The following is a 115,343-nucleotide window of genomic DNA, read 5'->3' on the forward strand; positions in this document are numbered from 1 at the left end:
CGGATACCTCCCTCAGGCGGAAACCGCACCTGAGCCTGGACGACCAAGCGATGAGAAGAAACTGGTGGTGGAGGGTGGTCAACATTCATCCGTCGCCCAGTGGTCCACTTTCGGGCGACGTTGACACTCGGGGATGTGAGTGTCTTCTTGGAGTTGCTGGGTTTTGGAGCTGCCACCCACTGAGGCTGCCGAGATCGCGAAGCGATCGAGTGCACGAGCGGCGAAAGAGCCGCCGCGCCACCGCTGCTCCATGCCTTGAGCGGGCGGTACCGCCCTTGACGTTGGCCCGCTACAGTCCCCGAGCGGGGTGGCGCCGCCCTTGACGTTGGCCCGCTACCGTCCCCAGCACCACTTGGCGAAAGCGGAGAGAACACAGGCGGCGTCCCCGGCGTTCGCGGTAGTGCCCGTCGGCGAACGCCTACCTCTCGGCGGACGCCTGCCCGCCGGCCGGGCGTGACGTGGCGGTTCGCGCGTCACCCCGTTCCGCTGCGGCGCGCGTCGAGCGTGGAGTGGAGTTGGTAGCGGTCGGCGCGGTAGGTGGAGATCGCCAGTTCCACACAGGTGCCGTTGGCGTAGCTGCGCCGTTGTAGCAGCAGCACGGCGCTTCCGGCGGTCAGGCCGAGGTGTTTGGCGTCGGTGGCGTCGCACAGGCCGGCCTCGATGGTCTGTTCTCCGGAGTCGAGGAGCAGGTTGTACTCCTGTTCCAGTAGCCGGTAGAGCGAGCGCCCGGCCAGCGAGTGGCGGTCCAGTTCGGGGGCGAGGGCGAGGGGGATATTGGAGCGCTCGACCGCCATCGGCTCGCCGTCTGCGGTGCGTAGCCGTTCGAGGTGGTGGATCGGGTCGCCGGGGGCGACGCCGAGGACGCGGGCCAGGTGTCCGCTGGCCGGGGCGACGCGCCGCGCCAGGTCTTGGGAGCCTGGCTCGAAGCCGCGTGCCCGCATGTCCTCGGTGAACGAGGCCAGCCGCAGCGACATCTCGATTTTGGGGCGTGCGACGAAGGTGCCCTTTCCCGGGACCCGGTAGAGCTTTCCCTCGTCGACGAGCTGGTCAAGGGTTTGTCGCACGGTCATGCGCGATAGCCCGTAGGTGAGCCCGAGTTCCCGCTCGGAGGGTACGGCATCGTCGACCCCGAGCCGTGACTCCTCGATCCAGTCCAACAGGATCTCCCGGAGTTGGGCGTATTTCGGGACGGGGCTGCGGGGGTCGATCTCCATGAGGGGTGCCTGTTCGGTCGTGATGCGGTCAGATATGGTGCGTACTGGTATAGGCCGGACTAGACCATAGTAGTTCACGAGGTGTCAATCCGTGGCGTGCTCACCGCAGTCACCCCCGGTCAGGACACCTACGAGCGGCCGTGTGGATACCTTCTGCGGGTCCGCGTGCGTGACCCTGGCGGGCTCGGCACGGCCACGAGATAGGGCAGCGGGAGATAGAGAGCAGATGATGACGACCACGAGCACCATGCGATCGGAGATCGCCGAGCAGCCCACCGCGCTCCGCCGAACCCTGGACAGCCTCCTGCCTCGGGCGGGCGAGATCGCCGACCTCGCGCGGGGAACCAGCCAGGTGCTTTTCATCGCACGGGGCTCCTCTGACAACGCCGCCGTCTACGGCAGCTACCTGCTCCAGGCTCACGCCGGTCGGCTGGCCACGCTCGCCTCCCCTTCCATCGCCACCACCTATGGCGCCAAAGTCGACCTCAACGGTGTGCTCGCGGTCGCCATCTCCCAGTCGGGCCGCACTGAGGAGATCGTCGACACCCTGCGATGGGCCGCCGACTGTGGCGCTCGCACGGTCGGCGTCACTAACGGTGCCGGTTCCGCGCTAACCGAGATCGCCGACCTTTCCTTGGTCACTGAGGCGGGCAGCGAGTTCGCCGTTCCCGCCACCAAGACCTACACCACCCAACTGGCCGCGCTGGCGGTGCTCGCCCTCGGGCTGGGAGCCGATCTCGACGCCGGTGAGCTGCGCGGCGTTCCCGCGGCCATCGACGACGTGCTCGCGATGCCCGAAGATGGGGTCGACGCGATTGTGGAACGTCTGGTGGGCTGCCATGGCGCGGTCGTCTCCGGGCGCGGCATGGCCTTCTCCACGGCCTTGGAGGCGGCGTTGAAGCTTAAGGAGGCGTGCTACCTGCACGCTATGGGGCTGTCGTACGCTGACCTGCTGCACGGTCCCATCGCCGTCGTCGACGCCGAGACCCCGGCGATCCTGGTTGCTGCGAACTCCGGGCCGACCTTGGAGGGAACGGTGCGCCTGGCCGAGCGTGTCACTTCGGTGGGCACACCCGCTTATGCCATCGGCGGCGGTTCGGCGCTGGCCGGTGCCTGTGACCTGGCGGTGGCAACCCCCGACCTTCCCGAATGGCTGGCACCGTTCAGCTTGATCGTTCCAGCCCAGCTCATCACCGAAAAGCTTGCCCGGCGGCTGGGGTATGATCCCGACGCGCCCCGCGGCTTGGGCAAGGTCACCCAGACCGCGTGAGCCCCACCCACGCGCTGCTGTCCCGCCTCGGCGCGGAACGGCACGCGCCGCGGCAACCGGTGACGGAGAACTGTCCCGCTGTGACCGTGTAGCGATCCACGAAAACGGGCACAGTTGTCAATCCGGTTTGTTCTCCAGTGCAAGGAGCCATCTCATGGACCGGCCATGGGACGTGAACCCTTCGGCGCGATTCAAACGGCGGTTGGGTAAGACCGCCGCCGAGCTGGGCGATAGCCGTGTCGGCAAAGACTGCCCGGAGTTTTGGGAACTCGACGACGGCGATGTGGCGATCATCGGGCGCGACGCCACCGCACTACTGGCCGATCGGCTGCCGGTCGAGGTCAGCATGGCGGCCGATGAACGCATTGTGGTCGTTCCGGGAAACCAGTTTCGGTCCACTCTTCCGGATGTTGTCGATGAGTGAGCACATTTTCGATCGGGTTCGCCAAGCCCCGGGGGTGGTGCTCGATCGGCCCACCTACCACGCCGACAGCGACCGCGAGCAGGACAAGCTCGACGGCGGGGTGATCTGGAAGCTCGAACGCTCCCAGGTGTTCAACGAGGTCGGCGACGCCGCGTGGGACGCCTTCGTGGCCGGTGACTGGCCTCGTGTCATGGAGATTTTCGAGAGCGAGCGTGAGGCCATCGGCGAGGAGATCCGCGCCAACACCGAACAGGGGCTGGAGTTTCGGCGGTTGCGGGTCGTCGAGCATCCGCCGACGCCCTACCTACAGTGGGAGTCGCACAGCCACCGGATCTTCGTCGAGTGCGGCCACCAGATCCGGGCCCTCGACGCGGCAACGGTGGCCCCTCTCGAAACGAGGGCTGTGCTGCCCGAGCTGATGGTCTACGGTGACCGCGCCCTCTACCAGGTCCGCTACGACGGCGCGTGGACCCCCGTCGGCGCCAAGCGCGTCGACGACCCCGAACTCGTCTCCCAGACTGCCGAGGCCATCGCTGGCCTGTGGCAGGAAAGCGAACCGTTCCTGGACTATTTCCACCGCGAGATCGCCGAACGTCCGATTCCTAAGATCACGTAGCGGATGTGAGAAGTTAGGAAATGTGCGGACACGAAACGAGCGAGCGGCGGCCAGCACCCGGTATGTGATTGTCGTCCTGCTCATCGTGGTGGTGAGTGTGGTGCTGGTGGCCGCCTCACCGCTGGCGGTGGGGCTGCTTGGCGGCGCCCGTGACGAGTGGGAACGGTTGAGCTTCATCGGCCAGACCTACGGTGCGGTCTCAGCGCTCATAGCGATGTTCGCGCTCGTCGGGATCGTCCTCACTCTGATCTACCAGGCCAGGGAGACCAGGAGGGGGATCGAGGAAGCTCGGCGTCAGGCCATGAGTGAGCTGCTGCGCATGGCCATGGACGATCCCGATTTGGACGCTTGCTGGGGTCCCGTGCCCGAGCCGGACGACCCGAAGAGTCGAAAACAGCAGCTCTACACCAACATGATCGTTTCGCAGTGGGCCAGCGCGTTCGAGACCGGCGCGTTGCCGGAGGAACGGCTGCGCGCCGTGGCCGGGGAGATGTTCGAGGGCGAGATCGGTTACGCCTACTGGACCCAGGCCCGCGAGATGCGCTCCATGACCGAGGGAAGTAGGCGGGAGCGCCGGTTCGTCGCGATCCTCGACGAGGTGTATCGGAACACCCCGCCGCCACAGCCGCAGCGTGCCGCCGTTCCCCAGCACTCCAGGCCGCGCAGCCGAAGGACGTGGCGTTCCGCGCTGCTCGCGGGAGGCGGGATGGCCGCCGGCGCACTGGCCGCGGGAGCCGCCGTGTGGTGGAAACGCCGTAGCGGCCACCGGGCGCTGTTTTTCGGGAGGGGCGGCGCGAGCGGGCGAGCGCGTCCGCTGTCGCCACGCAGGCTGCCGAGATCGCGAAGCGATCGAGGCACGAGCGAACGACGAACACTCCCACGACCCTGCATCCCCAGCCGTTCGAAAAACAGAACCTAAGAGGTCGCGCGGATAGGTGGTGTGGGACCCTGGCGACAAGGCGGGCACAGATATTGGTGATCACGAAGTCGCGACGCTTTGTGATCACTGGGGGGACCTGTGTCCATGCTTCCATCATGGCTGACTGACCCGCTCTGGGATCAACTCGCGGCGTTCTTAAGCACCGGAGCGATTGCGTTCGACGACGCGCGGGCGGTTGGGCGTGCTGCTGGCGGAGTTGCGCGCCCAGCGTTCCTCCGGCCCGCGGGTAGCGAAACTGGCCGAGCGGGTCAGCACGCTGGATTGACCGCCAGGCGCGCGGAAGGCCCAACGCCCGTGGGGAATGCTCACCTACCGGCACTCTCCTCGAACCGCTTGGGACAACCCTTCACTGCCGAGGAGGTCAATCGGTTGGAAGCTCATGGTGAAAAGTCCGGGTCACCGGGGGCGGTGAGCCGTGGCGATGAGGGTGCCCAACAGGTCTGGTTGGGGAGCGGGTTCAACACGGGCCTCGATACCGGTGTAGCCGTGTTTTCGTAGGAGAGCGGCCCACCCTTCGGGCTCGTAGGCCCAGCGGTACACCCACACCTGCCGGCCGCGGAACCCGTCGGCGTACATGCCCTGCACTCCGTAGGCGCCGGGTACGGGCGGGGCGTGGGAGAACACCAGCCGCCCTCCTGGTATCAGCCGCTCGTGCACCAACGGCAACAGCACGTCGGGGTCGGTGAACCACAGTGCTCCCCAGATGGAGTAGATGGCGTCCCACTGCCGGGTGGCGTCGTTGAGGTAGGCCGTCGCCTCGGCTTGGACGAAGTGGGCGCCGGTCAGGTGGCCCCAGCGCGCGATGGCGTGCTCACACTGGAGCGGGGAGACGTCGATACCGGTGGCCTCGATTCCTTTGGTGGCCAGGGCGGCTACGGCGTTGCCACGCCCGAAGCCCAGTTCGAGGGTGGTGAGCGGGTCGCCGAGGAGTTCGTTGCCGGGCCCGTGGCCGGCGTACTGGCACCAGCCGAAGGCGTCCTTCAGCGCCTCTTCCCGGGTTTCCTCGGCGATGCCGGCGGCGTAGCGGTCCCAGTAGCCGGCGATGCCGGAGGTGTCGGTGGGCTCACTCATGCGCGTGGGGTCCTTGGGATGAGGGGACAGGACCCTGCTCACGCTAGGTGTTTCCTCCTGCGATTACCGGGAGTACACGAAGAGAAGGGCCACTTCTGTCAGGGGTGCCCGCGCGCCCGACAACCGCGTCTCCGACCGTGTCATGCGTAACGCCGGGATGGTGGAGGAGGGTCGCATCAGGCGCCACCTGTGGGTTGATGGTGGCTGGCGCGACTCCGTCGTCCATTCCGTCCTTGACGACGAATGGCGGGAGGTCCGCGCGTCGCGTTCCTGAGCGGTGTGCCCGTCCGCGTCGCCATGGGGACGCGGACGGGCCGGCGCTCCTTTTCAGGTGGTGGGCCAGGCGCTGTGTTCGAGGTCGTAGGCGAGGTAGAACCACACGTGGCGGTGGTTGGACCAGCCGTTGTCGCCCCAGGCGGTGGAGAGGGCGTCGACGAGGAGCAGCCCGCGCCCGGACTCGGACTGGGGGTCGTAGCCGGCCGGGTCGGGGGAGAGGTGGCGCCGTTCGGCGGTGACCCGGAAACGGTCCGTGCCGAGGTCGCCGTCGTCGCGGCAGGTGAGGCGCAACCCGGTGGGGAAACGCTCCGCGAGCAGGGTGTAGACACCGTCGGGTGTGCCGGAACGGGTGTGCCGCAGGGCGTTGGTGGCGAGTTCGCTGCCCAGGAGGGTGAACAGGTAGCGGTACTCGCGGCCTTGGTCGGCTGCGCAGGTGTCCAGGAAGGCCCGTACCAGCGGCATCATGGCGGCCTCGCCGCAGAAGTCGAAACGGCGCCGCTTGTAGTTGGGGCACTCGGGCCGACCGCTGAAGTAGTGCCGGTACGGCGGCGGCACGAACCGGCTGAGCGGAACGGTTACTTCGGGCAACGGTGCGACTGTGGACAGTGATGGCATGAGAGCGCTCCTTACCGCAGAACAGAACGGACAAAAGGGGGTACCGCGCCCGCTGATCGGTCCGTTCGTCGGACATGGCGGCAAGGGCGCAGTAGCGTACAGGTCGATGACCAAGCGTGGTCATCTCGCTACTTCTATAGTATTCTCAGATTCCCAGTTGACAAGAGGAAAACTCAGATTCCCATTAGCTCGTCAGGGTGGTCATATGGAGAGCCAGAGCCCCAACATCCGACGTCGCCGTCTTGGACGGGTCCTCCGTGGGCTGCGCGAGGACGCCGGGATGACGCTGGAGGACGCGGCCAAGGCCGCCAAGGTTCCCCGCGCCACCCTTGGGCGTATCGAGACCGCCGACGCCCGGCGCCTCCGCCGCAGCGACCTCGACTCGCTCGCCGACCTCTACAAGGTGGACAGCCAGACCCGAGAGGCGATGCACCAGCTCGCCCAGCAGTCCAAGGAGCGCGGCTGGTGGTCCAACTACCGGGATGTCTTCGGCGGGCAGGCGCTCCCGGACTGGGAGGCTGAAGCGTCCATGATCCGCACCTTTGAAGGGCTGACCGTCCCAGGGCTGTTCCAGACTCCCGAATACGCCGCTGCCGTGTTCCGGGCTGGACGCGCTGTCGAAGAGGAAGGGGTGCAGCGTCAGGTTGAGGCCCGTATGCGGCGCCGTGAGATCTTCAACCGGATCAAGCCGCCGCACATGACAGCGGTCATCGACGAGGGAGCGCTGCGTCGCCTTATCGGGGGAGCCGAGGTGATGCGCGAACAACTCGCGCATCTGATGAATCTGGCGCTGCGCCATCACATCGATATCCAGGTGCTTCCCTACGCCGCCGGGGCTCATCTCGCCCTGGCGGGACCGTTCAGAATTCTCGACTTCCCCGATCCCAAGGATCAGCCGATCGTTCATGTCGAGACTGCCGCGGATAGCTTGTTCCTGGAGCGGCCGGAGGAAATCGACCGCTATAGCGTGGCATTCGGCAATGTCCAGAGTGTGGCGTTGTCCACCGCGCTGTCCGCTGAGTTCATCGAGAACATCGAGCGATCCCTAGGAAGTACGGAATGAGCATTCACCTGGAGTTTCACAAGAGCAGTTACAGCGCTCAGGGCCAAGCCTGCGTCGAAGTGGCCCATGTCCCCGCTGGCTTCCGCACGAGCAGCCACAGCGCCCAAAACCAGAACTGCGTCGAGGTCGCCGATCTCCCCTGCGGCGCGGCCGTGCGGGACTCCAAGCGTCCCGATGCCGGGCACCTCGCCTTCGCCTGGGCCGAGTGGAGTGCTTTCATCGCTAATGTCCGAAATGGGGAGTTGTGACCATTTTTTCGGTCTGACGAATAAAAGACTTTCACCGTCCGGCTTCTTGCCTTTCCGTTAGGATCGCCGCAGATCCCGAGATTTCGGCTCCCCCGGCCGATAAAGCACGACAGGCAAACGGAGCGGGCGCATGCTCGAAGGTCGGTGGACGACCGTCACCGAATCCGAGTTCGACCACGAGCGCCGGGGCCTGGAGGCCATTCGCACGAAACTGCCGAACAACGGCGTGTGGCGGGCGTGGTCGAACTTCACCTTCACCGCCAACACCGGCCACGTGCGCGAGGTCGACCTGCTGGTGATCTCTCCCGGCGGCGTCCACATGATCGAGCTGAAGGACTGGCACGGCAGCGTCACCTCCGACAACGGCACGTGGGTGCAGACCACCCCGCCCGGTCACCGCATCCCCTACAACAACCCCCTGCACCTGGTCACCAAGAAGTCGCGGGAACTGGCCGGCCTGCTCAAGCAGAACGGCGCGAACCCGTGGGTCTCGGCGTCGGTGTGCTTCACCGACTCCGCGTTGAAGGTGAGCCTGCCGCCCAACGACCAGAACGGTGTCTACACGGTCGCCGAACTCGTGGAGATGCTGAAGCGGCCCCCGCGCGACGAGCGGCGCCGCATCGACGGTCCCTACGGCAACAAGATCGCCTCGGCGCTGAAGCGGGTCGGCATCCGCCGCAGCGACGCCGAGTACAAGGTCGGCCCGTACCTGCTGGAACGCACCGCTCTGGACACCGGCCCAACCTGGGCCGACTACCGCGCCCGGCACACCGAACTGGCCGAGACGGTGCGCGTCCGGGTCTACCTGCGCGAGCGCGGTGCGGACAGCACGCTGCGCGCCTCGGTGGACAGCGCCGCCCGGCGCGAGGCCGACGTCCTGCGCCGCTTCCCCCACCCCGGTGTGGTCCAGCTCAAGCAGTACCACCCCTCTGGCCACAAGGTCGGCCCGACGCTGATCTTCGACTACCATCCGCACGCGCTGCGCCTGGACCACTACCTCGCCCAGTACGGCGACAAGCTCGACATCCTCGGCCGCGTGGCGCTGGTGCGCCAGCTCGCCGAGACGGTGCGTTCGGCCCATTCCAGCCGTATCCACCACCGTGCGCTGGCGGCCCGCTCGATTCACGTGTTCCCCCGGCACCGCGACCGCGAGGGCCGCACCGTCGGCGAGGAGGCGGCCTGGCTCGCGCCGCATCTACAGATCTCCGATTGGCAGATCGCCATGCGCCGCGCCGACGCCCCCCAGACCTCCGGCGCGCAGCGCTACGCCCCCACGGCCCTGTCGGTGACCCACATCGCCGACGACGCCGACGCCTACATGGCCCCCGAGTTGACCGCGAAACACCCCGACCCGGTCGCTCTCGACGTGTACGGGCTGGGCGTGCTCACCTACCTGCTGGTGACCGGCACGGCCCCGGCCACCAGTCAGGCCGAGCTGATGTCCATCCTGAAGTCGGAGGAGAACGGGCTGCGCCCCAGCGCGCTGGTGGACGGCCTCTCGGAGGACATCGACGATCTGGTGCGGGCCGCCACCGCCCACGAGCCGCAGCGGCGCCTGGCCACGGTCGACGAGTTCTTGGAGATGCTGGAGCTCGCCGAGGACACGCTCACCGCCCCCGCCGAGCCTGCACCGCAGCGGGAGGAGGAGAGCGAGAAGGACCCGCTGGAGGCGGTCGCGGGCGACGTGCTGGCCGGACGCTGGGAGGTGCGGCGCCGGCTGGGCACCGGCTCGACCAGCCGCGCCTTCCTCGTGCGCGACCTGCACGCCGACCTGAAGACGCGCGGCGCCCGCGCCTTCGCCGTGCTCAAGGTGGCCCTGTCGGACAGCCGCGCCGAGCTGCTGACCCGCGAGGCCGAGGTCATGAACGGGCTGCGTCCCGACTCGCGCATCATCCAACTGGTCGAACCGGAGCCGCTGTCCATCGGCGGGCGCACCGTGCTGGCCCTGGAGTACGTGGGCGACGAGCGCGACGCGGCGCAGCAGGCCGATCCCGCCGCCGGCTCCTCGCGCCACCGTCAGGAGACCGTGGCCCGCCAGGTGCGCGAGAACGGCCGCCTCCAGGTGGACCAACTGGAAGCCTACGGTGACTACCTGTTCGGCGCGGTCGACTTCCTGGAGGGCGAGGGAACGTGGCACCGCGACCTCAAGCCCGACAACATCGCTATCCGGGTGCGCCCCAACCGCACCCGCGAACTGGTGTTGATCGACTTCTCCCTGGCCGGCTATCCGGCGCAGGACATCACCGTCGGTACAGAGGGGTACCTTGACCCGTTCCTGGGCCACGTGACGGGCCGGGTCTACGACGCCCACGCCGAGCGCTACGCTCTCGCCGTCTCGCTGCACGAAATGGCGGCAGGTGAATTGCCGGTTTGGTCTGACGGCAAGGTGGCCCCGCAGCAGACCGACCCCGAGCAGTGGCCCTACCCCACGATCGCCGCCGACGCCTTCGACCCCGCCATCCGAGACGGGCTCGTCGCCTTCTTCCGCAAGGCGCTGCACCGCGACACCACCCAGCGCTTCGGCGACCTCAAGCCGATGCGCGACGCCTGGCGCCGGATCTTCCTGGACGCGGAACGGACCGTGCCCTCCGGGGGACGCATCACCCGCCACCCCGCCCCCGCCGCCGAGCAGGGCGAGACCGGCGGCGAAAGCGCCGAGGCCGCCCCGGCGATCGCCGAGGCCGAACCGCTCTCCGCCGAGCAGGAGCGCGAGCGGCTCGCCGCCTGCGCCGACCGCGACACCCACCTCTCCGCGGCGGGACTCACCCCGGCCGCCGAATCGTTCCTGTACGGGCTGGGCATCACCACCGTCGGCGAGCTACTCGACTACAGCCAGCGCAACCTGGTCAACGCCCCCGGGCTGGGCGCCAAAACCCGCAGCGAGATCCAGCGCCGCCAACGCGAGTGGGGCGAGCGGCTGCGCGAGGCGCCCGTCTCCCCACTCACCCCCACGGGACGCCGCGACGCCAAAGTGGAACTGGCGGAGCACAGCAAAGTCGAGTCCGCCCTCGCCGACAGTGTCGCCACTGGCGACAGCGCCGACACTCTCCCCGGCAGCGCCCTACGTGCAGTCAGCCTCGACGCGCTGGCCACGGTCCTCGTGCCCGAGCTGAAACGCAACGGCGACAACCGCAGCGAGGTCGAGATGGTGCGGCTACTGCTGCGCCTGCCCGACGAGCGCGGCGAGCTGCCCGACATCGGCGTGTGGCCCAAGCAGAAGGACGTGGCCGCCGCCTTGGGGCTCAGCGTCGGCCGCATCCCGCACCTGCTCAAGAAGCAGCGGACCCGGTGGCGCAAGCACCCCGCCATGCGGGAGCTGCGCGAGGAGATCCTGGAACTGCTCGCGGAGTTCGGCCGGGTCGCCTCCGCCGCCGAGATCGCCGACGCGCTCGTCGTGCGACGCGGTACCCGGCTTCCCGAGCGGCCCCAGCGCCGGGCGCTCGCCCTGGCCGCCGTCCGCGCGGTGGTGGAGATCGAGCAGCTTGACCCCGAGAAAAGCGAGTTCCGCCACGCACCCAACCGCGAGGCCACCGACGAGGCCACGGGCGCCGGGCTGCTGGCGCTGGAGGTCGGCGACGACGACGCCCCCGACACCCCCTCCGCGCCCGGCCTGCTCGACTACGCCCAGCGGCTGGGCCGCGTGGCCGACAGGCTCGCCAAGCTCGACACCCTGCCCACCGCGACCACCGTCCTCGGGGAGCTGGGCGCGCTCACCCCACCGGCCGGGGCCGTCGAGTGGGACGAGCGCCGCATGGTGAAGCTGGCAGCCGCCGCGTCCCGCAACGCCGCCGCCACCCCGCGCCTGGAGATCTACCCCCGTGACCTGCCGCTGGTGCGGGCGCTGCGGCTCACCCAGGCGGGCCTGGTGCGGCTCATCCCCGACGTCGCCCACGAACGCCAGCCCGGCCTCACCCCCGCCGAGATCCACGAGCGGGTGCTCGCCCGCTTCCCGGCGCTGGCCGACAGCGAGGGCGGGCAGGGGCTGCCCACGGGCGGGCCGCTCACCACGGCGCTGCGCCAGGCCGGGTTCGACCTCACGCTGGCCACCCGCGAAGACACGGGGACGCTGCGCTACCTGCCCGCACGCGAGGAGACCGCCTCCAGCTACCTCTCGGTGAGCACCCGGCGGCGCAGCACCAGCCGCGGCGTGTTCACCCGCTACGCCGACGATCCGCAGATCGCGGGCGCGGTGCGAGCCGAAGAGCGGTTGACCGCCTCGGCCCGGCGCGATGGCTTCCGGGTGCTGACCGTGCGCACCGGCGCCAGCGCGCGGGCCGCCGCCGAACTGAGCGACCCCGGTGGCAGGTTCGCCGCCGAGCGGGTCTCGGTCACCGAACTGTTCCTGGAAGCCATGCACGGGCTGGTGCAACCGGGCCAGAAACCGACCTGGGAGACCATCCTGCGCGCCGACGCCGCCGAGCCCGGCACGAAGGCGGCGCTGCGGCTGGCCGAGTACACGCGCACGGCCTGGGGGCAGGTCGAGCCGCGGCTGCGGTCCCTGCTGGCCCGCGACGCCGGAGCAGGGCCGGTGCTGCTGAGCGACGCCGGAGTGTTCGCCCGCTACGACGCCATGACGACGTTGGGCCGGCTCGCCGACCAGGCCCGCCACGGCGGGCGCGGCCTGTGGCTGCTGTGCCCGCAGAGCGACCCCGCCCGCGAGCCGCGACTGGGCCACGTCGCCGTGCCCTACCAGGCCGGGTTGGGCGAATGGGTCGAGCTGCCGGAGGCGTGGGTGACCAACACCCACCGCTCCGGCGTGTAGCGGCGGCCGGCGCCGAGGGCACACGCCCCCGGGCACTCCCCGGACACATCGCGGACATATCGCGTGAAGGCCAGAGCGGCCACGCGGAGATCAGAGGACAACGTAACGAGGGAGGGCCGCATGATCGACCGCGCGGCACTGTTGGCGGATCTCAAACCCCAGGTCAAGCGAGTGGAGACCGATCTGGCCGCGCAGGTGCGCAAGCTGTCCGAGGTCGGCACCCGGCTGCGCGGGGAGTACGACCGGGCTTACAAGCTGGGCCGCACCGCCGCCACGTGGAACAGTTGGCTCGACGAGCGGGTCACCCAGGCCGCGGCGGCGTGGGTGCTGGGCACCGTGTTCGTCCGCTTCTCCGAGGACAACCACCTCATCCCCGAGCCCTATCTCACCGGCCCCACGGCCGAGCGCCGCGACCTGGCCCAAGCCCGGTATGAGGCGTACGTGGACCGCGACCCCGACCCCACCTACCGCGGCTGGCTGGAACACGCCTTCGCCGACCTGGGAGCGGGACAGGTGAACAAGCTGCTGTTCCACCCCGACCACAACCCGCTGTTCCAGATCCCGCTGAGCCATGACGGCGCCCGCGAACTCGTCGAGTTCTGGCGCGAACGCGACGAGGACGGGGAACTCGTCCATGACTTCACCGACCCGCTGCGGGAAGGCGGGACGGAAGGGTGGGACACCCGGTTTTTGGGCGACCTTTACCAGGATCTCTCTGAGGACGCGCAGAAGACCTATGCGCTGTTGCAGACTCCGGAGTTCGTCGAGGAGTTCATCCTCGACCGGACCATGGACCCGGCGGTGCGCGAGTTCGGCTACGAAGAGCTGCGCATGATCGACCCCACCTGCGGCTCGGGACACTTCGTGCTGGGTGCCTTCCGGCGGCTGGTGAAGCTGTGGGGAGAGCGTCAGCCGGGACGGGAGCTGCACGAACGGGTACGGGGGGCGCTGAACTCGGTCCACGGGGTGGACGTCAACCCCTTCGCCGTGGAGATCGCCCGCTTCCGCCTCCTGGTCGCGGCCATGGCGGCGGCCAACATCCACACCCTGGCCGAGGCGGGAAAGTACGAATGGCCCATCCATCTGGCAGTGGGCGACTCGCTGATCAAAGCCCGGCAGCTCGAACTCCCCATGGAAGGCGAGGAGTCCGGCGACGAACTGGCCGAATTCTCCTACGCCACGGAGGACGTACACGAGTATCCAGGCATTCTTGAGCCGAGAAGCTACCACGTGGTGGTGGGAAACCCGCCCTACATCACGGTGAAGGACAGGAAGCTCAACAAGCTGTACCGGGAGCTGTACAGCGCCTGCTCGGGCACGTATGCGCTTTCGGTGCCCTTCGCGCAACGGTTCTTCGAGCTGGCCACACGCGGTGACGATGACGGGAACGGATACGGCCGGGTCGGCCAGATCACCGCGAACTCCTTCATGAAACGCGAGTTCGGCGCGAAGCTGATCGAGGAGTACTTCGCCCACCACGTGGAACTCACCGAGGTCATTGACACCTCGGGAGCCTACATCCCCGGGCACGGGACGCCGACGGTCATCCTCGTCGGCATACCGCGAGATGGAAAGAAGCGCTCGGCCACCATCCGCACCGTACGTAGCGTCCAAGGAGAACCCGCCGCACCGGAGAACCCCGAAGAGGGGTTGGTGTGGTCGGCTATTCTGAAACAAGTCGACCAGCCTAGTTCACTAAGTAAATGGGTCTCAGTAGGCGACCTGGAGCGTGAGCGCTACTTTGGCAGGCAGCCATGGATTCTTGTTGATGGTGGCTTGGAGATAGTTGAGGAAATCAATTTCTTGGTTGATTCTCGACTGGGGGAGATAAGTAGTTCAATTGGGCGCTACGCACACACTGGCGCGGATTCTGTTTATTTATCTTCGGTGGGAGGGTGGAATAGGTATGGCGTAGAAAGTTCGCATGTAGTTTCTTTGGTGGAGGGTGACGTTGTTCGTGACTGGGTTATAGCTGCCACTGCTGAATCTATTTTTCCTTATGCAGATGATCTGAAGGCTGAACTTGCGCCAGATCTGGAGCCCTTGTTGTGGTGCTATCGCTCTTTGCTGCGAGAGCGACGCGAACCTGGAGGTAAGCATGAAGAAATCGGATTGACATGGTATGAGTGGAGTCGCTGGCATCCTGAGCGATTTTCTGTTCCCTTTGGGGTTTCGCTGGCTGAGGTGGCTACACATAATCATTTTGTGTTAGATCGAGGGGGTAAGGTTTTTAAGCAAACTGCTCCCGTGATTAAACTAAAAGAGGAGTCAAATAAAGAGAATTATTTACGACTTCTTGGGGTTCTCAATAGCTCCACGGCCTGCTTCTGGCTCAAAATGAACTGTCACAATAAAGGTGGAAGTGGATTGGGGAGAGGCTTTCAAGACGAACAGTGGGAGAACCGCTATCAATTCAATGGTGCTAACGTCGAACGTTACCCTCTCCCCGCCTCCTATCCCACCTCCCTCGCCACTGAGCTTGATTCCCTTGCGCAGGAACTCTCCGCTACAACCCCCTCTGCCATCGCACAGTCCACCACCCCCACCGCCGCTGCCCTCCGCGACGCCAAGGAGAAATGGGAATCCACCCGTGCGCGGATGATCGCGCTGCAAGAAGAGTTGGACTGGCAGGTCTACGGCATCTACAACCTGCTTCCTGAGGGTTGGTCCTCCGAGGATCTGCTCCTCCCGGACTCGGTGGAGGTGCCGGAACTCGCGCTTGGCGAGCGTGCGTTCGAGATCGTGTTGGCTCGCCAGGTCGCCGAGGGGGAGGCTTCGGGGGAGTGGTTCACGCGGCACGGCTCCACCCCGATCACGGAGTTCCCGTCCCACTGGCCGGAGTCCTACCGGGAGCTCGTGCGAAAGCGGATCGAGGTCATCGAGTCGTCCCGCGCCATCGGCATGGTGGAGCGGCCCGAGTACAAGCGCCGCTGGGCCACCGAGGGCTGGGAGGCGATGCGGCAGAAGGCGCTGCGTTCCTGGCTGCTGGACCGGATGGAAGCCCGTGAGCACTGGTACGACGAGAACGGGATGCCCGGCCTGGTGTCGCTGGCGCGGCTCACCGACATGCTCTCCCGCGACGAGGACTTCGTCTCCGTCGCCGGGATCTACGCCCCCCGCACCGACCTGAGCGCCGTGGTCGCCGAGCTGATCACCGAGGAGCACGTCCCCTTCCTGTCCGCGCTGCGCTACAAGCCCTCCGGGTTGAAGAAGCGCGCCGACTGGGAGGAGGTCTGGTACCTCCAGCGCAAGGAGGACGCCGCCCCCGACGAGCCCGCCAAGCGCAAGATCCGCGACTCCATCCCGGTTCCCCCCAAGTACACGTCGGCTGACTTCCTGCGCTCCTCCTACTGGCGGGCGCGCGGGAAGCTGGACGTGCCCAAGGAACGGTTCATCTCCTACGGCTCGGTCAACACCGCCACCCCCGACCTGTACGGCTGGGCGGGCTGGGACCACCGGGAGCAGGCGCAGGCGCTGGCCACCTACTTCACCAACCAGCCCCTCTCAACCGAGGAGATCACCCCGTTCCTGGCCGGGCTGCTGGAGCTCCAGCCGTGGCTGGAGCAGTGGCACGGCGAGTTCGACATGAACTACAGCGGCTCCCCGGCCGCCTTCTTCGCCGGCTACCGCCAGCAGATGCAGGGCGAGCACGGCCTGACCGACGACGACTTGCGGGCCTGGCGCCCGGCCGCCGCCGGCCGCGGGCGCCGCCCCACGAAGAAGTAGTCCTAGGTTCTGTTTTTTGCAAAGGGCAGCCAGGGCCGACAGTGGGCGCACGCGGGCGAGTGTGTCCGTGCCGCCCACACGGGCGAGCGCGCCCACCGTCGCCCACGCGGGCGAGTGTGTCCGTGCCGCCCACGCGGGCGAGTGTGTTCGTGCCGCCCACCCGGGCTGCCGAGATCGCGAAGCGATCGAGGCACGAGCGGACGACGAACACCCCCATAGCCCCGTACCCCAACCGTTCGAAAAACAGAACCTAACCCCGAAGCGAAAACCCACCATCAGGAGCAGCGGAACAGAAGGAGAGCGAGACACCCCCCATGGCACAGCAGCCCCTGCTCCGGGACCTCATCGACATCAAAGAGTCCATCTCCACCTCCGACTTCGTGCTCAGCCTGACCGAGGCGGTCACCCCCGAGGGCGCCGAGCACGCGCTGCGGGACTACGTGGTCACCGAGCGGCTGCGGGAGAACTTCGACGAGGCGCTCGGCCTGATCAAGTCCGCCGTGGACGGCCACACCTCGAAGGCGGCCTACCTGCACGGCTCGTTCGGTTCCGGTAAGTCGCACTTCATGGCGGTGCTGCACGCGCTGCTGTCCGGCGCTCCGGCCGCGCGCTCCCGCGCCGACTTCGACCCCGTGCTCGCCAAGCACGAGTGGCTGGCCACCGACGGCCGCAGGTTCCTGCTGGTGCCCTACCACATGCTCGGCGCCAAGTCGCTGGAGCAGCGGGTGCTGGGCGGCTACGTCGACTACGTGAGCAGGCTGCACCCGCAGGCGCCGCCGCCCTCGCGGGTGTACCGCAGCGACGCGCTGTTCGCCGACCTGGGCGCCATGCGCGAGCGGATGGGCGACGACGCGGTCATCGCCGGTCTGCGCTCCGACGGCGAGGCCGAGGAGGACGAGTGGGGCGACGCGTTCGCCTGGACCTCCGCACTGCTCGACACGGCGATGGGCGCGCCCGAGGCCCACGAGGACGGGCAGCCGAACCTGGTGAACCCCTCCACCCCCACCGAGCTGCGCGCCAAGCTGGTGCAAGACGCCAGCACCAACCTGTTCCCCGGCTTCGCCCGCGGCGCCGCCGAGGACGAGCACGGGTTCATCTCGCTGGACGCCGGGCTGTCGGTGATCGCCGAGCACGCCGAGTCGCTGGGCTACGACGGGCTGATCCTGTTCCTGGACGAGCTGATCCTGTGGCTGGCCTCGCTCATCCACGACCAGAAGCTCGTCTCCCGCGAAGCCGGCAAGATCACCAACTTCGTGGAAGGCGGCGACGCCCGCCGCGCCATCCCCGTCGTCTCCTTCATCGCCCGCCAGCGCGATCTGCGCGAACTCGTCGGCGATGAGGTCTCCGGCGCGGCGGAGGTCTCCATCCAGGACACGCTCAACCTGGCCTCGGGCCGGTTCGACAAGATCACCCTGGAGGACCGCAACCTCCCCCAGATCGCCCACGCCCGGCTACTGCAACCCAAGAGCGAGGAGGCCGCCGCCCGGATCGACGCGGCCTTCGAGCAGACCAAGAAAGTCGGCCCGCAGGTGTGGGACACCCTGCTGGGCTCGGACCAGGGCACCACCGGCGCCGACGAAGAGTCGTTCAGGCTGACCTACCCTTTCTCGCCGGCCTTCATGGACACCCTGGTGCACATCTCCTCGGCGTTGCAGCGCTCCCGCACCGGGCTGAAACTCATGGGCCAGCTCCTCGCCCAGCGCCGCGACGACCTGCGGTTGGGCCAGTTGGTGCCGGTGGGCGACCTGTACCCGCTGATCGCCGACGGCGGCGACAAACCCTTCACCGACCAGTTGAAGGTCGTCTTCGACGCCGCCGACAAGCTGTACCGCAACAAGCTGCGGCCCTACCTGCTGGAGAGCTACAACCTCACCGAGGACGAGGTCGAGCAGTACCAGCGTCGCCCCGACAGCGTCACCGACCCCCAGCTCGCCCAGCGCTGCCAGGGCTTCCTCGGCGACCACCGCCTGGTGTGCACGCTGCTGCTGTCGGCGCTGGCGCCCAGCGTGCCCGCGCTGCACGACCTGACGATCCGCCGGCTCGGCGCGCTCAACCACGGCTCGGTGACCGCGCCCATCCCCGGCTCCGAGGTCGGCATCATCAAAAGCAAGGTCGCCGAGTGGGCCTCCCGCTTCCCCGAGATCAAAGAGACCGGCACCGAGGCCAACCCCGGGGTGCGGCTGGAGCTGTCCGGCGTCGACGTCGACTCGGTCGTGCAGAACGCGGCGGTCAACAACAACGCCGGCAACCGGATGGCGCTGGTCAAACGCCTGCTCGCCGAGGAGTTGGACGTGCAGCGCGCCGACGGGCGGCTGGGCGCCGACGAGCTGCACTTCGTGTGGCGCGGCTCCACCCGCACCGCCGAGGTGATCTTCGGCAACATCGCCGACGACGGGGAGCTGCCCGACCACGATCTCCAGCCCCAACTGGACAGCCGGTGGCGCATCGTCGTCGACCTGCCCTACGACGAGGGCGAGTTCCGCCCCGTTGACGACGTCAACCGGCTACAGCAGTTACGGGAGCGCCAAGGCGAGCACCCCCGCACCCTCGCCTGGGTGCCCACCCACCTCTCCGCCCAGCGGCTGGCCGACTTCCACCGGCTCGTCATCATCGACAAGGCACTCGCCGACGACAACCGCTTCGCCACCCAGTACGCCGCCCACCTCAACGCCGACAGCCGCGAGCGCGCCAAGGGGCTGCTGCAAACCCAGCGCGACTCGCTAACCAAACAGGTCAAGAACGCCTTCAAGCAGGCGTACGGGCTGGCGGACAAAAAGCCCACCGACGTCCAACTCGACTTCGACGAGCACGTCGTGCCGCTGCCCGACATGGACCGTCCCAAGCTCTCCTTCGGCCAGTCCATGCGCGGCGCCGTCCGCCACCTGGCGGGCACGCTGCTGGCCCACCAGTTCCCCGACCACCCCGACCTCGACCCCGACGGCACCGGCGCGGCGGTGCGCCAAGCCGAGGCCCGCACCGTCTTCACCCACGTGCAGGCCGCCGCCGAGGCGCGCGACCGGCGCGTCGAGGTCCCCGCCAAGGACCGCGCCCTCATGCGGCGCATCGCCGGGCCGCTCGGGCTGGGCCAGCAGAAGGAAGCCTACTTCGAGCTGTCCGACCGTTGGGCAGACCACTTCCGCACCCAGGCCCGCGGTGAAGGCGTCACCGGCGATCTGAGCTTGACCCGACTGACCGACTGGACCGACCTGCCTCGGCCGCGCGGGCTGGAGCCGTTCCTGGCCACTCTGGTCGTGGCCTCCTTCGCCGAGATGGACGACCGGGTGTGGGTGCGCGGCGGGGTGGTGCTGGACCCGCCGCCCGAGCTGGCCCGGATCAAACCCGGCGACGCGCTGCGCAGCCAGCCCCTGCCCGCCGACGACGACTGGGAGCAGGCCCGGCAGCGGTTCGCGGCGATCTTCGGCCAGACCGCGCCCACGCTGCGGCGCGGCCGGATGGTAACCCACGTCGCCGGCCAGATCGTCGAGGCCGCCCGCCACTACACCGAACCGGCCGCCGAACTGGTGCGCCAACTGGAGGCCCACGCCGACTTCCTCGGCCTGGACGAGACCGACGAGTCCGGGCGGCTGGCGCTGGCCCGGCGTTCGCGGGAGTTGCTCGCCGCGCTGACCGACGGCGGCCACGGCGCGGCCGGCAGCGGCGCGGCGAAGAGAACCATCGAGACTCTGGCCCGCTTCGACCTCGGCCCGGCCAGCGCCGAACGCCACGGCGCCTCCGTCAAGCAGGCCCAGCGGGTCGCCCACGCGCTGGCCACCGCCTCCTGGGACACATTGGAGCTGGCCCAGGGGCAGGGCGCTGAGGGGCAGGCGTTGTTGGAGTCGCTGCGCGGCAGCGCGCGCGCCGACCAGATCACCGCCGACCTCGCCGCGGCGCTGGACGACACCCGCACCCAGGTGACCGCGCTCATCAAGCGCAACCAGGCCGCCGCTGTCGCGCCCCCCACCCCCTCGCCCGGTCCGGGAGCCGACAAGGTCGACCTGACCACGCCGTCGAGCACGCCGAACGTGTCCGACACGGTCGCCGACCCGCCGGCCGCCGGAACCGGCGCCGCCACCGGCCAGCCACGTCGTGCCGGCCGGGCGACGACCACGGCCAAGAACGCCGCCGAGCAGCTCCGCAGCGAGCTGGAGGCGCTGGCGGCCAGCACCCCTGAGGCCACCATCGAAATCACTTGGCAGGTTGTGGACTCATGAGCACAGCTACCTCCGCCGCCACCGGGGCGATGCGGCTGACCGCCGCCACCCTCACCCAATACCTGTCCACCCAGTCGTCGCTACGCGAGGCCCTGGCCGGTGACGGCCCCCGCGCCGTGGTGCTGCTGCGCGCCGCCCCCCAGTGGGACGGCCCGGCCGAGACGACCGCGGGCGAGGGGCGGCGCGCCCGCGTCGCCGCCGCCCCCTCAGCGCTGGCCGTGCACGAACTGGTGCTGGACCACCTGGCCCACACCGGTCGCCCCCGGCTGCTGGTCGTGCTCACCGACCGCGAGGAGACCGAACTCGACCCGGCCATCCTCGCCCGCGTGCACAAGCAGCGCATCGACACCGTCGACAACTGGAACCTCGTGCGGGAAGCCTTCAGCGCCGAACTCGTCGACCCGCGGCTCAAAGCCGACAACTGGGCCGCCGAAGCCCTGCTGGAGGCCACCCCACCCGGCGGCTGGCCCCGCCTGCCCGGCGGGCCGCTGTCGCGCCCGGCCGCACTGTCGGCGCTGGCGCTGCGCCGGCTGGGCCTGGGCCGCTACGCCGACCCCGAGCACACCGCCGACTACCCTGACGGCCGCGACGGCGCCGACCGCCTCGACCCGCCCACTCTGCTGCGATGGTCGCTCACCCCGGGCGGCCCGCAGCGGCTGCTGGCCCTGCGCGAGGTGGAGCGCCGCGGTCTGGCCGCCTTCCTCAGCGAAACCGAGCAGGCCGGCGCCGCCGGCGAGATCCTGCTCGCGCTCGTGGCCGCCGGCCACGGCGCCGAGGCGGTGCCCTTCGGGCTGGTGTGCGCCGCCCTGTGGGGACAGCTCGCCCCCGACGCCGCGACCTACCAGGCGCGCGGACGCGCCGAACAGTGGCTCGGCGACCCCCCGCCCGCCGCCGGCGAGGCGCTGGACGAGCGGCTGGCCGCCTTCGGGCGGGCCTGCGCCGACCATGTCGGCACACTGTTGGCGGCCGGGCGCGACACCAGCGACGGCGAGGCCGGCGACGCCGCCGAGACGGCCCGGCAAGCGCGCCGGATCACCGACCCGGTGTTGGACACCGCCGGCCAGTTGGTGCGCCAGTTCGGCGCCGAAAACGCCGCCGCTGCCAGCCCGATCCTGCGCGAAGGGCTCGACGCGCGCTTCACCGCCGCCGGCCAGGCGCTATCTGGCGGCGACCCCAAGACGAGCGCGCGGGCCGTGGCCGAGTTGGGCACGCACCTGCTGGCCGAGGAGCCCGACACCCGCGTGCGCGTCGAACGCGCCCGCATGGGCCAGCGCCTCGCCCAATGGTTGGCCACCGACCCCGCCACCGAGGCCGAGACGGTGGCCGCCGCCGTGCAGCGCCACATCGGCGACACCGGGTGGGTCGACCGCGCCCTGGACCACATCGAGGCCGGCGGCGACCCCAACCCCCAGCTCAAGGCCGCCTATGATGCGCTGGGCGAGCGGGTGCGCGAACAGCGCCGCGCCATCGACCGCTCCTTCGCCGACCGGCTCGCCGTATGGACCACGGCCGGCACCGAGCCCGGCTCCATGCTGACCGTGGAGTCCTTCCTGCCGCGGGTGGTCAAACCCGCGCTAGCCTCCGGCCGCCGCATCCTGTTGCTGCTGTTGGACGGGATGAGCGCGCCCATCGCCGCCGAGCTGGGCGAGGAGCTACGCCGACGCTGGGCCGAATACGACCCGCTGCCCGAAGGCACCGCCGCCCCGCCGCGGCGGCGCGGCATGGCCGCCGCCCTGCCCACCCTGACCGCGGTCTCGCGCACCTCGCTGTTCGCGGCGACACTGACACGCGGCACTCAGGCCGACGAGAAGCGGCTGTTTCCCAACCACCGGTTCTGGCGCAAGCCAGGCTCCGCCGCAGTGTTCCACAAGGACGACCTGCGCGGCGACACTCCCGGCGACACCTTCGGCGAGGAGCTGACCCACGCCCTCACCGAGGGAGACGGTCACGTCGCCGTGGTGCTCAACACCATCGACGACCGGCTCGGCAAAGAGCACAAACTCGGCGACGGCGCGTGGCGCGTCGACGAAATCGGCCACCTGCGCGAACTGCTGCGCACGGCCGCCACCGAGGGCATGGCCGTGATCCTCACCAGCGACCACGGCCACATCGTCGACCGCCACGGCGCCAAGGTCGACGGGCACGACGTCGCCTCCGCGCGGCACCGCGCCCCCGGCGGGCCCACCACCGGCCCCGAGGTCGCCCTCTCCGGTCCGCGCGTGGTCGCCCCCGAGCCCGGCGGTGCCATCGTCGCCCTGTGGGACGCCGACTCCCGCTACACCTCCCAGCAGGCCGGCTACCACGGCGGCGCCTCGCTCGCCGAGTTCGCCATCCCCGTGCTCGCGCTGCTGCCCTTCGGCGCCACCCCGCCCAAAGGGTGGCGCGAACTGGGCGACCAGCGCCCCGCCTGGTGGCACCTGGAGACACGCCAAGACAGGCCCGCCCCGGCATCCGCGCAGCAGCCACCCCAGCCCCAGCCCGAGCCCAACCGGCCGGCTCGCCAAACCCAAGACGCCAAACGGCGCGCCGAGATCGAGCAGACCCACGACGCGCTCTTCGACGTGCCCGCCCAGCCGCCGGCCGAAGCGGTCGAGGCCGCAGACGCCCAGCAGGCCGACGCGCCCGAGGGCGGGCTCGTCGAGCACCTCCTCGCCACCGAAACCTTCCAGGGCCAGGTGGGGCTGCTGGCCCGCAAACCCCCCATGGACAAGGTCGAAAACGCGATCCGGGTGCTGCTGGAGACCGGCACCATCCCCGCCACAGCTTTGGCCCAGCGCGTCGGCCACCCGACCAGCCGCGCCGACGGGTTCGCCGCCGTGCTGCGCCAACTACTCAACTACGACGGCGTCCAAGTCCTGGAGACGCTGCCCGATGGGCGCACCCTGCGGCTGAACACTGCGCTGCTGCGGGACCAGTTCGAGCTGGGGATAGGAGACTGACGGCCGTGTCCACCGCCGGAACCAACCGCCCCACCCAGGTCAGCGCCGCGCGTCGGCGCGGCGTGCTCGACGCGCTACGCCGCGGCGCCGTCCCCGAGAACGGCCTCGACCTGCTCGCCACCGGCCTGGAGCGCTTCGAGCCCGCCCTCGACACCGACCTGGACACCGTCGCCGCCGGCGGGTCGGTGTTCAAAGCGGTGCGCGGCGAATACGGCTCCGGCAAAACGTTCTTCACCCGGTGGCTGGCCGAACGCGCCAAACGGCGCAACATCGCCACCTGCGAAGTGCAGATCTCCGAGACCGAGACCCCGCTGCACAAGCTGGAGACCGTCTACCGCCGCCTCACCGAACGCCTAGCCACCGCCAGCTTCCCGCCCAGCGCGCTGCGGCCGGTAGTCGACGCCTGGTTCTACGCCCTGGAAGAGGACGCCCTCGCCGACGGGGCGAGCGAGGAGGAGCTGCCCACCGCCGTGGAGAAACTGCTCACGGCCCGGCTCGCCGAAGTGTCGCGGCACGCGCCCTCGTTCGCCACCGCCCTGCGCGGCTACCGCTCCGCGCTGGCCGCCGGGGACGAAGCCACCGCCGCCGCGGTGCTGGCCTGGCTCGGCGGCCAGCCCCACATCGCCGCCGCGCGCCGCGCCGCCGGCGTGCGCGGCGACCTCGACCACTTCGGCGCGCTCGGGTTCCTGCAAGGGCTGCTGACCGTGCTGCGCGACAGCGGCCACCCCGGCCTGCTCGTCGTGCTCGACGAGGTCGAAACCCTCCAGCGGATGCGCTCCGACGCCCGCGACAAAGCCCTCAACGCGCTGCGCCAACTCATCGACGAAGTCCACTCGGGCCGCTTCCCCGGCCTGTTCCTAGCGATCACCGGCACGCCGGCCTTCTACGACGGCCAGCAAGGCATCCAACGCCTCCCGCCGCTGGCCCAACGGCTGGCCACCGACTTCACCACCGACCCGCGCTTCGACAACCCGTGCGCCGTGCAACTGCGGCTGCCCGGCTTCACCCAGGAGTCACTGGTGGAGCTGGGAAGGACCATCCGCGACCTCTACGCCCGCAGCGCCGAGGCGCCCGACCGGGTCACGGGCCTGGCCGACGACGCCTACGTCGCCGACCTGGCGCACGCCGTCGGCGGGGCGCTGGGCGGAAAGGTCGGAGTGGCGCCCCGGCTGTTTTTGAAAAAACTCATCGGCGACGTCCTCGACCGCATCGACCAGTTCCCCGACTTCGACCCGCGGCAGCACTACACGCTCACCACCGCCGAGGGCGAGCTCACCGACGTCGAGCGCAACGCGGCCGTCTCGGCCGACGACGTCGAATTGGAACTGTGATGGCCGACCCCGCCGAGCCCCACGACGGCGCCGCCCCGAGCCACAAAGCAGAGGACACAGCCGCCGCCGGGGGCGCCGACCCCGGCGGCGCCGGTTTCCCCGCCGTCGACGTGGTCGACCGGCTCGATCCCGTCATAGCCCACCACATCGTCAACACCCTCCACTGGAACGACCTGCGCCCGTTGCAGCGCGCGGCCATCCCACCGCTGCTGGACGGCGACGACGCCGTACTGCTGGCCCCCACCGCCGGCGGCAAGACCGAGGCCGCCTGCTTCCCGCTGCTGTCGGCCATGGCCCAGCAGGGCGGGAACGGCGCCGCCGTGCTCTACCTGTGCCCCCTCAAGGCGCTACTCAACAACCTGCTCCCCCGCATCGACACCTACACCCGCTGGATCGGACGCCGAGCCGACATCTGGCACGGCGACACCGGCCAGGCACGACGCCGACGCATCCGCACCGACCCGCCCGACATTCTCCTCACCACCCCTGAATCACTCGAAGCGATCCTGATCAGCGCCAAAACCGACCACGCCCACCTGCTAGGGCAGGTCCGCGCCGTCGTCGTCGACGAAATCCACGCCTTCGCCGGCGACGACCGCGGATGGCACCTGCTGGCCGTTTTAGAACGGCTGGAACGCCTCACCGGGCGCCGCCTCCAACGCATCGGCCTGTCGGCGACCGTAGGCAACCCCCACGACCTGCTCACGTGGCTGCAAGGAGCCGGCGCCGCGCAGCGCAGCGGCCACGTGGTGGCCCCCGAGCCCGCCCCCGCCGTGCCCGGCGGCTCCCGCCCAGCCGGCGAGGTGGAACTCGACTACGTCGGCTCGGTCGACAACGCCGCGAAACTCATCGCGACCCTGCACCGCGGCGAGAAACGACTCGTGTTCTGCGACTCCCGCCGGCAGGTGGAGGAGCTGGGCGCGGCCCTGCGCGCCCGCCAGGTCAACGCGTTCCTCTCCCACGCCTCCCTGTCCGCCGAGGAGCGCGCCCGCTCCGAACAGGCCTTCGCCGACGCCCGCGACTGCGTCATCGTCGCCACCTCCACCCTCGAACTCGGCATCGACGTCGGCGACCTCGACCGGGTGATCCAGCTCGACGCCCCCCGCACCGTCGCGTCGTTCCTCCAGCGCATCGGCCGCACCGGGCGGCGCTCGGGAAGCGTGCGCAACTGCCTGTTCCTCGCCACGCAGCGCGACACCCTGCTCCAGGCCGCCGGCCTGCTCCTGCTGTGGGGCCGCGGCTGGGTCGAGCCGGTGACCCCGCCGCCCGAGCCGCGCCACCTCGTCGCCCAACAACTGCTCGCCCTCACCCTCCAACAGCACCGCATCGGCGACCAGCTATGGCCCCACGAGTGGAACGGGCTCGCGCCCTTCGACCGCTCAGCCGCCCCCATCGTGGACCACATGGTCGAGCAAGGCTTCCTCGACCGCGACGGCGGGACACTGTTCGTCGGCCCCGAGGCCGAACAGCGCTTCGGCCACCGCCACTTCAGCGGACTCACCGCCTCCTTCACCGCGCCGCCGCAGTTCACCGTGCTGGCCGGGCGCCAAGAGATCGGCAGAACCGACCCCTCGGTGCTCACCGAAGAACGCCCCGGCCCGCGGCTACTCCTTCTCGGCGGACGCAGTTGGCGGGTGACCGGCATCGACTGGAACCGACGCCGGGCCTTCGTCGAACCCGCGGCCGGCGGCGGCGTGGCCAAGTGGAACGCCGGCAGCATCGCCGGACTCTCCCACCCCCTCACCCGCGCCATGCGCGAGGTGCTGCTCGGCGCCGACCCACCGGTTGCGCTCACCCGCCGCGCCCGCAGCGCGCTGACCGAGTGGCGCCGCGACGAGGCCCCCGGCCTGGTGCACCCCGGCGGGACACTGGTGAGCCGCACCGGCGGGGAGGTGCGGTGGTGGACCTGGGCCGGCTACCGCGCCAACGCAACCCTCATCGCCACCCTGCCCTCGGTCGCCGACCCGGTGCAGCGGCCCACCGACCTCTCGCTGCGGCTACGCGAAGACCTGACCCCAGCCGCCTGGCGTGAGGCCCGCGCCGGCACCGACAACGGCGAGGTCCTGGTGCTGCCGGAGGTGGACCACCGGGCCGTGCACGGGCTGAAGTTCGCCGCCGTCCTGCCGGAAAGACTGGCGGAGGCCACGCTCGCCGCCCGCCTCGCCGACCTCGACGGCGCGCGCGCCGCCCTCACCGAACCGGTGCGCCTCCAGCTCACCGAGACCCCGGACACACCCGGATGACCAGGGGCCGTTTAGCTGCCCGGTCAAGCTCACCGTGGCCCGATCACCTGGCCAGGAGGGGAGATTTCCCCGCTGGCCTCCTCCAGCGCCGGCATGGGGCGCACGCGGTTACGCCGAGCGTTTCGTCACCACGCCGGTTCGCGCCGGCGTGAAATCCACGGGGTCGCCGCGCTGTTGCAGTGAGCGTGAACGAGAATGTATCTGTGCCTGAGACGGATTTTGCCTTAGCTGCTCTGTTCGACCTCGATGGCACGCTGGTCAACAGCGAGCCGCGTAGCCTGGCCACCTGGTCCCGGCTGCTCGACGCCCACGGCGTCGCCTACGACGACGAACTGTTGCGCCGCTTCATGGGGCGCCGAGGACTCGACGTCCTCAACGAGCACCCCCACCTGTTGCCCGGCCTGACCCTCGACGACCTGGTCGCCCAGTTGCGCGAGATCGCTGCCTCCCCGGAACTTCCCCCCGTCCAGTACCTTCCGGAGTCGGTGGCTTTCCTCCATCAGTTGCACGCCCACGGCTCCCCCTTCGCCCTAGTGACCTCCGCCGGCCCCGACTGGGCTAAGAAAGCCCTGACCGACCTGGGGGTGCGCGAGCTGTTCAAAGGACTGGTCACCGCCGCCGACGTCACCGAAGGCAAACCAGCGCCGCACGGCTATCTGCAAGGAGCCGACATCCTGGGCCACGCGCCCGAGCACATCGTGGTCTTCGAGGACACCCCGGCGGGAGTGGCGGCCGGAAAGAACGCGGGGATGCGTGTCGTGGGCGTGACAACCACCCACCCACCGGACGCCCTGGCCGACGCCGACCTCATCGTCGACCACCTGACCGAGGTCAACTGGCCCCGGATCGCACCCGCAACGACCCCGACGACCTGAACGGCCGTTCAGCGGCGCAGCCCCGGCTCCAGAAGCGGGAAAGGAAAGCGGCGAAAAGCCGCCGCCCCACGGACCCAGCATCGCGGTGGAGTTGCGGTGGAGTTGCTATGGGTTCGTTAGCTGTGTGTGGTGGGAGGGTGGCGGCGTTCGCTCGTGCTTCGATCGCTTCGCGATCTCGGCAGCCTGAGGGGGCGTGGTGGTTGGAGGTGGTCTCGGCGAGCTGAGGGGTGGTGGCTGCGGCGTCGTGAAACGAGGCAGGCGGGATCTCTTGGGGCGTGGTGGCCGGTTGGTGTGACTGCCCAAGGGCGTGGTCGTGCTGCGGTGTGTGGGGGCTTCAGGAGCCGGTGGAGTGTGGCGCTTGCCGTGGCTACAAGCCCCTTGGGGTGGGTGTTTGCCTTGGGTACAGCTCACTGTGCATGGGTTGCGAACCCTTTAGGGGTGATGGGGTGGGTCGTTGTAGTTGACCGGGCTGATGGCGCGTGCGGCGTTGCGAATCCTTTAGGGGTGATGGGGTGGGGCACTCGCCCTGGGGACAGTCCGCCCCTGGCTGCCGAGATCGCGGAGCGATCGAGGCACGAGCGACGGGAAACACCACGTGGCCCCTTAGCCCACTCCCACACCGCGTGGCAGGCCCCGCGGAGTGGGGCAGCCGCTTGGCCGAACGTCCTCGTTTTTCGGCTCACAGCCCCCCGCGCGCGTGGTGGAGGTGAAGTCGAGACACGGTGGCGAGTAGTCGACCTACAGCTCCCGCGCGCGTGGTGTGGAGGTCAAGAAGCTCGTCGTGCGGGACGGGCGTATCACCCACAGCCCCGCGCGCTTGGTGGATGTTGGAGACCGTCCCACACCGGCTTAACCATCGCCCCCGTGCATCGCAGCCCCCACCCCCGCACGCGGGGGATCGCGCGGCACCAGGGGTCTCACCGGAGACCGGCTCAGTGCAGGCCCGCGTGCGGGGGGCGCGGGCTACCTACCTGGGGATTCAGGTCGAGTGGCGGGTGCTCTCCGCATGGAGGCTGCTACGGGTTCGTCAAGCCGGGTGCGGGGACCGCGGTCCCGCTCCGCGTCCCGTCCCCGCCGCGGTGCGGGACGCCACGCGCCGATCGGGCAGGAGCGCACCGCCGTATATGGTCGGTACGGATTTCCACCCAGACACTGCGGAGTACACAGACTCATACGGACACTGTCCGACACGGTCGCGCATGTGGCCGCACACGACCGAACAGGGGAGACGATGCCCGAGATCCTGGCCGGTATCGGCGTTAGCTCAGGGGTGGGCCACGGGCCCGCCCTGCGCCTGACGCGGGCCGTTCCCGAGCCGTCCGAGAGCGAGCGCCACGACGGCGACGCCGAAGCCCACCGCCTCCAAGCCGTCACGGCCCTGGAGGAGACCGCCCGCGAACTCGCCGAGCTCGCCGAACGCAGCGATGGTGAGGCGCAAGAGGTGCTCAACGCCCAAGCGCTCATGGCACGCGATCCCGCTTTGGCCGACGACGTCAAGCAGCGCATCGGTACAGGCACGACCGCTGCCCGGGCCGTGTTCGAGGCGTTCACCCGCTACCGCGACCTGCCCACCGTCGCCGATGGCTACCTCGCTGGACGCGGCGCCGACGTCGACGACGTGCGCGAACGGGTCGTGGCCCGGCTGCTCGGCGTGGCCGTTCCCGGCATCCCCGAATCCGCCAGCCGGTTCGTTCTCGTCGCCCACGACCTCACCCCCGCCGACACCGCCCTCCTCACCCCCAACCAGGTCCTGGCCTTCGTCATCGCCGGCGGTGAACCCACCGGCCACGCCGCGATCCTGGCGCGCTCCCTGGGCCTGCCCGCCGTCGTGGCCTGCGAGGGCTGCGAGGAGATCCCGGAGGGAACCGACCTGCTCGTCGACGGCGCCACCGGCGAGGTCGTGCTCGAACCCACAGCCGAGACGGTGGAGGCCAACAGCAGCCCCACCTCCGCCCGCCCCGCTGTCATGGACGAGAGCACCGGCCCGGGACGCACCGCCGACGGCCACCCCGTCCCCCTCATGGCCAATATCAGCAACCCGACGGACCTGCCTGCCGCGTTAGAGAACGGCGCGGAGGGTATCGGGCTCTACCGCACCGAGTCGCTGTTTTTGGACCGCATCAGCCCGCCCGACCACGACGAGCAGGTAGCGGCCTACCGGGTGGTGATGGAGGCGTTTCCCACCTCCCAAATCGTGGTCCGCCCGCTGGACCTCGGCGCGGACAACGCCCCCGACTACCTCCAGGCCGCCGTCGAACCCAACCCTGCCCTGGGCGAGCGCGGCCTGCGCATGATGCGTCGAGTCCCCAACCTCCTGGCGGGGCAGCTCGCCGCGTTGGCGGAGGCCGACCGCTCCAGTGAGGCCGAGCTCAGCATCGTGGGCCCCATGGTCACCGACGTCGACGACGCCGCCTGGTTTGCCGCCGCCACCGCCGAGGCGGGTATCCAACGCACCGGCGCACTGATCGAGGTTCCGGCCGCCGCGCTGCGCGCGCACCGCATCGCCGAGAGCGTCGGGTTCTTCAGTATCGGCACCAACGACCTCACCCAGTACGTCTGCGCCGCCGACCGCAACATCGCCGGCCTGAGCCGGTTCCAAGACCCCTGGCAGCCGGCCGTGATCGACCTGGTGGCCGTGACGACCCAGGCCGCCCGCGAGACGCAGCTCCCGTGCGGGGTCTGTGGCACGGCCGTGGCCGACCCTCTCATGGCCTGCGTCCTGGTCGGTCTTGGGGCCACCAGTCTGTCCATGGACGCTTCGGCGCTGCCGCTGGTGCGCACCGCCCTGTCCCGCGCCACACTGGAGCACTGCCGCGCCGCGGCCCGCGCCGCGCGGGCAGCCCCCCACGCGGCCGAGGCCAAGCGGGCAGCGCGCGAAGCGCTGCCGGGGGTGGCCGAGTTGGGGCTGTGACACCTGCCTCCCCAGGTATCGGGCAGCCCCGCGCCGCACTGCGGTGGCGCTGCGGGGCTTACCCGCGTGTGGGGGTGTTCCCACGCCGTCTCCAGGAGCCCCGGCCCCGAGGTGCTGCCGGAGACGGCGCCTCGGGGCCGGGTCGTGCGGCGAGATCGTCACGAGTGTTGCCGCGTGGTGGTATCGGGCCGCCAGGGGCGCCGAGCGGCAACACTCGTGACGATCATGGTGGTCCCAGTCCCTGGTTCTGTTTTTTGAACGGCTGGGGGTGCGGGGGCTGTGGGGGTGTTTTTCGTTCGCTCGTGCATCGATCGCTTCGCGATCTCGGCAGCCCGCGGGGCGCTCACCCGCGTGCGCCCACCGCCCGCTCTCGCCGCTCTTTTGAGAAAACAACAATCTAAGCCTCATCCCGCGAGGGCTACCGGCGCCCGGCGCGGGTGCGCCGACACCCATCCGGTGCCAGCCCCATCCACGGCCCGTCTCGCTGCCTTCGTCACCGGCTCCACCTCCAGGCCGCAGCATCGACGTCTGGGGGTTTCCTGCTGCTGTTCTTGTTGTTTTCGTCGCTGAGAGGGCCCCTAACGAGCGGTACTGAACCGGTGCTCACCTTGCTCGCCGTCCGGCAAGCTGCCGAGATCGCGTAGCGATCGAGGTACAAGCAAACGATGAACCCCTCGCCCAAGGCCCCGCACTCTGCCCGTTCACAACAGCACGCAGGCGAGTCTTGCGGCCGATCGTGTGTTCGGATATCGCCATAGGGCGTCCCTGGGCGTGGGAACCGGCCGCGGGGCCTCCGGGGCGCAGTCCCGAGAGCGGGGTTGCACGACGTCGATATCGTGAAGCGGTCACGCGGCATTTTTCCTGATATCGCGTGATGTCCCACTCCAGACCGTCGATGAGATCCTGTGAAGGTGCGCCGTAGATGTTCCCTCGAGGGCTGTTCGCCGTGATCGCGGCCGGGACGCTGCTGTCCTCGGCCGCGTGCAGCTCGGGGGAGGGGACACCGCCCAACCCTTCCCCGACCACCTCCCCCTCCTCCGACTCCTCCTCGGCCGCGCAGGCCGCCGCCGAGCTGCTGGCCGAGATGAGCCGGGCCGAGAAGATCGGCCAACTGTTCGTGCCCATGGCCCAAGGCACCACGGCCGAGGCCAACGCCGACCTCATCGCCGACTACCACCCCGGCGGGCTCATCTACTTCCCTGACAGCCTCGTCGACACGGCCCAGATCGCCGACATGTCCAACGGGCTGCAAGAGCTAGCCGCTGCCGGCGGCGCCGGCGTTCCGCTCCTGCTCGGTATCGACCAGGAGCAGGGGATGGTGGCGCGGCTGCCGGTCGGCGCCCACTTCCCCGACGCCATGGCCGTCGGCGCCACCCGCGACCCTGACGCCGCGGCGAGCCTGGCCGCCACCACGGCCCAAGAACTCTCGGCGCTGGGCATCACCCTCGACTACGCGCCCGTGGCAGATGTCAACGTCGACCCGGCCAACCCCGTCATCGGCATCCGCTCCTTCGGCGCCGAGCCGGAGCTGGTCGCCGACATGGTCACCGCCGAAACCGAGGCGTTCGCCGAGAACGGCGTGGCATCGGCGGTCAAGCACTTCCCCGGACACGGGGACACCAGCGTCGACAGCCACACCGGTCTGCCCGAGGTCGACGTCTCCCGCCAGGAGTGGGAGGAGGTGCACCTGCCGCCGTTTCGCCGGGCGGTCGACGCCGGCGCCGACATGATCATGACGGCCCACGTGGTCGTGCCCGCTCTCGACGACTCCGGCGAACCGGCCACGCTCTCGCCCGAGATCCTCGACGGTGTGCTCCGCGACGAACTCGGCTACGACGGCGTGGTGACCACCGACGCGCTCAACATGGCCGGAGTGCGCCAGCGCTACGACGACGGCGAGATCGCCGTGCGCGCCGTGCTCGCCGGGGCCGACCAGTTGTTGATGCCGCCCGACCTGCCGGCCGCCCACGCGGCGGTCACGACCGCGGTCGAAGAGGGGCGGATCAGCCTGGAACGCTTGGACGCCTCGGTGCGGCGTATCCTCGAACTCAAGCTCCGGCACGGCCTCGACGACGCCGAACCCGCCGACCCGGATCGGGCCGCGCAGACCGTGGGCGGGGCCGAGCACCGGGCCGCCGCCCGCGAGGTGGCCGAAGCGTCGGTCACGCTACTGCGCAACAGCGAGGAGGCGTTGCCGCTGGAGCCGGGCGCCGCGGTCTCAGTGCAAGGTTCGGGCAAGGCCGCGATCGGCGGCGAGCTGGCGAAGCTGGGGATGGAGGTCGTCGCCGCCCCCGCCCAAGCCGACGTGGCGGTGGTCGGCACCAGCAACGCCCGCGGCGACGCCGAGCAGCGGGCGCTGGTGCGGAACGCCGGCCGGGAGGGCGTGCCGGTGGTCGTGGTGGCCCAGGGAACCCCCTACGACATCACTGACTTGCCCGACATCGACGCCTATGTGGCGACCTACTCCGCCGTGGAGGTGTCCCGCCGCGCCGCGGCGCGCGTGCTGGCCGGCGAGGTGTCGCCCACCGGCCGCCTCCCGGTGAGCATCCCCGGCACCGACCTGGAATTCGGCGACGGGCAGGGCTATCCCGGCTAGGTTCTGTTTTTTGAACGGCTGGGGGTGCGGGGGCTGTGGGGGTGTTTTTCGTTCGCTCGTGCCTCGATCGCTTCGCGATCTCGGCAGCTTGCGGGGCGGTGGCGGGTGTGTTCACCCGCGCTTGTGTCTCGGTCGTTTCGCGGTCTCGGTAGCTTGTGGGGCGGTAGCGGACGCGCTCACCCACTCCGCGCACCCGTCCACGAGCTCGTAGCGGCGCCCGTCGTTGGGGACGTCCAGCCGTTCCAGGTCGGCGACGGTCAGGGGCCGTTGCTGCTCCAGTTCGTCCAGCTCCTCCAGCCTCAGCAACTCCCCCTCGGGAGGCTCCTCGCGATACCGCCTGTCGTCCGACTCCCTCGCTGGCGCCCGGGCCTCGTCCTGGCGCAGTTCCATAACACTCATGATGTCTCCTTGCGTGCATGAGAGTCAGTATGCAACTTCGATGGGTAGTCGGATGAGTTCTTTCGGTAATCTGTGGAAAACTCGGTCGGCGCTGGGCTGGAACGGACAATCGGCAGTGCCGGGCGCGCGACGGTGGGGCACGCCGCGGGGGCTCCAGTAGGGGTGGGGCGAGGCCGATCCTTCGTCGAGAGCTGGAAACCCTCGCCCGGAGAACGACTGGCCCCGCCCCACCGAACGGTGAGGTACGGGGAGAGCCTCAGTCCTGCTGGTGGCTCTTGAGTTCGGTGCGGGCCAGCGAGCGCAGGTGCACCTCGTCGGGGCCGTCGAACAGGCGCATAGCGCGGGTGTGGGCATACATTTCCGCCAGCGGGAAGTCGTCGCTCACGCCTCCGCCGCCGTGCACCTGGATCGCCCGGTCCAGCGTCTCCAGCGCGGCCCGAGGTGCTGCCACCTTGATCGCGGCGATCTCGGTCTGGGCCGCCTTGACGCCCTGGGTGTCGATGAGCCACGCCGTCTTCAGCACCAGCAGGCGGGCCTGCTCGATCGCCAGGCGCGACTCCGCGATCTGCTCGCGCACCACGCCCTGATCGGCCAGGGGCCTGCCGAAGGCGACCCGACCCAGCGCGCGCCGCGACATCAGCTCCAGGGCGCGCTCGGCCACGCCCAGGGCGCGCATGCAGTGGTGCACCCGGCCGGGACCCAGCCGCGCCTGGGCGATCCGGAAGCCGTCGCCCTCGTTGCCGATGAGGTTGGCCGCCGGCACCCGCACGTCGGTGAAGCGGATCTCGGAGTGGCCCTCCCGGTCCTGGTAGCCAAACACCGGCAGGTGGCGCACGATCTCCACGCCGGGGGTGTCGCGGGGCACGAGGATCATCGACTGCTGGCGGTGCGTCGGCCCGTCGGGGTCGGTCTTGCCCATGACGATGAAGATTTCGCAGCGGGGGTCGGCTGCGCCGCTGATCCACCACTTGCGCCCGTTGATGACGTAGTCGTCGCCGTCGCGGGCGATGGAGGTGGCGATGTTGGTGGCGTCGGAGGAGGCCACGTCGGGCTCGGTCATCGCGAACGCCGAGCGGATGGCGCCGTCCAGCAGTGGTTCCAGCCACTGTTTGCGCTGGTCCTCGGTGCCGAACATGTGCAGCACCTCCATGTTGCCGGTGTCGGGCGCCGAGCAGTTCATGGCCTGCGGGGCCAGCACCGACCGCCCGCTGAGTTCGGCCAGCGGCGCGTAGTCGAGGACGCTCAGGCCGCCCACCTCGGGCAGGAAGAGGTTCCACAGGCCGCGCTTGCGCGCCTCGGCCTTGAGTTCTTCCACGACAGGTGGCAGTGAGTGGTCATCGGGGCCGGCCTCGGCTCGCCACTGGTGGTACACGGGCTCGGCGGGGTAGACGTGGTCGTCCATGAACTCTTGCATGTTGGCCAGGTAGTCCCGGGCCTTGGGGCTGAGCGCGAAATCCATATCACAGAGTATGCCTCAGACCGACTAGTCGGTACTGGAGGGGTATGATTCCGTCTCGGCGTGTCCTCGCGGCGAAGTCAGGTGATTCATCCGAGCGGCCCCAGGGAACAATGTCTGCCCCACGATGGCGCGACGTCCAGCCCGCGGTCCGGGCCCGTCGCAACCCGAACAGGACGGAGGCGATGGAATGTCCACGACGTGCCGCGGCATCATCACCGACTGGGGCGGGGTGCTGACCTCTCCGCTGTCCCAGACGATCGAGGCATGGCTGGTGGCCGACGGGATCGACACCGAACACTACCGCAGCGTGATGCGCTCCTGGCTCAAGGCTCCCCACGGCGGTGTGGCCGGCTCGGCCAGCCCGGTCCACGAACTCGAACGCGGTGAGGTTCACCCGAGCGAGTTCGAGCGCATGCTCGCGGCCGAACTGCGGCTCGTCGACGGCGGAGCCGTGCCCGCCGAGGGCCTGTTGCAGCGGATGTTCTCCGGTTTCCACCCGGTGGAGGAGATGTACGCTTTCCTGCGGCAGGCCCGCGGACAGGGCGTGCGCACCTGTCTGCTCTCCAACTCCTGGGGCAACGGCTACCCGCGCGAGCGCTTCGGCGAGACCTTCGACGCCGTCGTCATCTCCGGCGAGGTGGGTATGCGCAAGCCCGAGCACCAGATCTTCGGCCACGCCCTCGACATGGTCGACCTGCCTCCCAGCGAGTGCGTCTTCATCGACGACATCGAGCACAATGTGCACGCCGCCGTCGAGTTGGGCATGACCGGCATCCTGCACACCGACCCGGAGGAGACCCGCGCCCGGTTGGCGGAGGTCTGCGGCGTCGAAATCGCTACGCACTCCTGACCGGCCACGGTGAGCGGCGCGGCATGGCCGCGCGGGCGCGTCCGGATTTTGCGACACTCGGAAAGACGCTAACCCGATGTCGAGCACCGGACTGACGAGCCACTCATGCACATCTACCTGCCCAGCACACTGCCGGCCCTGGCCACCCTGCTCAAGGAGGGCAGAGTCGAGGGGGCGCCGCTCACCGCCTACGCCGCCACCGCGGCCCTGCGCCAGGCCCACGGCGACGATGAGGAGGAAGTGGAGTACGCCGCGATGATGGCGGCGGCCGACGCCTCCCTGGAGTTGCTGGCCGCCGACCCCGCCGCGCCGCGCCGCCGCGTGGTGATCGCTGCCAGGCTGGGAGAAGGCGCCGTGCGCGAGCCCGAGGAGCCCGGTGCGCAGCCCGCCCGCGTCGTGCTCGCAGGGCCGGTACCGCTCAAGCGCGTCGTCTCGGCCCACGTCGACGACCCGGCCGCCGCCGACGACGTCGCCGCCGCCCTCACCGAGCCCGACGCCGGCCACACCGAGGACCACGAGCTCATGTGGTACGCCACCCAGGAGTTGCCCTACCTAGTGGAATGACCAAGGTAGAGATAAGGATCTTCTGGAAGAAGGCGCGTTGAAAGATTAGGACAGGTACGACAAGGGTGAGGAACCGCCAAAGCCGCGTCAGGGGTTGGAAGAACTCATCCACTACTACGACTACTACGACACGCATGACGTGCCAGCGGAGATGACAAAGCACGGCTGTTGGGTCGATCCACGTCCCGTGGCCACCACCTCCTTGTGACTGCCCGTTGACCTTGTGGACCGACCCAAGGACGCGACATCCGGGGAAGCGCTCCGTCACGCTGCGCTGATCCGGCGGCTGTTGGAGCCCCACGTCCGTGGGGCTTGGCCGCCCAAGAAAACACCGACCACATCCGAAAACGGATCATCCCCACGTGCGTGGGGCTTGGGACTCACCCAGCCCACACCCGCCAGCTAGCCCCGGATCATCCCCACGTGCTTGGGGCTTGGGGAGGCAGGCTTCCGCTGACGAGCACTACCCCCGGATCATCCCCACGTGCGTGGGGCTTGGCGATCCGGCAGCTCACCTGCTCGCTGCGTGCTCGGATCATCCCCACGTGCGTGGGGCTTGGCCCGACTACCTACGCAAACGGCTCGCCGCACGCGGATCATCCCCACGTGCGTGGGGCTTGGAGGAAGAAGCCCCCACCGGCATCCGGTGGGGGCGGATCATCCCCACGTGCGTGGGGCTTGGGACGAGCAGGGTCGCGTGATCGGCGCACGTGCCGGATCATCCCCACGTGCGTGGGGCTTGGTTCGGGCAGGCCGGCGAGAAGGCCGGCCGCAAAGGATCATCCCCACGTGCGTGGGGCTTGGTCTATCCATCGACAAGAAGCTGATTTTCGAGTCGGATCATCCCCACGTGCGTGGGGCTTGGGGCGACGACTTCACTGGCATTCCCTACGGCGTCGGATCATCCCCACGTGCGTGGGGCTTGGGCCGTGGCAGTCGCCGCATTCGGTGGTGGCGCCGGATCATCCCCACGTGCGTGGGGCTTGGCCAGTGATTCGTCCCGATGATCACGAAAAGCCCGGATCATCCCCACGTGCGTGGGGCTTGGACAAAGGAATTACGACTCCCGGCGGCGCCTTTCGGATCATCCCCACGTGCGTGGGGCTTGGTCGCCGAGGTCGGCTGGCGGGTAGAGGCGGATCGGATCATCCCCACGTGCGTGGGGCTTGGCGCTCGCGTATGTCGGTGGCCCACGCGATCTGCGGATCATCCCCACGTGCGTGGGGCTTGGCCCGGCGTCATGCACCGGGCCGCTCCGGGCCGCGGATCATCCCCACGTGCGTGGGGCTTGGCTGCCGAAGCGCTGGAAACGTCGCGCGGCAAGCGGATCATCCCCACGTGCGTGGGGCTTGGGGTGATGCAGTCGGGGTCGAACTCGTCGAACCCGGATCATCCCCACGTGCGTGGGGCTTGGGGTTTGTTTCAGGCCACTCGGGTCCTGTCCCGCGGATCATCCCCACGTGCGTGGGGCTTGGCGATTCAGGGATGTTGGTGGACTCTGTGTGAGCGGATCATCCCCACGTGCGTGGGGCTTGGGAATCCGTTCTCCGCACTCGGGTTCGTCTGGGCGGATCATCCCCACGTGCGTGGGGCTTGGCCCGGACCGCCTGCGCATCCTGGCGGTGACGTCGGATCATCCCCACGTGCGTGGGGCTTGGTTGCCGAACGTCATCAAGGAGTACTCGGCGAACGGATCATCCCCACGTGCGTGGGGCTTGGAACTCGCGGGAGCCGAGGATCCGGGGATGGAACGGATCATCCCCACGTGCGTGGGGCTTGGGTCGATGGCGTCGACGTCGGGCGTCCCGACGACGGATCATCCCCACGTGCGTGGGGCTTGGCTGAGATCGACGCAGAGCGTCCACGAGCCTCGCGGATCATCCCCACGTGCGTGGGGCTTGGGACTTCGCCTCGCTCTCGCTGAACGTGTAGCGCGGATCATCCCCACGTGCGTGGGGCTTGGTACGTCGGCAAGCGGGACGCTCACTAGTGCCACGGATCATCCCCACGTGCGTGGGGCTTGGTGCGGTTGCTACACGCATAGCTAGGGGCCGGGCGGATCATCCCCACGTGCGTGGGGCTTGGCGCAAAGAGGACGCTCTCCCGGGATTCTGCATCGGATCATCCCCACGTGCGTGGGGCTTGGGCGAACACGACGCGCGAAATGCGCAACGCCACAGGATCATCCCCACGTGCGTGGGGCTTGGAAGGAGGAACGCAAGAAGGCGAAAGCGGTGAACGGATCATCCCCACGTGCGTGGGGCTTGGACTTGTCGACCTGGGAAAATGTGTGCTGTTATTGATTCTTTATCGAAAGTCGTCTGCCCGCCGGGGTAAGAGTAGCAATTCAAACACTCCCGGTGTTCCTCACCTTGCTCATCATCCCTCGGGTATAGGCCATGCGATCGGGGTCGCAAGCTGGGGCGCGGGGGCGGGGAGTGGCCCTGCCCGCTGTATCCGCCCCTGCCCCCGTCTCCGGGGAGGGGCGCCCGTTGGGGGCTCGACCTATCGCAGCGTTCCTTCACCCAGGGGCCACCGGCATCGTTTCACACCCCTCAACCCCCGCGCCCCCTCGGGCTGCTGAGATCGCGGAGCGATCGAGGCACGAGCGAACGACGCACTCTCCCACCCCCGCCAGCCACAGACCCCGCGCGGGAAGCACGTCGCCTTGAACAGCTCCATGGCCTGGTCCACGGGACCATTCCCACATAAGCGGGGATGAGCGTGCTTCGCTTCGTTGTGTACACAAATACGCTTGTGTACACTCAAGCTATGGAGCAGACGGAGCAGACACTGAGTACCAGAGAGTTTCGTGAGCACTTGGCAGATGCTATTGACCGCGCGAAACTCGGCGAGGCCACTGTGGTAACCCGTAACGGCAAGGCCGTTGGCGCGTTCGTTCCCATGGAGGTGTTGGAAGAGGCTCGCAGGCGCGATGAGGAGGAGATCGAGCGGCTGATCGAGGAGCGGCGCGACTCTCCTACAGTTCCGCTTGCCGAGGTGATGGCGGAGACGCTCGAACGCCGTGACTGAATACTCAACTGTTTTCAAGGTCGAAGCTCGTGCGGAGTTGCGAAAGGTTCCCAGGGCACAGGCCATGGCGATTCTGCGCAAGCTTGCCGAGCTGGAACTCGATCCCTATGCGTTCGGTACCACGGTGTTGGTAGGCAGCTCTGACTACCGGAGGCTGCGCATTGGTGACTATCGAGTGATCTATACCGTTGATCGAGGCTGGCTCGTTATCGTCGTGGTGCAGGTGGGGCGTCGCTCGACAAGCTACGGGTAAGTTCTCTAAAGCGGCTTGTCAGGGGAGAGAAGGCCAGCCAACGTCAGGATTTAGGCCAGGCACGCGAGCGCGCGGCTTTCGTGGAGGTGCCATCCGTTTCAGTCCTTCCTGTCGCCTGACTTGATGGCACCGTCGTTTTCCCGGCCGTGTCCTGCGCATGCCAGGCATACCGGGCTCGCCTGCGGGTATGGCTGATCGCGACCGGGGTCGCCGGTAGTCGCGGGGAGTGGCCTCTCTCGTGGCTTTCCGGGGGCTTTCGACCCGCTGTGATCCAGTCGGGAGGCTTGTCATGGACGCCGTGACCAACGTGCCCGTTCCCGTCAACGAGCCCAACCTCAGCTATGCCTCCACCACCTCGGAGCGCGTCGAGCTTGAGGAGCAGATCCGGTGCCTCAGCGCCACCGAGCACCAGCTCAGCCAGACGATCGGTGGCCAGTCCACGATGGGCCAGGGCGAGCTGATCGACGCCGTACAGCCGCACAACCACGCCCACGTGCTGGGGCGCATGCCCAACGCCACCGCCGCCGACGTGCACGTGGCGATCGACGCGGCCCGCGCCGCCGCTCCCGCGTGGCGGGCGATGTCCTTCGACGACCGCGCCGCCGTCTTCCTGCGCGCCGCCGACCTGCTCGCCGGGCCGTGGCGGGCGCGGATCAACGCCGCCACCATGCTCGGCCAGTCCAAGTCGGTCCAGCAGGCCGAGATCGACGCCGCCTGTGAGCTGATCGACTTCTGGCGTTTCAATGTCGCCTATGCGCGCCGGCTCCACGCCGAGCAGCCCATCTCCACGCGCGGGGTGTGGAACCGGGCCGAGTACCGCCCGCTGGAGGGCTTCGTTCTGGCCATCACGCCGTTCAACTTCACCGCCATCGCCGGCAACCTGCCCAGCGCGCCCGCTCTGATGGGCAATGTCGTCGTGTGGAAGCCCGCGCCCACCCAGACGTTCTCCGCCTACTGGCTGATGCGGCTGTTGGAGGAGGCGGGCCTGCCGCCCGGCGTCATCAACATGGTCACTGGCGACGGCTCGGCGGTCTCCGAGGTCGCCCTGGCCCAGCCCGACCTGGCCGGGGTGCACTTCACCGGCTCCACGCGCACGTTCCAGCGGCTGTGGCGCGGGGTTGGCGAGAACATCGCGGGCTACCGTTCCTACCCGCGTGTGGTCGGCGAGACCGGCGGTAAGGACTTCGTCGTCGCCCACTCCTCGGCCGACCCGGCGGTGCTGAGCACGGCGCTGGTGCGCGGGGCGTTCGAGTACCAGGGCCAGAAGTGCTCGGCCGCCTCTCGAGCTTACGTGCCGCGTAGCCTGTGGGCCGACATGCGCGACGACTTCCTCGGCCACGTCGAGGCGTTGACGATGGGGGACGTGACCGCTGACGTGTCGACGTTCATGGGAGCGGTCATCGACGACCGCGCCTTCGCCAAGAACGTCGCCGCCCTCAAGCGGGCCAAGGCTACCGACTCCATCACCATCCTCACTGGAGGCACGGCCGACGACTCGCAGGGCTATTTTGTCCAGCCCACGGTCATGGAGTGCGACGACCCCGAGGACGAGGTTTTCACCACCGAGTACTTCGGCCCGATCCTGGCGGTGCACGTCTACGACGACGCCGACTACGACCGGGTGCTCGCCCAAGCGGCCGACGTCGCCCCCTACGCGCTCACCGGGGCGGTCATCGCCCGCGACCGTTCGGCCGTCGCCCGCGCCACCGAGGCGCTGCGTTTCTCGGCGGGCAACTTCTACATCAACGACAAGCCCACCGGTTCGATTGTCGGCCAGCAGCCTTTCGGCGGCGCCCGTGCTTCGGGCACCAACGACAAGGCCGGGTCGATCTTCAACCTGATGCGGTGGGCGAGCCCGCGGGCGATCAAGGAGACGTTCGTGCCGCCCACGGACTGGCGCTATCCGCACATGAGTTGAGCCGATGGGGGCTCCGTGGCGGTGGGCGGGCCGGATCTGGGGCAAGATAGACCCGCGACAGACGGCCCTCTCTCCCAAGGAGCCCCCCCATGAGCCGGCTCGTATTGTGGAACATCGACCTGACGCTCATCGACGTGGCCCGGGTGACTCGCGCCGCCTATGCCGAGGCATTCGAGAAGGTCACGGGCCAACCGCTGGTCTACCTCGCCGCCATCGACGGGTTGACCGACTCCCAGGTCTTCTTCGAGTTCCTGGCACGCAACGACGTCGATGTCGACCCCGACGACAACCCGCTGCCCGACTTTTTCGCGGCGCTGGGTGAGGCGTTCGCCCGCCACCGTGCCGAGCTTCCCGCCAAGGGGCGGCTCATGGCCGGTGCCCATGAGGCGTTGACCGCGGTGGAGGGCATGGCCGACACGGTGCAGACTGTCGTCACGGGTTCGATCAAGCCCAACGCGGTCGCCAAGCTCTCGGCGTTCGGTCTCGACCGCTATCTGGACATGAGCGTCGGCGGGTTCGGTGCCGAGCACTACCCCAAGGCCAGCTTGCTCCAGTTCACCCGCATGCGGGCCGAAGAGGCGCATCAGCGCCAGTTTCCCGAGGCTACGACCGTCTACGTTACTGCCTCGGTGCGTGACGTCGAGGCCGCCCGTATCGCCCGGGTGCAGCCGGTGGGCGTCGTCAGTGGCTCGGCCACTGCGGCGCAGTTGCACGCCGCCGGCGCCGAGCAGGTCCTTGACGACCTCTCCGAGACCGCGGCCGTGCTGGCCGCTCTCGAAGCGGCCACGCAGCAGCGCAGCGAGTCCGCCTGAGTCGCGCCGGCGGCCGCCCGGTCCGGCTCGGCGGGCCGACGGTGTGGCCACCGGCGCGGCGCCGGTGGCCCGAGGTGGCCAGGTGCGCCCCGCTGTGCAGGGAGAATGCGGCTATTCCGCGCTATAGGTCAATGCCGCATTGTCGTAACTCTTCGCTAACTGTTGAAACTTATTGTTAATCGCGTTGTTCAACAGCCCCTTGCGTCGAACCCAGTAGCCTAGGGCACGGCCATGGGCGCACAATGACGTGTGTCCCAAATACGCCCTCACCTGTGTGCACAGGTCCACAACCGAAAGTCACACCTACTGTGAATCTTCGGTTGTTGCGCGAATAATTTCACGAATTGTCATAGTTCAGATCGGCCAGGGGCTGGGCAGTGGCTCTAACACGGCCAACCCCGACGGCTCACAAGGGAGTGAGGTCGCACATGTCCGGGCAGTCAGACGCCGTCAAAGACCAGATGCTGCGTGACTGTGTCACCCAATGGCCCGAGCTCGCGGGCCGATCTCCCGACGAGATAACCCAGGTCGAGCGGTTTCTCCGGCTGTACTACCGGCACGTCGCACCGGAGGAGCTCAAGGAGCGCTCTGTCGCTGAGATCTGTGGCCCGCCCATGAGCCACCGGCAGGTCGGGCGACACCGCACCCCCGGCCGCGCCAATGTGCAGGTCTACACGCCTGAGCATTCCGATACGGGCTGGGAGACGGGCAACTCCGTCGTCCAGATCGTCACCGACGACGCCCCGTTTCTGGTCACCTCCATCAGCATGGAGTTGAGCCGCCACGGCATCGGTATCCAGCTTCTCGTCCACCCCCAACTGCGGGTCGAGCGCGACGTCGGGGGGCAGCTCTGCGGCGTCGAGCCCGAAGAGCCCACCCTGCCCGCTCTCGCCGAGTCCTGGATTCACATCGAGATCGACCGGCAGGCCGACCCGGCCGTCCTTAAACAGCTCCAGGACGACCTGGAGCGCATCCTCGTCGACGTCCGCCACGTCAACGAGGATCAGGCCAAGATGCGTCGTCGCGCTCTCCTGCTGGCCGACGAGCTCTCGACCACCGCCGACACGCTGGCCGCCGGCGGCGTCGCCGAGTCCGAAATCCGGGAGAGCACGGAGTTCCTGCGGTGGCTCGCCGACCGCAACTTCACCTTCATGGGCTACCGCGAGTACACCCTGACCCGTGACGAGCAGGAGTACGACGCGCTGCGCCCCCAGGTCGGCAGCGGCTTGGGCCTGCTGCGGATGGACGCCGACATGGCCCGGGAGACTGGGGGGCTCGTCACTTTGCCCCCCGAAGCGTGCGCCAAAGCCCGCGAGCCCCACGTCCTCGTCCTCACCAAGGCCAACTCCCGCGCCACGGTCTACCGCCCCAGCTACCTTGACTACATCGGCGTCAAGCGCTTCGACGAGCACGGCAACGTGGTAGGGGAGCGCCGCTTCCTCGGCCTGTTCACTCACGAAGCCACCACGACCAGCATCTCCTACATCCCGATCCTCAACCGCAAGCTCACCGACTTGCTGGAGCTGGCCGGCTTCGACGCCGACAGCTACGACGGCAGGGACCTCATTGAGATTCTGGAGGGTTTCCCCCGCGAGGAGCTGTTCCAGACCAGCGTCCGCGAGCTCCACGACGTTGTCACCAGTGTGCTGCGGCTGCGAGAACGGCGCGGCACCAAGCTCTTCCTGCGCCGTGACGCCTACGGGCGCTACATGTCGTGCCTGGTCTACATGCCGCGCGACCGCTACAACACCCAGGTTCGCCTCGCCATCTCCGACGTTTTGTCCAAGGCGTTCAACGGCGCCACCATGGACCACAGCGTCATGATCGGCGCGGCCCCGTTCGCGCGGTTACACCTGGTGGTGCGCGCCCAAGGGGGCGGCGCCCTGCCCGACGTCGACCACGGTGCCCTTGAGGCCGAGGTCGCCAAGGCGACACGCTCCTGGGACGACGACCTCTTCGCCGAGTTGGCCAACCGTTACGGTGCCGACCGCGCCGCCGAGGTCCTGCGGGCCTACGCCAGCGCCCTGCCCGAGGGCTACAAGGTCGACACCGACGCCGCCACCGCCGTCGACGACCTCTCCCGCCTCAGCGCCCTCAACGAAGACGAGATCACGGTCAACCTCTACCGCGCCGCCCACGGGGAGTGGCGCTTCAAGCTCTACCGCACCGGCGCCCCCATCTCGCTGTCGCGGGTACTGCCGCTGCTGGAGCATATGGGCGTGGAGGTCGTCGACGAGCGCCCCTACGGCGTCACCCCCTCTTCGACCGCCTCGCAGCGGGTACGGCGCGCCTGGATCTACGACTTCGGGCTGGCGCCCCTCGACTCCGCCGAGCTGGCGCCCAACCGGCTGAAGTTCCTCTTCGAGGACGCCTTCACCGCCCTATGGCGCGAGTACGGCGAATCCGACCGCTTCAACGCCCTGGTGGTGCGCGCCGGCCTGACCTGGCGCCAGCTCACCATCCTGCGCGCCTACGCCAAGTACCTGCGCCAGACCGGCAGCACGTTCAGCCCGGACTACATCGCCGACATGCTCGTCGCGCACGCCCACATCGCCAACCTGCTGGTCCGGCTGTTCGAGTCGCGCTTCGACCCCCGCCACGACATTGGCCGCGAGGAGCGCTCACAGGCCATCTCAGAGGAGATCCGCGGCGAACTCGACAGCGTGGCCAGCCTGGACACCGACCGCATCCTCCGCGCCTTCCTCGCCGCGATCGAGGCGACACTGCGCACGAACTACTTCCAGCCCGACCAGGCCGCTGCCGCCGCCGACGGCGGCAAGCCCTACCTCGTCCTCAAGCTCGACCCGCGCAGCATCCCCGACCTGCCCGCGCCGCGACCGCGTTTCGAGATCTACGTCTACTCGCCGCGCATGGAGGGGGTGCACCTGCGGTTCGGTCTCGTCGCCCGCGGTGGGCTGCGCTGGTCGGACCGGCCCGAGGATTTCCGCACCGAAGTCTTGGGGCTGGTCAAGGCCCAGATGGTCAAAAACGCGCTCATCGTCCCCAACGGGGCCAAGGGCGGCTTCGTGTGCAAGCGGCTGCCGGCCTCCGGTGACCGCGAGGCCGTCCACGCCGAGGTGGTGGAGTGCTACCGGCAGTTCGTCAGCGGCCTGCTTGACGTCACCGACAACCGGGTCGACGGTGCCGTGGAGCGTCCCGACAATGTCGTGCGCTACGACGGCGACGACTCCTACCTTGTGGTCGCCGCGGACAAGGGCACCGCGACCTTCTCCGACATCGCCAACGACATCGCCGCACGCCGCGACTTCTGGCTGGGCGACGCTTTCGCCTCCGGCGGGTCGGTGGGCTACGACCACAAGGCCATGGGCATCACCGCTCGCGGGGCGTGGGAGTCGGTGCGCTACCACTTCCGCGAGATGGGTGTCGACGTCCAGCGCCAGGATTTCACCGTGGTCGGCGTCGGTGACATGTCCGGCGACGTGTTCGGCAACGGCATGCTGCTGTCGCCCCACATCCGCCTGGTGGCCGCCTTCGACCACCGCCATATCTTCCTCGACCCCGCCCCCGATCCGGCCGCGAGCTTCGCTGAACGCCGCCGGTTGTTCGAGGCGGGGCGGGTCACCTGGGCCGACTACGACGCCTCGGTGCTCTCCGCGGGCGGGGGCGTGCACCCGCGCACCGCGAAGTCGATCCCGATCACCCCGCAGGTGCGCGAGGCGCTGGACATCGCCGTGGACGTCACCTCGCTCCCGCCGTTCGAGCTCATCCGGTGCATCCTGCGGGCACCGGTGGACCTGCTCTGGAACGGCGGTATCGGCACCTACGTCAAGGCCACCACCGAGTCCCACGCCGATGTGGGCGACAAGGCCAACGACGGCGTCCGCGTCGACGCCACCGACCTGCGCTGCTCGGTGATCGGTGAGGGCGGCAACCTTGGGCTGACCCAGCGCGCGCGTATCGAGTTCGCCCTGCGCGGGGGGCGCGTCAACACCGACTTCATCGACAACTCCGGTGGGGTCGACACCTCCGACCACGAGGTCAATATCAAGATCCTGCTCGACCGCGAGGTCCATGCCGGCCGGTTGTCCAAGGCCCAGCGCGACGAACTGTTCATGGGCATGACCGACGAGGTGGCCGAGCTGGTACTGGGCGACAACTACCACCAGAACGTCGTCTTGGCCGCCGCGCGCAAGCAAGCCACGAGCATGCTCCACGTGCACCGGCGCTATCTGCGGGTGCTGGAGCGCTCCGGGCACCTCAAGCGCGAGCTGGAGTGCCTGCCCGACGAGAAGGCCATCGCCGCCCGCCGCTCCAGCGGCCAGGGGCTCACCGGCCCCGAGTTCGCCACGCTGATCGCCTACACCAAGATCACCTTGGGGGAGGAGATCCTGGCCTCGGAGCTGCCCGACGATCCCTACCTCAACGACACGCTCATCGGCTACTTCCCCACGGCGCTACGCGAGCGCTTCGCCGGCGCTATGGCTCACCACCCCCTCGCCCGCGAGATCGTGGCCAACGAGGTCGTCAACGACCTGGTGAACCGCTCGGGGACGACCCTGGCGTTTCGGGTCAACGAGGAGACCGGCGCCTCGGCCGCCGACATCGCGCGGGCCTACCTGGTGGTCAAGGACGTGTTCGACCTTCCCGACCTGTGGCGCGAGATCGAAGAGCTCGACCACCGCGTCGACCTCGACACCCAGTTGCTGATGCTGTTGGAGAGCCGCAAACTCACCGAGCGCTCCACTCGGTGGCTGCTGCGCAACAACCGGTTCCCCTTCGACCTCAGCGAGAAGATCGCCTTCTTCAAAAAGGGCGTGTCGGAGATCGTGCCGCAGTTGCCCGAACTGTTGGGCGGGCGCGACAGCATCGCGTTCACCGAGCGCCGCGAACAGTTCGTCGCGCGCGGTGCTTCCCCGGAGCTGGCCCAGCGTATCGCCAGCATGGTCCCGGCCTACTCCACCTTCGACCTGGTCGAGGTCTCCCACGAGGTCGACCGGCCGCTACGCGAGGTTGCCGAAGTCTACTTCGACCTCGCAGAAGAACTCCAGATCAGCCGACTGCGCGAACGCATCATCGCGCTGCCCCGCGAGGACCGGTGGAGCACCATGGCGCGCTCGGCGATCCGCGACGACCTCTACGCCGCCCACGCCGGGTTGACCCGCGATGTGCTGCTGTCGGGCGCGGCGGGCGAGAGCCCCGACGTGTTGCGCGCGCAGTGGACCGAACAGAACGAGGACGCGGTGCGCCGCGCAGGGCAGACCCTCTCCGAGATCTGGGAGAGTGAGCGTTTCGATCTCGCGACTCTCTCGGTCGCGCTGCGCTCGATCCGCTCCCTGGTAGCCCATGGGAGCCGCGGTAGCGGTTGAGGGGCTCCGGCGTTATCGGGAAGCGGTGTCGCCGTCGCACGCCGCTTCCCGCACGCAACCCCCTAGACTTGGCTGCGTGGCAGACCAAGATCCAACAGAGCAGATCAAGGAACTCTCGTCGACGTTGGCGAGCGTGGAGTCCGTCATGGATCTCGGCGCCAAGCGAACCGAGATTGAGCAGTTGCGCGAGCAGTCTGCCGACCCAGAGCTGTGGAACGATCAGGATAACGCTCAGCGGGTGACGCGCCGGCTGTCCTACCTGGAAACAGAGGTCGCGCGAGTCGAGGCCATCCGGGAACGTATCGACGACCTTCCCATCCTCTTCGAGCTCGCTGAGACCGAGAGCGACCCCGAGGCCAAATCCGAAGCACAGGCGGAGTTGGCACAGCTCCGTAAGGATATCGGCGACCTCGAAGTGCGCACACTGCTGTCAGGGCCCTACGACCAGCGCGAAGCGCTCGTCACCATCAACTCCCAGGCTGGGGGGATCGATGCCGCCGACTGGGCGCAGATGCTACAGCGCATGTACCTGCGCTGGGCCGAACGCAGGGGACACCCCACCGAGATCTACGACACCTCCTATGCCGAGGAAGCCGGGATCAAGTCCACGACCTTCGCGGTCAAGGCGCCGTTCGCCTACGGCACGCTGCGCGGCGAGCACGGTACCCACCGGTTGGTGCGCATCTCCCCGTTTGACAACCAGAACCGTCGGCAGACCTCCTTCGCCGGTGTCGACGTCGTGCCCGTCGTCGAGCACAGCGACCACATCGACATCGAGGAGAGCGACCTGCGCATCGATGTCTACCGCGCCAGCGGTCCCGGCGGGCAGGGCGTCAACACCACCGACTCGGCGGTGCGCATCACCCACGTCCCCACCGGGATCGTGGTCTCCTGCCAAAATGAGCGCTCCCAGTTGCAAAACCGGGCTACCGCCATGTCGGTGCTCCAGGCCAAACTGCTTGAGCGCAAGCGTCAGGAGGAGCAGGCCGCCATCGACGAGCTGCGCGGGGACGGTTCCAATAGTTGGGGCACACAGATCCGCAACTATGTGCTGCACCCCTACCAAAACGTCAAGGACGTGCGCACCAACATCGAGACGGGCAACACCTCGGCCGTTCTCGACGGCGAGATCGACAACTTCATCGACGCCGAGATCCGGTGGCTGCGCAGCCAGGAGGACACTGGCGGGTAGCCTCCGGCCCCCGACACTGCGACACCTTGGCGACGCGGATGCGTGAACGTTACCACTGCTTGATGTTTCCGCTATCCTCTACCAAGTTGTTTCGTGTATAGCTGATGCTGTCCGGCAGTGGTGAAGCGAAACGGCCGTGGCGATTCAGTGACCGCGGTCGGCGCCGCGCCGAGTTGGCCCCCGGCTCGATCGGTCGGCGCCGTTCGGTGGCGCCACCCACGTCGATCTAGGTCGATTTGGGACATTCCAGGTCGCTTTCGCCTCTACACTGTCGATTGGCCCGGCAGAGGCCTGCACCGCCCTACACGGATACGCCGTCCGCGTGGGCGCTCCCAACCTCCGAGACCCTTGTGATGCAACTTGATCCACTTCGATAACGTCACCAAGGCCTACACAACCCAGAAACGCCCGGCTCTCGACAACGTTTCCATCGACGTCGACAAGGGCGAGTTCGTCTTCCTCGTCGGGCCTTCGGGCTCGGGTAAGTCGACGTTCCTGCGGCTGGTCCTCAAAGAGGAGAAGCCCAACAAGGGCAGGGTGCACGTCGCGGGCAAGGATCTCGCGCGCCTGTCCAACTGGAAGGTGCCCCACCTTCGGCGCCGTATCGGCTGCGTGTTCCAGGACTTTCGGCTGTTGCCCAACAAGAACGTCTTCGAGAACGTAGCCTTCGCGCTGGAGGTCATCGGTAAGCCGCGCCGGTTCATCCGCAAGGTCGTTCCCGAGGTTGTGGAGCTGGTCGGCTTGGAGGGCAAGTCCACCCGCATGCCCGACGAGCTTTCCGGTGGTGAACAGCAGCGTGTCGCCATTGCGCGCGCGTTCGTCAACCGCCCCCAGATCCTGCTCGCCGACGAGCCCACGGGAAACATCGACCCTGCCACTTCGATCGGCATCATGAAGGTGCTCGACCGAATCAACCGGACCGGAACCACCGTTGTCATGGCCACCCACGATGCCGCGATCGTCGACTCGATGCGCAAGCGCGTCATCGAGCTTGAAGAAGGCGAGGTCGTGCGCGACCAGACCCGTGGTGTCTACGGTCAGGCATACTGACGCGACTGTGGCAGGCTACGCGCCACACCCAGCGCCCAGTGGCGCGGTAGAGCCCCCACAAGGATGGACCCTTAACTCTCATGCGCGCACAGTTCGTACTTTCTGAGATCTGGATCGGCCTGCGCCGAAACCTCACGATGACCATCGCGGTGATCACCACGGTGGCCATCTCTCTCGCTCTGTTTGGCGGTGGCCTGCTGATCAACCAGCAGGTCACCGAGATGCGCGGCTTTTGGGATCAACGGATCTCACTCACGATCTACCTGTGCACCGAAGAGTCGGTGACTACGGTGTGCCAGGAGAACGGGCCGGCCACCGAGGACGAGCGCCAGCAGATCCAGTCGGACTTGGAGGCCATGTCCGAGGTGGCCAGCGTCGAGTACGTCACCGCGGAGGAAGCGTGGGAGGATTTCCAGGACCGCTTCTCCAACAACGAGGCCCTCGTCGAAGCCACCCAGAAGGGCGACCTGCCCGACAACTTCCGGGTGCAACTGGAGAATCCGGAGGAGTACGACACGGTCCAGAGCGCGGTCGAAGGCCGCCCCGGCGTCGACTCCGTCTCCAACGACCAGGATGTCCTCGACCAGTTCTTCGGGCTGCTCGACGGCTTGAAGTGGGCGGCGCTGACGGTGGCGCTCATCCAGCTCGCCGCTGCCTCCCTGCTCATCGGCAACACCATCCGCCTGTCGGCCTACAGCCGGCGTCGGGAGACCGGCATCATGCGGCTGGTGGGGGCCTCCAACTTCTACATCCAGCTCCCGTTCCTGCTGGAAGGGGCGATCTCCGGGCTCATCGGCGGTATCTTTGCCTCAGGCTTTATTGTGGCGACAAAGTACTTCCTGCTCGATAGGGTCCAGCAGTGGTTCCAGTTCGACGCGACACTGAGCCTCGGTTCGGTCTTCTCCGTCATCGGCGTGTCGATCATCCTGGGTGTGCTGCTGTGTACGGTGGCTTCCTTCCTGACACTGCGGCGCTACCTGCGGGTATAAGGCCCACGCGAGGCTGTTAGAAGGGAAGTGTCCCCAGTGCCACGGGAGAAAGGGAAAGGGCGCGACGTCATCGCCCAGAACCGGCGAGCTCGGCACGATTACCACATCGACGACACCTACGAGGCGGGGCTGGCCCTCACCGGAACCGAGGTCAAGTCGCTGCGGGCCGGGCGCGCTTCCCTCATCGACGGCTATGCGCTGGTCAAAGACGGTGAGGTCTGGCTCCAAAACGTGCACATCCCGCTGTACACAAAGGGCACCTGGACCAACCACGAGCCCCGCCGGCCCCGTAAGTTGCTACTGCACCGTGAGGAGATCGCCAAGCTCATCGGCAAGACCCAAGAGCAGGGGCGCACCCTGGTCCCCCTGTCGCTGTATTTCCGCGACGGTAAGGCCAAGGTGGAGATCGCTCTGGCCCGCGGTAAACGCACCTACGACAAACGCCGAGACATCGCGGCGCGCGAGGCCCAGCGTGACATGGAGCGCGCCCTTCGCCGTCGGCGCTGAGGCCCCGGAAAGGAACTCGAAGGGTGACCCCCCCTCCCCTCCGTCGGTTCACCGCCTGCCTCGCGGGCATCGCCACGGCCGCCGCCGTCACCGGCTGCGTGGCTGAGCCCAGTCCCGAAGTGGCGGTGCGCACGTTCCTGCTGGATTGGCAGGCCGGTGACTATCGCAGCGCGGCCCGCCAGACCACGGGCGAGCTCGACGCCGTCGCCGCCGCGCTCGAACAGGCCCACGACCAGCTCGACCTCGCGGCACTGCGGTTGGGGCTGGGGCCGATCACCGTCGACGGTGCGACCGACACCGCTACGGCCTCGTTCGATGTCGAAGCCGACCTAGGGATCGGAGATCCGGTGTGGGAGTACACCGGGACCATCCCGTTGGTCCGCAGCGAGGCCGGTTGGGCGATCGAGTGGGCGCCCAGCGTCATCCACCCTGAGCTCGACCCTGGCGAGCGGCTGGCCGTCACCTACAGCGTGCCCCCTCGCGGCCAGATCTACGACCGCAACGAGCAGCCGCTTGTCGGTGAAACCGATGTCGTGGCCTTCGGGGTTCGCCCCGCCGACATGAGTGACACGGAGGGGGGCATAGCGGAGCTGGCCGAGCTGCTCGACGAGGACCCCGATCCCCTCCTCAACCGGGTCCGTTCCGCGCCGCCGGAGAAGTTCCAGCCGTTGGTGCTGATGCGGCGCAACGACGTCTCGCAGTCGGTGGTCGACACCGCGACCGCGATCGCGGGCGTAGAAACCGCCGACATGAGGATGCCGCTCAGCCCCAAGGTGGCCTCGGCTGTTGTCGGCACCGTCGCGGGCACGGCCGAGCACAAGGTCTCCTCCCGGGTCTCCGGGCCCTACCAGGCCGGCGACACCGTCGGCCTCGGCGGGCTGCAAAGCGTCTACCAACAGCGCCTTGCCGGTACCGCCACCACCAGCATCGTGACGCTCGACGAGTCCGGCGAGCAGAACCAGACCCTCTACGCCTGGAACGGTGAGAAGAGCGGCTCGCTGCGCACCTCCCTGGACATCGTCGCCCAGGAGGCCGCCGCCGGCGCGCTCGACACGGTGCCCACCCGCTCCTACCTGGTGGCTGTCGACGCCCCTACCGGTGAGATTCTCGCAGCCGCCAGCCAGGGCACCAACGCTGACGACGATGGCGCTTTCACCCGGGAGTACCGTCCAGGGGAAGCCTTCACCATTGTTTCGACTGCTGCGATGCTGGCCGCCGGCACGGTCACTCCGCAGCAAGAGGTCCCGTGCCCGCAGAAGAAGACTGTCGGCGGGCGCACCTTCACCAACCCCGGCGGGGGCCAACTGTTCGGCGACACCGACCTCGACCGTAACTTCGCCTACGCCTGCACCACGGCCTTCGCCACGATGGCGGAGTCAGCCGAGGCCACGAACCTTTCCGCCGCGGCCGGCAACTTCGGCATCGGCGGCGACTGGCAGTTGCCGGTGCCCGCCTACACCGGCGAGTTCACGGCCCCCGCCGACGTTGCGCAAACCGCTGCCGCCGTGACCGGCGAGGACCAGGTCCGGGTTAGCCCGTTGTCGATGGCGCTCGTGGCCGGAGCCGTCGCCGACGGTTCCTGGCACGCCCCGAAGCTGGTGCTCAGCAGCGACGCCAACAACCCCGCCACCGAGCCGAGCCAGCCACTCAACCCCGACAATGCCAAGACGCTGCGCGGGCTGATGCGCTCTGCCACGGTCGAGGGCGCCGCGACGATGGCCAACGTCGGCGCGGTCCCGGTCCACGGGCAGACCGGCACCGCCGGCCAGCAGATCGACGGCCAGCAGCGGACCCTGCAATGGTTCGCGGGATACCAGGGGCGGGTGGCCTTCGCCTGCGTCGTCGAGATCGACCCGGCCGCCCAGCAGGACTACCAGTGGGCGGTTGGGGCCGTCTCGGACTTTTTGCAACGCCTACCCGCGGGCTACGCCGAAGGCACCCATGAGCAGGGCGAGGGGACCGCGCCACCCGAGGGCGGTGCCGCGCCGGGCGCCGCGCCGGGCGCCGCTCCAGGGGACGCCCCGGCCGACAACGGTGCCGCCGCCGGCGCCTAGGTTGTTGTTTTCGTAAGGGCAGGAAGGGGCCGGCGGTGGGCGAAAAGCGGGTGAGTGCGTCCGCTGTCGCCCCCGCGAGCTGGCGAGATCGCGCAACGATCGAGGCACGAGCGAACGAAGAACATCCCCACGGCCCCACGCCTCCGAAAAACAGAATCTGGGGCCGGCGCTACGGGGCTGTCTGGCGAGCGGTCCGCACTCGGGCAGAGCACCGCCCAACACCGTGTTCGTTCCATGGAGCCGGCCCTAACCACGCCCTTGCAGGGGCGCGGACTCGTGCGAAGAATCCGCGCGGCTCGGGCAACCTTTTCCCTGGTGAGAGGCGTCTTCCCTAGTGACTGGGCCGTAAAGGGGGTTACGGTAACCAGTCGCGAGAACAGGACCTCGTCTCGGGGGAGGCCCTGTTGATCGAGGCCGGCCTGACCCTGCCGGCCGCCCTCGCGGGCAGCGTTGATGGTTCCCGTCCGCGCCCGCGGGGGTTTCTCGTGTGTGGCCCCTGCGTCGCGGCACCACTTCCACCTCGCAGCGGCAGGGGCCGCCGCGACGAGACGGAGTCAACGCGCGAGGCAGGGGGAATTAACTTGGTGTAGTGCGCGTTGGCACGGTAAAGTCACTGTGTAGGAGAGATCCGGTTAGGCGGTCTGGCTCACCCTGGCGGGAGTCGGCCACGACCGGTCTCCGTGCGGACCTTCGGGTCCGTTGACAATTCCACAGGGGGTGATCGGTTTCGACTTCGACGGATCGGATCGAGGGAAGCGGGCCGAGGATGTGCGATCGCCGCCTCGTTAATCATGCGATCGTGCTAAATATAAGTGCCAACTCTAAGCGCACTGAGTTCGCTCTCGCTGCCTAAGCGATAGCGTCTCTGTCGACCTGAGCACGTCTCCGGCTCAGGACTCGGCATCGGTTAGGAGACTCACCAGTCAGATCAGGCCACGGGGCCTGACTGGGACATTCACGTGGCTGGGCTCGTCAGCGACTTGTCTGCGAGAGCGCTGGAGCCGAGTAGAACGCTAAGCAGACTGCGCCCGGAGAAGCCTTGGTTCGGCGTTGAAGGACGCGGGTTCAATTCCCGCCACCTCCACCTATAAGAAAAAGCCTCTGACCTGCGAAATCGCAGACGTCAGGGGCTTTTTCTCTGTCATGGGACGCCAGGGGCGCGGCGCCTGTCGATCGCTGGGACAGCGACGGCGAAGAAGCGCGCGACGGTGACGGCGCCCCATCCCCGCGTGCGCGGGGAGCACGCCAGCTACGACCTATATGTGATGTATGCGCAAGGATCGTCCCCGCGTGCGGGGACCTGTGGTATGGCGGGGATTTGGTTTGAGCAGGCCAGAGTCGGTTTTCCGCCGCTCGTGCCTCGATCGCTTCGCGATCTCGGCAGCCAGGGGCGGGCTGTGGCTGGGGTGGGTGTCCTAGCGCCGCGGCCCCACAGGAATCCGCCCGGCTGCTAAGGGCGGGGTGTGCCGGGGCCCTAGTGCTGTGGTCCCATGGGGAATCTGCCGCAGGAGGTTATGCCGGGGGCTCACCTGCCACTTCTCAGGGGTGTCATCTTCCCCGAGCGGTTGCGCTCACCGGGCCCCGTATGTGGGGAGGTTGTCGCCTGCTTGTTGTGTGTCGACCTAGCGCAGCGTTCCTTCACCCGGGCGGCCCCCGGCCTCGTTTCATGCCCCTTAACCACCGCGTGTCCGTATCTTTTCGTGCTACCTCAACCACCGCACCCCCTTCAGGGCGCCTCAACCACCGTGCCCCCACACTTCTCATGTCACCCCAGCCACCGCGTCCCCACACTTCTCATGTCCCCCCAGCCACCGCGCCCCCTCAGGCTGCTGAGATCGCGCAGCGATCGAGGCACGAGCGAACGGTGACGCCCTCCAGTCCCGCCAAGCACGACCACCCCCGCGCCGAGAGCACAGCGGTGTCGAACATGCGGCAGCTCACCCGCTGGGACCATCCCTGCGTGCGCGGGGAGCACTCGCGCAACTCATACACCGACATCTCCTTGGTCACCCCATCCCTGCGTGCGCGGGGAGCGCGCCAGTTACGACCTATATGTGATGTATGCGCAAGGATCGTCCCCGCGTGCGGGGACCTGCGGCACGGGCGGGGATTTGGTTTGAGCAGGCCAGAGTCGGTTTCCCGTCGCTCGTGCCTCGATCGCTTCGCGATCTCGGCAGCCAGGGGTGGGCTGTGGCTGGGGTGGGTGTCCTAGCGCCGCGGCCCCACAGGAATCCGCCCGGCTGCTAAGGGCGGGGTGTGCCGGGGCCCTAGTGCTGTGGTCCCATGGGGAATCTGCCGCAGGAGGTTATGCCGGGGGCTCACCTGCCACTTCTCGGGGGACGCCATCTGCCCTCGGGCGGCTGCGCTCACCGGGCCCCGTATGTGGGGAGGTTGTCGCCTGCTTGTTGTGTGTCGACCTAGCGCAGCGTTTCTTTACCCGGGCGGCCACCGGCATCGTTTCATGCCCCTCAACTACCGCGCCCCCATACCTCTCGTGTCCCCCCAGCCACCGCGCCCCCATGCTTCTCGTGTCCCCCCAGCCACCGCGCCCCCATGCTTCTCGTGTCCCCATGCTTCTCGTGTTCCCCAGCCACCGTGCCCCCTCAGGCTGCTGAGATCGCGCAGCGATCGAGGCACGAGCGGACGACGCACTTTCCCACCCCGCCAAGCACAACCACCCCCTGTGCGGGGAGCACCGCACCTTCAACGGTGAGGGGGCGGAGACATACGGACCATCCCCGCGTGCGCGGGGAGCACCACGCAGAAGAACACCACGTTGCCGGTGGCGGCGGACCATCCCCGCGTGCGCGGGGAGCACGACCGGGCACGCTCACATGCCTCCTAGGTGCACGGCATACAGCGCACAACTCCCGGTACTTAACTCCGGCTCCCTGAGGCGGCTAGGGCAGTAGCAGCGCGGCGGCTTCGCGGGCGATCTGTCGGAGATGACCTCACGCAGTCAGGTACGCGCTGGAAACCCCGACAGTGCCCGAGCCATCGGACGTGGAGCCACCCGCCCATAGGATTCCGCCCAGAACTCCGAGCAGCACTGCTACCACGACCACGCCAACGATCACCGCAGCGACCACAATCAGGATAGTCTTCGCGTGCTTGCTCATCGCTCTCCTCCTGCGGAGTCCGGTATTGGCGTAGCACGGACACGCTGCGTCTCACTATTGAAACAGAAGAAAGGCTGAAGTCAACCCGAAATTCGAAGAAAAATATGAATAAACGGTAGCAGGTTTCGGAGAACGGTTGATAGTGGCAACTCTGTGATCTTCGTTTTTCGCAGTGTGCCACACCAGTGCAAGGTGTCACTGCCAGGAAAAAACAAAAGTGTGCTGGCCAAAGCTTCGGGATTGTTGGATCATAAAGGAGGGATATCCAAATTCGGTCTCGGAGTTTATGTGAGAGATGGAAGTCGCTAGAGTATGTGGGGAAATGTAAAAATGCACTCCGAAATTGGAGTTCAAGATGGCTATATCCCCAAGCAGAATCTCCGTCAAGCGCTCGCTGGCCGTAATCGTTACAGCGGGAGCTTCGGTTCTCCTCTCGGCTTCAGCTCAGACAGCCAGCGCCGCGCCCGCTGAGGAAAGCGGCGAGTACCCTGTGGTCAACGAGGTTACCCCCGAAGCCTACGTCGACTACCTGGAGAACTCCGACGTTCCTGGAGCACAGGACACCCTTGCCGAGTTCACAGGGCTCAGTGAGAGCGAGCAGCACCAGTTCCTGGAGCATCTTCAGGACGCCGATACGACCGAGGCATTGCTGGACGAGGCCGCGGAAGCAGGCAGCGCTTCTCCCGGGACCCGCTCACGCGCCCAGGTCAACGACGGCGTCGTGATCACTCGGACCAGCGGTATGGAGAAAGTCGACTCCGGTACCGGTGAGGTCAGCCCCCTAAATCTGGCGCCCGGTAATTACCGGAGCTGGTACAGGGTGGAGCAGAAGGTCATGGGCGTGACCGTTACCCGCCTGGAGCTTAACCTCTACTACCACACTAACGGTTCCAGGGTCGACGACGCGCACAGGCTAGAAACCGGAAAGCGTAACTATAACTTCGTGGTCAACGTGACTGCCGTGAATTCCGGCCACTGGAACTCGGGAGGGTACGGCTACGGCTCCACGAATTGGAATGGCCGCATCGGCGGTTCGATCTACGGTGTCGATTTCGGAATCGACATCGACAAGCGCCAACAGATCACCGTCAACAAGGACGGCTTCTATTCTGGCTACCTGCGTAATATCTGACGCATCGGCGTTGGGCGGCGTGCCCCGGACAGATGACCGGGGCACGCCGCGGTGTGGACTATCCCCGCGCCCGCGGGGATAGTCCTATGAAGAGGTAGAGCGCTACCGCAAGCTCTTCGTACTCCCCGCGTGTGTGGGCCTGCGGCGCGGTGTGGATCTGGCTTGGGGAAACCAGAGTCGGTTTCCCGTCGCTCGTGCCTCGATCACTTCGCGATCTCGGCAGCCAGGGGTGGGCTGTGCCTGGGGTGGCTGCCACAGTCCGGCGTTGCAGCCGAGAAGCCACCACCCCTCGCCGTGCATCCCGAACCATCGTCATCGTCCTGCACCCCGGTAGCCGCCTCCACCACCTCACCCCACCCCCAGCCCTTGCGTTCCTGCGTCGCTTCACGTCACCTCAATCCCCGCGCCCCCTCAGGCTGCCGAGATCGAGGCACGAGCGGATGGCGCCACCCTCCCAACACGCCGCCCCACGTGCGCGGGGAGCACGAGGGCGCGTCAACGTCCGGCTGGGAGATCTCGGGACCATCCCCGCGTGCGCGGGGAGCACGGCGTCGAAAGCCTTGTCTCCGGTGCGGCCCCAGGACCATCCCCGCGTGCGCGGGGAGCACATGAGGTGAGCGTGAACTTCACGTTCGTGGAGGGGACCATCCCCGCGTGCGCGGGGAGCACTCGATCCGGCAGGCGATTTTTCAGAACCACACGGGACCATCCCCGCGTGCGCGGGGAGCACTGTAGGCGTTCACCAGCGGCTCTGGCGGGAACGGGACCATCCCCGCGTGCGCGGGGAGCACGTGAGCGCGGCCGCCACACCACCGGCCGTGCGCGGACCATCCCCGCGTGCGCGGGGAGCACCCGAGCTGGTGCTCGGCGCGGTAGACGGCGATGGGACCATCCCCGCGTGCGCGGGGAGCACGCGTGCTGCGTGGCGGGATCGCCTCGATCCCGGGGACCATCCCCGCGTGCGCGGGGAGCACTCGCCGTGCTCCACGGCACGGACGGTCAGGCCGGGACCATCCCCGCGTGCGCGGGGAGCACCTGCCTCAGGCGTGCGGACAGTCGGCCGCGGCCGGACCATCCCCGCGTGCGCGGGGAGCACAAAATGGGTTTTTGGTCTGATGACGTTCAGATGGGACCATCCCCGCGTGCGCGGGGAGCACTCGACACGCAAGTAGTTCGCAATGCCCGCGATGGGACCATCCCCGCGTGCGCGGGGAGCACCCTCGTTGACCTGCGACGCTGTCAGCGGTGAATGGCTGTTTTGACCACTTGTTGAGAATCGGGCGAATGCCGCATAAGCCGCAAGGTTCGCAGAGGTGTTGGTTGGTGTCCCATGCCCGGCAGTGTAGCGGTGGCCACGCTGCTTTGGTTTGTGGTGGCCTGGCTGGGTGTTGTGGTTAGGTGATCCAGCCGCGGGCGCGGGTTTTGGCCAGGCGGCTGTAGAGGGTGCGGGGGTTGAGGCCCAGCACGGCGGCGATGGCGCGAGGGTGAGTCTCGTGGCGATAGAGCACGAAGGTCTCATCGTGGGGGTGCAGGCGCGCGGGCCGCTGGCGCGGGGTGTGCGTCACGCCGGTGGCATGCAGGCGACGGTTGATCGTATTGAGGCTGAGGCCCATATGGGTGGCGATGCGACTCATTGACCAGCCCTGCTCGTGGTAGAGGCGCACCATTTCGGCGGTGTCGAGGAGGGGGTGCGGGCGGCCCCAGGTCCCATCACCGTGGCGGCCACCTTTTCTCCCAGGTTTTCCCAGGTCCTGGCGAACGGTTGGCTAGGCGGCACCGGGGTCCATCACCGTGGCGGCCGCACGTAGGCGTGCGTAGACGGTGGGCAGGCTCCAGCCGGTGTGGGCGGCCATCACCGCCGGAGTGATTCCGGCCTCATAGGCCACCCGGTAGTCCTGGGGTGGGCTGTGGCGGCATAGCCGGGCCAGCACAGGATGGTGCTCATCGGGGGATTCGTGGGACTGAGCCTTGGGGGGTGGGGTCATGGGCGGGTTTTTCCTGACAGGCCCAACACACAGGTCAGGCAGGGGCACAAAACGGGGGTGCCCGGTCGACCCGAGGGGTGCTGTCCCCTCTGCGTGGTCTCCGCACCCCCTGGTGCAGGGGGGCGACCGGGCGGTCTGAGGTTTTGTTTTTTGAAAAGGGCGGCGGGAGCGGTCGGTGGGCGCATGCGGGTGGGCGCCCCCTTCAGGCTGCCGAGATCGCGGAGCGATCGAGGCACGAGCGAACGGAGAACACCCCCACGGCCCCCACCCCCGCCGTTAAAAAACAAAACCCAGAGACTACTCCTCAGCCAGGAAACGCCCCGGCCAGGGGCGCCAGTAGCACCGCGACCGATCGCGCTTGGGCAGCGGCGGGCGTGGGTCCTGGGCATGCAGACGCGCCTCCAGCTCGGTGGCACTCGAGGCGGCCAGCATGGGTGCCTTCCCGCGCGTCAGGGCGGTCTCGTTGGCCACAGCGATATAGCCCGCACACCACGCCACGGTGGTGCGATAGATCCAATAGTCGGGAAACTCGGCGCGCAGACGGCGCACCTGGGTGCAGGGATAGACCTCCATCACCGCTCACATCCCCGGCATATCCAGCGGCGCGGGAGGATGGGGCGCCACCGGCTGCCAGGCGATTTCAAAGAACACCCCGCTACCCTGCTCAGGCGCCAACCCGCCCCAGGTGTGGGCGAAGGCCTCCACCAACGCCAACCCATAGCCCGACTCGCGTTTGGGGGCGGCCTGGCGGGCCTGCACCCGCGGGCGGGACGAGCTTCCAGCATCGCGCACCTCCACGCGCAGCCAGCCCGCAAACCGTGCCCACACCTCCACGGTGTAGCCCTGCTCGGCGCTGGCGGTGTGGCGCAGCGCGTTCGTGGCGGTCTCGGAGAGCAGCAGCGCGGCGGTGGCTTGCTGCTCGTCGGGGGCGCCCATCTCGGCGGCCACCGTCTCCAGCCAGCACCGGCCCGCCTTCACACTCGACGCCACCCCGGCGAAGCGGCGCCGCCACGCACGGTCACACGTGAAGGTCGCAGCGGGGGTATTACTGGTGTGCTTGCTCATGCCCGTACCTCCGTGGTCTTGGGGAGGGTCGCGACACTGCGCCGGGGGTGCTCGGTAAAGGCCTTCTCCTCATGAGGGGTGCGTTCGGCACGTGGCAAGGGGCACTGCTGGTGCGCCGGCAGGTAGCCGCGCACCCGGGCGGGGCGAGCATGGCGTCCGCAGGGCTGCGGGCCTGTCCGAACCGGGCGGGTCGGACGGTGGCGGGTCGGGGCTTCGTCTTGAATCGCCCACGGGCGCGCGTGCAGACCACGCGCGGGACGGACCACGCGGAGCATAAACGCACACGTGGCAAGTAGAATTTTCACTGTCATCGACTCCTGTCCAGTCGGTGGCCACGTCCCCGGAGTGTGCGTTCACTCGCGGGGACTTTCACTTGCAGACAATACCCCAGGATATCTATAGCATGCTAGGCATTCTGTGGATTGGCAGGTATGCCTGAACTTCCTAGCATCCTGGTGTGGAGTTCCAAGAAGGTGAGCCCAGGTGGCGACAGATCGCTGATGTGCTGGAAAAACGTATCCGTGAGGGCACCTACGCTCCAGGTGCTCGTGTCCCCTCCGTAGTCGCGATCCAGGAAGAATTCGGTGTCGCCTCCGCGACAGCGCAGAAAGCGCTGAGTGGGGTCCGCAATCGCGGACTCACCTACACCGAACCCGGCCTGGGCTCCTTCGTGCGCCGCCTCGACACATAACCACCGCCGTAGCCCCATGGACAGTCTCCCGCTGGGCTACACGCGGCGGTAAACCCATGCCCACACCAACTCCCGCAGGTCGGCGATCAACTCGATTGCGCGAAGCACCTCGTCAGGTTTTGGTTCCGCCACAGCGGGCTTGGGCGCGCTCGGATTGGCCATCTCCATATCGCGATAGGCGAGATAGGTCCCATGGCGCGGAAGCCATACACAACGCCACTCCGGGGCCTTTTCTTCGACCCACAGGGCACCTTGGTCGCGCGGGGGCATCGCTGCGTCGAATGTGGTTGTCATGTCTGAATTCCGCCGTTTTGATGCGGAATGCGGGTTCGCTGTCGTGGCCATACAGGAAGCATCGCGATCGGAAGGCACCAGGTAAAGGGGTATCTACACTTCCTCGGAACGATGCCAATCCTTGTGGAATCTCATGGAATCGCTTTCTGGATGCTAGAGGGCATGATCTGATGACTGCATGTCTCCCGATAAACGAGCGCTTATCAGGTATGGCCGTGAGATCTCTCGGCTTCGTCGTGACGACGATCTGACACAAACGGCTCTGGGAAAACGGGTAGGTGTCGGCAAAAGCCACATATCCGATATCGAACGAGGAAAGACGACCCCCTCCGCGTCCCTGCGGGCCGAGTTGGACAAAGCCATCGGCCACGGTCGCCTGGAACGGCTGTGGGACGATCTGACCGGCTCCGGGCGCGAGGCATGGAAATATGAGGTCGCGGAGCTGATCCACGGCGCGAGCGCGGTCTATGAGTATGAGGTCCTGGTGGTCCCGGCCTACCTACAGACAGCCGAGTACGCTCGCACCCTGATTCGCTACGCTGTTCCGTGGCTCTCCGAGGACGAAGTGGAGACACGGGTAGAGGAGCGCGCCAAGCGAGCAGAACAGTTCGCCAACGCGCCGCAGCCTATGCTGTGGCTCGTCTTGGATGAGACCATCTTGTTTCGCCGCTACGGATCTCCGGAAATCATGCGGGAACAACTCGCATACCTGGTGGATCTGGCGGAACGTGAGCGAATCGCTGTGCATATCGTCCCAGCAGACACACCTAAGCACCCTGGTATCTCGGGGGCGTTTAAGCTGATCACAACGGATCACGTGCCGGATGTCCTGATCGCGGAGTCCATCCGTGAGGGGCAGGTTGTGACGAACACGGTGGAGGTATCCCAATACCGGATGCTGTTCACCGCTCTCCAGGGGGTAGCGCTGCCTCCCGGCGAGACCGTGAACAGAATCCGAGAAGAAATCGCGAGGTTGGAACAGTGACGGTTACTGGCTGGCACACATCGACGTACAGCAACGGCGGCACCAACTGTGTGGAGGTCCGGGAGACCTCCGAGCGTGCCGACGTTCGCGACTCCCAGAATCGCGAACGTGGACACCTGAGCTTCAGCTCTGCCGAGTGGGGCGCGTTCCTGGACGCTGTGCGAAACGACGGCGTCTGAGACTTCCCGCCCTCTCAGCTTGGTGCTTGGCCCCTGGGTGTGTACCTGGGGGCTTTGCCATCGGGGGCGGCATCGGCGCTGCGGCGGCGTTTGGGGATTTCCGTCCCCTCGAGGCCAGCCGAGGTCTTCGATTCGGCATCAGCCCAGTTCCCAGGGGCGGTAAGCGCACCAGCCGGCTCCCCGGGGGCCGGCTCCTGGGGTCACGGCTCCCAGCTCACCGCAGTGCGGCCACGGCGCGGTCAGTGTCGTCTTCGGTGGTGTAGACGTGGAACGACAGGCGGGCGCGGCCGGCACGTTCGGCGGCATGCACTCCGGCGGCGCGCAACCGTTCGCCCGCGTTGGGGCGTTCTACCGTGACGATCGCGGAATCGCCGGGCGGCAGGCCGAGTCCGGTCAGGAACCGGTTGGCCAGTGCGACGTTGTGCTTGTGGACAGTGTCGACGCCGATCTCTCGCAGGGTGCCTAGGGACGCCGCCGCTCCGACGCAGGCGAACCAGGCGGGGGAGAGGTCGAACCGTGAGGCGGTCGGCGACAGGTGCATCTCGGTGCTGTAGAACGACGCCATCGGGTCCTCAGCCGCGGTCGGGCCGGCGTTGAGAGGGCGCGTGGCCGCGCGCAGCCGGGGCGACAGGTAGCCGTAGGCCAAGCCGCGAGGAGCCATGAGCCACTTGTAGGCCGACACCGCGACCATGTCGAAGCGTGTCGCGTCCAACGGCAGCCAGCCCGCTGCCTGTGTGGCGTCGACCGCCGTCCAGGCGTCGACGGCGTGCGCCGCCGCCAGAACCTCGTTCACCGGCGCGAGTTCGCCCGTGGCCGACTGCACCAGGCTGAACGCCACGATCGAGGTGCGCGCGTCCACAGCGTCGGCCAGTTTGTCCAGCGGCACCGCCACGACCTCGACCCCCCGGTCCGCTTGGGCACGCCAGGGGAAGACAGCCGAGGTGTAGTCGCCTTCGGGGACCACGACCCGCGCCCCCTCCGGCAGCGACGCGGCCACAGTGCCCAGGAGTTGGGCGGTCGTTGCTCCCTGCGTGATCCCCTCGACGGGAGCGCCCACGAGCGCCGCGAAGTGGTGCCGCGCGATCTCGCCGGCCCGCCCCCACGCCTGCGGCCCCTCGCTGCCGGTGCGCCACACCCGCATCGCTTCGGTCAGCGCGGTCACGGCAGTGCGGGGCGGGATTCCGTACTGGGCGGTGTTGAGCCACACGGAGTCGACGTCGTCGACATCCCAGCGTCGCCGGGCCGAAGCGAGATCCATGACCTCCAGCATGGCAAAGCCGGGCTCCCGGCGGCGCCGGCGGGGCCGGCGAGTCCACGGCTCTGCCACGCGCCTCTGTCGACCTGATGGCTTCGGGTGGGTGGCCTTGGAGCTTGTTGGGTGGTCGGCTGGGTTGTGGGGGTGTTCGTCGTTCGCTCGTGCCTCGATCGCTTCGCGATCTCGGCAGCCAGGGGTGGGCTGCGCCTGGGGTGGGTGCCTCAGTCTGCCGCCCCTTGGTGGGGTTTCAGGTTGTGGGTGTGGTTTGGTGGGGTTTCAGGTTGTGAGGGGGTGATCTAGGGCCGTGGCCTGGTGGGGTTTCAGGTTGTGAGGGGGTGATCTAGGGCCGTGGCCTGGTGGGGTTTCAGGTTGTGAGGGGGTGATCTAGGGCCGTGGCCTGGTGGGGTTTCAGGTTGTGGGGGTGTGGCCTGGTGAGGTTCGACCCTGCTAGGGGGTGGTTGTCTTTGGGGTCGCGGCCTGGCGTCGGCCTCGAGGAGGTCGCCACCTGTTGGGTCCCGAACTACAGTGACGTTCCTTCATCGCGGTGGCCGCCTGCACCACTTCACTCCACCTCAACCACTGCGTCCCCTCCGGCTGCTGAGATCGCGAAGCGATCGAGGCACGAGCGACGAGAAACGCCTTATGACCCCGCCACCCCCGTGTGCGCGGTGAGCACCGGTAATGGGCGGCCTCGCCTATGCCCGTCATGCCGCCACCTCCGCATGCGCGGGGGAGAACCGCACGCTGTGCCGCGGTGGGCCACCTCGGGCGACCATCTAGCGGCCGTCGAGCCAGGTGCCGCGGTGGGCCACGCCGGCGACGGTGAGGTCGTCGTCGAGCATCACCAGGTCGGCGGCGTTGCCCGGCTCCAGGGAGCCAATCCCGGGCAGGCCCAGGGCGCGTGCCGGGACCCGGGTGGCCGCGTGCACGGCTTCGGGCAGCGTCACGCCCACCTCGTGGACCGCTCGGCGGATCGCGTCGGGCAACACGATGGTGCTGCTGGCGATGGCTCCGGTCTCGGCGACCGTGGCGCGGCCGTCGACGACCCGCACCCGCAGTTTGCCCAGCATGTATTCGCCGTCGCCCAGACCGGTGGCCGCCATCGCGTCGGTGACCAGCGCGATCCGGTCGGCCCCGGCGGCGGCGAAGGCCAACCGTACGGCCGCAGGGTGGACGTGCACCCCGTCGTTGATGATCTCGACGGTCACCCGGTCGTCGGTGAGGGCCGCCGCGATCGGGCCGGGCTCGCGGTGGTGCAGCGGCCCCATCGCGTTGAACAGGTGGGTGGCCACGGTGGCGCCAGCGTCGAACGCGGCCCGCGCCTGTTCGTAGGTCGCCTCAGTATGGCCCACGGCGACCGTGACGCCTTCAGCGACGGCGCGGCGGATCAACGCCAGCGCGCCGGGCAACTCCGGCGCGATCGTGAGCATCCGCAGGTGTCCGCGTCCGGCCTTGAGCAGCCGGGAGAACTCGTCCTGGTCGGGGGCGCGCAGCAGCGCCGGATCGTGGGCGCCGCACTTGGCCGCGGCGATGTAGGGGCCCTCCAGGAAGATCCCGCCGATTTCTCCAGCGTCGGCCAGCTCGGCGAGCATGCTCACCTGCCGGTGGGTGTCCTCGGGGGTGGCGGCCACGAGGCCGCCGATCACCGTCGTGACCCCCTTGCCCCGGTTGAAGGCCACGATGTCGCGGATGGGTTCGGCAGACTCGTCGGTGAACGCCGCGCCGGCACCGCCGTGCAGATGGATGTCGACCGTACCCGGGATGACCCAGCGTCCCCCGGCGTCGAGGGGGTGGGAGCCGTCGGAGGGTGGTGCTCCGTGGCCGAGCGCGGCGATGTGCCCGTTCTCCTCGCGTAGCCAGCCCTGTGTCACCCCCTGCGGGGTCACCAGCTTCGCATTCGCTAGAGTCGCCATCCGCAACGCCTTCCTGTGCCCGACACCACATCCGTCGCGTTCTCGCCCAACCAGCGGCGCAGGGCGTCACTCACACGTCCCGTGAACAGGGTGATCGTGTGAGAGGGGCCGCGCGTCGCGGCCGGTGGGCGCGGCGCCCACCCCACCTTGGCTCGGACAAAACCGCGTATCACGCATTGACGATAACGCCGGCCCCGCACATGATGGAGAACATGGCTGCCGGTGAGCTGCTCGTCCAGCGCCTGCATGTCGATCTTCGGCAGCAGGCCAGCGCCCTGTGTCGTAGCTGAGTCCGTCCCGAGGCCCGCGCTCTTGCGGCGTTTTCCCCTGTGATCCCGGCGTACATGACGGCCGGATTGGGGTGACCCAGGCCCGCCGCGCCTCGCGGACGCGCGAACCCCCTTCTCGCCGCCTCCCGGGTTGAGGCATGTGCCACGCCGTGGAACAGCGGTGTTCCACAGTCGGCCCCCGTTCCTCGCTACGCTTCTCGCGGCCGGTCACGGCCGCATGCACAAGGAGACCACGCATGACTCGCTTCACCGTGCTCGTTGCCGCGCCAGAATCCCGTTCCGCCGTCCAGGCCGCCGCTGTGCGCGCCGCGGCGACCATCGAAGGTGTGACCTCGATCGCGGCCTCGCCGGAGGTTGTCGACCTCGCCGAGTTGGGGCCGGAGTTGCTCGCGCCGTCGCCGAGCCGACAGGTGACCGAAGCGCTCGCCCAAGTCGAGGAGAGCGACGTCGTCCTCGTCGCCTCCCCGCAGGCGCACGGCAGCTACACGGGGCTGCTCAAGGTCTTCGCCGACCGGTTGCCCGAACTCGCCTTGGCCCACGCCATCGCGGTGCCCATGGCCGCGGTCGACGACCTGCGCAACCACCGCAACCTTGAGGAGGACCTGCGGGTGCTCCTGTCCGACCTGGGAGCCTGGGTGATCGAGCCCGGCCTGTTGCTGTCCTATGGCGAGTTGGCCCAGCCGCACGGGGTGATTGACGCCTGGGCCGAGGTCGCCGCTCCCGCGTTGCGCGAGGCGATCGCCGTCGCCGCCTGACCGGAAGCCAACGCCTGCGTGTCCCGCCGCTAGGTTGTTGTTTTTTGAACGGCTGGGGTGCGGGGCTGCGGGGAGTGTTCTCCGTTCGCTCGTGCCTCGATCGCTTCGCGATCTCGCCAGCCAGGGGTGGCGGACGTACTTATCTGTTTATGCCTACTGTCGGTCCTGGCTGCTCTTTTAGGAAACAGGATTGAGGGGTGCGGGGCTGTGGGGGTGCTCGTTGTTGGCTCGTGCCTCGATCGCTTCGCGATCGCGCCAGCTTGCGGGGGCGCTCGCCCGCGTGCGCCCACCGCCCGCTTTCGCCGCCCTTTCCAAAAACAACAACCTAGCCGCCTTGCGTCGAGGGGCGCTGTGGGGCGGGCACGCGGGCGCCGGTGGCTTCGACTTCGGTCGTGGTCAGGCCGTGGGGGACCGGGCAGCCTTTGGGGAAGGTCCCGATCTGGTTGACGTCGTAGCCATCGGGGTAGCTGCGGATCTTGCCGCTGTTTTCGACCAGCATCGGTTCCTCGCGTGGGGGCATGTGGCGGACGATGCGGGCGCGGGTGCGTAGCGCGGCGTTGGCCGCCATGCGCCACAACCGTGACGGTGACCGGTAGCCGAATGCTGTGATCAGGCGCTGGTCCAGCAGGGCCATGCTGAAGCGGCGCATGAGCGGCTGTTGCCACGTGGGGGAGAAGCTGGCCATCAGGTCGAGGGTGGCATCGGAGACCTTCCGACCGCCGTCGGAGTAGCTGAAGTGCTCCTGCTCGTAGGAGTCGAACAGCTCGCGGAAGGCTCGGTAGGTTTCGGGGATATCCCGGATTCCCATGTGCTTGCCGAGTTCGCGGTAGTAGTTGGTGGTGGCGGTGATCTCGTGTTCGGTGAGCCGGCGCCAGCCGTAGCGCCACTCGTTGAGCCAAACAACCGGCATGACGACGAACGTGCTGAGCACGTAGCGGTAGTCATCGTTGGAGATGTCGTAGCAGCGGTGCATCTGGTTCATCCGGCGTAGCGCGTCACGCCCCTTGCCCGGCGTGAAGCCGTGCGTCAGCATCGCGTCGAGCAGCAGCGCCGTGTCGTCGTAGCGGCGCTGGGTACGTTCGGTGAACTCCCTGGTCCCAAGCAGCAGCTCACCGATGCTGGGCACCGCGTAGGTCCGGTAGAGCGCCAGCCCTAGCGCCTGGCTCATGTCCCAGGGGAATTCATGGGCGGTAAGGATCTGCGTGATACGCAGATAGTCCTGCGCGGCGTCGAGCCGGTGCGTCTCGTGGTACCAGTCGAACCGTTTCACTGCCCCGTGCCCTCTCCGTTGTACTGCCCGCTGCTGGAGCCGGCCGGCGTCGCGCCCACGGCGAAAACGGCTGCGCCTCCGGCAGTGTGACTACTTTCCCACACTGCGTCACGGCCTTTGCCTCGGGCCTTGGCGAGAGCTTCCCGCGCCCGCTCAAGCAGCGGGCGCGGGACGGTGTCAAACGGCGGGGGCCATGGTGTCGGCGACATGGCGCACCAGGGTCAGTAGGACCTCTTTATCCGATTCCCGTACCCGGGCGTCGCACGTCACGACCGGCACCTGCGGGGCGAGGCTCAGGGCGCCGCGCACCTCCTCGGGTTCGTAGTGGTAGGCCCCGTCGAAACAGTTGACGGCCACGATGAACGGCACACCGCGCTGTTCAAAGAAGTCCACGGAGGCGAAGCACGTCTCCAGTCGGCGCGTGTCGGCGAGCACCACCGCGCCGAGAGCCCCCAGCGCCAACTCGTCCCACATGAACCAGAACCGTTGCTGGCCCGGCGTGCCGAACATGTACAGCACTAGATCGTCGTTGATGGTGATGCGCCCGAAGTCCAGCGCGACCGTGGTCGTCGACTTCTCTTCGACCCCCGCGAGATCGTCCACGCCCATACTGGCTTCTGTCATCACTTCTTCGGTGCTCAGTGGGGCTATCTCACTGACCGCGCCCACCAGGGTCGTCTTCCCGGCGCCGAAGCCGCCGGCGATGATGATTTTGAGAGCGGAGGGGATCGCAGCGCGTCCGCCGTCTGCATCAGAGTCGTTGGATGCCATCGAGTACCGCCTGAAGTACGTCCCGGCTCACCGGGCTTTCTGCTGTGTAAGGGGCGCGGGCGAGGACGTAGCCGCTGTTGATGAGGTCACTCAGCAAGACTTTGACCACGGCTACCGGGATGTCCAGGCGCGCTGAGATCTCGGCCACCGACTGCGGACGCTGGCACAGCTCAAGGATCGCGATCTGCTCAGGTTCCAGGGCGATCTCGTCGGCATCGACGCGGGCCGCGATGACCACGCTGATCATGTCGAGCTGTACGCTGTCGCGACGCTGTCGCCCGAACGTCAGCACATAGGGCCGTACCAGCGGGTCGCTTTCCGGTAGTCCGGACTCGTCATGCGAGGTGTCATGGGAATCGTTCATCGGCTCTCCCCCCTACCGGGAAGGGCTCTCGGAGACCTGATCGCTGCGGGAGGGTTCTGACTCCTCGGAGCGCGGGGGCGCGTCGAGGAACGAACCCACCTGTTCGACCAGGACGTTCATCTCATAGGCGATGAGCCCCACATCGGAGTCTTCCTCGGCGATCACCGACAGGCAGGCGCCTGAACCGGCGCCACTGACGAACAGGTAGGCGTGCTCCATTTCCACCACGGTCTGGAGCACGCGACCGCCGCCGAAGTGGCGTCCGGTGCCACGCGCCAGGCTCTGGAAAGCTGACGCCATAGCTGACAGGTGCTCGGCGTCGCTGGTCGTGAGCTCTTTTGACTTTCCGATGAGCAGGCCGTCGGCGGAGAGCACGATCGCGCACCGTGTCCCGACCGCACGGTCGATGAGCTCGTCGAGTAGCCAGTCCAAGTCCCTAGAGGCGTTATTCGTCACGATGCTGTTCCTTCTCGCTCTCGTTGTGGAGCTGCCGTCCGTCCTGGCGCCCTCTCCTCGTGCCGTCTTGGAAGGCGGACAGCTTCCGGCGCAGTTGCCTTGAGCGATCGGCGGAGTCTCCCGATGACCGGCCGGACGGTGTGGCTGAGCCGGCCGGTGGCAGGGAGACCACAGAGCCGCCGGAAAGCTCCGGGGCCAGGTTCGCCTGCGGGGTGCGTTTGGGCAGGCTAGGGCGTTGGGTGGCGGCGCCGTTAGAACCCGCGGTGGCGTCCGCGAGGTGGGGGGTCGGCGTGGCGGGGTGGGGGGAGGCGCCACCCGAGTGGGACGAGTGCCGACTGCGGCGCGGTAGATCGGCTTTGCCGCTGCCGGGCTCCTGTCCGGCGGCCGTGGGGGCGCCGTTTTCGGGAGTCGGCGCCTGAGGTGGGGCGTCGCCGGACTCGGTCGCAGGGTCGGTGTCGTGGCGGACGTCCTCGGTCTCCCCGGTCTCTTCGCTGGTGGCCGCCGCGGGCGCGTCCGGCTTGTGGGGGGCAAAGACCCGGGGTGGGATCTGGTCGGCTCGATCGTCGGTGTCGTCGGCGGTACCGGGGGTGGGGTCGGGAGCGTCGGTGACGATCAGTGAGGAGGGCAGCATCACGATCGCCTGGATTCCACCGTAGGGGGAGGGGCGCAGGATGACCTTGATGCCGTGGCGCTGGGCCAGCCGGGAGACCACGAACAGTCCCAGCCGCATCTTCTCGTTGAGGCGCATCACGTCGAACTCTGGCGGGTTGGCCAGGAGGTCGTTGGCTGCGGCGAGTTCGTCGTCCTTCATGCCGAGGCCGCGGTCCTCGATGTCGATGCTTACGCCGTTGGGCAGCCGCTCGCTGTGCAACTGGACCTGGGTGTGGGGCGGGGAGAACGTGGTGGCGTTGTCGAGCAGCTCGGCGACGATGTGGATCACGTCGGCGACCGCGGAGCCGGTCAGGGAGACTCGCGTGATCTGTTGCCGTTTGATCCGGGTGTAGTCGCCCGATTCGGAGATGGCGCCGCGCAGCACGTCGATGAGCGGCATGGGACGGTGCCAGGTGCGGCCCGGCGACTCCCCGCCCAGGATGAGCAGGTTCTCGGCGTTGCGTCGGGAGCGTGTCGCCAGATGGTCGAGTTTGAACAGTTCGGTGAGGTGCTCGGGGTCCTCCTGGGCGCGTTCCATCTGGTCGAGGAGCCGGAGCTGGCGGTGGACGAGGGTCTGGCTGCGGTGGGCGATGTTCAAGAACACCTTGTTGACGCCGTCACGCAGCTCGGCCTGCTGCACAGCGGCCTCGACGGCGGTGCGCTGGGCCGCGCTGAACGACTGGGCGACCTGTCCGATCTCGTCGTTGCTGTGGCTGCTGTCGGGGACCGCCGCCGACACATCGACGTACTCGTTGCGCTTCAACCGTTCCACGATGGTGGGCAGTTGATTGTCGGCGAGTTCTTGGGTCTGGTCGCGCAGCAGGTTCAGTCGGGAGGTCAATCGTTGCGCGGCACGCAGCGCGATGAGGACCGCCAGCACCGCGATGCAGGCCACGCCGAGGCTGCCGCCGATGGCCATGAGCATCGTGTTCCGGGCGATGTCGGCCTGCTGCTCCACGGTGTGGAGGGCCTGCTCGGTGGCGATGTCGCGTAGTTGCTGCTTGACCGGGGAGTAGACCTCGCGCCACTCCTGCTCACTCACCGGGGTCGACATGTCGTAGGACAGTTCGAGGGTGTTCGGGTCGGCGCTGGCGGTGGTGCGCCGCTTGGCGATCTGGTTTTCCAAGCCCACGAGCAGGGAGTACTCGTTGCTGTTGCGCAGCTCGGCGAGCTGGTCGCGCTCCTCGGGGGCCATGTGGGGCGCGACTGCGTCAAGGTGGCTGTGGTAGGCCCCGATGAGGCGGGCGAACTGCTGCTGCTCGGTGACGGTCATCTCGCCGCTGGCGAAACCGCGGGCGAGGTAGGCGTCAGCTTGGGAGAGGTTGTCCACGGCCCGGAAGGTGTAGGTCGCACTGAGCCCTGAGCCCACGACCTCGGAGGGCGAGGTCGCCCGAGCCTGCGAGTCGAACAGTTGGGCGCCGGCCCGCATCAGCGAGTTGTAGGATTCCAAGACTTCGGCGCGCGTCGCCTGGCCGGTGTCGACCCGGGTGCGCAGTTCCGACGTGCTGTAGGCGTAGCCCGTGAACGTGTCGAGGGCCTCCTCCACGGCCGGTGGGGAGATCGTGCGCAGGCTTTCCAGATCGCTTTGGAGGTCTTCGGTGATGTTGTCGTTGACCTCCCGCGCTTGGTTGAGGCGTTCGCGGTTCTCCTGGGGGCGTTCCAGATAGGCGATGGTGGCCGAGCGCTCGTCCATCGCCGCGATCAGCGCTCTCGACGCGGGAGCGAGCCCTTCCTCACCGGCTTTGGCCGTCAGGTACTGCTGCACGGTGACGAACGTCAGGTATCCGCTGATCAACAGCCACAGCACGATGAGGGCTGAGGTCGGGACGAGGACGATCATCCTCAGGCGTGCCTTGATTGTGCGTGTTCGCCGCTGTTGTGCTGCCTGCACTGTTCTCCTCTAGCCCATGGGTCGCTCGATCCACGCCGAAACGTGGCCGGGAAGTGCCGGTGGGAAGGGTGTGGGTGCGGCTCTCCTGGGGGAGGGAGCGCTGTCTCCGGCGCGGGCGCTACAGAACGGAATCGGTTGAATCCGACCGGGCGCGTCAAAAAAAGGTTGTAACTCACACCAAGTGGTGAATCCGGTCATCGGATAGTACCTCGCTCACACTGGCGACGCCGCTGCGAAGCCTCTATGAAACCCCCGCGTAACGCCTCGCTATATGCCGCGAGCGCCGGCGTGTGGGCGATCGTGACGGCATATCTCCACGTCAGGACGGGGGTGAGGCAAATTGCCACCAGTAAAGGTCGTACAAACAATTACCAAATAGTTACAAGAATCCTTTCTGTCGCTGCATCGCGCCAGAAAGTGGCAGTCACGTGCGTTCGGAGATGATGTGGTTACGTACGGCTAATAATGGCCGTAATGTCGCTCTTTTTTATATTTTTTATGGCCAAAAACAGAGGGAGTGTGCGGGGTCAGTGTCCATTGCATTAGCCTTGCGTAATCATGAAGTTGCTCAATGCGTCCGACGGAGGGGGCGTCGGCATGGCCGTCACTGCGCCCGTCGCCGCGGTGGCGTTCGCGATTGTGGTGGCAGTCGCCCTGTTCCTGGCCGATCAGCACCGGCGTTACGGTCGGCTCTGGGGCTGGTCCGGACAGGTGACCCGGGCCGTGCCACTCGTGGGTTGCCTGCTGGCAAGTTACGCGGTCGCCCCGCTGCCGCAGGGACCCGAGATCCGTTGTTCGGCCACCCCGACGGTGTGGGAGCCGGCGGCCACACTCACCCCGCTGACTCTTTCCGGGGTCGCCCACGCCAGCATCGCCCTGGGGGCGTTCCTGCCAGTGGGGATACTGGCCCATTACCGTTACCGCCGCGGGCTCGGTACCACCGCCGTGTTCGCCGCGACACTCGCGGCGGGAGTGGAACTCCTCCACCTCACCGCCCTCGTCGGGCTCTACCCGTGCCCTTACCGGGTTGCCGCCACCGACGACGTGGTTTTCGGCATCCTGGGGGCGTCTTTGGGGTGGCTTTTCAGCGTTGTTCTGACACCCCCGCTGGCACGTGGCTGGCCCGCCGCCGTCCCCGACCTATTGCCTCCGGGACTCGCGCGGCGCGCGCTGGGCCACATTCTTGACGTTGGGCTGTGGTGGTTTGGCGCGCATCTGCTCACCGCCGCCCTCGTGGCAGGCTCGGTGGTGTCGGCGGAGGAGTCCGGGCCAGTGCTGGCCGCCGCCCTGCTGGCGCTCGCCGCGCTCGTTGGCCCCCTCGTCTCCTTGCCGCGCCGCGACCGATGCACCCCCGGGCGAGCCGCCGTCCATCTGGCGATCGTCGGAATAGGGCACCCCCACCCCGCCCCACGCTGGCGGGTGGCGCTACGCTCAGCGCTGCTGCACGGACCGATCGTCGCCCTGGTCTGTCTGGGACTGGGCTGGTGGGCGATCGCCGTCATGTTCACCCACGCCTCAACCGCCCTGGTCCGCTATGACCAGGTCGGACTGGTCGACCTGCTCACCGCTACCCGGGTCGCCACGCGCACCGCGGTCGACGGTGAGCTTCCGCGTCGCCTTGTGAAGCATGGCCACCCGGCCCCCACCATCAGTGGAGCCCGCTGAGGAGGCGGCGCCCGCGGGGCGCCCTCAACTCCAGGTGCTCACGCCGATCCCAAGGCCGATGAGCACCATAGCTCCCCCCAACGCCGCAAGCATGCCCCGCAGCCAATGACTCACCCATGCGCCTTCGACGACACGGGCTCGCTGCGGGTACGCCGGATCGTAGGTCACCGTGACGTCGTTGCCGGCGCGAGCAGCGGTCCACCCCGTGGCGTCATGGGCGACGAGAACTTCGTCGCCGTCGTCGGTGTGGAACCGCACGACAATGCGCGAGGTGCCGCGCGACTCCTCATAGCCGGCGATCTGGCCGCGCACGCGCGTCCCGCGTGCGGCCAGCAGGGAGTCACGCCGTGCCTCGCTCACCGTCCAGACCAGCAGCGCCAGGCCAATGGTGATGGGAAGCAGGGGGTACAGTGCCACGGTTTCCCCCTCCCTCCATACGCACATCTGCCGTCTCGGGCCAATCCGTAACCATTTTTACCGTTGGCCCCTAACGAGCGGTAGGACATTTGGGTTCCCCGCGTCGAATTATTTCCGACCTGAGGAGGAGAAGGGGCGCGCGACCGAAGGGGCGCCGCGGCCGATAAATCCCCCGCAGGGGGAAGCGGCGGGCGAGGACACTCCCCTACCGTGAGGCGAGGTGGTCAATAGCCGCATTACGGGGGCGTCGGCCATGGCCACCGCAGTGAGGGCGGGGTCCGGCCCGGGCACGTTTCCGGACCCCATACGGCAGGTGGGCGCGGGCAGGTGAAGCCCGGCCCACCGCAGCCCTCTCCCGCGCCACCGCCGTTGGCCCGAGAGGTCACCAGCTCGTGTCGAGCGGTTTACCCTCGCTGAAGCCGGCCGTACTTTGGACCCCCACCGTGGCCCGCTCGAAGAACTCCGCCAGCGTGGTGGCCCCGGCATAGGTCATCGAGCTGCGGACACCGGCCACGATGTCGTCGATCAGGTCCTCGACGCTGGGACGCTCCGGATCGAGATACATCCGCCCTGAGGAGATGCCCTCCTCGAAGAGTGCTTTGCGGGCCCGATCGAAGGGGGAGTCGTCGGCCGTTCGCAGCCGCACGGCGCGTGCCGAGGCCATGCCGAAGCTCTCCTTGTACAGCCGTCCCTGCGCGTCGCGGGTGACGTCGCCGGGCGACTCGTAGGTCCCAGCGAACCAGGAGCCGATCATCACGTTGCTCGCACCGGCCGCCAGCCCCAACGCGACATCGCGCGGGTAGCGCACGCCGCCGTCGGCCCACACCGACCGGCCCAGCTCGCGCGCTGCCGCGGCACATTCCAGCACGGCGGAGAACTGGGGGCGCCCCACCGCGGTCATCATGCGGGTGGTGCACATAGCTCCCGGCCCCACCCCCACCTTGACGATGTCGGCACCGGCCGCGATCAGGTCACGGGTGCCTTCGGCGGTGACGACGTTGCCGGCGACGATCGGCACCCCCGGATCGAGGGCCCGAACCTTGCGCAGCGCCGAAAGCATCTTCTCCTGGTGGCCGTGAGCGGTGTCGATAACCAACACGTCGGCGCCGGCCCGCAACAGGTCGGTGGCTTTGCTGGCCACGTCGCCGTTGATCCCCACGGCCGCGGCGACGCGCAACTGCCCGGCGCTGTCGACCGCCGGTTGGTACAGCGTGGCGCGCAGCGCCCCCGTGCGGGTGAGCACACCGACGAGGGACCCTTCGGCGTCGACGACCGGGGCCAGGTAGTGCCGGAAGTCGTGCAGGGTCCCGAAGGCCTCCTTGGGATCGGTCGCCGCCGACACCGTCAGCAGGTCGGTCGACATCACCTCGCTGAGCTGAGTGAACCGATCCACACCGGCGCAGTCGGCGTCGGTCACCAACCCAAGGGGACGGCGGTGCTCGTCGATGACGATGACCGCGTTGTGGGCCCGCTTGGGCAGGAGGTTGATCGCGTCACCGACCGTGCTGGTCGGTTCCAGGGTGATTGCGGTGTCGTGGACAAGGTGGCGTTGTTTGACCCACGAAATGACCTCGGTGACGACGTCGAGCGGGATGTCTTGTGGGATGACCGCCAGCCCGCCGCGCCGCGCCACCGTTTCGGCCATGCGGCGGCCGGCGACCGCGGTCATGTTCGCGACTACGATGGGGGTGGTCGTGCCGGACCCGTCGTTGGTGGCCAGATCCACGTCCAACCGTGATCCCACAGCCGAACGCTGCGGCACCATGAACACGTCGCTGTAGGTCAGATCGTGGTTGGGAACCTGGTCGTTCAGAAAGCGCACGCCTCTACCTCAGTGGTTGCTGCCAGGGCACGGCGCCACCGCCATCAACTCCGATGCCGGGGCGCTAACCCTGTGTACCCATCACAATTACGGCTGTACCGATTGGGGTATTTCTCACCTCTCTGCAATGATCGGTCGGCCGTACCACATATACCCCTGCCGCGTTCGGTCACGTTGAGCCGCCCAGCGCGGCACTGTCCCCGGCCAGGAGAACAGATGACGAGCTTCACCCTCGCTGACGTCCGTGAACGCACCTACAAGAAGCGCGATGCGTGGTGGACGGTATTCCTGGTTGATCCGCTCGCCGCACGCCTGGTCGTATGGACCGCCAACCGCACCACCATCACCCCCAACCAGCTCACCTTCTCAGCCGGCGTTTTGGGCCTAGGCGCGGCCGGCTGTTTCGCGCTGGCCACGTGGCCGTGGCTGATGGCCGGAGCGCTGCTCTTTCACCTCAGCTTCGTCCTCGACTGCATGGACGGTAAAATCGCCCGCCTTAAAGGCAACGGATCGGTGTTTGGCGCATGGGTGGACTTCGTCTTCGACCGTATCCGCTTCTTCGGCTGCATGCTGGCCCTGCTGATCGGCCAGTGGGCGGCGACCGGGAACGTCCTCTACCTGATTCTCGCCCCGGTCGTGACCTTCCTCGACCTGTTCCGCTACCTCAACGGGTCACAGGTGGCCAAAACACGCCGGTCCATGCGGCGGCAGTTGCGAGTCGCGGCGCGAGGCTCCAACGGTTCCCCAACCGTAAGCCCCTCTGAGACCGCTGACACTGAGGCGACCGACCCCGACGGCGCCGACCCTGAGAGACCGGCCGAGGCGGACCCGGCGCCGGTGGTCTTCATCGAGGAGGCGCTGCGGGACAACCCCGACCTCGACGCTGAGACACTGCGCAACGACGCCCACGAGAGTGGCGCGCGTGTCATCGACGTCCACCGCGGCTTCACCGACCGGTTCCGCTGGTACACCAGTGTGCGCAACGCCCTGCTGCGCGGGCGGGTGCGGCCCCACCTGTTCAGCGGGATCGAATTCGAGATGTTCATCTGCATCCTCGCCCCGCTGACCACCCTCATCGTCCCGGTCACTCTCCTGGCCTGCGTGGGGCTCCTGGTCTTTGAAGTCGTCATCATCTACAAGCTCTGGCTGGCCACCCGCGACTTCACCGCTGAGATGGCGAAACTCCAGCGGGGGTGAGTTCCACCTCACATCTGATTGCCTCTGTCCCCGCCCGACGCGCCTCGGAGCAGTGCTGAGCGGGCCGGACACGGCGCGACGGCGGCCGGTGCGTCCACGCCGATCTCTGACCACGCGCCAGCGCGCCATGCCAGCGGGTTTCGTCGATCGTTTGAGATTTCGTTCTCGCTGGCGAGAGAATCGGCGCGGTGGTGGCCGAACCCCTTGTGAAAAGCGCCGTTACCCCAGCACGACGACAGACGAAGGCGGTGGACGCAGTGCCGCAGGCGGTCGAACCACAACATGCCGCGCACATCGGTGGCGCGGTCATGCGACTCTTAGACGAGATCTTCCCCCTCGTCGAGGGTTTCTACGTGGATCTGCACCGAAACCCGGAGTTGTCGCACCAGGAGCACCGCACTGCGCGTTCGGTGGCCGAATGGCTTTCGCGCGCCGGATACGAAGTCACCGCCGGGATCGGCGGCACCGGGGTGGTCGGCGTCTTGCGCAACGGCCCAGGCCCCACGGTGCTGCTGCGCGCCGCCATGGACGCGCTGCCGGTGGCCGAACGCACCAGCTTGCCCTACGCCAGTACCGCCCGCGGCGTCGACGCCGACGGTGACGAGGTACCGGTCATGCACGCCTGCGCCCACGATGCGCACACGGCGTGCCTAGTGGGAACCGCCGACCTGCTCGCCAGCGCCCGAGAGCAGTGGAGCGGCACGCTGCTGGTCGTCGCCCAGCCGGGCGAGGAGACGTTGGACGGCGCCGCGGGCATGCTCGCCGAACGGCTCTACCCCCGGTTCGGCCGCCCCGACGTCGCGCTGGCCCAGCACATCGGTTCGGCGCCGGCCGGGCTGATCCAGCACCGCGCGGGCACGATCCTGGGAACATCGGCACGGTTGAAGATCCGCGTGTTCGGCTCCGGTGGCCCCAGCACGCGCCCCCACACCACCGTCGATCCGGTGATGACCGCCGCGAGCATCGTCACCCGGCTACAGACGGTCGTGGCCCGCGAGATCGACCCGAAGGACGCCGCCATGGTCAACGTGGGCGTCATGCGCGCTGGTGCGCGGGTGGGGGCAGTGCCCGACGAGGCTTACCTGGAGATCGACACCCGGACCCTCACCGAACGGGCGGCGGCCAAACTCCACACCGCCATCGAGCGGGTCGTTCACGCCGAGTCCCAAGCCTCGGGCGCTCCGCGCGCGCCCGAGATCGTCCGCGATCAGCGGGCGCGGGTCACCGACAACAACCCCGACCAGACCGCGGTCGTAGCTGCGGCCCACCGGGCCTTCTTCGGTGACGACTACGTCCTCGACCTGCCCGACCCCATCATCGGCAGCGAGGATTTCCCCGAGTTCGGCCTCCCCGACGATCCCGACCCCGTGCCCTACGTCTACTGGTTCATCGGGGGCACGCCGCACGAGACGTGGAACGAGGCTCCCGGCGAGACGCCCTACGAGAAACTCGCGGCGGTGCCCGAAGCCCACGCGCCCGACTTCGCGCCCGATCGCGAACCCACGCTGCGCGCCGGGCTGGCGGCCATGACGATGGGGGCGCTCGCCTACCTGGGGCGCGCCGACGCTGCGGGCGACAGCGCGCCGGACATGGCCCGTACCGGCGAGCGTCCACCGCCGGTAGAGGCGGCCCACGCCGCTTTCGGAGACCACGTCGACCCCGAACCGCCCGAGGAACCCGCCGCGGCTGCGGCCGAGGAGACGGGCGAGTCGACGCACCGTGCCGATATGGCCGACCTCCTCGCCGACCACCCTGAAGAGACGGGCGAGTCGACCCACCGTGCCGATATGGCCAACCTCCTCGCCGACGCCCCCGAGGAGACGGGCGAGTCGACCCACGCCGCCGACATGGCCGAACTGCTCGATCCGCCCTCTCCGGCGCGGGGGCCGACGCGGGGCACCGCTACCGGCCCTTCGGAAAGCCTGGCCGGGGCCGAGCCGCCCTCCGGGCCGGCCTACCCCGCTCCGCCGCCCCAGGGACCTCCGGTTGCCGCCCCGCCCCCGACCTCGGACGACACCGACGACGAGCCGCCCCACCGACTTTAGACCTTCGTCGGCGGCCACCTTGATCGAGCGGTGGCCGCCGACGCCTCTGTCTCCCGGTTGCCCCGGCTGCTTTCTGTGGTTTGTCGGTCGCGTCGGTTGCAATAGCGCTGTCGGCGGGGGTCCCGTCGCTCGTGCCTCGATCGCTGCGCGATCTCGGCAGCTCAGGGGTGGGGTGTGTTTGGGGTGGATGCTGTGGTTTGGTGTTGTGTGCTGGGAAGTCGTTTCTTTGGCTCAGGATGAACGCCCCTCTCCGATGTCGTGTCTGGGGAGGGATACTCGTTGTCGTGTCCTGGGGTTGTAACGGTGTCCTCCCTCGTGGCCGCCCGCGTCGGTTGCAGTCGCCTCAGCCACCGCTGCCGTCAGGCTGCCGAGATCGTGCAGCGATCGAGGCACGAGCGAACGACACCACCTGCCCGCCCCGGATTGCCCCCTGGCGACCCCCGTCCGGGGCCGCGATTCGCTCGCTGCCGGGCCGTTGTCACCGAAATAGGTCGTCCTGGACGGAGAATGGGTCCATGCCGAGGAGGATCTGTTGGGGAAACCACCGGCGACGGCGTGCCCTCCGGCACCCGCGGGAGAATTCACTCTTGGCGATGTGCGTGGCCGTCACCGTGCTCGCCGTAGTCGGGGCGGTCAATCGTTCGCTGACCAACTTCAGCACCGACCCCCTGCTCCTCCTGGGCATCCCGGCCGTGGTGTTCTTCGCCCGCGGCATGCTCTACGCGCGCCAGCGCGTCAACGGCGTCCTCATCAGCGCCTCCCAGTTCCCGCAGGTGCACCGCATGGTGGTCGACGCGGCCCGCGCCTTCGACCTCCCCCATGTGCCCGACGCCTACGTGGTCGCCGGCCACGGCCAGATCAACGCTTTCGCCTCCGGTCACGGCTTCCGCCGCTATGTCGCCATCAACAGCGACCTGTTCGAAGTGGGGCAGCGGCTCGACGACCCCGAGACGTTGCGGTTCGTCATCGGCCACGAGGTCGGCCACATCGCCGCGGGGCACAGCTCGTTCTGGCGGCAGTTCGGCATCTCGGTGGCCAACATCATCCCCGGTGTGGGCTCCTCTCTCAGCCGCGCTCAGGAGTACACCGCCGACAACCACGCTTTGGCGTTTTGTCCCGAAGGGATGCGGGGGCTGCGGGTGCTCGCCGCGGGCAAATACCTCTATCCGGCAGTCGACTTCGACGAGATCGCCGATCGCGCCCGCGTCGAGCAGGGGTTCTTCGTCACGCTGGTGAACCTGTTCTCCACCCACCCGGTCAACACCTGGCGATTCGCCGCGCTACGCGACCGCAGGCGCCCGGGCCGGGTGCTGTGAAGCCACGGCCGCACTGCCCCGCGGATGCGGCGACGGCCGGGTCACAGTTGTGGTTGGCGGTGGCGTCGCCCCGCGCCGCTGAGCAGCAGCACGCGCACATTCATGTACACCTGGAACGCGACCGTGAAGAAGATCGTGCCCGTGCCGATGTAGACCACCATGCTCAGCAAGCCGATGATGAGCCCGACAACGAGCCCGTGCCAGCCTTGGTAAAGGTGGGCCAGCGCGTAGAGGACCGACGACGCCAGCACCACCTCCCACAGTGGCAGCCCCAAGCTCAGGCCCAGAGCCAGGAACAGGCTGCGGTAGAGCAGCTCTTCAAAGACGGCGCTGCCGACCACCAGCCACCAGGCGAGGCGCCGCTCGCGTCGCGAGCGCGCGGCGATAGTGGTGATGACGTGTTTCGTTCGGGCAGAGTCGGGATCGACGAGTGGCTCGTTGCGGCCACGGCTCTTGCGTTCCCGGGTGATCAGCCACGTCACCAGCCACGCCAGGAGCCCCCCGAGCACAGCGCCGATGACAGGGGTGAACCACAAGGGCGGGCGTAGCCCCACGTCGCCCGGAGCGAGGTCGCTCGCCAGCACGAGCACCGCGACGATGACGACGATTCCCGCCACGTCAGTGATCAGGTGTGAACGGTAGAAGCGCACGAGAGCATCGGGGTCGGTGGGGCGGTCGCGCTCCAGCCGCGCGAACTTCAGTACCGCAAGCGGCGGTATCCCCACAGCGGCGAACACCACCAGGGCCAGTCCCACATACGTCGCGACCGGGCCGAGCTCGGGGATGCTCTCTGTCCATAGCACGCGCCACAGCCTAGGAGGTCAGCTCATGTGCACGCATCCTTCGCCCGTGCCGCATGAGCCGTGCATCCGGCCTCTCACCACGAACTCCATGTGATGTTCACTTTTTGCTGAGGAATGTTTCATGTTCTGATCTGCTAATCGATTTCCTCTTGTGATAGCGCGCCGCCGGCGTAACGGTGGAAGTGTCCCGCGTCACACGACGCGGGCTCCGCGTTACCCGTGGGGAGTTGATGAGGTATGGCGGACAAATCTGGTTCGGTGACCAACGGCAGGGCACCCGAGGCCGACCTGCCCGCGAACATCCGCAACGTGGTTCTGGTCGGCCCTTCCGGAGCGGGAAAGACCACCCTGGTAGAAGCGCTGCTCCGCCAAGCGGGAGTCATCTCCCGCGCGGGCCGCGTCGAGGAGGGCACCACCGTCAGCGATTACGACGACGTGGAGATCCGACAGAAACGCTCCGTCAACTTGACGGTCCAGCCCCTCCAGGTCGGTGACATCAAGGTGAACCTCCTCGACACCCCCGGCTACGCCGACTTCGTGGGCGAGCTCCGCGCGGGCCTGCGCGCGGCCGACGCGGCGCTGTTCGTAATCTCGGCCGTCGACGGCGTCGACGGCCTCACCCAACTGCTGTGGCAGGAGTGTGCCTCACTCAACGTGCCCCGGGCCGTGGCCGTCAACAAGATCGACCATGACCGCGCCGACTTCTTCGGCGCGCTACACCAGTGCCAGACGGCCTTCGGTGACGGTGTCCTGCCCGCCTACTTCCCCGTGACCGCGGGTGGCGGCGAGGGCGCAGCAACCGGGCTGATCGGTTTGTTGTCACAGCGCTTCTACGACTACACCGCGGCCGGCTCTCCCCCACGCCGGGAGGCCACCGCTCCAGGGGGTTCCACCGAGGCGCCGCTGCCCGCCGACACCGCGGAGCAGGTCGCGGCCATGCGCGAAACCCTCATCGAGGGCGTGATCCAAGAGAGCGAGGACGAGACGCTCATGGACCGCTACATGGCCGGTGAGGAACTCGACCCCGATCTGCTCATCGCCGACCTGGAGGCGGCGGTGGTCCGCGGCGGTTTCCACCCCGTGCTGGCGGTCTCGGCCACGACCGGTATCGGTGTCGCCGAACTCCTAGCGGAGCTGCCGCGCGCCTGCCCCAGCCCGCTGGAGCGCCCATTGCCGCGGGTGACCACAGTCAACGACAAACCCGTTCAGGAATTCACCTGCGATCCCGCGGGACCACTCCTGGCCGAGGTGATTAAGACCAGCAGCGATCCCTACGTCGGCCGGGTCAGCCTGGTGCGCGTATTCTCCGGGACGCTGCTGCCCGACGCTGTCGTCCACGTGTGCGGCCACGGCCTGGCCGAGCGCGGGCACGAGGACCACGACGTCGACGAGCGCATCGGCGCCCTCTCCACCCCGTTGGGCAAGCAGTTGCGTCCCATGCCTCGGGCGATGGCCGGCGACATCTGCTCTGTGGCCAAGCTCGCCCACGCCGAAACCGGCGACACCCTCTCGGCCAAGGAGCAACCGCTGCGGATGCCGCCGTGGACCTTCCCCGATCCGCTGCTGCCCGTGGCGGTACGTGCGGCGAGCAAGGGCGACGAGGACAAGCTCTCCCACGCCATCGCCCGGCTGACGGCCGAGGACATCACGCTGCGGCTCGAAGTCAACCCCGAGACCCACCAGATGCTGCTGTGGTGCATGGGGGAGGCCCATCTGGACGTGGCGCTGGACCGGCTCACCAACCGCTACGGCGTCAAGGTCGAAACCGAGCAGGTGCGCATCCCGCTCCGGGAGACCTTCGCGATCCCCACCCAGGGCATGGGGCGCAACGTCAAACAGAGCGGCGGTCATGGCGAGTACGGCGTCTGCCACATCAAGGTGGAGCCGCTGCCGTCGGGCTCTGGACTGGAGTTCGTCGACGAGATCGTCGGCGGCGTGGTGCCGCGCCAGTACATTCCCTCGGTGGAGAAGGGCATCCGCGCGCAGATGGAGCAAGGGGTGCGCTCGGGGTACCCCATGGTCGACATCCGGGTGACCCTCTACGACGGTAAAGCCCACTCGGTGGACTCCTCCGACATGGCCTTCCAAAAGGCCGGCAAACTCGCGCTGCGCGACGCCGCCGGCCGGGCCCGCGTGTCGATGCTGGAGCCGGTCGACGAACTGTCGGTGCTCGTGGCCGACGCCTACATGGGCGCGGTGATGAGCGACCTGTCCTCGCGCCGCGGGCGCGTCATCGGCACTGAGGCCGTGGGGGAGGGGCGCACCCTGATCCACGCCGAGATCCCCCAGTTGGAGATCACGCGCTACGCCATCGACCTGCGCTCCATCTCCCAGGGCACGGGCACCTTCAGCCGTCGCTACCTGCGCCACGAACCGCTGCCCGACCACCTGGCCCAGACCTACATCACCGGCGAGCACGCCACAGCCTGAGCCCACCACCCGGCGCTTCCGGTGACGGCCGCGACGGCACCGCCGTCGAAAACGGTGGCCGGTCGAACGACCGGCCACTCTCACCCACCGCGGGGACCGCTACTCCCGCCACCGTGCGTGACGCTTCGCAACCACCGCCGCGCCAGGACGGGCGCGTCGCCCGTGCGCTCATGCTGCTGTCCCTGCAACGCGGGCACTACGCGCCCATCACGGTCGGTCGGACGCGGCGAAGCGCGTACATCTCGGCGTTGGACGAGGCCAACGCCGGCGATCTGCGTCCGCTGGTCCGCTTCTTCGCCCGGCTTGAGGAGCAGGCCCTGCGCGCCGAGATGCAGGCGCCCCTCTCTCCGGTGGCGCAAGGAACCGGGGCGGTGGCGATCGCCCGAGCCTACGCCTCGCGGCTCAAAGCGCGCGAGATCGAGAACCACACCGTCAAGCGACAGAAAGGGACGGAATTCGCCAACGCCCCGCACCGCTACCTCACGAACCTCCTGAACGACCTCGCCGGCCAGGTGAGCGAGGCGTTCAAGGACGCCGACCCGCAGGCCAGAGCCAGCGTGGACGCCGCCGCTCCTCAAGAAGAGAAGGCGACCTACTGGAAGGGCCAGTTGGCCCATGCCGCGAAACTCGCCGACTTCTACGCCAACCTGGCCGAGGGAGCGTGGTGGGTGCGCCTGCACCTGCGGATGCGCGGCTACCTGTTGCGGTTCATCACCGCCGTACAGAAGGTGGGCCACGGCGAGACCGGTGTGCTCGCTTTGACGTGCTACGCAGAAGTGCTGGACGTCTCTTCCGACTCCACCACCTTGCTGTGGCGGGTATTCGACCCCTCCAACCTCCCCGACAGCGTGACCTTCGTCTACACCGATGACGCCGACGCCCGATGGGCGGAGGTCACAGAGACCGTCGACGCCGCCCTCAGTGTGGCGATCAGGCAGTTCGCCGAGGATCTGCCTTAGCCGGCCGCCCGCGCGTGGCGCGTCCGGGGAAGCGGCGGGTTCGGCGCCGACTGTTCCACGGCGCCCACGAGCAGGGGGCGAGCGCCCTGTGAAAACCCCCGCCTCTCGCCGGCTCAGCCGCGGACGGTCTCGATGATGCGCTCGGCCAGCTCGGGCGTGGCGGCCACCACCCCCGACCAGCGGCGGGTGAGATCGGTGTCGATCTCCAGCGGGCGGTCGAAAACGTCACGTACCACCCCGCCGGCGGCGGGAACCATCACCAGCGCGGCGGCCAGGTCGACGATACGGTGCGCGTCGTTGCCGGGGTCGACGAAGGCGTCGAACGACCCTTCAGCCACCAACGCCGCCTCCAAGCAGGTCGTGCCCAGCACACGCACCCGCTCCGCGCGCTCGGCCAGGTGCCACCAGGACCGCCCGATCTCGGGGTGGGGACGCAGCAGGCCGAGCGCGGCGCCGTCGAGCTCGGTGCGCCCGGAGGTGCGGTAGGCCGTGTCCTCCCCCACGATGGCGTGCCAGCAGCGGCCAGTATCCAACCAGCAGGTCAGCGCCTCCGTCGGCACACCGTCCTCGACCATGACCCCGGCGAAACACGACAGCGGAACCCCGGAGGCGGCGTTGTTCGAACCGTCGACCGGGTCAACGACCATGGTCAGTGCCGAGGCGTTGTCGACAAAGCCCACCTCCTCGCTGAGCAGGTTCACCCGGTGGCGCCGCGCTGTGTCGGCGATAGCGCCCTCCACCAGCTCGTCGACGCGCATCGTGGCGGTGCCGTCGGCGCCCGTGCGGCTCGACTCGGCCAATTCGCCGCGCGTGTGCTCCGCTCGGGCCTCGCCGTAGGCACGCGCGGCGCTCAAGGCCGCCGACACCAGGGCGGGGTGGGCCTCGGGAGGCGCGGCGGGGTCGGGAACGGGCCAGGTGATCTTGCTGGACAAGGGTGCTCCCTAGGTGTGCTGGTCGGTCGAAGGCGATGGCGCTGACCGGGCCAGGGCATCGCGCGTTTCCCATCGGCCCGGTCCACGGCTCCGGCCAAAACTATCCCCACTGCTGGCCGAGCCGCTTAGCCCCCACCTTTTCCGTGGTAGACGCCTTCGGTGACCCGACGGCGCTGTCGTTCTGGGATAACAGTGAAGAGTTGGGACGAAAAAAGTGAATGAAGAATCTTTTTGTTCGCGTCATGCCGGGGTGGTTCGCCGCGCCGCAGTGAGGTTGGTGAACACCTGGCCGCGTCCCGTGTGAGGTCGGTAACGCAACGGCGGAGTTCACCTGTCCGGGGAATCCGGCTCCCCTTACGATACGCACATGCTGAACACGTCCCTCAGCCTTGACCGAATCGAAGCCGCCGCGCACCTCATTGATCCCGTTTTCCGCGCTACACCTCAGATTATCGACGAATCACTGTCACGATCCCTGAACCGGGAAATCATCCTGAAAGTCGAAACCCTCAACCCCATACGCTCGTTCAAAGGGCGCGGAGCCGACTTCTGGCTGCACGACTCCGCGGAGCGGCGCATGGTGATCTGCGCTTCCACCGGCAACTTCGGCCAAGGTCTGGGGTATGCGGCCCGACAGCGCGGGCTGTCGGTTCGGGTATTCGCCCCCACCCCCGCCCTCTCGGCGAAGGTCACCCGGATGCGGGAGTTGGGCGCTCGCGTCGTCGTGGGCGGCGCTGACCTCGAAGAGGCGAAGGAGGCCGCTTTGGCCTCCGCCAATGAACGCGACGACCGCGTGTTTGTCGAGGACGGCGCACAACCGCAGATCGCGGAGGGGGCCGCCACCATCGCCGTCGAGCTCGCGCCCCTCCTGCCGGATACCGTTGTGGTCCCCGTGGGCAGTGGGGCGCTCATCTCCGGTGTCGCCACGTGGCTCAAGGCGCACCGTCCCCGCGTCAAGGTGATTGGCGCCGTCGCCGCTGGCGCGCCGGCCATGGCCCATAGTTGGCGTTCGGGTACCCCGGTGTCGACATCGGCAGCGCGCACCGCGGCTGACAGTGTCGCGCTGCGCGTACCGGCGCCCGCCGCGGTCGCGTGGCTGCGCGACGTCGTCGACGACATGGTGTTGATCGAGGAGGAGCAGATTTTCGCCGCGCTGCGCCTGCTCCGCGACCAGCTCGGGCTCATCATGGAACCGGCCGCGGCTTTGGGGCTCGCGGCGATCGTCAACCACGACATCCCGGGAGCGCGGGTTGCGACGGTCCTCACCGGCAGTAACTTCGCGCCCGAAGTGGTCAAGTCGCTTTGACCTCAGGGGCGCCCTCGACGGTCGCGCGAGGCAGAGTCGAGGCCGCCAGGGGCGGTATGGCCGAGTGCTGACCCTCCCGGCAGCGGGTTCCTTGCCGGGAGTCGGGGAGGCGCCACTGTGGTGACAGGAGTCATCGGGCACGATAGAGGGGTGTCCGATGTCTTACACACCGCAGCACCGCCAGAACGACTCCATCGGGAAAGGCTGCTCACCTCTGACGGTGTCCGTGTCGACTCCGTTCTGCTCAGCCGCAGCGAGGACCGGACCACCGCGATCGTCCTCGCCAACGGTTTCACTGGCACCTGGCGCAGCCCGCACACGAGGATGATCGCTCGGCGGATGCTCCCCCTGGCCGACGTGATGACGTTCGACTTCCGTGGCCACCACGACTCCACCGGCCGTTCCACCGTCGGCGACCGCGAAGTCCTAGATCTGCGGGCCGTGGTCGACCACCTGCACGACCGTGGCTATTCCCGTATTGCCACCGTCGGGTTTTCAATGGGTGCCGCGGTTGTCGTGCGCCACGCCGCGACCTTCGGCGGAGTCGCCGCGGTCGTCGCCATCAGTGGCCCCAGCCGCTGGTATGACCGCGCCACACCGCGGATGCGGCTGCTCCACTTCGGCGTGGAGCAAGCGGTGGGCCGGCTCTTCTTGCGGCTAGCCCGCAGAGTGCGGGTCATCGACCGCCACTGGGACCCGGTGCCCCCGGACCCCACCGAGTCAGCCGGAGCCATCGCTCCGACCCCCCTCCTGGTCATGCACGGTGACACCGACCCCTACTTCTCGGTGGAACACCCCCAGCGCGTCTACGACGCCGCTGGCCACCCCAAAGAGCTGTGGCTTGAGAAGGGGATGGGCCACGCCGAGCGGGCTATGACTCCGGAGCGGGCCAGCCGGGTCACCGGGTGGCTGGCCACCCACCTCACGCCGCCTCCCTCGGAAGACGCGGCGCCTGACTGAGCCCCTCCGCCACCCCTGCCGCCCCCGGGGCCAGCCGTTTCCCCGAGCGGTCGAGGCTGGGGCCTGCATAGGCCCCAGACCCTCGCCGCGACACAGCCGCCCCGCCGCCCGCCTCCCAACACCGGGAGGGCCACTCGCCGGCGGGAGAGGCGCTTGTGGGGTCAGTACGAGGAGACGTGCACGTGGTCGTAGTGGTTGGCGGTGACGCTGCCCCGGTCTGGCATCGCTTTCCAGCCGGCGCCGGGGTTGCGGGAGTCCCAGATGCGCTGCTCCCAGATCACATACATCACACCGAGCCGGTCGGCGTTGGCGCGGGCGTAGTCGGCGATCTGCTGGCCGAGTTGTTGGTTGGCCGCTGAAGGCATCGCTCCGCCGGCGCTCATCATGAAGTCGCAGGCGCGCCCCGAACCGTGCTCGCCGGAGTCACCAGGGCGCAGGCAGCCCACCGGATAGGGGGCGCCGAACCGACCGATGATCTCGTCACGGATAGCCGCCATGCGCGGCGTCGCTCCGTTGAAGCCCCACCCCTTGGCGCTCTCGGGCACCGTGCCGGTGCCGCCGCCACCACTGCCGCCGCCATCGCTGTCGGGGGGCGGGGCGGGGGTTTGTTCGGCTTCGTAGCGTTCGATCTTCTCGGCGACTTCCTCGCGCTGGCCCTCCAGGTCCTCGACGAGTTCCTTGGCTTCCTCCAGCGCGGCGTCGGCCTTGTCAGCAGCCTGTTGCTGTTCCTCACGCACCTCTTGCAGGGTCAGCACGCGCGCGCCGTTGCTGTCGGCGACGTGGCTGACCAGCGACGCGCTCTCCAGCATCTCCTCTGGGGAGCTGGCCAGGGCGATTTCCATCGCCGGGTCGATGCCGGTGCTCTTGTAACGGGTCGCGGCGAGTTCGGAGACGCTGGCGCGTGCCTTGTCCAACCGCGCGTTGACGTCGTCGAGTTCCCCCTGCGCCTCCTCCGCGGCCTCCTTGGCGGCGTCGTACTGGCGAAGTTCGCCGTTGTACTCCTCCTCAAGAGCGTCAGCCCGCTCGTTGAGCTCGGAAAGGCTCACGTCCTCCTCATCGGGGGCCCCGTAAGCGGGAGCCGGTGTCGCGACAGCCGTGATCGCGAGCAGGCCGGCGCAGGCGGCTCGGCGCAGTCGCAGGTGAGAAGGCGCAGAGGGGTGAGAAGAGGACGGGGCAGGTCGAGTCACTGTCGCTCCAGGGATGAACCGGTGGCCTCGCCTCCACAGGTGGGGCGACTGATCCTGATGGGCCATGTGATACTGCGGCAAGACCCTACGAGATCCTCTTGTGATCCGCAGCGCTGAAGTAAATGATTTTACTTTAAATGCCCTCGGAAGGAGCAAAAAGGTGCAAACTACGACGTAGTCGGCTCAGTTCGCCGTACCTCCGAAAGCACTCGGTAGCCCGGTTGGGGTCTTGGTGGCAGGCTCGGGCTGCTTACTCAGGAACCACTCCGAGCGGCGGATCTCGCCCATCGCGGTGCGGCGGGTGTCGCGGTCGAGTCGATCCAGGTAGAGCATGCCGTCCAGATGGTCGTTCTCGTGTTGCAGGCACCGGGCCATGAGGCCCGAACCGCGCAGTGTGACCGGTTCGTTGCGCAGATCTACTCCTCGTACCACCGCGTACTGGGCCCGCCGCGTGGTGTACCACAACTCGGGTACCGACAGGCACCCTTCGTTGTCCTCCTGGATCTCCGTCGAGAGTTCCACGATCTCGGGGTTGATGAGGTAGCCCATCTCGCCGTCGATGTTGTAGCTGAAGGCTCGCAGACTCACCCCGATCTGCGGAGCCGCGACCCCCGCCCGTCCGGGAGAGTCAACGGTGTCGAGCAGATCGCGCACCAACGCTTCGGTGTGGTGGTCAAACGTGGTGATAGGGGCTGCCGGCGTCGTCAACACCGGATCGCCGAAGTGCACGATAGGCCGCATCGTCATAGCGGTAAGGGTATCGGCACGCGCCGGGCGATTCGTCGGTTTCGCCGGAGCCGGCAGCGCGGGCACCGTGGTGCTTCGGATCACGCCGGGCTGGGGTACAGCGCGTCGTCGAGCACCATCTCGATGTAGTCCAGCGCCGCTCGGCGCCGTTCCAAAGCGTTGCGGTACAGCGAGGGAAGCTTGGAGTCGCGCCGCACGCGTAGACACTCGTTGACGATTCTGTGCCATCGCTGAGGGAAGGCGTGCAGCGCGTAGAACCCCGCCCCCGACTTGGACGTGATTTCGCTGGTGCGCAGCGTGAAGTGCAGCCGGCTCACGCTCAGCACGCTCCACGACGGTGCCAGGGAGCCCAGAGCCGCCAAGCCGCGGGGGGTAACCAATTGGCCGGCCTTGGCCCGCCAGCGCCGCCAGTGCTCCTCAAGGTTGCCAAACGACCAGGCGCGCAGTCCCTCGGGCTCGTCCCAAACGTCGAGTTCCACCGGCACCGGTCCGCGGATAGTGACCCCCCGCTCGGCCAGGACATGCCACGTCACCGGGTTGACGTCGGCGCTGCCTCGATTGCGGAACCGGCCCGAAGCCACCGACGCGATCGGCCCGCAGGCCATAGGGTCGCCGACCAGGTCTTCCCACGTGACATGGATGCCGTTGAACTGCGGGCGTGGAAAGCGAGATCGCATCCGCGAGTGCACGCGACGGAGCGCATCACGGTCACCGTCGGTCAACCGGCGAGACACGACTACCACGAAGTCGACGTCGCTGGCGTGTGGCCGGTAGTCGCCCAGGGCAACCGAGCCAGTCAGGTAGAGGCCCTCCACTAAGCCCGGGGTCTCGACGTCGACGTCGGTAAGAAACGTCTCGGCCATGGTCCGCACTTGTGGATGGATCGCCATGTGATCTCCAGTCTGATCCGCTGGTGAGTGATTCGTGCTTGTTTTCACCTGTGTCGGGTCGGCTGCCCGGCTCTTTGGCATCGTGCTCCCGCCAATGGCCGCTGCCGCCTCGCCGTTATCTGGTAGAGGGCTGGTCCGTCCCGAAGCGAGCCCTGGTACAGGAGGCGGCGAAGCGGGGCATCCCGCGTGGTACTTCACCATTTCCCGCACCCAGGGTTGACCTCGGTATCTGGCACATTGACACCAAGTGTGAGAGGCAATGCGGCCGATGGCAAGTAATCCTGTCCGAGACTCGCTCTACTTACCAGCGTCGGCGGGGCGCAAACTATCTCAGCGGTGGACCGGAATCTATCTCAGCGGTGGCGGACAGGGGCCACGGACCTCTCAGCGGCATCACGCAGCGGGGTTCTTAGGTGCGCGCGCCTTTGCGTGGCCCCCGAAAATCCCGCGGCGGGCGCACCGCGGGATCACGCGGTGCGCCAAGAAGCGCGTAAGTTACCTGTCGAAAGGGGAGTGCGTCCCGCAGGACGGACACCTACCTCGACGAGATTAAGAGAAACTCATGGAGCAGCCTACTTCTGCCCAGGTCGACCGGTGGATACACAAAGGAACCAAGCTGTTCGCCGATGCCATCGCCGAGCTCGCCGATGCCGAATTTCGCGCTCCGTCGCTGCTGCCCGGGTGGACCCGTGCACATGTCATCGCCCACGTGGTGGGTAACGCCAAAGCTTTGCTGAACCTGCTCACCTGGGCACGCACCGGTGTTGAGACACCGATGTACGCCAGCGATGAGGCTCGCGCCACCGAGATCGAAGAACGGGCCCAGGAGCCTCCGGAATGGCTGCGGGCCGAGTTCGCCGCCTCTGCTCGCGAGCTCGATGACGGGCTGGCGGCACTGGCGCCGGAGCACCTGGACCGCCCTCTCCACACCCGGCAGGGGACGTCGGTCACCGCACGCCAGGTGCCGTGGCTACGCACCGGGGAACTATGGCTGCACCTGGTGGATCTCGACATCGGTCACACTTGTGCCGACTTTCCCACCGACCTCGTCGATGCCCTGCTGGCACGGGTTACCGCTGATCGCAGCGCCGCCCGTTCCTGCCCTTGGCTGCTGCTCGCCCCCACTGATCGGGAGCGGGAGTGGGAAGTCACCTCCGGTACCACTGCCAGTTCCCCCGTGCGCGTCACCGGCACTGCCGCTGAGGTCCTCGCTTGGCTGACGGGCCGCAGCACCGGGAGCGGACTACACACCGACAGCGGTGGGGTTCCCGCCCTGCCGGCCTGGCTGTGACCGTGCCGTTTCCGCGGCAACCCCGCACCCGCCCTGCCTCTAGGAGCAGCGACGGCCTGCGGGGGTGCTTCTATGGGTTTGTCAAGCCGGGGGGTGGGCTGTGCCTGGAGGGTTTGCCGTTGGCTCGTGCCTCGATCGCTTCGCGATCTCAGCAGCCCGGGGCGGGCTGTGCCTGAGGTGGCACGGGTACCACGACAGGGGCTGGGGCCGACGTGGAGCCACCACCCCGACAAGGCAGGCGGAGGCCGGGGCCGACGCCGTAACCGGGCAGACGGGAACGAGACCACCACCACAACCGGGCAGACGGGAGCGGGGTCGACGCCGTGACGAGGCAACCAGGGGGCGAGCACCGTGACCGGGCAGACGGGAGCGGGGTCGACGCCGTGACGAGGCAACCAGGAGGCGAGCACCACGACAAGGCAGACGGGGCGGCTCGGCGGGTTCCGGCGTGTTCTCAGCCACCACCCCACCGGCATACCCCCCACACCAGCAGCACCCGGCACAACAGCGGTGCGTCAAAGACACAGCGCCCTCGTCAAAGCTGCCGAGATCGTGAAGCGATCGAGGCACGAGCGACGAAAAACCCCGCACGCTCTCCTCAGACCGAAGCCACACCCCGCCACATTGCCCCCGGGGGGGTGCTTCTATGGGTTTGTCAAGCCGGGGGGTGGGCTGTGCCTGGAGGGTTTGCCGTTGGCTCGTGCCTCGATCGCTTCGCGATCTCAGCAGCCCGGGGCGGGCTGTGCCTGAGGTGGCACGGGTACCACGACAGGGGCTGGGGCCGACGTGGAGCCACCACCGCGACAAGGCAGGTGGAGGCCGGGGCCGACGCCGTAACCGGGCAGACGGGAACGAGACCACCACCACAACCGGGCAGACGGGGGCGGGGTCGACGCCGTGACGATGCAACCAGGGGGCGAGCACCGTGACCGGGCAGAGGGGGCGGCTCGGCGGGTTCCGGCGTGTTCTCAGCCACCACCCCACCGGCATACCCCCCACACCAGCAGCACCCGGCACAACAGCGGTGCGTCAAAGACACAGCGCCCCCGTCAAAGCTGCCGAGATCGCGAAGCGATCGAGGCACGAGCGACGAAAAACCCCGCACGCTCTCCCCAGACCGAAGCCACACCCCGCCACATTGCCCCCGGGGGGAGCGCAGCCGCGGTCGTAGCGGAAAGCCCTGTCGCTTCCCGTAGGCGGGTGACCGCAGCACGCGGCCACCCGCTCCCATCGGACACACGTGGGCGCCGGCGCGGGATGTGGGGGAGGGGGTGGGGGCGAAGGGGGTCAGGTCAGCAGCACACAGCGCAGGGGGTCACTCACCCTTGCCGCGCCGGTAGCCGTCGTGGCGGGACAGGTTGAGTGCGGTGGTCACCAAAGGCACGTGGCTAAACGCTTGGGGGAAGTTGCCCACGAGCCGCCCGGCCTCGGGATCGAACTCCTCGGCGAGCAGCCCAACCTCGTTGCGCAGGGCCAGCAGCCGGTCGAACAGGGAGCGGGCCTCCTTTTCGCGCCCGATGGACAGCAGGGCGTTGGCCATCCAGAAGCTGCACGCCAGGAAGGCGCCCTCGCTGCCGGGAAGCCTGTCGGCGGTGTCTTCCCGGTCGGTGCGGTAACGCAGCACGAACCCGTCGACCATCAGTTCGTCGCGAATCGCTTCGATAGTGCCCACAACTCGAGGGTCGCTGTAAGGGAGGAACCCGACTTCGGGGATGAGCAGCAGCGCGGCGTCGAGTTCGTGGCTGCCGTAGTACTGGGTGAAGGTGTTGCGCTTGGCGTCGTAGCCGTACTCGCACACCTCGGCATGGATAGTGTCGCGCAGGGAGCGCCACCGCTCCAAAGGCCCCTCCTTGCCGAAGTCCTCGATCATGCGTACGGCCCGGTCGGCCGCCACCCACGCCATCACCTTGGAATGGACGAAGTGCTGGCGGGGGCCGCGCACTTCCCACAACCCCTCGTCGGGTTCGTCCCAACACCATTCGAGGTAGTTGACCAGGGAACGTTGCAGTCCCCATATGTGCTCGCTGCTGTGCAGGCCCGACCGTCGCGCCAGGTGCAGCACGTCCATGACCTCGCCGTAGACGTCGAGCTGGTATTGGCCCACAGCGGCGTTGCCGATGCGCACGGGCCGGGAGTTCTCATAGCCGGGCAGCCAGTCGGCCTCCCACTCCGAGAGCCGCCGTTCCCCGCGGATACCGTACATGATCTGCATGTGTTGGGGTTCGCCGGCCACGGCCCGCACCAGCCACTCCCGCCACGCCGACGCCTCTTCGGTGTAGCCGCTGCGGATGAGGGCCTCCAGGGTGATGGTGGCGTCGCGCAGCCAGCAGTAGCGGTAGTCCCAGTTGCGCACCCCGCCGATCTCTTCGGGCAGCGACGAGGTGGGAGCGGCGACGATGCCGCCGGTAGGTCGGTAGGTGAGGGCTTTGAGGGTGATCAGGGAACGCACCACGGCGTCGCGGTACCGGCCCTCGTAGGCACAGGTGTCGACCCAGTCTCGCCAGAACCGTTCGGTGCGTGAGAGCGCTTTCTCGGCATCCAGATGGTCGGACTCCTCCTCGTGAGAGGGGTGCCAGGTCATGATGAAGGGGATACGCTGGCCGGCGCTGACGGTGAAGGTGCTGTCGTGAACGAAGTTGTGGCCTTCCAAGGGGATCGAGGAACTCAGCCACACCGAGTCGGGGCCGGCGACGGCCACCAATTCGGTGCCGCTGCGGTGTATCCACGGCACCACATTGCCGTAGTCGAAGCGCAGGCGCAGCTCGGTGCTCATCTGCACCGAGCCGCTCACGCCTTCGACGATCCGGACGACGTGTGGTTTGCCGCCGCGGGGCGGCATGAAGTCGATGACGCGGACCGCGCCCTCATCGGTCTCCCACTCCGTCTCCAGGATGAGAGTGTCGGTCCGGTAGCGGCGGCGTGTGGCGTGGGTTTCGCCTGAGGCTGGGCGGAGCCACCAGTTGCCGTTTTGCTCATCGCCCAGCAGAGAGGAGAAGCATGCGGGAGAGTCGAAGTCGGGGAGACACAGCCATTCGATGGAACCGTCGCGGCCCACAAGAGCGGCGGTCTGCATGTCACCGATCAGCGCATAGTCCTCAAGCCGGCCAGACACGCGGCTCACCCCCCAATTCACCAAGATCGTATTTCTCGCGGACGTACGCTATCCCAATTCGGGGTGCCATTTTGGCCTTATGGGAAGGTTCACGGAGGTATCTCGATCGCAACCTGCCCGTGGTTGCACGTAGTCCGGGATCGACTGTCGCGCTCGGTCGTATGCCGGAAGGTCACGTTCATGCGGCATTCTGCTCACGCTACCGGGCACAGAAGCAGAAAACATGACCTTCTGCCGTAAGTGTGAAGCACTGGACATATCAGGTACATGCCCAGCTCCAAGCGTTAGAAGCCCCGAAAGTGGGAAGAATCCCCTTCACTTCCGCGTGTCGCCTTGCGTTAGGTTGGGGCCGCTAGGAGCGGGTGCCGTCGTCCATTGTGGCGGACTCCACACGCAGCAGTGGGAGGAAGAGCTGGGTGAGAGGCCCGATGGCCAGGGCAAACGCCAAAGTCCCCACTCCCACGGCGCCGCCCAGAACGAAACCGATCGCCACAACGGTGACCTCGATACAGGTGCGCGCGAGTCGGATCGACAGTCCGCGTTGGGCCAGGCCGGTCATCAATCCGTCGCGTGGCCCCGGCCCCAACCCCGCGCCGATGTAGCAGCCGGTGGCCAGGGCTATGCTGACGATGCCCATCACCAGGAGTCCCACGCGCGCCGGGAGTCCCTCGGGTTCGGGCAACAGCCACAGTGACAGGTCCAGTGACACCCCGATGACCACCACATTGCTGAGGGTGCCGATACCGGGCCGTTGCCGCAACGGTATCCATAGCAGCATCAGCGCGCCGCCCACCAGCACGCTCCACCCCCCAATGGAGATCGGGGTGTGCAGCGCCAGCCCTTGATGGAACACGTCCCATGGCACCGCCCCCAAGTCAGAGGCGACCTGTAACGCACCGCCCAGCCCGTAGCAGTACAGGCCAAGGTAGAGCTGGAGCAGCCGCCGCGCCCGGGGGCGCGGCAGTACCGGCGTGAGCAGTACCCGGCCGGCCAGCCGCGCGCACGTGGCTCTACCGCGGCGCACCAACGGACGGATCAGTGAGAACGTGCCAGACTGAGTCATGTCGATAGTATTGGCTCCATCTGTGGGTGATTTATAGGGCCAATATGAGGAAGTGGCACTGTGAAGGTTGGCGATAGGCGGATCAACGGCCGGCTACTCGCCAGGTTGATTGGGTCCAATCTGGCGGAGCGGCCCTACTATCTGGCCATCGGGCGCGCGATCAGCGGGCTCGTTCTCGACGGCCGGGTCCCCACCCACACGCGGCTGCCCGCCGAGCGCGACCTCGCCACCGCTGTGGGGGTGAGCCGCAACACCGTCACCGCCGCCTACGCCTGGCTGCGCGAGAACGGTTACCTCGACAGCCGGCAGGGGGCGGGCAGTTGGACGGTCCTGCCCAACACCACTGCGGGCACCGCAACCCCGTTCGTGCCCCACACCGAGCACATCGACCTCGGCGTTGCCGCCCCGGCCGCCATCGACGGCCTGGACGAGGCCGCTCGTCTGGCTGCCGACCACCTCACCGCCCACCTCGGTGGGCAGGGCTACGGTCCCTACGGCCTGCCCGAACTCCGCCACGCCATCGCCCGGCGCTATGTCGAACGCGGCCTGCCCACCACCCCCGAGCAGATCTTCGTGACCAACGGCGCGCAGCAGGGCGTCGCGTTGCTGATGGAACTTCTGGCCGAGCCGGGCGAGTCAGTCCTCGTGGAGTCGCCCACCTACCCCCATCCGCTCGCCACACTGCGCCACCTCGGCGCCCGCCTGCGCACCGTCGGCGTCTCGCAGCAAGGCTGGGACATGGACTATGTCGTCGACGCCTTCCGGCAGTACCACCCGCGTCTGGCCTATCTGCTGCCCGACTTCCAAAACCCCACCGGCGCCCTGATGGACGACACCGAACGCCGCAGCCTGGTCGCCGAGGCGCGCCGGGCCAGAACATCGCTCATCGTCGACGAGACCGTCGCCGAGTTGGCCATCGACGCCGGCGACCAGCCCGCGCCCATGGCCGCCTACGATGACGACGGCCGGGTCTTCACCGTGGGCTCGGCGGCCAAACTGTTGTGGGGCGGGCTGCGCATCGGCTGGATTCGCTGCGCAGCGCCGATGGTGTCGCGGCTGATGACGTTGCGCCAGCGCTTCGACCTCTCCAGTCCCATCCTGGAGCAGTTGACGGTCACCCACCTCCTCGCCGACGTGGTGCGCGTACGCGCCGAACGCAGCAGCGAGCTGCGCCGCAACCGCGACGCTCTCGTGACCGCCCTCCGCTCCCACCTGCCCAATTGGCGCTTCACCACCCCTAGCGGCGGGCTGGTGATCTGGGCCAAGCTGCCCCAACCCGTGGCCACCACCCTGGGCGAGACCGCGCTCAGCCACGGTGTCCACCCGGCTCCCGGACCGGTGTTTGGAGCAGAGGGCACCATGGAGCACTACGTGCGCCTGGCCTACACCCATCCCCCCGAAGTCCTCACCGACGCCGTGCGTCGCCTCGCCGGCGCCTACGCCGACACCGTCGCCCGCCCCGCTCCCGCCGCCCGCGAACTCTACGTCTAGCCGGGCTGGCCCGGGAAGGCAGGACCTGCTTCGCGGGACCCCAGCGAGCGCACGGCCCCTATCCCGGTCCGAGCCGGCGGCCTCGGCCGATACCCTTAGCTCACGGCCAACTGGCCGCATCGAGCCAGCACAGCCAATTGTCAGTGCCTCCCGCTAGGCTGAGCGCCACAATCGGCTCGCCATCGCGCGTGATGGTGGTGCGGTGTCACCACGACACCCCCGAGCCGCTTTGGGAGCGGCTTCGCCCCACCTTCTAGGGTGGAAGAGAAGGCGGGAACCGAGCCGCGCTCGTCCGAGACGCCCCGCCACCGCCGAGGGAGGTGCACCCATGCTGGCCGATTCCTATGGCAGGATCGCCACCGATCTCCGCGTTTCCCTGACCGACCGTTGCAATCTGCGCTGCACGTACTGCATGCCGGCCGAAGGTTTGGAGTGGTTGCCCAAGCCAGAACTGCTCACCGACGAGGAGGTGCTGCGGCTCATCCGCATCGGTGTCACCCTGCTTGGTATCGACGAGGTGCGTTTCACCGGGGGCGAGCCGCTGCTGCGGCGCGGCCTGGCCGACATCGTGGCCGGTACGGCCGCCATGAGCCCGCGCCCCAAGACAGCGCTGACCACCAACGGCATCGGTCTGGCCCGCACCGCCTCGACCCTGGCCTCCGCCGGCCTGGACCGGGTCAACGTCTCCCTCGACACGTTGCGCGGCGACCGTTTTGAGCAGTTGGCTCGGCGCCGCAGGCTCGACGACGTCTTGGCGGGCATGGCCGGCGCCGCCGAGGCGGGGCTCACCCCCGTCAAAGTCAACACCGTGCTGATGCGCGACATCAACGATGACGAGGCTGTCGATCTCCTCCACTTCTGTCTGGAGCACGGCTACCAGTTGCGGTTCATCGAGCAGATGCCGCTCGACGCCCAGCACGGCTGGCGCCGCGACACCATGATCACCGCCGACGAGATTTTCGCCCACCTGCGTTCGGTCTTCACACTGGAACCGGCCGACACCCACACCCGCGGTAGCGCCCCGGCGGAACTGTTCTACGTCGACGGTGGTCCCGCCACGGTGGGTGTCATCGGGTCGGTCACGCGCCCCTTCTGCGGCGCCTGCGATCGGGTGCGGCTGACCGCCGACGGCCAGATCCGCAACTGCCTGTTCGCCCGCGAGGAGTCCGATCTGCGCACCCCGCTGCGCGAGGGGGCCAGCGACGAGGAGATCGCCGAGCGCTGGCGCGCCGCGGTGGCCCGCAAGATGCCTGGCCATGGCATCAACAACCCCGACTTTCTCCAGCCCGTCCGCTCCATGTCGGCTATCGGCGGCTGAGGCCGCGACTTCCGCCGCCCCTGCGGCTACGAGAGCACTTTCCGTCGGGCTGGTTCGGCGCACCAGCTCCGACGGCGGGCGCGCCAGGCGAGGTGTAGCCGTTGGGAAGTGGCAAGGGCGAAAAACCCGTTGCCTCGAATGGCCGGTTCTGGCGTTATGGAGACGGCGCTGCGGCGCCGGCGACTCACCCCTGTACCACGGCGAAGGAGGTGGCCCATGCCCTATACCGAAACGCCCGGCAGTCGCGTGCCGATCCGTATGTGGGCCGACCCGCACACGGTCGAAGACGCCGCCATGGGCCAACTCCAGCGGGTCACCATGTTGCCGTGGGTCCATGGAGTGGCCGTCATGCCAGATGTTCACTATGGCAAGGGAGCCACGGTCGGCTCGGTCATCGCTATGCGCGACGCCGTCTGTCCAGCCGCCGTCGGGGTGGATATCGGCTGCGGCATGACCGCAGTGCGCTCCACACTCACCGCCCAGGACCTCCCCGACGACTTGAGGCGGCTGCGCTCAGAGTTGGAGCGCGCCATCCCGGTCGGCCAGCGGGCCCACAACCGCCCCGTGGACCCGGGACGCGTCTATGGGCTGCGCACCAGCGGCTGGGATGAGTTCTGGCGGGAGTTTGACCGGCTGGCCCCGACAGTACAGTCGCGCCGAGAGCGAGCCGCTCGCCAGATCGGAACGCTAGGGGGCGGTAACCACTTCCTGGAGGTCTGTGTCGACGACGAGGGCGCGGTGTGGGTCGTTTTACACTCCGGATCGCGCAACATCGGCAAGGAGTTGGCCGAGTACCACATCGCCCGCGCCCAGCGGCTCCCGCACAACAAGGACCTGCCCGACCGGGATCTCGCGGTATTTGTCGCGGACACGCCGGAGATGGTCGACTATCGCCGCGACCTGTTCTGGGCTCAGGACTACGCGCGCCGCAACCGCGACGTCATGATGGGGCTGGCCTGCGAGGTGGTGCGCCGCCAGTTTCCCGGCGTCCGGTTCCCGCAGTGGATCTCTTGTCATCACAACTACGTGGCCGAGGAGACCTACGGCGACACTGACGTGCTGGTCACCCGTAAGGGCGCGATCCGCGCCGGCCGCGGTGACGTGGGCATCATCCCTGGCTCTATGGCCACGGGAACCTACATTGTGCGGGGGGTGGGCAATGAGGCATCGTTCAACTCCGCCTCGCACGGTGCGGGCCGGCGCATGAGCCGTTCCAAGGCCCGCAAGACGTTCACCGAAGCCGATCTCGTGGCGCAGACCCAAGGCGTGGAGTGCCGTACCGATGCCGGGGTCGTCGACGAGATTCCCGCGGCCTACAAGGATCTGTCGCAGGTCATGGACGCACAGCGAGATCTCGTCGAGGTCGTCGCCCACCTGCGCCAGGTGGTGTGTGTCAAGGGTTGAGGGCCCGGACGGTCGACCGCCCGAGCCGGTCGGGGCGGAATCGGAGACTAATTCCGCGGCCGCCCCTGTTTTCGGGTATCCGTTAGTCGGTGGTGGGCGTTACCCGTGCAGTTGTTTTCCGTTTTGCTGGAATCGCTTCTTTCCCAAGGGCGGCCACCTATTTCTGTCCCCCTCCTGCGTCCCATTTCCGGCAGGCTACTATCGCGGGGATCAGCATCATGTCGGCATAGGGCTGAGTTGGTGCTGTGCCGTTATGGAATAGTGGTGCGTCGGTAGCACCCTGGGCACTGGTGTGGCCTCACCGGTGATGGCCGCCGGGCCGCTGCTTCCTTTAGCGCGTATCTGGCGCGCATCCGTGATCGGGACACACCTTTTCCAAACCGATCGACGGCTTATTCCGTGCCCGCCGTAGCCATTGCGCTACAGATCGCCGATAGGATAGATCAACTCGCCTGAAACAGGCGCGCGTTTACCGCGCTGCGTCATTTTTTCGTCGCTGGAGTGGCCGGTATTTCATAACGATTCCCATCTATGCGGTTTCGTCTATTGCCGCAAGGGCAGTCTCAGCCGTGGAGTCCCGACCTCCGGTTTCCCCTGAAACCGGGCGATTGTGACATGGGAGATAGTAATGAACACGAGCTTGATCATCGGTGCTCTCCTATGCGTCGCTGTCGCGGCGGTAGCGATCGCCGGGACGCTCGTGCTGCTGTCTCAACGGCGGCGTCGCCACCTTCGCGCCAGGTTCGGTCCGGAGTACGAGCGGGAGGTCCACCGCCGCGGCAGCCGACTCACCGCCGAGCGCGCGTTGGCCCACAGGCAAAGACGCCATGCACGGTTCCACTTGCGCTCCCTGCCCGCCTATGAGCGCGACGAATACACCGAGGAGTGGAGCCGCATCCGGGAACGCTTCGTCGACACGCCCCTGGCAGCGGTACACGCAGCCGATGACCTGGTGACGAAGGTGATGGCGGCGTGCGGCTACCCGGTGGGCGACCATGACCAGCAAATCGCCGATCTCTCGGTCGACCACGTCGACACGGTCGAGGAGTACCGGCGGGCCCGCGAGATCGTGGCCCGCGCCGAAGGCGGCGGCGCTACGACCGAGGATCTGCGCACGGCCATGGTCCACTACCGCGCGCTCGTCTCGGCCCTGGTCGGGCGCGACCTCCCCCGGAAGCGTCCCGCCCCCTCCGATGTCGGTGAGCTCCAGTGACCTCGGCTGCCTGTTGACCTCACACCCTCGATCGATGCTTGCAAGCGCCGGCTCCCCAACGGAGCCCCGCGGCGAATGGAGACAGTTCGGTGAACCCCGACAGTGGCGCCCCCGCAGGGCGCACCCCCATGAGCGCCGACGACGCCGCCACGCTCAGGAGGCGTGAGGCGCGCTGGAACTGGCGCGCCGAGAAGCGGCGAGCCGAGATGACAGCCCGCAGCGACGCCTCCGTGAACCCCATTAGCTGGGAAAGCGAGGAGCAGTCCACCGACGGCGCCCCGGAACAGCCCGAGCCCGCCCCCGCGGCGGCGGCCGATGAACCCGCCCCCGAACCAGCCGATACGGCTCAGCACTCCGAGCGCGACGAACAGGCCGCAACCACCGCGCCCAGCGCGACGAGCGCAGCCGAGGAGGCCCCGGCGGCCGTCGAGCCCGGTGCGCCGCTGGTCGAACCGGTGGCCGCCGAGCGGCTGCGGCGCCGCTGGCGCGAGCTGCAAGGCGAGTTCGTCGACGACCCCACCGCCTCGGTACACGACGCCGATCAGCTCGTCGAGGAGGTTGTCGAAGCCGTCATCGCCACGCTCGGCGAGCGCCACCACAACGTGCAGCGACGCTGGCAGGACGGCGCGCCCGACACTGAGGAGCTACGCCTGACCTTGCGGGACTACCGCTCGCTGCTGCACCGGATGCTGGGCGACGCAACGAGCTGAGCTGCGTGGGGCTGCCGTAAGCTGCTGCCACGCCAGCCACGTCGCCGCGGAGGGGGTCATGTCCTCGCTGGAGCCATTCGACGCCGTCATCTTGGCCGGGGGCCGGGCCCGGCGGTTGGGTGGGGCCGACAAGCCCGGCCTGGCGGTGGGCGAAACGACGCTGCTGGAGCGGGTGGCCGCCGCGGCCGGTGCCGCCCGGCGCACGGTCGTGGTGGGGCCGCCCCGGTCGCGCCCCTCGGCCAGCTATGTGCGCGAGGACCCGCCCGGCGGTGGCCCGGTGGCGGCCCTACGCGCCGGAATGGCGCTGGTCGACCAGCCGTGGCTGGCCTTGCTCGCCGGCGATCTGCCGTTCGTGCGCGCCGAGGCCCTCGACCGGCTGCGGCGGGAGGCGGCCCCGGACGCCGGAGCGGTCCTACTCGACCGGGAGGCCCACCCGCAGTGGCTGCTGGGCGTATGGCACACCGCGAGCCTGCGCGCCGCGCTCACCTCCTACCCGGGGCGCTCGCTGCGCGGCCTGCTCGCCCCGCTGGAGCCCGTGCGTCTGTCGCCGCAGCACCCCGACGACGTCACCGCACTCGACTGCGACACTCCTGAGGATCTGGCTCGCGCTCGGTCGGTCGCTGCCGCGGCGCCCGCCCCACCCGAGTGAGCCGCACGCGCCTGGACACGGCCCTCAGCCTTCGAACTCGCTGAACAGCACCGTCTCGCGCAGGAAGCCGCGCACATCGAGGAAGTTACTCAAAAACTCCACATGCTCGTCGCAGGCGAGCCACGTTTTCCTGCGGTCGGGGGTGTGAATCTTCGGGTTGTTCCACACCAGCACCCACCGGGCATCGGCCTGGCACCCCCTCCGGGAGCACAGCACCTCCTGCGGTGCGGTGGTCTCGTCGGGCTGGGCAGAGTCGTTGGACATCGTCGGTTACCCCCGTAGGAGAGTCAGGAGAACAGTCGCGGTCGCTGGCAAGCCGGCGCAAGGAATCGGCAAAGGATTCCCCCTCTCATAGAAAAGGCGACGCCGGGTGGCTACGGGGGCAAACCACCCGGCGTCGCGCACGGTGTTCCGACGGGGGCTCGAAACACCGGCTATGCGCTTCGACGGGGGACCGAAGCGCTGATTCCCAATGTACACCGCTCATCCCCGGTATACGTCAAGACTCTGTTACGACGTGATCTCGGGAGAGTCCCGCCCATTCGGTGGCCTTTGCCGCTCAAGCGCCGTCAATCGGTCGGTAAAAGACGCATGAGCTGACGTCTTTGCGGGTCAACTCCGGTCCAAGCATCTGCAAAAGTCGCGACTTCCCTTAGACCGCCTGGCTGACCGTGGACATGTTGAAATCGGCGACGCGCAGGGGCGGCATGGCCGTGCGGGAGAACGCGGGACCCACGTCGCGTGACAGCGCGGGAACGGTGGCCCCCACCTCGCTGACCCGATCTAACAGGTTCAACGGCGACTCGTTGAACCGGAAGTTGTTGACCGCGGCCGTGACCGCGCCGTCCTCCACGAGGTACACGCCGTCGCGCGTCAGGCCCGTCAGCAGCAGCGTCTGCGGGTCCACTTCCCTGATGTACCACAAACACGTCAGCAGGAGCCCCCGCTCGGTGCGCGCCACCATGTCGTCCAGGCTCGCCGAGGCCCCGGCCTGCCCCAACACCAGGTTGTCCCCCTCGGGGGTCAGCGCCATCCCGCTGCGCAGCGCCGAGTCGCGGGTCTGGCACAGCGCCGCCAACTCCCCGTCGCGAATCCAGTCGGTGCGCTCCAGCGCCAAACCGTTGTCGAACGCGGTGCAGCGCCGCCCCGGCGCGTCGGTGAGCACGAACGGCGCCGCTTCCAGCCCCGGCTGCGCGGGGTCGCTGTGCAGCGTCAGCGGCAACGACGACAGCCGTTCACCCACGCGCGTGGTCCCCGCTTCGGCACCTGACAGCGCGGTGCGCCCCTCCAGCGCGTCGCGGGCGCCCAGATTGGCGTAGAGCATGATGAGCAGGTCAGCACTAGCCTCGGGCGGCAGCAGCGTCTCGTAACGGCCCGGCGGCAGTTCCACGCTGCGCTGCCCCCACCCGATGCGCCGCTCCAGTTCGGCGTCGAGCGCGTCGGCGTCGACGTCGGTGAAGTCGCGGGTGGTGCGGCCCACCCACGCCGAGTTGGCCCCCGCGCGCGAGCGCGCGTTGAGTTCGACGGTTCCCGCCGGCTGGTCATGACGTAGCCGCAGCCCGGTCGAGGAACCGAAGAACGCCGAGGTCATGGTGTGCTCGGCATAGCCGTACAGCGCTGTGCTCGACTCGGCGTGGCGCCCAAACGCCCGCCCCAGCCCGCGGGAGAACTCCTCGAACACGCCGATCCCGGTCGTCGCCGGCGCCGCGTCCCAGTCCCCGCCGGCGGCCTCGGATTTGGTCAACAGCGGCTGCGCCCCCTCGACGGCGGGGGCGGCGCGGCTCGCCGCGTCGGCGGCGCCGACCAGATCGGGCAGTTCGTCCTCGCGCGGCCCCTCCCGCTCGACAACGCCGGCGGAGGTGCCCTGCGAGCCGTGCGTCAGCGCGATGACCGTGACGCTACGGCCGTGGGTGAGGCCGTTGGTGGTCAACGTGCTTCCGGCCCATCTCAGGTTGGCCGTGCCGGTCTCGCGCACGATCACCATGCAGTCGTCGGCGCGCGATAGCGCCAGCGCGCGTTCCACGGTGGACTGCGGTGACGACAGGGACTGGCTCACTTTCCTGCCTCCTGGGCGGTGTTGAGGACGCGGATGCCGGTGAACACGGCGCTGGGGCAGCCATGGCTGACTGCGGCGGCTTGGGCGGGCTGGCCCTTGCCGCACATGAACGACCCGCCCAGCACGTAGGTCTGCGGGCCGCCCAACGCGGCCATGGCATTCCAGAAGTCGGTGGTTGTGGCCTGATAGGCGACATCGCGCACCTGGCCGGCTAGGCGCCCGTTGGAGATCCGGTAGAAGCGCTGCCCAGTGAACTGGAAGTTATAGCGCTGCATGTCGATCGACCAGCTCCGATCGCCCACCACGTAGATCCCGTCGCTGACTCCCGAGATCAGTTCCGAGGTGGAGGGGCCCTCGGCGGCGGGAGCCAGCGACACGTTGGCCATCCGTTGGATGGGCATCGTGGCGGGGGAGTCGGCGAAGGCGCAGCCGTTGGAGCGCTCATAGCCGCGCAGGCGCGAGATACGGCGGTCGCGCTGGTAGCCCACGAGGACACCGTCGCGGATCAGGTCGAACGAGGAGGCGGCCACGCCCTCGTCGTCGTAGCCCACACTGGCCAGCCCGTGCTCGACGGTGCGGTCACCGGTGACGTTCATGATCGGCGCGCCGTAGCGCAGCGAGCCCAACTGGTCGACGGTGGCAAACGAGGTGCCGGCGAAGGCCGCCTCATAGCCCAGCGCCCGGTCCAGTTCGGTGGCGTGGCCGATCGACTCGTGGATCGTCAGCCATAGGTTCGAGGGGTCGATCACCAGATCGTAGGTCCCGGGCTCCACACTGGGGGCGGCCAGCTTCTCGGCGAGCAGTTCGGGCAGCTCGCCCAGCTCACTTTCGAGCGTGGCGACGTACTCATAGCCCGCGCCGGCCGGCGGGGTGAGGGTGCGCATGCTCTCCAGACGGCCTTCGCGGGCGCAGAGCACCTCCATGACCGGAGCGAGCCGGACGCGCTGCTGGGTGGTGACGGTGCCGGCGCTGTCGGCGTAGAACTTCTGTTCTTTGACTTGCCATAGCCGGGCGTCGACGTGGTCGATGCGGTCATCGGCCAGCACGCGCCGGCTCCAGGCGGCCAGCGTCTCGGTCTTGTCCCGAGTGGATACCTCGAAGGGGTCGATCTCGTAGGCCGAGACCCAGGTGGCCTCCGGGTGGGCGGGCTCGGCGGCGAGCTCGATGCGTTCGGTGCTGATGGCCGCGGCGACCCTGGCCACCTCCACCGCCTCGGTAGCCACCGCCGCCACGGCGTCGGCGGTCAACTCGGTGCCCGCGGCAAAGCCCCACGTGCCCTCGTGGATCACGCGGACGGCGAAGCCGAGGGAGTCATGGTCGGCCGCGGTCTCCACCGCCGCATCGGCCAGGACAAGGCTTTGTTGCCGGATGCGTTCGAGCCGGAAGTCGGCGTGCTCGGCGCCGAGGTCCCGCGCGCGTTGCAGGGCCGCCGCGGCGAGGTCGCGCAGGGGCAGGGCGAGGAATTCGTCGTCGATATCGCGCACATGAGGCAACCTAGCGTGTCGGAAGACGTGGGACCAACGGTCTCGGCGGCGCGGAGCGGCTTCAGTGGCCGCGAGGTGTCCCCTTTTGCACGTCGACGTGGACGTGGTCGAGGTGGCGCAGCACCTCGTCGGCGGGCTCGGGGGCGTTGTAGGGGCGCCAGCCGGCCATGGACACGCTGGTACTCCAGATGTGGTCGTCGAAGATGATCACGTCGATGTGCAGTTCCTCGCTGTGGGCGACCAGCCAGTGGGCCAGCAGCCAGCCGGCGCGCCGATTCTCCTCGTTGACCGGCCGGAAGAAGATGTCGATGGCCCGACCGTCGTAGTGCGCCGAGGATTCCCCGTGCCCCGTGCTCACCCCGCCGGGCTGGAAACCGCCCAGTTCCTGTGGGCCGAAGACCTCGGTCATCGCCGTGCGCACCCGTTCGGCCCGTTCGGTCAGGCCCGACTCGCCCATCTTCTGCTCGGCGAGGTCACCGGCGGGGCTGGCCCGGCAGGCCAGACTCGGCCCGGCGTCTTCGGAGGGGCCCTCGCGCAGTCGCCGCATCACGGCCGGGTCGATCATCGTCACCGGTGGCGCCTCGGCGCCGCGCGCTTGCAGCGCCACCGCCGTTGTCGCGACCCGGGCGTCCTCGCGCGAGAGCCCGACTCGGCCCGAGCCCAGGGCAACCGAGCACTCCTCATCCCAGGGCAGGATCACCATGCTCGACCCTGTCTTCTCTAGCTCACGGACGACGACGAAGCCGCCCAGTGTCACGATGGCGATCGTGACCAGCATGCCGATCATCAGCCCGCGTAGTTGTCTGACCTCCACGTGACTCTCAACGCTCCTCGAACGTCTGACGTTTCCGCTTCCCCGCCTTCCCCACCCGAGCGCGGCCACGGCGCCGAAGGGGTATTGCCCCCCACCACCCCCAGGTGAGAGATTCCCCGCAATCAATCCATAACAGTCCCAATGTCCAAAAAAGCTGTCATTCTTCGCTAAGCGGCCTCCCTTGGCCGAGAGCTAACGGCGTTCGGCACCGTCCGGTTGGGAACGGCCGGATCGTCACACGGGCCACCGGCGGCGGGCAACGGTGTGACACGAACCGGACGCTCAAGGTGTCGATCGTAGGGCGGAGGGCGAGTCGCTGCGGGAGGAATAGTCCGGGCGCGCCGCCGGCTGGACTATAGAAGGCAGCGGGGCCGCGATGGGCCCGGCGGCCCCGGGCGAGGACGAACGAGACACGAGGTGGCCTCATTGCATCCAGCCGAGTCGACGGCGTCGTTAACCGCGCGCCACAGCCACCGGCCGAGCGCGAGCGCCGGCGCGAGTCAGCGGTCCGACTCCCCGCCCGAGGCCGGCATCGAGGGCCGCGGGGTCAGCGACGCGGCCTTTCGCCAAGTCATGGGGGTCCACGCCGCCGGGGTCGTGGTCGTGACCGCGCCGGGAGGCCCCCGGCCGGTGGGCGTGACCGCGACCTCCTTCAGCAGTGTCAGCGCTGATCCGCCGCTGGTGTCGTTCTACCTCAACGCCGAGTCCAGTAGCTGGCCAGGTGTGCGCGAGGCGCACTATTTCGCCGTCAATATCCTCGACGACAGCCAGCGGGAGGTGGCCATCCGGTTCGCCACCAAAGGTATCGACCGCTTCGCCGCCCCCACACGGTGGAGTCGGGGACCGGCGGATTTGCCCTTGCTGGAAGGAGCCCTCGGCCACGTGCTGTGCCGCCGCTACGATCTGCTCGCCATCGGCGACCACTGGCTCATCGTCGGGCGCGTCGTCGACACCGCTGTCCGCGACGACGGCCAGCCACTGCTCTACCAGCGCGGGCGCTACGGCAGCTTCACCCCGACCTCTCCGTGAGCCTGCCGCCCGTGGGGCGGCAGGCAGCACCACGCCCAAGCGTGCGGCCGGCCACCTTGCCCGCGTGTCCCCTTACGTTGTTCCTGGCCGCGCAGTGAGGCTTTTTCGCTCTTTGGGCCTGGCCATGATCTGACCTCCTTGTCGATGGAGATCGAAAAAGGCGCTTGTGGGCCCGACGCTGGGGACAGCGCAGCCGCCGGGCATGAGACCTGTGGCGGTGCGAGAGGCCGCCCCGTCGGGCACGTGCCGCGGCGCGCCAGCGGGCGAGCGTGGGGGAGGTACCCGCCGGGACCGCCGCATCTGGTCCCGGCGGGCGCTTCGTGGCGGCCGGTCATGGCCGCCCAAGCCGGAGCCGGCTCCGTGTCCTAGCCGGCTCCGTGACCTTGTGGGGTGCGCCTCTCTTCGACGGTGGGCGCCTGCCAGTTGGCCCGCCAGTGGCTGTCTCCGCCATCTCAGCGGCGGGGCTTTCCGCGGGGGAGGCGCGGTTGAAGCGCCACGTGCTGTCGCGCGCCCGTCGAGTTTTTCGCCTCCACCGAAGTGGCCACACCGGGAGCGTACTTGGCTGTAAGGGAATCCATCCGTGCGACATCCTCGGGGGGTCGGTAAAGATTCGTCCGGGGTGGGGAGGTGGTGTCGTTCGCTCCTGCCTCGATCGCTGCGCGAGCTCGGCGGCTCAGGAGCGGGAGCGGCTCAACTCGCCGCCACCCCGAGACTGCGCGATCTGCTACAGGGAGTGCGCCAACCTGGCGCTGTGTCCGGGGAGAGGTCACCCGTTGTCGGGGCCCAAGCTTTGACTTTCGCTCCCTGGCCTAAGGGCCGGGGGATTCCTACTGCGGTCGGGTGACCGTCTCGGTGGGTTCTTGCTTCGTCGCGCTGTGCCGGAGTGGAGTCCGGTCTTATCTGCGCTCCACAGGCTGATCAAGTACTGGCATGCGGTGTTCTCCGATGCCCACCTCCACCGCAGGGAAGAGAGCATGCGGTCGGCGTGTACCGACTTTGGGTACGAGCTGGTGGAGCTCAACGGCCAAGCCGACCATGTGCACCCACCGGTGAACCTCCCGTCCAAAGCAGCGGTCTCCAAACCGGTCAACAGCCGCAAAAGGGATATCCTCGCGCCGATTGCGCCAGGAGTTGCCCGAGCTTGTCCGGCACTACTGGCACGCCACGCGGCACTGGTCGGGCTCCTCCGTCGCCGGATCGGTCGGCGGCGCCCCGTCACCCCTGTTGCGCCCCTCCATCGAACAGCAGACCCACCCGCGGTGAGCAGACGCCGAACCGCCCGGCGACGGCTCGGCTTTTCCTGCCCCGCTCCGCGGGAAAACCGGCTTCACCTCCGCCGTGAACGGTTGAGCACTGTCGACGATTCCGATAGCGGCGTTGCCTTCGTCCGGTGGCCGCTCGCGTCGTTTGCGGCCTCCTCTGCTGCCGCGCCCCCTTTGAGGCTGCCGAGATCGCGCAGCGATCGAGGTGCAAGCGATGGGAAACACCACGCGACCTCCCCAGCCCCGCCCACACCGCGCCCCGGCGCACGGGGACGGTCCTGACGTGTCCAAGCTCGTCTGGGACCCTCCGGCGCGCTCTCCGCACGCGGGGGTGGCTGCGGTTGGCGGGGGTTGCCCGTGGGCTAGGGGCACAGCTTGTCCAGCGAGGTGGCTTCCTCCCCGACCTGGCGGCCAGGAGAGGTCGGCGACGCCTCGTCGGAACCGGTGTAGCGTTGCCAAGCGGTCCGGTCGTCTTCGTTTTGGCTCTGCGTGGGGCTCGGCTGTGAGGGGGAGGCGTCGCCCGACGGCTGGGCGGGTGAGGGGGCGGCATTCGTGCCGGTCTCGGTGTCCTCTTGGTCGCGGACCGCCTCGTCGACGAGCTCACTGATGCGCTGCCAGTCCGGGTTGGCCGTATTGACCTGCGGCGGGGACAGTTGCAGCGTCTGCATGTCGGCGTTCGTGGCCATCTCGGCCAGGTCGAGCAGGTGGGGAACCTTCGACTGCGGGATGTCGGTTTGCAGTGTCCGTTTGGTGGCTCCAGCCAACTCCTGGAAGCTGGTGAGGACCTGTGTCGGGTCCACCTGCTCGGTCACGTATTTGATCAGGCAGCCCTGGCGCCCCATGCGGGTGTAGTCGTCGCTGTTGACCCGGCTGCGGCCGTACCACAGCGCCTCGTCGCCGTCGAGGTGCTGGTACCCGGCCTCCAGGATGCCCTCTTCCCGCTCGCCGTAGATGATGGGTTCTTCGATGTAGACGTCGATGCCGCCGAGGGCATCGATGAGATCCTCGAAGCCCTGGAGATCGACCAGGCCGTAGTAGTCCAGGTCCAAACCGATGGCGTTGCCGATGACGCGCTTGAGCGTGTCGGCGGCCGGGTTCTCCACCGTGGGGTCGATGGCCAGCTCCGCGGGGTTCTCGGCGACCGTTTGGTAGACCTCGTTGAGCAGCCGGTCGAAGCCCCGGGGTTCGGGGTAGCGCAAGGCGAGCTCGGTGCCCGGAGGGAAAGGTACGTTCTCCAGGTTGCGGGGGAGGCTGACCAGCACGACTTCGCCGGTGTCGACATCGATACTGGCCGCGATCATGGAGTCGGTGCGTAGGCCGTAGCGATTGTCTCCGGAGTCGCCGCCCAGCAACAGCATCGTGATCCGTTCGGCACCGTCCCACGGATCACTGGCATCGTGCGGCGCGTCGGGTTCCGGGCCGAAGACGGTCGAGAGTGTATCGTAAGCGGTGTAGGAACTCCGCATGACGAGAGCCGCGGGGGAGGCGACCGCTACACACAGCACAGCCACAATGAATCCGGCCGTGAGCCGGGTGCCCCACCCGTTGCGGGGCGGTTTGGTGATGACCCAGGAGTGGATGATGACGGTCATCCACAGCACCGCGACGGCGAAGGCGACCCCTGCCGCGGTCAGGAGCCACTGGCCTTGCACGACGATACGGGCGCCGCTGACGACGTCGCCACTGACCATAGCGGCACCGATACCTGCCGCAGCTAGCAGCACAATGTAGCAGGCGAGGATGATCCCGCCGCTCCAGCGTCGCCCGGTGCGCAGGTGTGCGCAACCGGGAATCACGGCTGAGACCGCTGTCCACAATAACGCGCGTCTCGCCCCCATAGGATGTTGTCCTTCCTGCTCGTGCCGCGCCTCGCTCATGTGTTTCCCCTCCGCCTACGCTGTTTGACGCGGTGTCCGGACACGAGGAGCGGCCATGTGTGCGTGATGGCTCTCACCTTCCCCTACCGTGCGGACCATCATTGATGCGCATACAGTGTCGCCCTTTGTCGGAGTTGTTCGCACCCTGGCAGGATTCATGCTTCACCTGCCGGCTGTCTGATACACCCATTAACGTTGCTCCTTGTCTGACTCTCAGAACATAGCGGTCCAAAGTCAGGCTTGTTTCTTTCATGATCAGTAGTTAACCGTCGCCACAACTGCCATGATCTGGCCGCAGGAGGGGGCGGCGCCGGGGGGAGATGGCGCCGTCATGGAACGAAAGGCATTCATCGTGCTCGATGCGGTCGACGCCGCGCTCGTCAGAGCGCTGCAAGCGGATGGAAGAGCGACTTACCAGGCACTGGCCGACGGTGTGGGGCTGTCGCGCACGGCGGTACGCGCCCGGGTCAAACACCTGATCGCCAACGGTGCCATCCGCATCGTCGGCGTCTTGCACGCCGGTGTACTGGGCATGGACGTATTCGGGCACATCTCCTTGCGCGTGGCCGGCCCTGTGCGCCCCGTCATGGACGAGCTGACGAGCCGAGAGGCGGTGACCTTCGCCGCACTCACCGCCGGACGCTTCCCCGCGGTAGCCCACGTGCGGGTGCGCGACGACGCCGCGCTCGCACGCGAGCTGGGAGAGCTGCGCTCCCTGCCGGGCGTGACGGCCGCGGAGGCGTTTCGGGCCGACACCATCGTCAAAGACGCCTACTCCGGCAGCCGCACGCTGCGCGACGTCACCACCGATCCGCTGGACTGGCGGCTCATCCGCCATCTGCAACGCGACGGCCGGGCCTCCTACGCCGAACTGGCCCGCAGCGTTGGCCTGTCACAGGCGGCGGCGCGTTCCCGGGTGGTCCGACTCATCGACGCCGGCGTGGTCCACGTCACCGCCCTGATCGAGCCCTCGGCCGTGGGCGCCAACGAGAACGTGGGCTTTGGCCTGTGCTGCCGGGGGGAGGCCCAAACGGTGGCGCACCGCCTCGCCGAGCTGCCCGGAGTGTCGTTTGCCAGTACCGGCTTCGGTCGCTACGACATCATCGGCAGCGTCACCGCCACCGACCGCGCTACCCTCGTTGACGCCCTAGAGGCGATCCGCTGCTGCCCCGACGTCGGCCACGCCGAGACCTGGGAGCACCTGTCGGTGTTGCGTGAGCGGTACCAGATCGATGGAGGGGGCACCAAGGCCGCCGGCGCCGCCGTGGGTGCGGCCCACAGCTAATCCGGGCACCTAAGTTGGAGCACACAGCCGTACGTGGGGCGTGGAGAGCCGACGTCGCCGGATCGGCCCGCCCGGTGGGCGAGACCCCGCACCGTGCCCTCGTTCCTTGCCGGAGCCACCGACCGTCCCCGGAAAGCGGCACGGCCCTGCCGCAACGGTTCCGGGGTAGACCTCGGCGACAGCCAGCGGGCGTAAGCTCTGCTGTCCTTCGCTGCGCGGCGGCGTTGGGGAGGACGCCGCGCGCACGAGGAGTGGCACGGTGCGGGGTAGCTCAGTCTTGGGCCAGGCTCAACAATTCGTCGATGTAGCAGGCGGCCTCCCGCAGCGCGAGCTCGGAGTCGCCGGCGCGGATGGCCTCGACCAGGGCGCTGTGATCGATGCCCTCCGTGTGTGCCGGCTCGTCGCGTGCAGTGTGGGCGATGCTCTCGTAGACCACCTGCGCGATGTCGTCGTAGAGCTCGATCATCAGCGAGTTGTGTGTGGCTTTGACCACCATGCGGTGCACGCTGAAGTCGGCTTCGACGAAGGCTCCCATCTCCTGGTTGGCCCATGCGCTTTCGCGTAACGCCATGGCAGCGTCGATCTCGGCCAGGTCGGCCTCGGTACGGCGCAGCGCCGCTAGGCGAGCGGCCTCCAATTCCAGGCCACGGCGCACCTCCAGTTTCTCCCTAAGCCGGGAGCGCTCCAGCCGGCGGCGCAGCGCGCCCCCCAACTCGCTGGAGGCGCGTACGAACGTGCCTGCTCCCTGGCGGATCTCCAGCAGGCCAGCGTGGGCGAGGGCGCGCACCGCTTCGCGTACAGTGTTGCGCCCGACCTCCAGTTGGTCGGACAGTTCCGTCTCGGTGGGGATGCGGTCCCCGATCGACCATTCTCCAGAGTCGATCTGCGTCCGCAACTGGGTGATCACCTGGTCGACGAGTCCAGATCTGCGCGTCGAGGCGAGGGGCACGAGCTTACCTCCTACGGGGTGACGGCCGCTCCGCTGGGCCGCGCGGAGCCGGTTTTCGACAAGCCGGTCAAGGCCGGAGCTTAGACCAGATGCGCCTGGCACATGGTGGCGCTTGCGCGATGCGTTACCCTCTCCCCTGTAGATAGGGTCATCCTATGAATGTGAAGTCGAGGTGACAAGTATGACGACCGGGCGAACGGGAGCCTCCGACGAGGTGACCGGGGGGCCCACAGGCGCCCACCCCGCCTGGTTGGTGGCAGCGCTCGTGGCCGGGATTGGGTTGGCCGCGTTGAACCTGCGTACCGCCATTACCAGTATCGGTCCGGTCCTCGACGAGATCACCTCGGATCTGGCGATGTCGGGTGCCACCGCCGGTATGCTGACCACCCTACCGGTCTTGTGCTTTGCGGCGTTTGGCGCGCTGACGCCGCTGCTCATCCGTCGCTTCGGTGAACACCACGTGCTGGTGGTCGCGCTGGCGGCGCTCACCCTCGGGCTGGGCACGCGCGTGCTGGCGGGGCAGCCCTGGCTGTTTTTGGCGCTGAGCACGGTGGCGTTGTCGGGCGGTGCCGTGGGCAATGTGTTGCTGCCCACTTTGGTCAAGCAGCACTTTCCGCACCGGGTGGGGGCGATGACCACGCTCTACACCACGGCTATGGCTGCGGGGACCGCGTTGGCCGCGGCTATGACGGTTCCGCTGGCCGAGGCGACCGGTGGCCGGTGGCGGGTGGCGCTGGGCTGCTACGCGGTACTGGGGCTGCTGGCGATCGTGCCGTGGCTGCTGACGTTGCGCCGCGAGCCCGGCCGTGCCCCCGAGGGGCGGGCGATCAGTGTCGGCCAGGTGCTGCGCACCGCC

General features: G+C 68.2%; 84 protein-coding genes, 1 other RNA gene, 2 pseudogenes and 2 CRISPR repeat arrays (1 of these 89 running past the window's edge). Of the genes and pseudogenes, 53 read left to right on the forward strand and 34 right to left on the reverse strand.

Annotated features, from left to right (window positions below):
* Positions 1-473 precede the first annotated feature (473 nt).
* Positions 474-1,214: a GntR family transcriptional regulator gene (locus ABD848_RS09230; protein WP_344969710.1), complete on the reverse strand. Its 741-nt coding sequence runs from the start codon at positions 1,212-1,214 to the stop codon at positions 474-476.
* Between the two features lie 229 nt (positions 1,215-1,443).
* Between ABD848_RS09230 and ABD848_RS09235 the strand changes: the two genes are divergently transcribed.
* From ABD848_RS09235 to ABD848_RS09250, 4 genes are all read left to right on the forward strand, one after another.
* Positions 1,444-2,484 (forward strand): SIS domain-containing protein, encoded by a 1,041-nt coding sequence (locus ABD848_RS09235; RefSeq protein ID WP_425567481.1) that lies wholly within the window; start codon positions 1,444-1,446, stop codon positions 2,482-2,484.
* Positions 2,485-2,638: 154 nt separating this feature from the next.
* Positions 2,639-2,908 carry a hypothetical protein gene (locus ABD848_RS09240; protein WP_344969717.1) on the forward strand — a complete coding sequence of 90 codons (270 nt, stop codon included), beginning with the start codon at positions 2,639-2,641 and terminating at the stop codon, positions 2,906-2,908.
* Positions 2,901-3,524 (forward strand): DUF6879 family protein, encoded by a 624-nt coding sequence (locus tag ABD848_RS09245; RefSeq protein ID WP_344969720.1) that lies wholly within the window; start codon positions 2,901-2,903, stop codon positions 3,522-3,524. The genes ABD848_RS09240 and ABD848_RS09245 overlap by 8 nt, the downstream gene beginning before the upstream one ends.
* Before the next feature lie 22 nt (positions 3,525-3,546).
* A complete protein-coding gene (locus ABD848_RS09250; protein WP_344969723.1) occupies positions 3,547-4,443 on the forward strand; it encodes a DUF6082 family protein in 897 nt (298 codons plus the stop codon).
* Between the two features lie 417 nt (positions 4,444-4,860).
* Here ABD848_RS09250 and ABD848_RS09255 read toward each other — a convergent pair whose 3' ends face one another.
* Entirely contained in the window at positions 4,861-5,535 is a 675-nt protein-coding gene (locus ABD848_RS09255; protein WP_344969725.1) for a class I SAM-dependent methyltransferase, read from the reverse strand.
* A 327-nt stretch (positions 5,536-5,862) separates the two neighbouring features.
* Positions 5,863-6,426, reverse strand: a complete 564-nt coding sequence (locus ABD848_RS09260; protein WP_344969726.1) for an ATP-binding protein — start codon at positions 6,424-6,426, stop codon at positions 5,863-5,865.
* A 205-nt stretch (positions 6,427-6,631) separates the two neighbouring features.
* Here ABD848_RS09260 and ABD848_RS09265 point away from each other — a divergent pair, with 205 nt between their 5' ends.
* The 11 genes from ABD848_RS09265 (at position 6,632) to ABD848_RS09315 (ending at position 33,331) form a co-directional block, all read left to right on the forward strand.
* On the forward strand, positions 6,632-7,489 hold the full coding sequence (locus ABD848_RS09265; protein WP_344969728.1) for a helix-turn-helix domain-containing protein: 858 nt from the start codon (positions 6,632-6,634) through the stop codon (positions 7,487-7,489).
* Positions 7,486-7,737 (forward strand): DUF397 domain-containing protein, encoded by a 252-nt coding sequence (locus tag ABD848_RS09270; RefSeq protein WP_344969731.1) that lies wholly within the window; start codon positions 7,486-7,488, stop codon positions 7,735-7,737. The genes ABD848_RS09265 and ABD848_RS09270 overlap by 4 nt, the downstream gene beginning before the upstream one ends.
* A 130-nt stretch (positions 7,738-7,867) precedes the next feature.
* Positions 7,868-12,499: a BREX system serine/threonine kinase PglW gene (pglW, locus tag ABD848_RS09275; protein ID WP_344969733.1), complete on the forward strand. Its 4,632-nt coding sequence runs from the start codon at positions 7,868-7,870 to the stop codon at positions 12,497-12,499.
* A gap of 120 nt (positions 12,500-12,619) precedes the next feature.
* Positions 12,620-16,225 carry a BREX-2 system adenine-specific DNA-methyltransferase PglX gene (gene pglX / locus ABD848_RS09280; RefSeq protein ID WP_344969736.1) on the forward strand — a complete coding sequence of 1,202 codons (3,606 nt, stop codon included), beginning with the start codon at positions 12,620-12,622 and terminating at the stop codon, positions 16,223-16,225.
* Between the two features lie 314 nt (positions 16,226-16,539).
* Positions 16,540-20,436, forward strand: coding sequence for a BREX-2 system ATPase PglY (gene pglY, locus ABD848_RS09285; protein WP_344969738.1), 3,897 nt, complete (start codon positions 16,540-16,542; stop codon positions 20,434-20,436).
* Complete coding sequence (pglZ, locus tag ABD848_RS09290; protein ID WP_344969741.1) at positions 20,433-23,375, forward strand: BREX-2 system phosphatase PglZ; 2,943 nt, start codon at positions 20,433-20,435, stop codon at positions 23,373-23,375. The genes pglY and pglZ overlap by 4 nt, the downstream gene beginning before the upstream one ends.
* A 5-nt stretch (positions 23,376-23,380) precedes the next feature.
* Positions 23,381-24,706, forward strand: coding sequence for a BREX system ATP-binding protein BrxD (brxD, locus tag ABD848_RS09295; RefSeq protein ID WP_344969744.1), 1,326 nt, complete (start codon positions 23,381-23,383; stop codon positions 24,704-24,706).
* A complete protein-coding gene (locus ABD848_RS09300) occupies positions 24,706-26,949 on the forward strand; it encodes a DEAD/DEAH box helicase (protein ID WP_344969747.1) in 2,244 nt (747 codons plus the stop codon). Before brxD ends, ABD848_RS09300 begins: the two co-directional genes overlap by 1 nt.
* A 203-nt stretch (positions 26,950-27,152) precedes the next feature.
* On the forward strand, positions 27,153-27,824 hold the full coding sequence (locus ABD848_RS09305; RefSeq protein ID WP_344969750.1) for an HAD family hydrolase: 672 nt from the start codon (positions 27,153-27,155) through the stop codon (positions 27,822-27,824).
* 1,201 nt (positions 27,825-29,025) lie between these two features.
* Entirely contained in the window at positions 29,026-30,735 is a 1,710-nt protein-coding gene (ptsP, locus tag ABD848_RS09310) for a phosphoenolpyruvate--protein phosphotransferase (RefSeq protein WP_344969752.1), read from the forward strand.
* 922 nt (positions 30,736-31,657) lie between these two features.
* Positions 31,658-33,331, forward strand: coding sequence for a glycoside hydrolase family 3 protein (locus ABD848_RS09315; protein ID WP_344969755.1), 1,674 nt, complete (start codon positions 31,658-31,660; stop codon positions 33,329-33,331).
* Between the two features lie 111 nt (positions 33,332-33,442).
* On the opposite strand, the gene ABD848_RS09320 is transcribed toward ABD848_RS09315, so the two are convergent.
* Both ABD848_RS09320 and ABD848_RS09325 read right to left on the reverse strand, forming a co-directional pair.
* Positions 33,443-33,730, reverse strand: a complete 288-nt coding sequence (locus tag ABD848_RS09320; protein ID WP_344969758.1) for a hypothetical protein — start codon at positions 33,728-33,730, stop codon at positions 33,443-33,445.
* A gap of 256 nt (positions 33,731-33,986) precedes the next feature.
* On the reverse strand, positions 33,987-35,189 hold the full coding sequence (locus tag ABD848_RS09325; RefSeq protein ID WP_344969760.1) for an acyl-CoA dehydrogenase family protein: 1,203 nt from the start codon (positions 35,187-35,189) through the stop codon (positions 33,987-33,989).
* Positions 35,190-35,376: 187 nt separating this feature from the next.
* Between ABD848_RS09325 and ABD848_RS09330 the strand changes: the two genes are divergently transcribed.
* The 13 genes from ABD848_RS09330 to ssrA all read left to right on the forward strand — a co-directional run bounded on the left by ABD848_RS09330 (position 35,377) and on the right by ssrA (position 54,825).
* The gene (locus ABD848_RS09330) at positions 35,377-36,039 is read left to right on the forward strand and encodes an HAD family hydrolase (RefSeq protein ID WP_344969762.1); all 663 of its coding nucleotides are present in this window, start codon (positions 35,377-35,379) and stop codon (positions 36,037-36,039) included.
* A 105-nt stretch (positions 36,040-36,144) separates the two neighbouring features.
* On the forward strand, positions 36,145-36,603 hold the full coding sequence (locus ABD848_RS09335; protein ID WP_344969765.1) for a DUF6912 family protein: 459 nt from the start codon (positions 36,145-36,147) through the stop codon (positions 36,601-36,603).
* 348 nt (positions 36,604-36,951) lie between these two features.
* A CRISPR array of direct repeats spans positions 36,952-38,871; the repeat unit is 29 nt; unit sequence CGGATCATCCCCACGTGCGTGGGGCTTGG.
* 504 nt (positions 38,872-39,375) lie between these two features.
* Positions 39,376-39,636, forward strand: a complete 261-nt coding sequence (locus ABD848_RS09340) for a type II toxin-antitoxin system Phd/YefM family antitoxin (RefSeq protein WP_344969767.1) — start codon at positions 39,376-39,378, stop codon at positions 39,634-39,636.
* Positions 39,629-39,889 carry a type II toxin-antitoxin system RelE family toxin gene (locus ABD848_RS09345; protein ID WP_344969770.1) on the forward strand — a complete coding sequence of 87 codons (261 nt, stop codon included), beginning with the start codon at positions 39,629-39,631 and terminating at the stop codon, positions 39,887-39,889. Before ABD848_RS09340 ends, ABD848_RS09345 begins: the two co-directional genes overlap by 8 nt.
* Positions 39,890-40,178: 289 nt before the next feature.
* A complete protein-coding gene (pruA, locus tag ABD848_RS09350) occupies positions 40,179-41,807 on the forward strand; it encodes an L-glutamate gamma-semialdehyde dehydrogenase (protein WP_344969772.1) in 1,629 nt (542 codons plus the stop codon).
* 89 nt (positions 41,808-41,896) lie between these two features.
* Positions 41,897-42,619, forward strand: coding sequence for an HAD family hydrolase (locus ABD848_RS09355; protein ID WP_344969775.1), 723 nt, complete (start codon positions 41,897-41,899; stop codon positions 42,617-42,619).
* A 428-nt stretch (positions 42,620-43,047) separates the two neighbouring features.
* Positions 43,048-47,946, forward strand: coding sequence for an NAD-glutamate dehydrogenase (locus ABD848_RS09360; protein WP_344969777.1), 4,899 nt, complete (start codon positions 43,048-43,050; stop codon positions 47,944-47,946).
* A gap of 76 nt (positions 47,947-48,022) precedes the next feature.
* Positions 48,023-49,138, forward strand: a complete 1,116-nt coding sequence (prfB, locus tag ABD848_RS09365; RefSeq protein WP_344969780.1) for a peptide chain release factor 2 — start codon at positions 48,023-48,025, stop codon at positions 49,136-49,138.
* A gap of 360 nt (positions 49,139-49,498) precedes the next feature.
* A complete protein-coding gene (gene ftsE / locus ABD848_RS09370; RefSeq protein ID WP_344969782.1) occupies positions 49,499-50,188 on the forward strand; it encodes a cell division ATP-binding protein FtsE in 690 nt (229 codons plus the stop codon).
* A gap of 80 nt (positions 50,189-50,268) precedes the next feature.
* A complete protein-coding gene (gene ftsX / locus ABD848_RS09375; protein WP_344969784.1) occupies positions 50,269-51,177 on the forward strand; it encodes a permease-like cell division protein FtsX in 909 nt (302 codons plus the stop codon).
* A gap of 36 nt (positions 51,178-51,213) precedes the next feature.
* Positions 51,214-51,684, forward strand: a complete 471-nt coding sequence (gene smpB, locus ABD848_RS09380; RefSeq protein ID WP_344969787.1) for an SsrA-binding protein SmpB — start codon at positions 51,214-51,216, stop codon at positions 51,682-51,684.
* 23 nt (positions 51,685-51,707) lie between these two features.
* Complete coding sequence (locus ABD848_RS09385; protein ID WP_344969789.1) at positions 51,708-53,738, forward strand: penicillin-binding transpeptidase domain-containing protein; 2,031 nt, start codon at positions 51,708-51,710, stop codon at positions 53,736-53,738.
* A 713-nt stretch (positions 53,739-54,451) separates the two neighbouring features.
* Positions 54,452-54,825, forward strand: a transfer-messenger RNA (tmRNA) gene (ssrA, locus tag ABD848_RS09390).
* Positions 54,826-55,559: 734 nt separating this feature from the next.
* On the opposite strand, the gene ABD848_RS09395 is transcribed toward ssrA, so the two are convergent.
* Positions 55,560-55,730, reverse strand: a complete 171-nt coding sequence (locus tag ABD848_RS09395) for a hypothetical protein (RefSeq protein ID WP_344969792.1) — start codon at positions 55,728-55,730, stop codon at positions 55,560-55,562.
* Between the two features lie 959 nt (positions 55,731-56,689).
* Positions 56,690-56,857, reverse strand: a complete 168-nt coding sequence (locus tag ABD848_RS09400; RefSeq protein WP_344969794.1) for a hypothetical protein — start codon at positions 56,855-56,857, stop codon at positions 56,690-56,692.
* Between the two features lie 355 nt (positions 56,858-57,212).
* Between ABD848_RS09400 and ABD848_RS09405 the strand changes: the two genes are divergently transcribed.
* A complete protein-coding gene (locus tag ABD848_RS09405; protein WP_344969797.1) occupies positions 57,213-57,989 on the forward strand; it encodes a hypothetical protein in 777 nt (258 codons plus the stop codon).
* A 519-nt stretch (positions 57,990-58,508) separates the two neighbouring features.
* Positions 58,509-59,207: direct repeats of the CRISPR family, unit length 28 nt; unit sequence GGACCATCCCCGCGTGCGCGGGGAGCAC.
* Positions 59,208-59,383: 176 nt separating this feature from the next.
* Here the strand turns inward: ABD848_RS09405 and ABD848_RS09410 are convergent.
* The 4 genes from ABD848_RS09410 to ABD848_RS09425 all read right to left on the reverse strand — a co-directional run bounded on the left by ABD848_RS09410 (position 59,384) and on the right by ABD848_RS09425 (position 61,039).
* Positions 59,384-59,656 (reverse strand): helix-turn-helix domain-containing protein, encoded by a 273-nt coding sequence (locus tag ABD848_RS09410; protein ID WP_344969799.1) that lies wholly within the window; start codon positions 59,654-59,656, stop codon positions 59,384-59,386.
* A 99-nt stretch (positions 59,657-59,755) separates the two neighbouring features.
* The gene (locus ABD848_RS09415) at positions 59,756-59,974 is read right to left on the reverse strand and encodes a hypothetical protein (protein WP_344969802.1); all 219 of its coding nucleotides are present in this window, start codon (positions 59,972-59,974) and stop codon (positions 59,756-59,758) included.
* Between the two features lie 297 nt (positions 59,975-60,271).
* Positions 60,272-60,547, reverse strand: a complete 276-nt coding sequence (locus ABD848_RS09420) for a hypothetical protein (protein WP_344969804.1) — start codon at positions 60,545-60,547, stop codon at positions 60,272-60,274.
* Between the two features lie 6 nt (positions 60,548-60,553).
* Complete coding sequence (locus ABD848_RS09425; protein WP_344969807.1) at positions 60,554-61,039, reverse strand: ATP-binding protein; 486 nt, start codon at positions 61,037-61,039, stop codon at positions 60,554-60,556.
* Between the two features lie 457 nt (positions 61,040-61,496).
* Between ABD848_RS09425 and ABD848_RS09430 the strand changes: the two genes are divergently transcribed.
* Positions 61,497-61,730 carry a winged helix-turn-helix domain-containing protein gene (locus ABD848_RS09430; RefSeq protein WP_344969809.1) on the forward strand — a complete coding sequence of 78 codons (234 nt, stop codon included), beginning with the start codon at positions 61,497-61,499 and terminating at the stop codon, positions 61,728-61,730.
* Positions 61,731-61,766: 36 nt separating this feature from the next.
* Here ABD848_RS09430 and ABD848_RS09435 read toward each other — a convergent pair whose 3' ends face one another.
* On the reverse strand, positions 61,767-62,024 hold the full coding sequence (locus ABD848_RS09435; RefSeq protein ID WP_344969812.1) for a hypothetical protein: 258 nt from the start codon (positions 62,022-62,024) through the stop codon (positions 61,767-61,769).
* Between the two features lie 178 nt (positions 62,025-62,202).
* Here ABD848_RS09435 and ABD848_RS09440 point away from each other — a divergent pair, with 178 nt between their 5' ends.
* Together ABD848_RS09440 and ABD848_RS09445 are read left to right on the forward strand one after the other, a co-directional pair.
* A complete protein-coding gene (locus ABD848_RS09440) occupies positions 62,203-63,009 on the forward strand; it encodes a helix-turn-helix domain-containing protein (protein WP_344969814.1) in 807 nt (268 codons plus the stop codon).
* Complete coding sequence (locus tag ABD848_RS09445) at positions 63,006-63,188, forward strand: DUF397 domain-containing protein (RefSeq protein ID WP_344969816.1); 183 nt, start codon at positions 63,006-63,008, stop codon at positions 63,186-63,188. Before ABD848_RS09440 ends, ABD848_RS09445 begins: the two co-directional genes overlap by 4 nt.
* 214 nt (positions 63,189-63,402) lie before the next feature.
* On the opposite strand, the gene ABD848_RS09450 is transcribed toward ABD848_RS09445, so the two are convergent.
* Together ABD848_RS09450 and nagA are read right to left on the reverse strand one after the other, a co-directional pair.
* Positions 63,403-64,446: an aminotransferase class V-fold PLP-dependent enzyme gene (locus ABD848_RS09450; protein WP_344969819.1), complete on the reverse strand. Its 1,044-nt coding sequence runs from the start codon at positions 64,444-64,446 to the stop codon at positions 63,403-63,405.
* Between the two features lie 773 nt (positions 64,447-65,219).
* Positions 65,220-66,356: an N-acetylglucosamine-6-phosphate deacetylase gene (gene nagA, locus ABD848_RS09455; protein WP_344969821.1), complete on the reverse strand. Its 1,137-nt coding sequence runs from the start codon at positions 66,354-66,356 to the stop codon at positions 65,220-65,222.
* A gap of 526 nt (positions 66,357-66,882) precedes the next feature.
* On the opposite strand from nagA, the gene ABD848_RS09460 reads away from it, so the two are divergent.
* Entirely contained in the window at positions 66,883-67,401 is a 519-nt protein-coding gene (locus ABD848_RS09460; RefSeq protein ID WP_344969823.1) for an NADPH-dependent FMN reductase, read from the forward strand.
* Positions 67,402-67,726: 325 nt separating this feature from the next.
* On the opposite strand, the gene ABD848_RS09465 is transcribed toward ABD848_RS09460, so the two are convergent.
* The 5 genes from ABD848_RS09465 to ABD848_RS09485 form a co-directional block, all read right to left on the reverse strand.
* The gene (locus ABD848_RS09465; protein ID WP_344969826.1) at positions 67,727-68,671 is read right to left on the reverse strand and encodes an oxygenase MpaB family protein; all 945 of its coding nucleotides are present in this window, start codon (positions 68,669-68,671) and stop codon (positions 67,727-67,729) included.
* 177 nt (positions 68,672-68,848) lie between these two features.
* Positions 68,849-69,442, reverse strand: coding sequence for a GTP-binding protein (locus ABD848_RS09470; protein ID WP_344969828.1), 594 nt, complete (start codon positions 69,440-69,442; stop codon positions 68,849-68,851).
* Positions 69,423-69,806, reverse strand: a complete 384-nt coding sequence (locus tag ABD848_RS09475) for a DUF742 domain-containing protein (RefSeq protein ID WP_344969831.1) — start codon at positions 69,804-69,806, stop codon at positions 69,423-69,425. Before ABD848_RS09475 ends, ABD848_RS09470 begins: the two co-directional genes overlap by 20 nt.
* 12 nt (positions 69,807-69,818) lie before the next feature.
* Complete coding sequence (locus tag ABD848_RS09480; RefSeq protein WP_344969833.1) at positions 69,819-70,262, reverse strand: roadblock/LC7 domain-containing protein; 444 nt, start codon at positions 70,260-70,262, stop codon at positions 69,819-69,821.
* Positions 70,252-72,753, reverse strand: coding sequence for a sensor histidine kinase (locus tag ABD848_RS09485; protein ID WP_344969836.1), 2,502 nt, complete (start codon positions 72,751-72,753; stop codon positions 70,252-70,254). Before ABD848_RS09485 ends, ABD848_RS09480 begins: the two co-directional genes overlap by 11 nt.
* A 609-nt stretch (positions 72,754-73,362) precedes the next feature.
* On the opposite strand from ABD848_RS09485, the gene ABD848_RS09490 reads away from it, so the two are divergent.
* On the forward strand, positions 73,363-74,469 hold the full coding sequence (locus tag ABD848_RS09490) for a VanZ family protein (protein WP_344969838.1): 1,107 nt from the start codon (positions 73,363-73,365) through the stop codon (positions 74,467-74,469).
* 24 nt (positions 74,470-74,493) lie between these two features.
* On the opposite strand, the gene ABD848_RS09495 is transcribed toward ABD848_RS09490, so the two are convergent.
* Together ABD848_RS09495 and ABD848_RS09500 are read right to left on the reverse strand one after the other, a co-directional pair.
* Positions 74,494-74,886, reverse strand: a complete 393-nt coding sequence (locus tag ABD848_RS09495) for a DUF3592 domain-containing protein (RefSeq protein WP_344969842.1) — start codon at positions 74,884-74,886, stop codon at positions 74,494-74,496.
* 382 nt (positions 74,887-75,268) lie between these two features.
* Positions 75,269-76,708 (reverse strand): GuaB1 family IMP dehydrogenase-related protein, encoded by a 1,440-nt coding sequence (locus ABD848_RS09500; protein WP_344969844.1) that lies wholly within the window; start codon positions 76,706-76,708, stop codon positions 75,269-75,271.
* Between the two features lie 216 nt (positions 76,709-76,924).
* Between ABD848_RS09500 and ABD848_RS09505 the strand changes: the two genes are divergently transcribed.
* The 3 genes from ABD848_RS09505 (at position 76,925) to ABD848_RS09515 (ending at position 81,266) form a co-directional block, all read left to right on the forward strand.
* Positions 76,925-77,905 carry a CDP-alcohol phosphatidyltransferase family protein gene (locus tag ABD848_RS09505; protein ID WP_344969847.1) on the forward strand — a complete coding sequence of 327 codons (981 nt, stop codon included), beginning with the start codon at positions 76,925-76,927 and terminating at the stop codon, positions 77,903-77,905.
* A 308-nt stretch (positions 77,906-78,213) separates the two neighbouring features.
* A complete protein-coding gene (locus tag ABD848_RS09510; RefSeq protein WP_344969849.1) occupies positions 78,214-79,950 on the forward strand; it encodes an amidohydrolase in 1,737 nt (578 codons plus the stop codon).
* Between the two features lie 515 nt (positions 79,951-80,465).
* Positions 80,466-81,266 carry a M48 family metallopeptidase gene (locus tag ABD848_RS09515; protein ID WP_344969851.1) on the forward strand — a complete coding sequence of 267 codons (801 nt, stop codon included), beginning with the start codon at positions 80,466-80,468 and terminating at the stop codon, positions 81,264-81,266.
* A 41-nt stretch (positions 81,267-81,307) separates the two neighbouring features.
* Here ABD848_RS09515 and ABD848_RS09520 read toward each other — a convergent pair whose 3' ends face one another.
* Positions 81,308-82,069: a CPBP family intramembrane glutamic endopeptidase gene (locus ABD848_RS09520; RefSeq protein ID WP_344969853.1), complete on the reverse strand. Its 762-nt coding sequence runs from the start codon at positions 82,067-82,069 to the stop codon at positions 81,308-81,310.
* A 237-nt stretch (positions 82,070-82,306) separates the two neighbouring features.
* On the opposite strand from ABD848_RS09520, the gene ABD848_RS09525 reads away from it, so the two are divergent.
* Positions 82,307-84,499 (forward strand): elongation factor G-like protein EF-G2, encoded by a 2,193-nt coding sequence (locus ABD848_RS09525; RefSeq protein WP_344969856.1) that lies wholly within the window; start codon positions 82,307-82,309, stop codon positions 84,497-84,499.
* A 113-nt stretch (positions 84,500-84,612) separates the two neighbouring features.
* The gene (locus tag ABD848_RS09530; protein ID WP_344969858.1) at positions 84,613-85,458 is read left to right on the forward strand and encodes a Fic family protein; all 846 of its coding nucleotides are present in this window, start codon (positions 84,613-84,615) and stop codon (positions 85,456-85,458) included.
* 113 nt (positions 85,459-85,571) lie between these two features.
* Here ABD848_RS09530 and ABD848_RS09535 read toward each other — a convergent pair whose 3' ends face one another.
* Positions 85,572-86,390 carry an inositol monophosphatase family protein gene (locus ABD848_RS09535; RefSeq protein ID WP_344969860.1) on the reverse strand — a complete coding sequence of 273 codons (819 nt, stop codon included), beginning with the start codon at positions 86,388-86,390 and terminating at the stop codon, positions 85,572-85,574.
* Between the two features lie 367 nt (positions 86,391-86,757).
* On the opposite strand from ABD848_RS09535, the gene ABD848_RS09540 reads away from it, so the two are divergent.
* Together ABD848_RS09540 and ABD848_RS09545 are read left to right on the forward strand one after the other, a co-directional pair.
* Positions 86,758-87,696 (forward strand): threonine ammonia-lyase, encoded by a 939-nt coding sequence (locus tag ABD848_RS09540; RefSeq protein WP_344969862.1) that lies wholly within the window; start codon positions 86,758-86,760, stop codon positions 87,694-87,696.
* Between the two features lie 150 nt (positions 87,697-87,846).
* Positions 87,847-88,656, forward strand: a complete 810-nt coding sequence (locus ABD848_RS09545) for an alpha/beta hydrolase (protein ID WP_344969864.1) — start codon at positions 87,847-87,849, stop codon at positions 88,654-88,656.
* A 161-nt stretch (positions 88,657-88,817) separates the two neighbouring features.
* Here the strand turns inward: ABD848_RS09545 and ABD848_RS09550 are convergent, their stop codons facing one another.
* The 3 genes from ABD848_RS09550 to ABD848_RS09560 all read right to left on the reverse strand — a co-directional run bounded on the left by ABD848_RS09550 (position 88,818) and on the right by ABD848_RS09560 (position 91,480).
* Positions 88,818-89,702, reverse strand: a complete 885-nt coding sequence (locus ABD848_RS09550; RefSeq protein WP_344969867.1) for a coiled-coil domain-containing protein — start codon at positions 89,700-89,702, stop codon at positions 88,818-88,820.
* Positions 89,703-90,026: 324 nt separating this feature from the next.
* Positions 90,027-90,590, reverse strand: a complete 564-nt coding sequence (def, locus tag ABD848_RS09555) for a peptide deformylase (RefSeq protein ID WP_344969869.1) — start codon at positions 90,588-90,590, stop codon at positions 90,027-90,029.
* Between the two features lie 80 nt (positions 90,591-90,670).
* Positions 90,671-91,480: an aminoglycoside adenylyltransferase domain-containing protein gene (locus tag ABD848_RS09560; protein ID WP_344969872.1), complete on the reverse strand. Its 810-nt coding sequence runs from the start codon at positions 91,478-91,480 to the stop codon at positions 90,671-90,673.
* 562 nt (positions 91,481-92,042) lie between these two features.
* Between ABD848_RS09560 and ABD848_RS09565 the strand changes: the two genes are divergently transcribed.
* Positions 92,043-92,771 (forward strand): maleylpyruvate isomerase family mycothiol-dependent enzyme, encoded by a 729-nt coding sequence (locus ABD848_RS09565; protein ID WP_344969875.1) that lies wholly within the window; start codon positions 92,043-92,045, stop codon positions 92,769-92,771.
* 1,315 nt (positions 92,772-94,086) lie between these two features.
* On the opposite strand, the gene ABD848_RS09570 is transcribed toward ABD848_RS09565, so the two are convergent.
* Both ABD848_RS09570 and yczE read right to left on the reverse strand, forming a co-directional pair.
* On the reverse strand, positions 94,087-95,892 hold the full coding sequence (locus ABD848_RS09570; protein WP_344969877.1) for a glycoside hydrolase family 15 protein: 1,806 nt from the start codon (positions 95,890-95,892) through the stop codon (positions 94,087-94,089).
* 343 nt (positions 95,893-96,235) lie between these two features.
* On the reverse strand, positions 96,236-96,946 hold the full coding sequence (gene yczE / locus ABD848_RS09575; RefSeq protein WP_344969880.1) for a membrane protein YczE: 711 nt from the start codon (positions 96,944-96,946) through the stop codon (positions 96,236-96,238).
* Positions 96,947-97,006: 60 nt separating this feature from the next.
* Between yczE and yczR the strand changes: the two genes are divergently transcribed.
* From yczR to mobA, 6 genes are all read left to right on the forward strand, one after another.
* Positions 97,007-98,437, forward strand: a complete 1,431-nt coding sequence (gene yczR, locus ABD848_RS09580) for a MocR-like transcription factor YczR (protein ID WP_344969882.1) — start codon at positions 97,007-97,009, stop codon at positions 98,435-98,437.
* 328 nt (positions 98,438-98,765) lie between these two features.
* Positions 98,766-99,755 carry a GTP 3',8-cyclase MoaA gene (gene moaA, locus ABD848_RS09585; RefSeq protein WP_344969885.1) on the forward strand — a complete coding sequence of 330 codons (990 nt, stop codon included), beginning with the start codon at positions 98,766-98,768 and terminating at the stop codon, positions 99,753-99,755.
* 216 nt (positions 99,756-99,971) lie between these two features.
* Complete coding sequence (locus ABD848_RS09590) at positions 99,972-101,159, forward strand: RtcB family protein (RefSeq protein WP_344969888.1); 1,188 nt, start codon at positions 99,972-99,974, stop codon at positions 101,157-101,159.
* A gap of 628 nt (positions 101,160-101,787) precedes the next feature.
* Positions 101,788-102,372 (forward strand): hypothetical protein, encoded by a 585-nt coding sequence (locus tag ABD848_RS09595; protein ID WP_344969890.1) that lies wholly within the window; start codon positions 101,788-101,790, stop codon positions 102,370-102,372.
* A gap of 89 nt (positions 102,373-102,461) precedes the next feature.
* The gene (locus ABD848_RS09600; protein ID WP_344969892.1) at positions 102,462-103,082 is read left to right on the forward strand and encodes a hypothetical protein; all 621 of its coding nucleotides are present in this window, start codon (positions 102,462-102,464) and stop codon (positions 103,080-103,082) included.
* A gap of 58 nt (positions 103,083-103,140) precedes the next feature.
* A complete protein-coding gene (gene mobA, locus ABD848_RS09605) occupies positions 103,141-103,731 on the forward strand; it encodes a molybdenum cofactor guanylyltransferase (RefSeq protein ID WP_344969895.1) in 591 nt (196 codons plus the stop codon).
* A 24-nt stretch (positions 103,732-103,755) separates the two neighbouring features.
* Here the strand turns inward: mobA and ABD848_RS09610 are convergent, their stop codons facing one another.
* From ABD848_RS09610 to ABD848_RS09625, 4 genes are all read right to left on the reverse strand, one after another.
* Positions 103,756-103,995, reverse strand: coding sequence for a hypothetical protein (locus ABD848_RS09610; RefSeq protein ID WP_344969897.1), 240 nt, complete (start codon positions 103,993-103,995; stop codon positions 103,756-103,758).
* A gap of 388 nt (positions 103,996-104,383) precedes the next feature.
* Positions 104,384-105,787 (reverse strand): metallopeptidase TldD-related protein, encoded by a 1,404-nt coding sequence (locus ABD848_RS09615; RefSeq protein ID WP_344969900.1) that lies wholly within the window; start codon positions 105,785-105,787, stop codon positions 104,384-104,386.
* Positions 105,784-107,271: a TldD/PmbA family protein gene (locus ABD848_RS09620; RefSeq protein ID WP_344969903.1), complete on the reverse strand. Its 1,488-nt coding sequence runs from the start codon at positions 107,269-107,271 to the stop codon at positions 105,784-105,786. Before ABD848_RS09620 ends, ABD848_RS09615 begins: the two co-directional genes overlap by 4 nt.
* Before the next feature lie 61 nt (positions 107,272-107,332).
* Positions 107,333-108,085: a hypothetical protein gene (locus ABD848_RS09625; protein ID WP_344969905.1), complete on the reverse strand. Its 753-nt coding sequence runs from the start codon at positions 108,083-108,085 to the stop codon at positions 107,333-107,335.
* Positions 108,086-108,511: 426 nt separating this feature from the next.
* Between ABD848_RS09625 and ABD848_RS09630 the strand changes: the two genes are divergently transcribed.
* The 3 genes and pseudogenes from ABD848_RS09630 to ABD848_RS09635 form a co-directional block, all read left to right on the forward strand.
* Positions 108,512-109,114, forward strand: a complete 603-nt coding sequence (locus tag ABD848_RS09630; protein ID WP_344969908.1) for a flavin reductase family protein — start codon at positions 108,512-108,514, stop codon at positions 109,112-109,114.
* A gap of 875 nt (positions 109,115-109,989) precedes the next feature.
* A pseudogene (locus ABD848_RS25000) lies at positions 109,990-110,190 on the forward strand (transposase); the annotation flags it as partial.
* Positions 110,191-110,215: 25 nt separating this feature from the next.
* Positions 110,216-110,377, forward strand: a pseudogene (locus ABD848_RS09635) (transposase); the annotation flags it as partial.
* Between the two features lie 361 nt (positions 110,378-110,738).
* Here ABD848_RS09635 and ABD848_RS09640 read toward each other — a convergent pair.
* Entirely contained in the window at positions 110,739-112,214 is a 1,476-nt protein-coding gene (locus tag ABD848_RS09640) for an LCP family protein (RefSeq protein WP_344969910.1), read from the reverse strand.
* A 391-nt stretch (positions 112,215-112,605) separates the two neighbouring features.
* On the opposite strand from ABD848_RS09640, the gene ABD848_RS09645 reads away from it, so the two are divergent.
* Entirely contained in the window at positions 112,606-113,538 is a 933-nt protein-coding gene (locus tag ABD848_RS09645) for an Lrp/AsnC family transcriptional regulator (RefSeq protein WP_344970253.1), read from the forward strand.
* Positions 113,539-113,809: 271 nt separating this feature from the next.
* Here the strand turns inward: ABD848_RS09645 and ABD848_RS09650 are convergent, their stop codons facing one another.
* A complete protein-coding gene (locus ABD848_RS09650; protein ID WP_344969912.1) occupies positions 113,810-114,487 on the reverse strand; it encodes a FadR/GntR family transcriptional regulator in 678 nt (225 codons plus the stop codon).
* A 181-nt stretch (positions 114,488-114,668) separates the two neighbouring features.
* Here ABD848_RS09650 and ABD848_RS09655 point away from each other — a divergent pair, with 181 nt between their 5' ends.
* Positions 114,669-115,343, forward strand: partial view of a CynX/NimT family MFS transporter gene (locus ABD848_RS09655; protein WP_344969914.1) — the 5' portion only. 579 nt of this gene lie beyond the right edge of the window; 675 of the gene's 1,254 nt are visible here — the first part of the coding sequence; it begins with the start codon at positions 114,669-114,671; the stop codon falls past the right edge of the window.

This window comes from Salinactinospora qingdaonensis (genome assembly GCF_039539445.1).
GTDB classification, from domain to species: Bacteria; Actinomycetota; Actinomycetes; order Streptosporangiales; family Streptosporangiaceae; genus Salinactinospora; species Salinactinospora qingdaonensis.

Coding starts and splice junctions, on each gene's coding strand:
- yczE (WP_344969880.1), bottom strand. CDS start 96,946: ATGACTCAGTCTGGCACGTTCTCACTGATCCGTCCGTTGGTGCGCCGC.
- pruA (WP_344969772.1), top strand. CDS start 40,179: ATGGACGCCGTGACCAACGTGCCCGTTCCCGTCAACGAGCCCAACCTC.
- ABD848_RS09425 (WP_344969807.1), bottom strand. CDS start 61,039: ATGAGCAAGCACACCAGTAATACCCCCGCTGCGACCTTCACGTGTGAC.
- ABD848_RS09540 (WP_344969862.1), top strand. CDS start 86,758: ATGCTGAACACGTCCCTCAGCCTTGACCGAATCGAAGCCGCCGCGCAC.
- ABD848_RS09240 (WP_344969717.1), top strand. CDS start 2,639: ATGGACCGGCCATGGGACGTGAACCCTTCGGCGCGATTCAAACGGCGG.
- ABD848_RS09265 (WP_344969728.1), top strand. CDS start 6,632: ATGGAGAGCCAGAGCCCCAACATCCGACGTCGCCGTCTTGGACGGGTC.
- ABD848_RS09300 (WP_344969747.1), top strand. CDS start 24,706: ATGGCCGACCCCGCCGAGCCCCACGACGGCGCCGCCCCGAGCCACAAA.
- ABD848_RS09450 (WP_344969819.1), bottom strand. CDS start 64,446: ATGGATCTCGCTTCGGCCCGGCGACGCTGGGATGTCGACGACGTCGAC.
- ABD848_RS09505 (WP_344969847.1), top strand. CDS start 76,925: ATGACGAGCTTCACCCTCGCTGACGTCCGTGAACGCACCTACAAGAAG.
- ABD848_RS09245 (WP_344969720.1), top strand. CDS start 2,901: ATGAGTGAGCACATTTTCGATCGGGTTCGCCAAGCCCCGGGGGTGGTG.
- ABD848_RS09325 (WP_344969760.1), bottom strand. CDS start 35,189: ATGGATTTCGCGCTCAGCCCCAAGGCCCGGGACTACCTGGCCAACATG.
- ABD848_RS09525 (WP_344969856.1), top strand. CDS start 82,307: ATGGCGGACAAATCTGGTTCGGTGACCAACGGCAGGGCACCCGAGGCC.
- ABD848_RS09610 (WP_344969897.1), bottom strand. CDS start 103,995: ATGTCCAACGACTCTGCCCAGCCCGACGAGACCACCGCACCGCAGGAG.
- ABD848_RS09510 (WP_344969849.1), top strand. CDS start 78,214: ATGCGACTCTTAGACGAGATCTTCCCCCTCGTCGAGGGTTTCTACGTG.
- moaA (WP_344969885.1), top strand. CDS start 98,766: ATGCTGGCCGATTCCTATGGCAGGATCGCCACCGATCTCCGCGTTTCC.
- ABD848_RS09260 (WP_344969726.1), bottom strand. CDS start 6,426: ATGCCATCACTGTCCACAGTCGCACCGTTGCCCGAAGTAACCGTTCCG.
- ftsX (WP_344969784.1), top strand. CDS start 50,269: ATGCGCGCACAGTTCGTACTTTCTGAGATCTGGATCGGCCTGCGCCGA.
- ABD848_RS09405 (WP_344969797.1), top strand. CDS start 57,213: ATGGCTATATCCCCAAGCAGAATCTCCGTCAAGCGCTCGCTGGCCGTA.
- pglY (WP_344969738.1), top strand. CDS start 16,540: ATGGCACAGCAGCCCCTGCTCCGGGACCTCATCGACATCAAAGAGTCC.
- ABD848_RS09420 (WP_344969804.1), bottom strand. CDS start 60,547: ATGGAGGTCTATCCCTGCACCCAGGTGCGCCGTCTGCGCGCCGAGTTT.
- ABD848_RS09490 (WP_344969838.1), top strand. CDS start 73,363: ATGAAGTTGCTCAATGCGTCCGACGGAGGGGGCGTCGGCATGGCCGTC.
- ABD848_RS09440 (WP_344969814.1), top strand. CDS start 62,203: ATGTCTCCCGATAAACGAGCGCTTATCAGGTATGGCCGTGAGATCTCT.
- nagA (WP_344969821.1), bottom strand. CDS start 66,356: ATGGCGACTCTAGCGAATGCGAAGCTGGTGACCCCGCAGGGGGTGACA.
- ABD848_RS09415 (WP_344969802.1), bottom strand. CDS start 59,974: ATGACCCCACCCCCCAAGGCTCAGTCCCACGAATCCCCCGATGAGCAC.
- pglW (WP_344969733.1), top strand. CDS start 7,868: ATGCTCGAAGGTCGGTGGACGACCGTCACCGAATCCGAGTTCGACCAC.
- ABD848_RS09335 (WP_344969765.1), top strand. CDS start 36,145: ATGCACATCTACCTGCCCAGCACACTGCCGGCCCTGGCCACCCTGCTC.
- ABD848_RS09435 (WP_344969812.1), bottom strand. CDS start 62,024: ATGACAACCACATTCGACGCAGCGATGCCCCCGCGCGACCAAGGTGCC.
- ABD848_RS09330 (WP_344969762.1), top strand. CDS start 35,377: ATGTCCACGACGTGCCGCGGCATCATCACCGACTGGGGCGGGGTGCTG.
- ABD848_RS09565 (WP_344969875.1), top strand. CDS start 92,043: ATGGAGCAGCCTACTTCTGCCCAGGTCGACCGGTGGATACACAAAGGA.
- pglX (WP_344969736.1), top strand. CDS start 12,620: ATGATCGACCGCGCGGCACTGTTGGCGGATCTCAAACCCCAGGTCAAG.
- ABD848_RS09515 (WP_344969851.1), top strand. CDS start 80,466: ATGCCGAGGAGGATCTGTTGGGGAAACCACCGGCGACGGCGTGCCCTC.
- ABD848_RS09320 (WP_344969758.1), bottom strand. CDS start 33,730: ATGAGTGTTATGGAACTGCGCCAGGACGAGGCCCGGGCGCCAGCGAGG.
- ABD848_RS09315 (WP_344969755.1), top strand. CDS start 31,658: ATGTTCCCTCGAGGGCTGTTCGCCGTGATCGCGGCCGGGACGCTGCTG.
- def (WP_344969869.1), bottom strand. CDS start 90,590: ATGACGATGCGGCCTATCGTGCACTTCGGCGATCCGGTGTTGACGACG.
- ABD848_RS09475 (WP_344969831.1), bottom strand. CDS start 69,806: ATGAACGATTCCCATGACACCTCGCATGACGAGTCCGGACTACCGGAA.
- ABD848_RS09595 (WP_344969890.1), top strand. CDS start 101,788: ATGAACACGAGCTTGATCATCGGTGCTCTCCTATGCGTCGCTGTCGCG.
- ABD848_RS09460 (WP_344969823.1), top strand. CDS start 66,883: ATGACTCGCTTCACCGTGCTCGTTGCCGCGCCAGAATCCCGTTCCGCC.
- pglZ (WP_344969741.1), top strand. CDS start 20,433: ATGAGCACAGCTACCTCCGCCGCCACCGGGGCGATGCGGCTGACCGCC.
- ABD848_RS09560 (WP_344969872.1), bottom strand. CDS start 91,480: ATGGCGATCCATCCACAAGTGCGGACCATGGCCGAGACGTTTCTTACC.
- ABD848_RS09355 (WP_344969775.1), top strand. CDS start 41,897: ATGAGCCGGCTCGTATTGTGGAACATCGACCTGACGCTCATCGACGTG.
- ABD848_RS09640 (WP_344969910.1), bottom strand. CDS start 112,214: ATGGGGGCGAGACGCGCGTTATTGTGGACAGCGGTCTCAGCCGTGATT.
- ABD848_RS09410 (WP_344969799.1), bottom strand. CDS start 59,656: ATGGTGCGCCTCTACCACGAGCAGGGCTGGTCAATGAGTCGCATCGCC.
- ABD848_RS09230 (WP_344969710.1), bottom strand. CDS start 1,214: ATGGAGATCGACCCCCGCAGCCCCGTCCCGAAATACGCCCAACTCCGG.
- ABD848_RS09400 (WP_344969794.1), bottom strand. CDS start 56,857: ATGAGCAAGCACGCGAAGACTATCCTGATTGTGGTCGCTGCGGTGATC.
- ABD848_RS09270 (WP_344969731.1), top strand. CDS start 7,486: ATGAGCATTCACCTGGAGTTTCACAAGAGCAGTTACAGCGCTCAGGGC.
- ABD848_RS09360 (WP_344969777.1), top strand. CDS start 43,048: ATGTCCGGGCAGTCAGACGCCGTCAAAGACCAGATGCTGCGTGACTGT.
- ABD848_RS09235 (WP_425567481.1), top strand. CDS start 1,444: ATGACGACCACGAGCACCATGCGATCGGAGATCGCCGAGCAGCCCACC.
- ABD848_RS09470 (WP_344969828.1), bottom strand. CDS start 69,442: ATGGCATCCAACGACTCTGATGCAGACGGCGGACGCGCTGCGATCCCC.
- ABD848_RS09340 (WP_344969767.1), top strand. CDS start 39,376: ATGGAGCAGACGGAGCAGACACTGAGTACCAGAGAGTTTCGTGAGCAC.
- ABD848_RS09590 (WP_344969888.1), top strand. CDS start 99,972: ATGCCCTATACCGAAACGCCCGGCAGTCGCGTGCCGATCCGTATGTGG.
- ABD848_RS09485 (WP_344969836.1), bottom strand. CDS start 72,753: ATGATCGTCCTCGTCCCGACCTCAGCCCTCATCGTGCTGTGGCTGTTG.
- ABD848_RS09255 (WP_344969725.1), bottom strand. CDS start 5,535: ATGAGTGAGCCCACCGACACCTCCGGCATCGCCGGCTACTGGGACCGC.
- mobA (WP_344969895.1), top strand. CDS start 103,141: ATGTCCTCGCTGGAGCCATTCGACGCCGTCATCTTGGCCGGGGGCCGG.